This window comes from Streptomyces sp. 1114.5 (genome assembly GCF_003635085.1).
Lineage (GTDB): Bacteria > Actinomycetota > Actinomycetes > Streptomycetales > Streptomycetaceae > Kitasatospora.
Genome location: NZ_RBXE01000001.1, coordinates 972951 through 1088293, shown reverse-complemented (window position 1 = coordinate 1088293; position 115343 = coordinate 972951). Strand labels below are relative to the sequence as shown.

Sequence of the window (115343 nt, the reverse complement as noted above, 5' to 3'; positions counted from 1 at the left end):
CCTTCTTCTCCCAGTGCGGCTCGCTGTAGCTGCGCTTGATCAGGTGGCCGGCCAGCGGCTCGACCCACTCCGGCTCGATCTTGGCGTTGATCCGGGCCCAGAGCCGGGAGGTCTCCACCAGCTCGGCCGACATCACCCAGCGCGGCGGCTTCTTGAACAGGCCGGAGCCCGGGAAGACCGCGAAGCGGGCGCCGCGCGCACCGCCGTACTCGCGCTTCTCCACGTCGAACAGGCCGATGTGGGAGAGCAGTCCGGCCAGCAGGGACTGGTGGATCCGGTCGGCGTCCGGCTCGGCGTCGGGGTGTGGTTCCTCGATGGTGACGCCCAACTGCTTGGCGACGGTGCGCAGTTGGGTGTAGATGTCCTGCCACTCCCGTATCCGCAGGTAGTTGAGGAACTCCGTCTTGCACATCCGGCGGAAGGCCGAGGAGGAGAGCTCCCGCTGCTGCTCGCGGACGTAGCGCCACATCGCCAGGTAGGAGAGGAAGTCCGAGGTCTCCGAGGTGAACCGGCGGTGCCGGTCGTCGGCGGCCTGGCGCTTCTCGGCGGGGCGCTCGCGCGGGTCCTGGATGGAGAGCGCGGCGGCGATCACCATGACGTCGCGGACGCAGCCGTTGCGGTCCGCCTCCAGCACCATCCGGGCCATCCGCGGGTCCACCGGGAGCTGGGCGAGCTTGCGGCCGAGCTGGGTGAGGCGCTTGCGCGGGTCCTTCTCGTCCGGGTCGAGCGCGCCCAGCTCGTGCAGCAGGTGGATGCCGTCCTTGATGTTGCGCGAGTCCGGCGGGTCCAGGAACGGGAAGGCGGCGATGTCGCCGAGGCCGGCCGCGGTCATCTGCAGGATCACCGAGGCCAGGTTGGTGCGCAGGATCTCGGCGTCGGTGAACTCGGGGCGGGCGAGGAAGTCCTCCTCCGAGTACAGCCGGATGCAGATGCCGTCCGAGGTACGGCCGCAGCGGCCCTTGCGCTGGTTGGCGCTGGCCTGGCTGATCGCCTCGATCGGCAGCCGCTGCACCTTGGTGCGGTGGCTGTAGCGGGAGATCCGGGCGGTGCCCGGGTCGATCACGTACTTGATGCCGGGGACGGTGAGCGAGGTCTCGGCCACGTTGGTGGCCAGCACGATCCGGCGGCTGTTGGAGCGCTGGAACACCCGGTGCTGCTCGGCCGAGCTGAGCCGGGCGTACAGCGGCAGGACCTCGGTGTTGCGCAGCTTCAGCCGGTTCAGGGCGTCGGCGGTGTCGCGGATCTCGCGCTCGCCGGAGAGGAAGACCAGGATGTCGCCCGGGCCCTCGGCCTGCAGCTCCTGGGCGGCGTCGCAGATCGCCTGGACCTGGTCCCGGTCGCGGTCGACCTCGTCCCCGTCGTCCTCGGCGTCGTCGACGATCGGGCGGTACCTGACCTCCACCGGGTAGGTGCGGCCGGAGACCTCGACGATCGGGGCGTCGCCGAAGTGCCGGGCGAAGCGCTCCGGGTCGATGGTCGCGGAGGTGATCACGACCTTGAGGTCGGGGCGGCGGGGGAGCAGCTGCTTGACGTAGCCGAGGATGAAGTCGATGTTGAGGCTGCGCTCGTGCGCCTCGTCGATGATCAGCGTGTCGTACTGGTGCAGATCGCGGTCGGTCTGGATCTCGGCGAGCAGGATGCCGTCCGTCATCAGCTTGACCAGGGTGTCCTGGCCGACCTGGTCGGTGAACCGGACCTTCCAGCCGACCGCCTCGCCCAGCGGGCTGTCCAGCTCCTCCGCGACCCGCTCGGCCACCGTGCGGGCGGCGATCCGGCGCGGCTGGGTGTGGCCGACCAGCCCGCGCACGCCGCGGCCGAGCTCCAGACAGATCTTCGGGATCTGGGTGGTCTTGCCGGAGCCGGTCTCGCCCGCGACGATCACCACCTGGTGGTCCCGGATCGCCGCCAGGATCTCGTCCTTCTTCTGGCTGACCGGCAGCTCGGCGGGATACGTGATCGGCGGGACGGCGCTGCGGCGCTGCTCGACCAGCAGCTCGGCGCGGTCGATGTCCTTGGCGATCTCGGTGGCGATCTTCTGCCGGGCCTCGGGCTTGCGCACCCGGCGGGCACCCTCCAGCCGGCGCCCGATCCGCACCTGGTCGCGCAGGGTCAGCTCGGGCAGACGGGCGGCCAGCTCGCCGATGCCGGGCCCCTCGGCGGGCGCGGGCGCGGGGGCGGACTGGACTGCGGGAGAACTCACTGCGGGCATCCCTCTAGGTTCGCAAGGAGGCACGGCGGAGCGCACCTAGGTTTTCGAGCCCCTCCAGTGTCACAGCCGCCGGTGGCGAATCGCGAACGACGGGCGACGGCAACGACGGGTGGCCCCGCCGGGGGCGGGGCCACGGTCGTCCTCTCGCCTACTTGAGCGCTGAACCGCCCGAGTTGCGGTACGCGATCGTCTTGTTGATCAGGTTTCCGCCGTCGGTCTCGGGCGTGGTCTGTTCCTGCTGCCCCGAGCCGAACAGCAGGCCGGCGATGTGCGCGTTCGCCACCTGGTCCATGTGCGCGAAGAACCAGTCCACCTTGTCGTCCTTGTAGTGGTTGAGCGTGTTGTTCTGCGCCATGTTGCCCACGGGGATCTGCCACAGGACCACCGGCTTGCCCACGGACTCGGCCATCGTCTTGTAGAACGACAGCTGGGCGGCGGCCTTCTGGTCGGTCCAGAACTTGTCGAGGCCGCCGTGGGCGGGCTGCGCGTACCAGCCCGCGTCGCGGTCCGACACGTCGGTGGCCAGGAAGTCGGCGTTCTGTGCGCCGAGGTGGGCGTAGTCCTTGACGCACTGCGCGGTGTTCTGCTCCCAGTCGAAGCAGGACAGGTGCATGCCGGCGGCGGTGTTCGGAGCGTACTTGTGCGCCATCGAGATCAGGCACTGGGCGAGTCCGGCGGCGCTGTTCTCCTGCGATCCGCAGTCCGTCGGGTCCGCGGCCGTGACCTGCGCGGCGACCTGGTGCGGGTCGCCGAGCGACCGGACGTAGCCCCAGAAGTCGGGTTCGAGGTCGATCATGTCGTGCGAGGTGCCGATCTTCTGGAGGAAGAAGCGGTAGTCGTTCAGGTACCGGGTGAGCAGGTCGGCCCGGTTGATGGCCTTGACCTCGCCCGGACCGTCGCCCTGGCCCGCCGCGTCGCCGAGGTCGCGCAGGGAGTACCAGGTCCAGAGGAACTTCTGCGGGCGCGGCTTGCCCTGGTAGGTCTCCTGGGCCGCCTTGGCGTCCCGCCAGGTCACGTACGTGCCGGGCGCCGTGGTGCTGCCGTTCCAGCAGCCCCACCAGCCCGTCCACGCGTCCTGGCAGCGGGCCGCCGTGTAGTAGTCCGAGGAGGGCGCGGGCTGGCTGTGCACGTAGGCGTACTGCACGTCGAACGGCGCGGCGCCCGCCGAGGCGTCGGACATCGAGCCGCCGACGAGCACCGTGTTGCTGCCCATGAAGCTCTTCGCCGGGTTGTTGCCGCCTCCGGCCGGCACCGCCGGCGGTGCCGGCGTCGGGTGGTTACCGCCCGGGGCCTGGCTCGTGGGAGCGCTGCCGCCCGGGGTGGCAGGTGTGGTGGGCGTGGCGCTGCTGCCGGAGCCCCCCGTGCTCCCGGTGCCCCCCGTGCTCCCGGTGCTGCCGGTGCTGCCGGTGCTGCCGACCGGGACGAGCTGCCACTGCTGGTTGGCGCCGTTCCAGTCGTGGTACTGGGCGATCTGGCCCCCGTCGGCCTTGGAGCCGAGCGGGACCTCGACGGCCTTGCCGTTGAAGCGGTTGATCAGACGTACGTAGCCGTCCGACGACTTTTCCAGGTGGAACTGCTGGTTGGCGCCGTTCAGGTCACTCCACTGCCGCACCTGGGAGCCTTCGGCCTTCGACCAGCCGTAGTCGTCCAGCACCTTGCCGGAGTGCCGGTTCTGCAGCCGGTAGTTCCCGTCGCCCGCGTCGAGGAACTTCCACTGCTGGTTCGCGTCGCCGGTGCGGCTCCACTGCACCACCGGAGCGCCGTCGTACGCGCCGTAGCCGTAGTCGTCCAGCACCTGGCCGGTGCCGCGGTTGACCAGCAGGTACCAGGGGCTCGTGTCCACGGCCACGGTGCCCGCCGAGGCCGTGTTGATCACGGCCACCGAGGCGCCCACGACCGCCAGGCCGACAGCCGCCCAGAAACCCCGGCGCCGGTACAGCCGGCGGGCGCGATGCGACGGACGGGCTCCGCGCCCGTGGCCGCCCGCCCGTGTAGCGCCACTGACGACGTGGGGTGGGCGAGGGACGTCGCTGTGCTCTCGTTCAAGGGACACGTCTGTGCTCTCTCTCAGCCGTCGCATCTGACCGAACCACTTGGCCGGACACCGCTGAGTGGCCGCGGAGGCCGAAAAGGTTGCCGCGAAGAGCCGGAGATTTTCCGCCGTGACCGCCTTCCGTCCGTCGCGGAGGCGTCGAACGGCACGAAGAAGCCCCCGTAGCGAATTCGCTACGGGGGCTTCTCTGTTGTGGCCAGGGCCGGGGTCGAACCGGCGACCTTCCGCTTTTCAGGCCGGATCAGGGCCTCTGGCTGCCTAGGTCTGGCCGGGCGTAGAGTCCGCCGTTGTGCTGCGTCGTCCGCCCTTGTGCGCTGCTGTTGGCGTACGGGTTGGAGTACGCCTTCGGCGGCGCCGCTGTCCGAGCCTCACGTCAAGGCGTCCGCGATGAGCTGCATGGAGTCCACGATCACCACGGCGCCGGCGGTGGCGAGCTTGGCATCCTTTCCCGGCTTGTTGGCGTAGCCGATCGTCGGGATACCAGCGGCTTCCCCGGCCTCGACGTCGCGGGCCGCGTCGCCGATGAACACGCAGTGCTCCGGCTTGGTGCCCGCGGCTTCCATGGCTTCGAGTAGGAGGCGCGGATTCGGCTTCATGGACGAGGGGTCGCCTGGGGCGCGTCCGAAGACGCCCGCCACGTAGCCGCTGAGGCCGTGCTCGGTGAGGTAGGTCTCGATGGCCGCACCCGCGTTGTTGCTGACCACCGAGACCAGCCGACCGGACCGGGCACAGGCCCGCAGAACCGATTCTCCGCCCGGGGTCGCCCGGCCCTTCTGGACTGCCTCGGTCTCCAGCGCGGCCAGTGCGGCGTCCGTGCTCTCCGTGAGGTCGGGCCGAGCGTCTGAGACCAGCCGGAGTAGGGCGAGGGGATCGCTCTCTTCTTCGGCCCCGGCCGGGGCCTGGTCGCCGCTGGCGAGTAGGCCCTCACGGAGTCGGCGCGCGATCTCGGGGGCGGGGAGACCAGCGAAGACCGAACACACCGGGCCGTCGAAGTCGAGGAGCACGTGCTTCACCGGCCGGAGCACGTTGGCGAGCTGCTGAGGGGCGGTGGTCATGGCTGCCGCTCGTAGGCGATCGTGCTCCACACGCTGTCGAACCACATCTGGGCCTGCTGGACGTACTGCGATCCGAGCGAGGCGTCATCGGGGCCGGCGGCGTGGTGGAACAGGGTGGTGTCCTTACCCGTCACGTCGTAGAACGTGTGGTCCATGCCGTCCACCGCGATGGTCCGCTCACGCAGCGGATAGAAGCCAAAGAATGCCTCCGACCTGTTCAGGATGTACAGCTTGAACAGGCTGGACGCCCGGTGCACCTTGACCTGCACGCTCGCCTTCTGGACCAGCCCCAGCTCTGCCAGCACCTCGACCGAGTGGGCGATGCCCCCGGCGTTGGTCAGCGCGATGTTCCGGGCCCGCTCGCGAAGCGCCACCTCGTCCTTGAGCCCGTCGACCAGCACGGGGACTGCCATCGGCTCAGTGGTGTCCGGCAGCAGTAGGCGCACGGTGATGGACTCCGGGGTGAGCCGACCGGAGCGGACCTTGTCCAGCGGCTCCTGCAGTGCGTTGTGCAGCGTCTCGCTGGAGAAGCCCGCGAAATCCAGAGTCACCTGCTGCTGCTCGAAGGCTGCTTCGAGGTGGGGCCGGAGTCCGACCGGCCGAGAGGTCCGCTCCCGGACGAACGAGCCGCTTCCCTGGCGGGTCACGATCAGCCCCTCGGTCCGGAGCAGGTCCAGCGCCTTGTCGACGGTGCCGCGCGCCACGCCGAAGTGCTTGGCCAGCTCGGGGCCGGACGGAAGTTTGTCGCCGGTCTCGAAGCCCGGCTTCCTGGTGAGGATCGAGGCCCGCAGAGAGCTGCTGACCTGCTGATACGGGGGGCGCGAGTCATCCGGGTCTAGGGCCATGTGCCAATGCTAGGGCAGGTGCCCAACAGACGCGAGAAACCCAACCCTCTTGACCTGCCTAGGCAGGTTGTCTATGTTGTGGGTGTCGGAAGCGACGGAAGGTCGCAGACGGCAAAGGGCCTTCTTCGGCCTGCTCTGACCTGCGGAAATGCCTGAAGCGGCGCTCAAACCGCCAAGTCCGTACGCCGCTTCAGGCCCCACTGAGGGGAGTTCCATCATGCCTGCAACGCTCACCAACCAGCGAGTTTCCACCGCCGCCCTCCGGTCCGGCGTGGACATGTTCGGGGAGAAGGACCCGGAGGAGACGGCGCCGCGCGTGGCAGTCCGGTTCACCCTGAACCTGTCGTTCGGGGAGATCCTCGGCCTGCTGGCCTTCAACGTCTGCGAGCTGGCGGAGGAGGACCTCGGCGACGACGCGGCCGTCATGGATGCGCTGCGGTTCGAGCTGGCCAGCTCCAGCTACCGCGTGATCACGGACAACGCCGGATTGGCGCTGGCCTACTACACCGGCCGCCGCCCCTACGCGGCCCCGTCCTACCTGCGGGCCCTGGGGCACGCCGTCACCCGGGTGTTCGGCGTGGCGTCGGACGAGCCGTTCGCCGCCCGCGAGACCTCCGCCCGCCTCGTCCCGGCCGGTGTCCTGCCCGCCGACGGATGCCGGGTGTGAGCACCCTGCTCACCGACTGACCACCTGCCCCGGGTGAGCGCTCACCGACGCTCACCCGGGCCGGTCGACTCACCCCCGAGGAACCCCGGTCGGCCGACGCCAGGGCACCCGACCGGCCCGGCGGACACCCGACCGCTCACCGCCGCTCACGGGACCGTTCCCGGTGCAGCCCGCCGATCGTTCCCGCGCTCACGGGAAGCGCTTCCCGCCCTTTACCCCCAAGCGTCGGTCGCCCACTGAGCAGGCATCGTCGGCCGACCGCCACCCGACTTGCCCGCCACGTTCCCGCCAACCGTTCCCGCGCTCGCGGAAGCGCTTCCCGACCCGGGTGGGAGCAGCGGTGACCGACCGGCCCGCCCCTGACCACCGCCCGCCCTGCCCGTGAGCGCCCCGTGAGCGCCCGTGAGCGTCGGCGGGCATGCGACCCGACCCCGTTCCGTCCCGCCGCCCCACTGAGGAGACCCACATGAACACCTCGCCGCCGACCACCGACCCGACCACCGGCCCGGCCGCGCTCGCGGACCCGACGAACTACCTGACGGTGCCGCAGGTGGCCTTCGCCCTGCGGCTGTCGCAGGAGACCGTCTGGCGCATGGCCCGCAACGGGCACCTGGACGCCTACCGGGTCGGCAACGGCCGGGGCCAGGTCCGCATCTCCCGCGACGCCTTCCGCGCCTACCTGGCCGCCACCGGACTGCCCGCCGGCCTGTCCGCCGTCGCCGCCGCAGCCCCGTCCAGCAGCCGGGAGCGCTCGCCCTGGACCAAACCCCGCAACTGACCAGCCCCACCGCCGCCGTCAGGAGCGGCCGTCGTGCCCAGAAATCTGGACGCCCGGCCGCTGGACAAGCAAGAAGAGCACCGTGCTCGCCCGGCGCCGGGTGCTCCTCTTGCTGTTCGGCGAAGCCGCTCAAAGGTCGTGCCGCGCAGCGGCTCCTTCATCACTCTCTGAGGCGAGCGCCCACTACAAGAACAGCCCCTTCTTTTTCCTAAGTAGGGAAGCTCTGCGTCACCGCGTCACCCAGGGCCAAAAAACGGCCACTGACCTGCGACAACAGCGGTGACGCAGACGGCAACTTCTGCGTCACCGCTGCGTCACCGCGTCACCCGCAGACCCAGCCTGCGTCACCCCTGGCCCCGCGCCGCAAGACACGCCCCAACTACAACAGCCCCTCTTTTTCCTAAGTAGGAAGACGCTGCGACATGTGCGTCATACGAGCCGAAAAACGGCCCCTGACCTGCGCCAATGACCATGACGCAGACGGCAGCTGCTGCGTCATCCTGCGACATGTACGTCATGCCATGACGCAGCTCATGACACACCGATGACGCAGCCCCCGACCGCTGCGTCATGCAAAGCCCCAGGTCACAGGCCCGCATGACGTTGATGTCGCAATGACGCAGAAATCCGCGCCTCGGACAACACGCCCGCCACGAGGAACCGCCCTGCGTCATGCGGTGACGCAGCCCGTGACGCAGCGGTGACGCAGCCCCCGGCAGCCGCGTCACCCAAAGCCCCAGGTCAGGGGCTCGGGTGTCGCAGGTGACGCGGTGACGCAGAAATCCGCGCCTCGGACAACACGCCCGCCGCCAGAAGCCCCGGCCACTTCCTGCCGCCACCACCGGAAGACACCACCGACCCGGTACATGGGGGCCCCCTTCACCCCGACAAGCCACCCGCCCGCCGATCTCCAGCCCCTCCCAGAACCGCGCACGGCACCACCACAGGACCCCCGAACGGCCCGTGGGCCTAGCGGCGCCCCTCGCTAGACCTAGCGAGCCCGCTAGCGAGCAAAACCGCCCCTGACCAGCTGCCTAGTGATCTAGGGCACCCCGCCACAACACCCCGAAAACCGCTCCCAGCGCACCCCCGACACCCCCACCCCTCGCTAGCGCTAGGCCCAACAGAGGGAGGACCCGTGACCATCGCGCCCGCCGAAGCCCTCACCGTCCCCGAAGTCATGGCCGCGCTCCGGCTCGGCCGCAGCAAGGTCTACGACCTCTTCCGCTCCGGCGCCCTGCCGAGCTTCACCATCGGCCGCGCACGCCGCGTGGCCGCCGACGACCTGACCACCTACATCCGCACCCAGAGCAGGAGCAGCCTCTAATGGCCAAGCGCGCCAACGGCGACGGCAGCATCAGCCGCATGACGAACCGCGACCTCTACCACGGCCGTGTCTACGTGACGACGACGTCCGGGAAGGTCAAGCGCATCTCCGTGTACGGGAAGACCCGTGACGAGGTGCGGGACAAGATGACGGAGCTTCAGGCCCAGAACAACCAGGGAATCCCGACGCCCGACACCAACGCCAAGGTGGAGGAGTACCTGACGTACTGGCTGGCCGCCGTGGTGAGGGTGAACCGCCGGCCGAAGACCTACCAGGGGTACGAGAGCGTGGTCCGGGTGCACCTGGTCCCCGGGCTCGGAACCAAGAAGCTCCGGACCCTCCGGGCCGCCGACGTCCGGAAGTGGCTGGCCGGTGTTGCTACCGCCTGCCAGTGCTGCAAGAACGGGTGGGACGCGGCCAGGCCGAAGCCGGAGTGCTGTGCGGCGGGGGAGTGCTGCGAGACCAAGCTGTCCCGTCGCATGGTGCAGTCGATCCACGCCGTCCTGCGGAACGCCCTGGAGAACGCCGTCCGGGAGGAGCTGATCCTGAGGAACGTCGCCAAGCTGGTGCAGGTGCCCACGCCCGATTACGGCACCGGGAAGGGCCTCACCGTCCCGCAGGCCCGCCTGCTCCTGAGGGCGGCCAGCACGGACCGCCTGCACGCCCTCTACGTCCTCGCCCTCGCCATGGGGCTCCGGCGCGGGGAGCTGCTGGGCCTGCACTGGGCGGCGGTGGACCTGGAGCGCGGGACGCTCATCGTGTCCAGCAACCTCCAGCGGGTGGACGGCGCCCTCCAGCTCGGCCCGACCAAGACGGCGTCCTCGCTGCGGACGCTGCCGCTCCCGCCGCTCGTTCTGGAGGCTCTGCGGGTCCACCGGGAGCGGCAGGCTCAGGAGCGGGTGGCGGCCGGCGAGCGGTGGACGGAGACGGGGCTGGTGTTCACGAGCCGGGTCGGGACGCCGATCGAGCCGGACAACCTCCGGCGGAGCTGGTACCCGCTCCGGGATCGGCTCGGGCTCTCGCTCCGATTCCACGACCTCCGCCACACCTGCGTGACCCTGCTGCTGGACCTCGGCGTCCCGCCGCACATCGTCCGGCAGATCGCCGGGCACAGCGACATCGGCGTGACGATGAAGGTCTACGCCCACGCGTCCCTGGACGAGCAGCGGAAGGCCCTCGGGTCGCTGAGTGACAAGCTCGGCTGAGCCGTTGGCGTACCGGTTGGCGTACGGGACATGAAAACAGCCCCGGAGAGTGATCTCTCCGGGGCCGTTTTGCCTTTTCAGGCGCCTGTGGCCAGGGCCGGGGTCGAACCGGCGACCTTCCGCTTTTCAGGCGGACGCTCGTACCAACTGAGCTACCTGGCCGTACTGCACCGTCTCTTGCGAGACGAGCGATCCCGACGGGACTTGAACCCGCGACCTCCACCTTGACAGGGTGGCGAGCTAACCAACTGCTCCACGGGACCTCGGAGTGGCGAACCACCCGCGGTCTTGCGCACTGCACTGTACTACGGTACTGCGTGCCCCCAACGGGATTCGAACCCGTGCTACCGCCTTGAAAGGGCGGCGTCCTGGGCCACTAGACGATGAGGGCTTGCGGCCTGTCCCGCTGTTTCCAGCGTTCGGGGACGTCGAGAAGCATATGGGATGCCGGGCGGATCGCCAAAACGGGTTTCGGCCGGGTGGGGGGAGGGGGTTCCGGGGCGGGGTCAGGACCAGCCGAGTTCGTCCAGCTCGTGGTCGTCGAAGCCGAAGTGGTGGGCGACCTCGTGGATCACGGTGGTGCGGACCTCCTCGACCACCTGCTCGCTGCTCTCGCAGTGGCGCAGGGTGGGGCCGCGGTAGATCAGGATGCGGTCGGGCAGGACGCCTGCGTACCACTCGCCGCGTTCGGTCAGCGGGGTGCCCTCGTAGAGGCCGAGGAGTTCCGGGTCGCTCGGGTCGGGCTCGTCCTCGACGAAGATCGCGACGTTGTCCATCATGGCCGCGAGCTGCGGCGGGATCTGGTCGAGTGCGTCGCTGACCAGCGTCTCGAACTCTTCCCGGGTCATCTCCACCGGATCATTGTCGGGCCTGGGGTGATGGTGTGCCAGGTGGCGGAGGCCGGTGTTTGATGGGTTTGTGACGACCTCGGAGGGCGCGTTGGACGACGCCGTGGACGGCTCCGCCGGGACGCGGCCGGCGGTCGCGGCACCGGTGCGGAACCGGCCGCCGGTGCTGCGCGGGCAGGGGCCGGCGGTGGGGGTGGTCGCGGTCGGCGGGGCGATCGGGGCGGTCGCCCGGTACGCCGCCGGGCTCGGCTGGGAGACCGGGCCGACGGCCTTCCCGTGGACGACGCTGCTGGTCAACGTGGTCGGCTGCGCGGTGATCGGGATGTTCCTGGTGGTGATCACCGAGGGACGGCAGGCGCACCCGCTGGTGCGGCCGTTCTTCGGCACCGGCGTGCTGGGCGGGTTCACCACCTTCTCGACGTACGCGGTGGACGTCCGGCGGCTGCTGGAGGAGGGCCGGCCCGGGCCGGGGCTGGCGTACCTGGGGCTGACGCTGGTGGGAGCGCTGGGCGCGGTGTGGCTGGCGGCCGGGCTGACCCGCCGTCTGGTCCACCGGGCGGCCCGCCGCGAGCCCGCGACGGGCGCCGCGACGGGCAGGGGCGTGCGGTGAGCCGACTGAGCGGCCCGGCGCTGCGGCTGACGGTGCTGGTCGGCGAGAGCGACCGGTGGCACCACCGCCCGCTGTACAGCGAGGTGGTGCACCGGGCGCGGGCGGCCGGGCTGGCCGGGGCGAGCGTGTTCCGGGGGATCGAGGGGTTCGGGGCGTCGTCGCTGGTGCACACGACGCGGCTGCTGTCGCTGAGCGAGGACCTGCCGGTGGCGGTGGTGATCGTGGACGAGGAGGAGCGGGTGCGGGCGTTCCTGCCGCAGCTGGACGGGCTGGTGGCGGAGGGCCTGGTGCTGCTGGACCGGTGCGAGGTCGTGACCTACGCGGGGCGCGGCCCCGGCGGGGCGGGGGAGCCGCGGTGAACTGGCTGCTGGTGGTGGCGGGCGCGGTGGTCGGCGCGCCGCTGCGGTACCTGACCGACCGGGCGGTGCAGTCCCGGCACGACTCGGTGTTCCCCTGGGGGACCTTCGCGGTGAACGTGGTCGGCTGCCTGATCCTCGGGCTGGTCACCGGGGCGGTGGCGGCGGGTGCGGCCTCCTCGCAGGTGCAGCTGCTGCTGGGGACGGGGCTCTGCGGGGCGCTGACGACGTACTCGACCTTCTCGTACGAGACGCTGCGGCTGGCCGAGACCGGTGCCGGGCGGTACGCGCTGGCGAACGTGGCCGGCAGCGTGGCGGCCGGGCTGGCCGCGGTGTACGCGGGGGCGGAGCTGGCCTCGGCGCTCTGGGGCTGAGGCGCGCCACGGGGCGGGGGAACTGCCGGGCTGCCCGTGTCCCGCCGGGCCGGGCGCGCGTTGGGCACCGAAAGCGGTCGCGCGTGAGGGCGGACCGGGTGGGGCGGTAGAGAGGGACCTCGGTGGCTTCGGTGCGGGCGGTACGAGCGGTTCGGGACGTGCGGGCGGTGCGGGCGGTCCAGGGCGCCCGGGCGGTGCGTTCGCGTGCCGTACGGGCGGCGGCGGTGCTGACGGTGGCCGGGCTGGGGCTGACCGGGTGCATGTCGGTCCGTCCGGCGGCGGAGGAGAGGCACGGCGGGGTGGCGCCGGTCGGGCAGGCCGGTCCGGCGGGCCGGCCGGGTGCCACCGGCGGGCCCTCGGCCGCGCCGGGCGCCGGGCACCCGGGGGGCGCGTCGGGGCGCGCGGAGCGCCCGGGCGGCCTGCAGGCCGAGAACGCGCCGGGTGGGGCCACCGTCACCGCATCGGGCGAGGTGCTGCCCGGTGCGAACGGCGCGGTGGCCGGCGTGGTCCCGGTGCCGGGCCCGGGGGCGCCCGAAGGGTCGCCGGGCGGCGGTGCCGCGGGCGGGGTGAACACCAGTCCCGCGCCGCACCCGGGCGGGTCGTCCTCCGGGGCCGGCGGAACGGCGGGCTCCGGCGGTACGGGAGGGGCGGGCGGCACCGGTGAGGGCCGCTCGGGCGGCTCGGCCGGCACGCCCTCGGCCAGCCCGAGCAGCCGCCCGTCCGCCACCCCGGAGCCGGAGCACAGCTCACCGCCCGCGACCGTCCCGCCCGTCCCGGAGCCCACCGCCGGCAGTTCCGGTTCCTCGGCCCCGAGCCCGCGTGCGGGGGGTCACTAGGGCGTTGTGCAGGGCATTTGCCTCCGATCCCATGGGTCCTCTATGGTGGTAGATCGTTCGTTTGATTCATTTGACTGGCGCCCTAATCCCATCTGGCGCCCTTGGCGCGTTCCGGCGATCCGTGGCTGACCGCATAGAGGCGGTTGTGAAACAGAACCCCGGACTTTGGCGCGTGCCACTTCCGGAAGGTTCTGCATGTCTCTCGTTGACGACGCCCGCTTCGCCATGCCCGCGAACGAGGCCGCCGCCGATGTCACCGACACCACCGACACCATCGACACCGCCGCCGACGAGGTGATCGCCGAGGCCGTGGAGGCCACCGAGGAGGCGGCCGCCGAGCCGACGATCACCTTCGGCGACCTGGGCCTGCACGACGACGTCGTGCGTGCCCTCGCCAAGCGCGGCGTCACCACCCCGTTCCCGATCCAGGCCGCGACCATCCCGGACGCCCTGGCCGGCAAGGACGTGCTGGGCCGCGGTCGTACCGGCTCCGGCAAGACCCTCAGCTTCGGCCTGCCGCTGCTGACCCGCCTCGCCGACGGCGAGCGCACCAAGCCCAAGCACCCGCGCGGCCTGATCCTGGTCCCGACCCGCGAGCTGGCCATGCAGGTCGCCGACGCCCTGGAGCCGTTCGGCTCGGTGCTCGGCCTCAAGCTCAAGGTCGTCTGCGGCGGCACCTCGATGTCGAACCAGATCTACGCGCTGGAGCGCGGCGTCGACATCCTGGTCGCCACCCCCGGCCGACTGCGCGACCTGCTGAACCGCGGCTCCGCCAAGCTCGCCGACGTCCGGACCGTCGTCCTCGACGAGGCCGACCAGATGGCCGACATGGGCTTCCTGCCCGAGGTCACCGAGATCCTCGACCAGGTGCCGGCCGGCGGCCAGCGCCTGCTGTTCTCCGCCACCCTGGAGAACGAGATCGACACCCTGGTCAAGCGCTACCTGAAGAACCCGGTCACCCACGAGGTCGACCCGTCGGCCGGCGCGGTCACCACCATGACCCACCACATCCTCGTGGTGAAGCCCAAGGACAAGGCGCCGATCACCAACGCGATCGCCGCCCGCAAGGGCCGCACGATCATCTTCGTCCGCACCCAGATGGGCGCCGACCGCGTCGCCGAGCAGCTGATCGAGGCCGGCGTGAAGGCCGACGCGCTGCACGGCGGCATGACCCAGGGCGCCCGCACCCGCGTCCTCGGCGACTTCAAGGACGGCTACGTCAACGTCGTCGTCGCCACCGACGTCGCCGCCCGCGGCATCCACGTCGACGGCATCGACCTGGTCCTCAACGTGGACCCGGCCGGCGACCACAAGGACTACCTGCACCGCTCCGGCCGCACCGCCCGGGCCGGCCGCTCCGGCGCCGTCGTCACCCTGGTGCTGCCGCACCAGCGCCGCGGCGTCTTCCGCCTGATGGAGGACGCGGGCGTCGACGCCAGCCGCCACATCCTGGACCACGCCTTCGACGCGGAGGTCGCCCGGATCACCGGCGCCCGCTCGCTCACCGAGGTCCAGGCGGAGAGCGCCGCCAACATCGCCGGTGCCGCCGAGCGCGAGCTCGCCGAGATGACCCGCCAGCTGGAGCGCGCGCAGCGCCGCGCCGCCGAGCTGCGCGAGGAGGCCGACCGCCTCGCCGCCCGTGCGGCGCGCGAGCGGGCCGAGCTGGGCATCGAGGACGAGGAGCCCGCCGCCGAGGAGACCGGCGAGCAGGCCGCCGCGGAGGCCGCTCCGGCCGCCGCCGAGGCCCCTGCCGCGCCGCAGGCCGAGGAGCGCGCCCCGTCGTACCGCGAGGCGCGCAGCGAGCGTCCGGCGTTCAACCGCGACCGCGACGACCGTGGCGGCCGTTCCGGTGGCTTCAACCGTGACCGTGACGACCGTGGTGGCCGTTCCTTCGGTGACCGTGACGACCGTCGCTCGGGTGGTTTCAACCGCGACCGTGACGACCGTGGCGGCCGCTCGGGTGGCTTCAACCGTGACCGTGACGACCGTGGTGGCCGTTCCTTCGGTGACCGTGACGACCGTCGCTCGGGTGGTTTCAACCGCGACCGTGACGACCGTGGCGGCCGCTCGGGTGGCTTCAACCGTGACCGTGACGACCGTGGTGGCCGTTCCTTCGGTGACCGTGACGACCGTCGCTCGGGTGGTTTCAACCGCGACCGTGACGACCGTGGCGGCCGCTCGGGTGGCTTCAACCGTGACCGTGACGACCGTGGTGGCCGTTCCTTCGGTGACCGTCCGGCCCGCACCTTCGGTGACCGCCCGTCCTTCGGCCGGGACCGCGACGAGCGCGGCGGCAGCAGCCGTCCGTTCGCGCGCCGCGACGACCACCGCTCCGGCGGCCGTCCGCAGGCCGACCGCGGTGGCTTCAACCGTGACCGCGGCGGTTTCGACCGCGACCGCGGCGGCAGCGGCTTCAACCGCGACGACCGCAAGCCGCGCTGGAAGAACTGACGCCGCACCGGCGGTGATCCACCGCCGGCCGCGCTGAACGTAACGAAGGGCCCGCTCCGTCCCCCGGAGCGGGCCCTTCGCGTTCCCCCCGGCACCCCCCCGGGTACCCCCCGACACCTCGTCCTGCTCCCCCCGAGGTGTTGTTCTGGAAGTGAGAATAACCTGTGGCGCCCGGCGGCGGTAGTCCCGTAGCCTCCGGGGCATGAGCAGCAGACTGCATGACGTGGCACGGGTGAACGAGGAGATCGCCGGACGGGGGAGCTACCGGACGGCCGGGGGCGAACTCGTGCAGGTGGGGGAGCAGTTGACGGCGGCCAGGGCCGGGACGGTGTCCTACCCGCCGCAGGCGCTGGACGCCCTGGTGGCGGCGGGCGAGCCGGGGCCCGGGCCGAAGGCCGGGGCGGAGGCCGGGGCGGGGGTCGGGTCGAGCGGGGTTGTCGAGGTGACGGCCGAGGGGAGCATCGAGGCCGCCCGGCGGCTGGTCGCGGCCGGGGCCGGCCCGGTCGGGGTGCTGAACTTCGCCTCCGCCCGCAACCCCGGCGGCGGCTACCTGCGCGGCGCCCGCGCCCAGGAGGAGGACCTGTGCCGCAGCGCGCTGCTGTACAGCTGCCTGGTGGAAGCCCCGGACTACTACGAGGCGCACCGGGCCTCCACCGACCTCCGGTACAGCCACCGGGTGATCGTCTCGCCGGACGTGCCGGTGATCCGGGACGGGCGCGGCGAGCTGCTGGCGCAGCCGTACCCGGTCACCTTCCTGACCTCGCCCGCCCCCAACGCCGGTCAGCTGGAACGGCGTTCGCCCGGCACCGACGTCCGGGGCGTGCTCGCCGAGCGGGCGGTGCGGGTGCTCGCGGCGGCCGCCCGGCACGAGGTGCGCACGCTGGTGCTCGGCGCCTGGGGCTGCGGGGTGTTCGGCAACGACCCGGCGCAGGTCGCCGAGGCCTTCGAGGGCGCGCTGGCCCGGTACGGGGCGGCCTTCGAGCGGGTGGTGTTCGCGGTCTGGGACCGCACGCCGGTCTCCCCGAACCGGGCCGCCTTCGAGGCCCGGTTCGGGACGGGAGCGGGAGCGGGGCGCTGAGGGGTGTGCGGCTGCCGCGTTGCGGCTAGGGCCTGTCCGGCGGATCTTGCCGGGCGCACGACGCCGGATCATCCCGCCTGGACGCACGCCCGAATCGTCCAAGTACACCCAGTACGAGGGCGATTCGGGCGCACGCCCAGACGGGCGCCCGACGCCGCGCGCTGATCCGACAAGATCCGCCGGACAGGCCCTAACGCTTGCGGGCGGAGAGCACCGTTGCGGCCGTGGAGGCGGCCGCGACCACGCCGGTGACGGCGAAGACGGACGGCCAGGCGCCGATCCGCTTCGCCAGCGGGTGCGAGCCGCCGAAGGCCGCCACGTACAGGCCGGTCAGTGCCGCCGCGGTGCCCGGGCCCGAGCTGCGACGCCACTGCGCGGCCGCCCCGGCGCCGGCCACCGCCAGCACCGCGCCGCCCAGGTGACGCCGGCCGGTCCAGCGGGCGACGCCGTAGCCGCCGACCAGACCGCTCGCCGCGGTCAGCGCGGCGGGCGCGGCCGCCGCGAGTACGTTCGGAACCTTCGCCATCGTCGACTCCACTCGTCACAGGTGAGGCTGCCAGGGCCGGTCTTCGGGCCCGTCGGCTTCCGACCCTAATCCGGCCCCGATCCGGCCGGGTCGGCGGTCTTCGGGGGCCGCCGCCCGCCGGACGGCACCGCCCGCCGGGCACCGCTCAGCGGAAGGCCTGCTCGACGGAGTAGCCCGGGACGGTGCGGGCCAGCAGCTCCGCCGCCTCCGCCGGGGCCAGCACCCGCTCCAGCCGCAGGTCCCCCGGGACCTCCTGGATGAAGCGCCCGGCCGCCCAGCTGCGCTCGTACGGCAGCGGCTCCAGGACCAGGGTGCGCACGCCGTCCAGCAGCGGGACGTCGCTCGGGGTGCCCTCGTTCCAGAGCCAGGAGCCGTCCGGCGCGACCAGGTTGAAGGCGCCGGTCGCGATCACCCGGCGGCCGTCCAGGAACGCCGAGCGGGCCAGCGCCACCACCTCCGGGTCCTGCGGGACGCCGGGCAGGTGGCCGCCGCCGATCAGCACGTCGGCGAGCAGGGTGTGCAGCTGGAAGGTGTCGCTCAGGCCGCTCATCCGCAGCAGGTAGCCGGTGCCGGTGGGGCGGTCGAGCACCAGCAGCGGCTCGTCGTCCAGCATCAGCGCCAGGTGGGCCAGGCCCTTGAAGTCGTGCCGCTCGCCGCCGTACCGGCCGAACAGCTCCACGAGCACCCCGGTCACGCCCGAGGCGCGGGCCTCGGCCCGCACCGGCGCGTGCGCGTACACCGCCCAGGACGCCTGCTGCCACAGGTGCAGCGTCCACCAGCCGACCACGGCCAGGTGCGCGTGCCACTCGTCCAGGACCGCCGGGTCGGCGATCCGGGCGTGTGCCCCGGCCGGATCGTCCTCCTCCGGGTCCGGCAGCGGGCCGCCGCCGGTCTCGGCCCAGCGTCGCAGCAGCAGCTCCGTCCCGGTCAGCGCGCCGCGCAGGCCGGCCAGCACCGGGCCGGCACAGGCCACCGGGTCGGCGCCGTGCTCGACGCAGGCGCCCACCACCATGGCCAGGTGCGAGCGGGGGAACGGCGGGGCGTCCGGCAGCAGCGCGGCCAGCCGGGGGCCGGCCGCCACCCGCTCCTCCGGCGTGGCCGGGCCGAACAGCCCGCCGACCCGGCCGAGGGCCGGGCCGAAGTCCTCGTCGTCCCCGGCGGCGACCACCGCCTCCAGGTCGGCCACCGCTGCGAGGAGGGCGGGCTGCTGACGGTGCGACGGGGTCGGCTGACGGTGCGGCGGGGTCGGCTGACGGTGCGGCGGGGTCTGCTCGGTGGACATTCGCCGCAGCATAGGCGGCGGGGCGGGCCCGGTCGAAACGCCCCCGCGACCCGGCCGGGTGGCCTGTCGGTAGGCGGTGGCAGACTGCGAGCGTGACTGACTCTGCCGGCTCCGCCGACACCGCCGCTTCCGCCGGCTCCGCGATCACCGACGGCAGCTTCCTCGTCCGCAACGTCGGCAGCGGCCTGCTGCTGCAGGTCGCCGGCGCCTCCCGGCGCAGCGGCGCCCGGATCGTGCTGGGCCCGGACGACGGCACCGACAACCAGCTCTGGCACCTCACCGCCGTCCACCCCGGCGGCGCGCTCTTCCACATCGAGAACGCCGCCAGCGGCAAGCGCCTCGACGTCACCGGGGCCTCCCCGGACGACGGCGTCCCGATCCAGCAGTGGGGCGCCAACGCCTTCGGCGCCCAGGAGTGGCTGCTGGAGGGCCACGTGGACGCCCCGGGCACCTACACCGTCACCAGCTTCATCAGCGGCAAGCCCCTGACGGCGCCGGAGCCCCCGGAGGAGGGCGTCCGGCAGTGGGAGGACACCGACTCCCCGACCCAGTGGTGGCGGTTCGAGCGGCGGGGGTAGCCGGCGGTCAGGCCGAGAGGTTGGTGCGGACGGCGGCCAGTTCGGCTTCGGTGGCGCCGTGGTGGCGGAGGTAGGCCGGGATCGTGCCGTGGTGGGTGTGGATCCAGGCGAGGGAGGAGGCGATGAGTTCGGCGCTGATCGGGCGGGAGACGCGCTCGGTGCCGGTCTCGTCGATGTACGGGGCGGGGCCCTTGTCCAGGCCGAGGCCGATGTTGGAGAGCAGGAAGTCGGCGGTGATGTCGGCTTCGGAAGCGCCCAGCAGGGACTGCAGGACGGCGATGGTGAGGCCGGTGCGGTCCTTGCCGACGGCGCAGTGGACGACGGCGGCCAGGGACTCCGGCGCGGCGAGGCGGCGGATGACGGCGGCGAGCGAGGGGCCGGCCGTCTCGGCCATGAACGGGTAGAGCGAGGCCTGGTCCTCGGGCCACGGCCGGTCGACGTCGCCGCGGTCGGCGGGCAGCGTGGGCAGGCTGAGGGACTCGTGGTCGAGGCCGTGCCGCTGGTCCGGCCAGACCTCCAGCTCGAACGGGCTGCGCAGGTCGAACACCGTGCGCAGGCCGAGCGCCTTGAGTCGCCGGGCGCCCTCCTCGGTGAGCGTGTGGAAGGAGCCGGAGCGGTACAGCACGCCCCGGCGGAGGGCGCCGATCCCGCCCGCGTCACGGAAGTTGCGCACACCGGGGATGTCGATGAAGGCGTCGGTCATGACCTCCACCGTACGGGCGGGGGCGGGCGCGGGGAAGGAAACCGGAGGGGGCCGTTCGGTGGCGGGCGAACGCTGTCCGAAAGCGGCCCCTCCGCAGGGCGGGGACGGCTCTCAGCGGCCGCCGGAGACCTCCAGGAACGCGCCCGTGGTGTACGAGGCGGCCGGGGAGAGCAGGAAGAGGATCGCCTCGGCGACCTCCTCCGGCTGTCCGCCACGCTGCATCGGCAGGCCGGGGGCGACCCGGTCGACCCGGCCGGGCTCGCCGCCGAGTGCGTGGATGCCGGTGTGGATCAGTCCCGGCCGCACCGCGTTGACCCGGATCCCCTCGGCCGCGACCTCCAGGGCGAGGCCGCGGGTCATCGAGTCCACCGCGCCCTTGGCGGCCGCGTAGTCGACGTACTCGTTCGGCGAGCCGATCCGGGAGGCGGCCGAGGAGACGTTGACGATGGCGCCGCCGCGCCCGCCGTACCGGGTGGACATCCGGCGGACGGCCTGGGCCGCGCAGAGGAACGGGCCGGTGATGTTGGCGGCCCAGATCCGGTTCAGCCGCTCCTCGTCGATCTCCTCCAGCCGGCACTGCCGCTCCAGCGTGCCCGCGTTGTTCACCAGGCCGGTGAGCGGGCCGAGTTCGGTGTCCACGGTGGCGAACAGCCGCTCCACCTCGGCCGTGCGGCTGACGTCCGCGCGCACGGCGAGGGCGGTGCCGCCCGCGGCCCGGATCGCGTCCACGACACCGGCCGCCGAGGCCTCGTCCGTACGGTAGTTGACGCAGACCCGGTAGCCGCGGCGGGCGGCCAGCAGGGCGGTGGCGGCGCCGATGCCGCGGCCGGCGCCGGTGACGATCAGGACCTCGTCGGTGACGGCCGGGGAGCCGGCGGCCTGGGCGGTGGCGGGCCGGGTGGCGGCGGACGCGTCGGGCGTGGTGGTCGACATGTCCCGTACGCTACCCGGCCGTTCGGCCGAGCCCGCCCGCGCCGGCCGCCCGTAGCGCGGCGATCCTGGGCGCCCGGCTCTTGGGCGAGTCGAGGCTGAAGCCGCGGGCGTCGCCGAGCTCGTCGCGGACGAAGGCCTCGGTGCGGGCCACCGCCGCCCGCAGGGCGTCGTCCGGCGGGACGAAGGGCAGCAGGACGATCTCGGCCCGCTCGGGGTCGTACTCCCAGAGCCCGACGATCCGGCCGCGGTCGAGCACCAGGTGGGTCTGCGGGTCGGCCTCGCCGCCGAAGGTGCGCCCGGCCCGGCCGACGGGCAACGGGCGGGCGGCGTCGGCGGGGTCGAGCAGCCGGGGCAGGTCGCGGTGCAGCAGGTGGATGCCGTCGATGCCGGCCAGCAGGGTGTAGTGGGGTTGCCGCGGTGCCGTGAACTCGGCGAATTCCTCGGCGAGTTCGGGTGGCAGGAGGAACTCCGAGCCGGGCGCGAGCGGGACCAGGCCCGCCTCGGCGACGGCCCGGCGGGCGGTCGCGGCGGTGAAGCCGGAGAACCAGCGGAAGTGCCGCAGGGTGGCCGGGCCGGCCCAGGAGAAGTAGTGGCGGGCGAGGTCGACCGCGGCCCCCGCGACCGGCTGGTCCCAGCCGGCGTAGCCGTACCGCTGCTGGTCCAGACGGCCGTTGACGGGCACCCGGCGGACCCGGCCGCGCGACTGCAGCAGCCCGAGGGCGAGTGGCAGGGTGGTGGCCAGGCCGCGCTTCCTGCCCGCCTCGCCGAGCGGCCGGACGGCGTCGCCGACCGCCTCCCGGATCGTGGTCGGATCCAGCGGGCCGCCCTCGGCCAGTACCCGCTCGATGGCCAGGCAGAGCTTCTCCACCTCGTCCCGGCCGACCCCCAGGTGCTTCTCCGCGGCGGCGAGTTCGCCCTCCGGGGCGGCCGCGCCGGAGGCCAGGCCCAGCGCGAAGTCGGCGGCCGGCAGCAGGTAGGTGCAGCCCCGCGCGGACGGCAGCTCGTGCACCTCCAGCCGGGCCACCGCCTCGTCCACCGCGGCCCGCCCCAGCCCGGCCCGAGCGAACAGGCCCAGGTAGGGCGCCGCGCCGCCCACCGAGCGGGCCCAGCCGGTGGCGGCCAGCACCTCGGCGGCGGACGCGCCGGTGTGCGGGCGGTCCAGCCACTGGCGGTGCGACCACCAGGCGCGCAGCTTCTCGACGTCGACGGGCGCCGGGTGGTCCGGGTCCGGGTGGGGATCGTGCTCCATGCGGCCAGTATCGGCGGCCGGGACTGCGGCGGACCGGAAATCGCTCGCCCGGCGCGGCCCGCTCCGGAGAGGATGCCCGGTACCCGTCCGTACGGCTCCCGGGAGGAGACCGCCCATGCCCGCCGCTGCACCTGCCGCCGTGCCCGCCGGCACCGTTCTGCTGTCCGGGATCGTCGGATCCACCGCGTACGGCCTCGCGCACGCCGGCTCCGACGTCGACCGGCTGGGCCTGTTCGCCACCCCCACCGAGGAGTTGCACGGCCTGCACCGCCCGGCCGAGTCGCACGTCACCACCGCGCCCGACCTCACCCTGCACGAGGCCGCCAAGTGGTGCCGGCTGGCGCTGGGCTGCAACCCGACCGCGTCCGAACTCGTCTGGCTGCCGGACGACCTGTACGAGACCCGCACCCCGCTCGGCGACGAACTGATCGGCATCCGCGAGGCCTTCCTCAGCGCGCCGGCGGTACGGAAGGCCTATCTCGGCTACGCCGACCAGCAGTTCCGCAAACTGCTCACCCGCGACCGCGCCGAACCGGCCGCCCGCCGCCGGGCCGCCAAGCACGCCCGGCACCTGGTCCGGCTGGTCGAGCAGGCCGTCCGGCTGCACGAGACCGGCCGCAGCCTGATCCGCCTGCCCGACCCCGAACACGTCCGCGAGTTCGGCGAACGCATCGCCGACCGGCCCGCCGTCGCCGAGGCGCTGCTCGCCGACGCCGCCGACCGCCTCGGCCGCCCCGGGGTCCTGCCCGCCGCCCCCGACCCGCGCCCCGTCGAGGCCTGGCTCCGCCGCGTCCGCGCCGCCCACTACACCCCGCCCGTCGGGCCGCCCCGGGGGCCGCTCCACGCACCCGGCGCGCCCGCGCAATCCACTGGCGGAGCCCTGGGCCCTACCGGGTAGGATCACCGTGGCCCTCCCAGCAGGTACCGACAGGTACCGCCGGGACCACGGGGCCGCGGGGCACTAGCTCAATTGGCAGAGCTGCGGACTTTTAATCCGTAGGTTCAGGGTTCGAGCCCCTGGTGCCCCACCCGGGATGAGGCGGTCACGCCTGTTCCGACCTGCAGCGCAGCACCCCGGCCGGGTCTTCGGCCGGGGTGCTGCTGCGTTTCCGGGCGGCATGGCCCGCGGGGCGGTCGGTCGGGCCGGTCGGTCGGGTCGGTCGGGGCGTTCACCGGCGGGCGCGCCAGAGGCCGTAGAGGCCGACGCCGGCGCCGGTGATCACCGAGAAGCCGCCGCTGCCCGCCGTCAGGTAGACCCCGGTGGCGATCACCAGGAGGGTGACGAGGGCGATCAGGTCCAGCGTCCGCTGCCGGGTCGAGCCTGCGGGGGCGTCGGCGCGGTCGGGCAGGTCGGGGAGGTCGGGGCGGTCGGGGAGGGGGCGGGAGTCTTCGTCCGTCATGGTCCGAGCCGACCAGAAGTCCCGCCGTCGGGCCCAGGCAGCCGTACGGGCCCGCCGGATCCCGGACGGGGGTGCCGGGGGGTCGGACGCCGGGGTGCCGTTCCTGAACGGCGGGCCCGTCGGCAGGCGTTCGAGAACGTTCAGGACCGTCCGAGGATGTTCGAAGTAGCCTGTGGTGGAAGGGAACTGAGGCAGCGTCGACAGGGGGAGCCGTGACGGACCGACCGGTGGAGACCGACCCGGGGGATCTCGCGGCCGTCGCCGCGTACGACGAGCGGTTCGCCGCCTTCGTGGCCGAGCTGAACCGCCTGCACATCGAGTACGGCGCCCCCTCCTACGGTGAGATCTGCGGTGCGGCGCAGGTCTTCAAGCTGCCCAAGGCGGGGATCACCGACCTCCTCACCGGCAAGCGGCTGCCCTCGATGAGCTTCCTGCTGGAGTTCGTCCGGGTGGTCAGCAACCCGCTGCCGGTGGACGGGCGCACACCGCGCGGCCACAAGGCGCACCCGGAGCTGATCGAGCACTGGCGGCGTCGGTGGGTGGAGCTCAAAGCGCTCAACCGGCAGGTCCAGTCCCCGTTGGGCCGCCTCCGGAACGCCGGCAAGCAGCTGGTCGAGGAGGCGGAGCGGGCGGCGGCGGAGAAGGCCGGTGCGGCCGAGGAGCAGGCGCGGCAGATCCGCTCCCGCGCGGAGGCGGAGGCGGCGGCCGTCCTGGAGGAGGCCCGACGGCAGGCCGCGCACCTGGTGGAGGAGGCCGAGGCGCGCGCCGAGAGCGTGCGGGCGGAGGCGGAGCGGGCCCGAGCCGAGGCCATCCGGGTCGCGGTGGCGCGCTCGGCCGAGGCGGACCGTCTGCTGCGCACGGCGCGGGAGGAAGCCGAGGCCGTACGGCGGGCCGCGCAGACCGAGGCGCAGGAGATCGTGGACGAGGGGCGGCGGGTGAGCCGGCTGCGGACGCCGGCGGCCCTGCGGGAACTCCGGGAGGCTGCGGAGCGGATCACCGGGACGCACCTCCCCGAACTGCTCCGGACGATCACCACCGACCGACTCCCGGAGCAGGGAGGCAGCTTGACGCTGCCGTCCGTCGGCCTGCACGGCCGGGACGACGTGGGGCGGCTGGCCCGCTGCTTCGACACCCTCCACCACGGGCTGGCGACCCTCGCCGCCGAGCAGGCCCTCCGGTTCGACACCACCAACACGGTGTTCACCACCCTGTCGCGCCGCACCGCCGGCCTGGTCCAGCGCCAGCTGTCGCTCCTCGACGAACTGGAGCGCAGTGAGCCCGAACAGGAGCAGCTGGACGGCCTGTTCGAGCTGGACCACCTGGCGACGCGGATGCGTCGGAACTGCGAGAACATGCTCATCCTCGCGGGCGAGGAGTCGGGCCGCCGCTGGAAGCGTCCCGTCCCGCTGGTCGACGTGTTCCGGGCCGCCGCCGGCGAGGTGGACCAGTACCAGCGCATCGACATCGCCGCCGTACCGGAGATCGAGGTGGTCGGCGCCGCTGTCACCGACCTCGTCCATCTGCTCGCCGAGCTGCTGGAGAACGCCGCCTCGTACTCCCACCCGGGCACCACGGTTCAGGTGACGGCCCGCGCCCTGCCCGACGGCCAGGTGATGGTCGGGGTCCTCGACGAGGGGATCGGCATCGCGTTCGACGAGGTCGTCGCCCTCAACGACCGCCTCGCCCACCCGGCGCCGGTGGACCTCTCGGTCTCCCGCCGTACGGGCCTCTTCGTCGTCGGCCGCCTCGCCGGCCGCCACGGTGTCCGGGTCTGGCTGACGCCCGCCGAGACCGGCGGGGTCATCGCGTCGGTGGTGCTCCCGGCCGAACTGGTGGAGGCGGAAGGGCCGGCCTGAGCCGCCGGCGTCAGGCGGGCCGGTGCGGGCCGAAGAGGGCGTCCAGCCTCGACGGCCAGTCGCCGTCGGCGAGTTCGGCCGACATCAGGAGGTCCCGCCAGTCGGTCTCCAGGAGCTGGATCGCCTCGTGCAGCCGGTCCGGGCTGCCGTCCGCCAGGACCACCAGGGCGGCGGTGATCCGTTCGCGGTCCTGCCCGTGCTGCACCCGCGCCTCGGCCTCCTCCAGCAGGGCGGCGGTGGCGCCGGCCTCCGGGCCGAAACGGTTGGCGAGCATGGCGGCGACGCGGTCGGTGAGTGCCATGCGTCCTCCGGGAGTTCGACGGATCGACCGATGGTGGCAAGGTCGGTCGATGCGGGTCAAGAGGCGGCCGGGAGGACTTCCACGCCGGGGGTGAGGTGGAAGGGAACGGTGTCCTCGACGTGGCGGCGGTCGGCGGGGGAGAGCTGGTCGCGGCGGTCCAGCCAGACCGTGAGGCGGGACAGGGCGCTGCGGTCACGGTCGGCGGGGTCGGCGTCGGCGGGGCCGGACTCGCGCAGCAGGACGCGGGCGGGGCGGCCCGCCGGGTCGGTCCGGTCGGCCGGGGTGGTGGCGAGGACGGTGAAGGTGGTGCCGGGGGTGAAGGTGACCTGCGGCTCGGTGCCGCTGCCGAAGGCGGCAGTGCGCCGGCCGGTGGCCGACCAGATGAAGAACTCGACGGTGGCGCCGGGGAGTTCGACGGCGGGCGCGGACAGGCCGGTGACCGGGGCGGGCTCGGTCAGCCGCTGACCGGCGCGGTAGTGGGCCAGCAGGGCCTCCGGGTCGAGGCCGGGCGGGGCGCAGAGCAGGACCGCGCCGTGGTGGCTGGGGAGGCGGCGCAGGCCGGAGCCCAGGCAGCGGAGGAAGGGGGCGAGCGTCGGGTCGCCGGAGCGCGCGGCTGCCACCAACTCGGCGCGGGGGACCGGGACTCCGGTGTCGCCGTGGTGGAGGAGGACGGCGGCGAGGTCGGGCTTGATGTCGTCCTTGGCCGTGGAGCGCAGCCCGGGCAGCCGGGTGGCGACCTGGTCGACCCGGCCGGAGCAGCGCTGGTAGTGCTCGCCGAGCAGGGTGCGGACGGCGTCGCGGTCGTGCGGGCTGCTGACGGGTGCGGCGGTTCCGGTGGCGGGGGACGCCTCCGGGGTGAGCAGGCGGGTCTGCGGCGCGGCGGGCGGAGGGACCGGGGTCGGGGTCGGGTCAGGGTCGTCGCCGTCCGGGGCGGGGTCCTCGCCGTCCGGGGCGGGGTCCTCGCCGTCCGGGGCGGGGTCCTCGCCGTCCGGGGCGGGGTCCTCGTCGGGCGCCGGGACGGGTGCGGGGACAGGTGTGGTGACGGGTGCGGCGGGGGGAGCTTCGGTCGGCTCCTCGTCCGGGACGGGGGTCGGGTCGGCTTCCGGTGCCGGGACGGGGGGTGGGGCGGTCGGTTCGGTGGCCGGTTCTGTGGCCGGTTCGGGCCGATGACCGCCCTCGGTCGCGGCCGCAGCCGTGCAGGACGGAACGGCGGGCGTCGAGCCGTACGTGGCCGGGGCCACCGGCCTGCGCGGGCCGGCGGCGGGTTCGTCCGGTCCGCCGCTGGTCGAGGTCCGGATGGGCGGGCCCACGGCGGCGGGCACTGGCCGGGGTGTCGGGTCGGGGAGCGGGGCGGCTACCTCGACCTCGGGTTCGGCTTCGGGCTCGGCTACGGGCTCCTCGGGAGCAGCGGTCAGGGCCGCCGGGGTCGCCTGGGTCGCCGGTCCCGCGATGGCCGCGGCGGCGGGGGCGGAGGCGGTGACGGCGGCCGGGCGCGGGGCGGCGACGGGCGCCGCCTGCGGCACCGCCTCCGGCCGGGCCGCCGGGCCGATCCCGTACGCCACCGGCGCCACGCCCGGGACGGCTCCGACGGGCTGTTCGGGGCCGAGCCAGTCCAGTTCGTGCATCCGGGCGACGAAGCGGGCGATCCGTTCGGTGGCCGGTTCCAGCAGTCCGTGGACCAGCAGCCCGAACCCCTGGGCTGCGGCCTCCGGGAGGCGGTCGAGCAGCTTGCCCAGCTCCTCGAAGACCTCGGCGTCGACCGGCCGGTCCCGCTCGCCGACGATCAGCAGCGGGCGGGCCGACTCGGGCCGGCGGAAGCGGGGGGTGAGGATGTGCGGGGGCTCCGGGCGCAGCCAGAGGCCGGCCGGGACGGCCTCCAGGGCCCAGTACGGGAACGCGTCGAAGACGGCGGGGCCCGCGGTGTGCCAGCTCGCGCCGCCGCTGCGCCAACCGGAGGGGACGGTGCCCAGGCCGGGGGCGGCGGCGAGGCGCAGCAGGTAGGGCTCCCAGCAGGCGCGGCCGTGGGTGTCGAGGACGTACGAGGTGGGGCCGCCCGGACCGATGACGGGCAGGCCGATCGCGGCGTTCACCGGCCGGGCCAGCCGGGCGGACAGCGCGCCGGTGAGGGTGGCGAGTTCGGCGGGGGCGGCCCAGGGGGCGCTGACCAGCAGCCGGGCCGAGCCGAGGGGCAGGGCGGCCACGGTGTCCGCGAAGTCCTCGGGCAGCAGGACCGGCAGGGCCGGTGTCCCGACGACCAGGACGACGGTGCCGGGCGGTGCGCCGGCCAGCGTGAGGTCGGGCCGCGGGGCGGACGGCCGGACGGCGGGGTGGGTGAGCCAGTAGCCGACGGGCAGCCGGTGCACCTGGACGGCCGGGCCCCGGGAGCCGGCGGGGGCGGCCTGAACGGCGGGAACCGCAGGAACCACAGGGACGGCAGCAGCCGTGGGGACGACGGCCGGAACCGTGGGGAGGAGCGGGCCGGCGGCGTGGTGCGGCTCGATCGGGGCGGTGGCGCCGATGGTCTCGCGCACCGGGCGTGGTGCGGCGCCGGGGGCGCAGTGCCACCAGGTGGCCCCCTCGGGGGCGCCGTCGGGGGCGATGACCTTGAGGTTGCCGTCCTGGGTGATCTCCACCAGGCCGTCCGGTGCGACCACCGGCAGGCCCGCCCGGTCGGCGACGACCTCGGCGGGGCGGCGGCCGTTGGGGGCGAGCGCGGCGAGGCCGGAGGCGGCGAGCACCAGGCTGGTGGCGCCGCGGGAGCGGGCGATGACGCCGAGGTCGGCCATCCGGTCGCGCAGCACGGGGGCGGAGTCGGGGGCGGCGGCGACCACGATGATGCTGTCGGGCACCGGGCGCAGTGCCCCGACGGCGGCGGACAGTTCGTCCTGCCCGGCGGTGGACGGCGCGATGACGAAGTGCGGGCCGACCGGCCGCAGTTCGGAGCGGATGACGGTCGGGGCGCCGCCCTGCGGCCCGGCGACCGCGGGCACCCGGGCGTGCGCACCGGACCCGTGAGGACCGTCCGGGCCGTCCGTGCCGGGGGGCAGCTCGGCTGCCGCGCCGCGCCACCGGGCGAACCGGCGGCGGGGCGCGTCGGGCGACACCGGGTCGTCGGCGGGGCGGCCGCTGCGGGAAGGACTCATCGCCGGGGTAAACGGGCCCGGCCGGGCCGCGGGTTCATCCGCACGGTGGCTTCACCGCCCGCCGTCACCCCGCCGAGCCGCCGTCCGAGCCGTCCGGCTCCGCCGGGTCCGGCATCAGGCCCGTCTGCACCTGGACGGTTCGGCGCCGGGTGATGTGCAGGGCGCGGCCGGGCGGCAGCTGGCGGGGTTTGACGCTGCCGAACAGGGCGCCCTCGCTCGGCGGGCAGGACAGCAGGGCGACCGGGGTGTTGACGTCCTGGAGCCGGCGCAGCAGCTGGTCGGAGTAGGCGCGGCCGATGCCGTTGGCGGAGCGGGCGACGATCAGGTGCAGGCCGAGTTCGGTGCCCTGGGCGAGGTGGTCGAGGATCGGGCCGAACGCGTTGGCGCCGGACTGGCCGGGGATGAGGTCGTAGTCGTCGACGACGATGAACAGCTCCGGCCCGGTCCACCAGTCGCGCAGCCTGAGCCGGGCGGGGGTGATCTCCTCGCCCGGGAGCCGGGCCTCCATGGCGCGGGCGGCGCCGGTGACGACCTGCCGGAGCACGTCGACGGCGACGGCGTAGCCGAGCCGGTACTCCTCCGGGACGCTGTCGTACAGGCCGCGCCGGAAGTCGACCAGCATGATCCGGGCCTCGGCCGGGGTGTAGGCGGTGGTGATGGCGTCGACCATCAGGCGCAGCAGGTTGGTCTTGCCGCTCTCGCTGTCGCCGACCACGAGCAGGTGCGGGGACTCCTCGAAGTCGTGCCAGAGCGGGGAGATCGCGGCGTCCTCCAGGCCGATGGCGACCCGCAGCCGGCCTTCGGGGGCGGGCAGGGCGGCGGCGTCGAGCTGCAGCGGCAGCATCCGCACCTCGGGGGCGCGCGGGCCGGTCCAGTGCTCGTTGACGGCGTCGACGAGGTCGGCGACGCCGTCGGCGAGGCTGTCGCTGTCGCCCTGGCCGTCGATCCGGGGGAGGGCGGTGAGGAAGTGCAGCCGGTCCTGGGTGAGGCCGCGGCCGGGGACGCGGGGGACGGTGTCGGCGGCCCGCATGTTGATCATGGAGTCGATGGGGTCGCCGAGCCGCAGCTCGAACTTGGTGCCGAGCTGGTCGCGCAGTCCGCTGGAGAGCTCGCCCCAGCGGGCGGCGGTGACCACCAGGTGGACGCCGTAGTTGAGGCCGCGTCCGGCGATCAGGGTCAGGGCGGGCAGGTGGTCCATGAACTCCTGGCGCAGGGTGCCCCAGCCGTCGATCACCAGGAAGACGTCGCCGTGGCGCTCGTCGGCGAGCGCCGGGTCCCCGGCGGCCCGGCGGCGGCGGAAGGTGGCGACGGAGTCGATGCCGAGCTGGGCGAAGCTCTGCTCGCGGCGGGCGATGATGCCGTTGATCTCGGCGAGGGTCCGGCCGACCCGCTCGGGCTCGTGGCGGCCGGTGACGCCGCCCAGGTGCGGCAGCCCGCGCAGCGCGGCGAGCGTGCCGCCGCCGAAGTCCAGGCAGTAGAACTGCACTTCGCGCGGGGTGTGGGTGAGTGCGAGGCCGGTGATGAGGGTGCGCACCAGGGTGCTCTTGCCGCTCTGCGGTCCGCCCGCGATGCCGACGTGGCCGCCCGCCGCCGAGAGGTCGGCGGTGAGGAGTTCGCGCAGCTGCTGGAAGGGGCGGTCCACCACGGCGACCGGGACGGTCAGGGTGCCGACCGGGCCGCGGTCCTCGGGGGCAAGGCCGTACCGCGGGTCGGGGGCGAGCGGCGGCAGCAGCTCGTCCAGGGTGGGCGGGGTCTCCAGCGGCGGCAGCCAGACCCGGTGGGCGGGCGGGCCCACGTCGAGCATCCGGGCGGCCGCCAGCTCCAGCAGGGTCTCGGTGTTCTCCTCCTCCTCGGCGCGCCGGGCCTCCTCGGCGGCCACCGCCTCCGGGTCGGGCCGGCGCGGCGCGGTGTACTCGGTGTCGTAGCGGACGATCTGCCCGGCCACCGCGGCCTGCTGGGCGGCTCCGCGGCGGCGCCGGTACGGCCCGGAGACGTACGCCGCCTTGAAGCGGGTGAGCGTGGCGATGTCGCTGCGCAGGATGCCGTTGCCGGGCTGGGAGGGCAGCTGGTAGGCGTCGGGGACGCCGAGGACGCCGCGGCTCTCCATGGCGGAGAAGGTGCGCAGGCCGATCCGGTACGACAGGTGGGACTCCAGGGCGTGCATCCGGCCCTCGTCGAGGCGCTGCGAGGCGAGCAGCAGGTGCACGCCGAGGGAGCGGCCGAGCCGGCCGATCATGATGAACAGCTCCATGAAGTCGCGGTGCGCGGACAGCAGTTCGCTGAACTCGTCGACCACGATGAAGAGCGTCGGCAGCGGGTCGAGCTGGGCGCCGCCGGCCCGGGCGGTCTCGTAGTCCAGCAGCGAGCTGTAGTTGCCGGCCGAGCGCAGCAGTTCCTGGCGGCGGTTCAGCTCGCCGTGCAGGGCGTCGCGCATCCGGTCGACCAGGGCGGCCTCGTCGGCCAGGTTGGTGATCACCGCGGAGGTGTGCGGGAGTTCGTCCAGGCCGAGGAAGGTGGCGCCGCCCTTGAAGTCGACCAGGACGAAGTTCAGCGTCTCGGAGGAGTGGGTGAGCGCCAGCGCCAGCACCAGGGTGCGCAGCAGCTCGGACTTGCCAGAGCCGGTCGCGCCGATCAGCATGCCGTGCGGGCCCATGCCGCCCTGCGCGGACTCCTTGAGGTCCAGCTCCACCGGGTTGCCGTCCGCGCCGACCCCGATCGGCACCCGCAGCCGCTGCCCGCGCGGGCGGTCCGTCCAGCTGCGGCCGACGTCGTGCTGGTACAGGTCGTTGACGCCCAGCAGGGCGGTCAGGTCGAAGTCGGTGCTCAGCGGCTCGGCGGCGTCCAGCGAGTCGCCCAGCCGGTACGGGGCCAGCACGGTGGCGAGGCGGCGGACGGCCGGGACGGACAGGGCGTCCGGGCGGCCGAGCGGGGTGGCCTCGTCGCGGCGGTTGCGGTCGGCGGCGACGAGGTCGAGCCGGTCGCCGGTGATCCGCAGCCGCAGCCGGAACTGCGCGTGCTGCCACTCCACGGCCCCGGAGAGGTCCAGCAGGACGGCGTTGCGGTAGCCGGCCAGCAGGGCCCGGCTGCCGGCCGGCAGCTTGACCCCGTCCACGACGATCACCGTGTACGGCTCGTCGCGGCCCGGCTGCGCGTCCGGCTCGTACGGCGGACGGTCGGTGAACTCCGGACCCAGCAGCTGCTCCAGCTCCAGGATCGACTCGGCGACCAGGCGCACCGGTCCGGCGCCGTCGGTCTCGGTGGGGTGCAGGGCGTGCGGCAGCCACTTCAGCCAGGCCCAGTCGGCGCGCCGCTCGGGGGCGACGGCGGCGGCGATGCGCAGCTCGTCGGGGGCGTGGAAGAACGCGAGCTGGGCGAGCATCGCGCGGGCCAGGGCGCGGGCCGGCTCCGGGTCGGGCTCGGGGGCGTCCTCGCCGTGGCCCTCGGTGTGGCCCTCGGCGGTGGGGTCCTCGTCCTCGGGGTGCTCGCAGCGCAGCAGCACATGGGCGTAGCCGCGCACGTGGAAGGCGATCGGCTGGTCGGCGATCGAGCCGTAGGCGTGGATGAACCGGCGCAGCGCGTGCGCGCACAGCGGCTCCAGGTCCTCCACCGGCTGGGTGGACAGCGGCGCGAGCTTGACGGCCAGCCGCTGGGTGCCGGTGGCGATCCGGACGTCGCCGAAGTCCGGGTGGGCGGTGCGGCGCTCCCACAGCCGCGAGGTGCGCACCAGCGAGCCGAGCGCGCCCGGCGCGGGGTGGCGCCAGGCCAGGGCGAGCCGCTGGTCGACGATGTGGCGGCGGACCTGACGGCGCATCTGGGAGAGGTAGCGCAGGTAGTCCCGGCGTTCGCCACGCAGTTGGCGCTTGCGGTCGCTGGCGCCGCGGATCAGCTGGGTCACCAGCATGCCGACGGCGGACAGGCCCATCATGCCCATCGCCACGTAGGTGAGCGGCCCGCCGGAGGACTGCGGGTTGAGGAAGATCATCACCATCGAGAGCGAGCTCAGCGCCATCGGCGCCATGGCGATCATGTTGGACATGCCGCTCTGCTGCTCCGGCAGGACCGGCGGCTCCTGGAGCTGGAGCTCGCCGTCCGGCATCGCCGGTCCCGGGCGCCGGGGCGGGCGGTCGACCACGACCACGCTCAACGGGCTTCTCCTCTCGCGGCGCCGGCGGGGTCGCCGGTGGCGGTGCGGGCCGGTTGCCGGAGGCGGTGCGCCCGGCGGCCCGGGCCCGCGTCGCACCCGGACGTACGGCCGGCGGGGGTCCGCGGGTTCACCAGGGGCGGGTGCAGGCGGGGGCGGTACGGGCGGGACCCGCGGGTTCACCGGGGGCGGTACGGGCGGTGTCCGGCAGGTCCGGTGAACCGCCCGTCCGGGGGCGCCCGTTGCTGGAAGGGGAGACCGGGCAGTCCGGCCGCAGCGGAGGGGCGCGACAGGTGAGCGGTACCACGGTGGCGTCAGGGCTGGTCCGGCTGCGGTTCCGCGCCCCCGAGACCGCGTTCGAACTCGCCCTCCCCGGCGACGTCGTGCTGGCCGACCTGCTGGGCGCCGTCCTCGACTACGCCGGCGCCGCCGTCGAGGAGAGCGGCACCGAGCACTCCGGCTGGGTCCTCCAGCGGATCGGCGGCCCGCCCCTGGACGAGGAACGCACCCTGGAGGGCCTGGGCCTGCGCGACGGCGAGGAGCTGTTCCTGCGGCCGGGGCAGGAGGCGCTGCCCGAGGTCCACTTCGACGACCTGGTGGACGGCGTCCGGGCCGGCACCACCGCCCGCGGCGACTCCTGGCGGCCCGCCGTCACCCACCACCTCGCCCTGGCCCTCGCCCTGGTGGCGCTGGCCGGCGGCCTGCTGCTGCTCGCCCTGCCCGGGCCGGACGGCCCGCGCTGCGCCGCCGCGGCCGTGGTCGCGGTGCTGCTGCTCGGGGCCGGGGGCGCGGTGACCAGGCTGGTCGCCGATCCGCCGGCCGGGATCGCGCTGGGCGCCGCAGGGGTGGCCTACGCGGCCGCGGCGGCCGCCCTGCTGCCCGGGGTCACCGGCCCGGCCCGGCTGCTGGCGGGCGGTTCGGCGGCGGTCGGGGCGACCGTGCTGGCGCTGGCCGTGATCGGCGCCGGCCCGTTCTTCGCCGGGCTGGCGGTGGCGGCCGTCCTCGCCCTCGGCTCGGGCGCGCTCGCCGCGTACGGGGTGCCGACCACCCACTCGGCCGCGGTGATCGCCGCCGCGGCCGTGCTGTTCGGCGCCTTCGTGCCCGGTCTGGCCTTCAAGCTGGGCGGGCTGCGGCTGCCCGCGCTGCCCCGCAACGCGGACGAACTCCAGGAGGAGATCGAGCCGTTCCCGGCCGAGGACGTGTTCGCCCGCAGCCTCGTCGCCGACAGCTACCTGGCCGGGTTCTTCGTCGCCGTCGGCGCGGTGTGCGCGGGCGCCCTCGCCCTGCTGGCCACCGCCCGGGACGGCGGCTGGGGCGCCACCGCGATGTCCGCCGACCTGTCACTGCTGCTCCTGCTGCACGCCCGGGACATCGGCGGCGTCCGCCAGCGGCTGGCCCTGCTGCTGCCGGGCGCGCTGGGCCTCGCCCTGCTGGCCTGGCGCACCGGGCAGGACGCCGAACCGTCCGGCCGCTTCGCGCTGTTCGCCGTCCTGGTGGTCGTCGCCGCCGGGCTGGCCGTCGCCGCCTGGGCGGTGCCGGGCCGCCGGCTGCTGCCGTACTGGGGCCGGGCCGGGGACCTGCTGCACTCGCTCGCCGCGCTCGCCCTGCTGCCGTTCGCGCTCCAGGTGCTCGGCTTCTACCGGATGATGCGCGGCCTGGCGGGCTGAACCGCCCGACCGCTCCGCCGTCCCCGTCGCTCCGAGGAGGACCACCGCCATGCAGTCCCGACGCGACCAGGTCCAGGCCCACCTGTTCGTGATGAGCCGGGTCGCCGCGGGCATCCTGCGCGCCGAGCCGGACGCCCCCGACACGCCCGTCGGCCGTACCAACCGGGGCGCCGTGCTCGGCCTGGCCGTCGCCCTGCTGATCGGCGCCGGCGCCGGCGTCTACGGCCTGATCAAGCCCGGTGGCGCGACGGGCTGGCAGAAGCCCGGCACCCTGGTCGTGGTCAAGGAGAGCGGCGCCCGGTACGTCTTCGCCGACGGCCTGCTCCACCCGGTGCTCAACGAGGCCAGCGCCAAGCTGCTCGCCGGGGACCAGCTGAAGGTCGACCAGGTCTCCGCCCGCTCGCTGGACGGCGCCGCGCGCGGCACCCCGATCGGCATCGTCGGCGCCCCGGACGGGCTGCCCGGCCCGGCCGCCGTCGGCGCCGCCGACTGGCTGGTCTGCACCGTCCAGACGGCGGGGGCCGCAGCGGGTTCGGGCGCGGCGGCCGGTTCGGGCGCCGCCCGCAGGCCCCCGCAGCTGTCGGTCGCCGTCGGCACCCGCCCGGGCGGCCGCGCCGCCGGGGACCAGGCCGTCCTGGTCGGCACGCCCGACGGCGCCACCAGCCTGCTCTGGCACGGCCGCCGCTTCGCGGTGGACACCGCGGGCGGCGCCGTGCGAGCCCTCGGCTACACCGCCGCCACGCCCGTGCCCGTCCCCGCTGCCTTCCTCGCGGCCTTCCCCGCCGGACCGGACCTGCGCAGCCCCGAGGTGCCCGGACGCGGGCAGCCGGGGCCCACGCTGAGCGGGAGCCCGACCCGGATCGGCCAGCTGTTCACCGGCACCGGCGAGGAGCGCTACCTGCTCGCCGACGCGGGCCTCGTCCCCGTCACCGCCACCCAACTCGCGCTGCTCCAAGGGGATCCGCACACCCAGCAGGAGGCGTACGGGGGCGGCCGGGTGGAGCCCGCCCCGGTCGGCGCCGCCGACCTCGCCGCGCACTCCGCGCCCGCCGCAGCCGCGGCCGCCTTCAGCCAGGCCGGCCTGCCCGCCCGGGTGCCGGCCCTGCTCGCGCCCAAGGGCGAGCAGGCGCTCTGCGCGGCGCTGCGCTCCGGCTCCGACGGCGGCGAACTCGACGTCGTCGTCCCGGACACCACCTCCGTGCTCGGCCTGCCGCCGACCCTGCAGCCCGGCGTCATCCCCGCCTGCACCCCGGCGGACCGGATCGCCGTCCGCCCCGGCGGCGGCGCCCTGGTGCGGGCGCTGTCCGGCGGCGGCTTCGGCACCACCCTCTACCTGGTCACCGACACCGGGGTGAAGTACCCGCTGGCCTCCGCCGCGGTCGCCGACCGGCTGGGCTACGGCAAGACCGCCCCGGCCGCGGTGCCCGGGCGGTTGCTCTCGCTGCTGCCCACCGGACCCAGCCTCGACCCGGCCCCGCTCGCGGGCGGCGTCGTCCAGCCGCAGGCCGCCGCCGAGGGCCGCTGCGCCCGCTGACCCGGCACCCGCCCGGGCTGGGCACCGCGGGCTGAACCGCCCCACCGGGCACGCCCGTTCCACCTGAGGGGCCGACTCCGTCGGCCCGCGGCACACCCCGCCGGCCGGGCCCCGGCCGGCGCTACCGGAGGAGGTACTGACGGTGACCCAGCAGACGACGATCGACCAGAAGGTCCTGGCCGACATCAGGACCCAGGTCGAGTCGCGGTACACCCAGATGACGCAGACCGCGGCGTACATCGAGGACATCAACACGGCCGTCCGGGACAGCTTCTCCGGCGCGGCCAGCACCACCTTCCAGAACCAGATCCGCGACTGGCTGGAGCAGTACGCGCTGGTCAAGCGGGACTACGAGGCCTTCCACGGGAAGCTCGGCGACAGCGGCACCATCTTCAACTCGGCCGACGACCACACCAACAACCTCGCCCTGGGCGCCCTGGGCGGCGGCCCCGGCCAGCACGTCGAGGACGTCCTCAACCCCAAGTAGCGGCCGGCGCCCCGCCTCCGCACCGACACACTCCTCCCGGAACCCGAAGGGACGCACCATGGGCAGCATGTCGCTCCACTACGCGGGCATCGACAGTGCCATCACCGACCTCGAAGCGCACTCCAAGACGATGCACGAGGCGATGACCTCGCTGCAGGACTACCTCAACAGCAAGATCAACCACGAGCTGCAGGGTGACTACGCGGTGGCCGCCGGCCAGCTCGCGACCACGCTCCACAACGCCGACGGCCAGATGACCCAGAAGATCACGGCGGCCCACCAGGCCCTCACCGAGATCCGCAACGTCATCAAGGACGCGGACATGCGGGCCAGCACCCACTTCGACCACGTGCAGGGCTGACCGCCGTGGGGACGACGGGCGAGGGCGGCGACGGCAACCAGGGCGACGGCGGGAACGGCGGTGACTTCAAGGTCACCGACAACTCCCTGACCGAGTTCACCGCGAAGATCGACGCCCTGGTCAGCGAGATCAAGACCAACGAGAAGGTGGCGCAGTTCAGATCGCTCGGTACGGGTGCGATCCCCTTCCTCGCGGGCAACAACGCCGGGACCTTCAACAGCCCCAGCGACCTGGCCGATGCGATCAAGGCCTACTGCAAGTCGATCGACGGCCTCCTGGGCACCTTCGTCAAGCAGCTGAACACGCTCACCACCGACCTGCGCATGGCGGACCTCTACCTGAACAACGCGAAGGACGAGGCCCTGGACTACGCGCAGTTCATGCGGCTCGCCGAACGGACCCTGAACCCGGGGGCCGGCAGCAAGCCCTGACGGTTCGCCGGTGAGCCGTCGTCACCACCGCGGAGCCGGTCCGGCCACGGGCCGGCCCCGCCTCACGTCCGGTCGCGCCCGGCCGAAGAAGGGTCCGTCATGGGGCACACATGGGATGAAGCGATCACGTTCCTCGGCTCGACGAGCGACGGCAAGTCGACCAGCGCGCAGGACGTGTTCAAGGACGACAAGCCGTGGATCGACACCAGCAACACGTACGCCGACGACGTCAGCGGCTGGCAGACGCCGGACGGCAAGGACACCGGGGTGCACCTCGACTCCTGGGTCGCCTGGTACTTCCAGTACAAGGTTCCGGCCGGGACCGTCTACAACGCCAGCTACGTGGTCGGTTGCCACATCCTCTACCCCAACCTCGACGGCGCGGGCGGCAAACTCGCCGCGTTCACGGGGAGCACGGAGCCCTTCAAACGCCTGTACAAGGCCTCGCCGAGGACCAACGACCGGCTCGACGTCCCCCAGTTCGAGAAGCTGGCCAACCTGCTCCTGGACGTCATGATCCTGCTCGACGGCTGGATCAAGGAGGTCGAGGGGTTCGCGAACACGGTCGCCAAGAAGGACAGCGACTGGCAGGGCAGTGCGGCCGGGGCCTTCCGCGCAGTGCTGATGGCGCTGCGCAACGAACTCGACGCCGACAACCGCAACATCACCCAGGGCGGGGTGGGTTCGTACCTGCTGTCCTGCCGTGACGCGCTCAACACGGCCTTCGAGACGCTGAACACGGCCTGGGAGGCGTGGTTCAACTCGACGCTGGCCTGGCCGACGAACTGCGTGACCGCCGCGCTCATGGAGGGGCTCAAGGGCGCCACGCTGGACGTGAAGGAGGTGGCCAAGGACGTCTCGTTCAACACGTCGCGGCCCGACAAGATCGGATCGCTCGGCGACACCACCTCCGGCACGTACGACCTCAAGTTCACCCTGAAGAACGCGACCTTCGGAGACCCGAAGACGACGGACTTCTGGAAGGCGGTGGAGAAGCGGGGGCGGGAGATCTGGCTCCAGCACGTCGCCGACGTCCTGGACAAGGCCGCCGAGACGGCGCTCACCTCCGTCGGGACGGCCTACGGGATCGCCGCGGGAGCGGCCACCCCGCTGGATCCCTTCCCGCTGATCATGCCGAAGGCCAAGGACCCCACGACGGACGGGCCGGGCGGCAAGGACGACCCGAACAAGAAGGACGAGAAGGTCCCGGACCCGAAGATCGACAACCTGGGCATGGGTGGTGGCGGCGGTGGCGGCCCCCAGAACAAGAGCCTGGGCGGCGGCCCGGACCTCAAGAACCTCGGCCTGGACGGGAACGGCGCCGGCGGCAAGGGCAAGCTGGACCTGACCGGCGGCGGGAGCGGATCGGGCGGCTCCGGCAACCACAGCGGGACCACCGGGAACACCGGGCTCGACCTGATCGGCAACCCCGGCCTCGGCAGCGGCGGGCTGAACGACCTCTTCCCCGGGGGCACCGGCTCCGGCCGCCCGACCACCGTGCCGCCCGGCTCCGTGATCACCAAGGACGGCCGGATCGTCGACGAGAACGGCAAGCCCGTCCTCGACGCCAACGGCAACCCCATGGTGGCCGGTCCGAACTACACCATCGGTCCGGACGGCACCCTGCGCGACGAGAAGGGCAACACCGTCTCCCAGTACCGGCAGCTGCTGGCCGACCGGTTCACCGGGGGCGACAGCGGTGGCGGGGACGACCTGCTGACGCCGAGTCACTTCGGTGCCGGCGGCTTCTCCTACAACACGATGGGCCTCGGCGGCTCGTCCGGCGAGGGCGCGGGGGGCCTGCTGGCCCCCGGCGGCGGCCCGATGATCACCGGGATGGGCGGTGGCCTCAGCAACCGGGCGCTGACCTCCAACGGCGACCCGAACGCCATGAAGGCCGCCGTCGACCAGGCCAACGCCGAGCGGGCCGCCGCCGAGAAGGCCGCCCGGGCCGCGGCCCAGGAGCAGTCCCTGCTGACCGGCCGCCAGACGGCCACCAGCTCCGGCGGCATGCCGCCGATGATGCCGCCCGGCGGTGCCGGCATGGGCGGCCAGGGCGGCCCCAACGACAAGGACCGCCGCCGCACCACCTGGCTGGCGGAGGACGAAGAGGTCTGGGGCACCGAGACCGCTGCCGTGCACGGCGTCATCGGACGCTGACCGCGCCCGGGCCGTCGACCCACGCGAACGAAGAGACAGGAAACGCAGATGAGCAACCCCTTCGCCGACCAGATCGCCCAGGCGATGGCGGAGATGCAGACCGAGCTGGCCAGGGCCGAGGAACTGCAGAAGGAGATGTTCGAGCTCACCGCCTCGGTCACCTCCAAGGACCGGCTGGTGACCGTCAAGGTCGGCTCGCAGGGCCAGGTCGTCTCGATGACCTTCCACACCGACGGCTACCGCGAGATGGCGCCCGCCGAGCTCGCCAAGGTGCTCACCGACACCCTCAACGAGGCCCGGGCGAAGGTCGGCGAGGACGTCGCCGAGCGGATCGGCCGCTTCGACGGCCTCGGCGAGACGCTGCGGCTCAACATGACGGGCGGCACCGAGCTGGACGAGATCCTGGCCCCGCTCTGGGCGATGAAGCCCGACTACCAGCCCGAGGACCAGAAGAAGAAGGCCGACCGCCAGGAGGAGTTCCGTGGCTGACCAGGGCGTCACCGCGAAGACCTCGATGCTCAAGCGGAGCTTCGCCGAGTTCTTCGAGCTGAGGGACATGGTCGACAAGATCAGCCTGGAGGCCAAGCACATCAACGACATGAACCTGACCGTCGGCGGCAACGACGAGATCGGCAAGCAGTACCACAAGCAGGTGGACGAGGGCACCAAGAACCTGACGGACCTGCTCCGCACGATCCACGCCACCATGCTGTCGGTCGGCGAGAACGGCGAGGTGTTGGCCGCCACCCTCGACAACGCGAACGACCAGGCCGGCGACATCGCCAAGTTCTGAGCCACCGCTTCCGAACCATCGCCCCTGAAGCACTTCTCCCGGACCGACCGGAAACGGCAGGCAGCACGTGCCCCACTCGTCCATCGAGGTCAGCCCCTCGACAGCGCGCTTCTTCACGATCATCACCGGCATGCCCTGGCCGGAGATCAAGGAGGGCGACCTGCGCGACATCCGGGACGCGTACGAGCAGTTGCACGAGGAACTGCCCGCGATGCGGGACCTGATCGAGACCGTGGCGATCAGCTGCCTGAGGCAGTTCAAGGGCCAGGCCGCGACGACCTTCGCCTGGAAGATGAAGTCGTTCATCGGCGAGGCCGACGGCGGCGAGGACTACGTCTCCGCGGCGGCCAAGTCCGCCAAGGAGCTCGCCGACTGCGCCGGCGACGTGGCCAACTCGGTCGAGTACACCAAGTGGATGGCGATCGCCCAGCTGGTCCAGCTGATGATCGAGATCGCCCTGGCGATCTTCTGGTCGCCGTTCAGCTTCGGCACCAGCCTGTCCGGGCTGGTGCTCAAGAAGCTGCTCACCAAGGCCGCGCTCAAGGCCCTGATGCTGTACCTGATGAAGACCATCCTGATGCACACCTTCTCGGGCGTGGTCGGCGGTGTGGTGCTGGACCAGATCCTCCAGAAGATCCAGATGGACCAGGGCAACCGCAAGGAGTTCGACAAGGAACTCACCAAGCAGGCGGCGCTGTTCGGCCTCATCGGCGGTGTCCTCGGCGGCCCGCTGGACCTGCTCGGCATGGGCCTCGGCAAGCTCCTCGGCCGCCTCCTCGGCAAGAGCGGCGGCCGGCTGCTGGCGGACAAGCTCAGCAACTTCCTGGTCCACGGCGACCTGGAAGGCCTCAAGGGCCTGCTGGAGGCCGCCGCCAAGGGGGCGGAGAAAGCGGAGGCGGGCTCGCTCGGCAAGGTCAGCAAGGAGCTGCTGGAGAAGTCCGAGCAGGAGCTCGCCAAGCTGCCCTTCACCAAGAAGGAGGCCAAGGCCTTCGCCCGGGAGCTCGGCGGGCTGATGGAGGCGGGCTCGGAGCAGCTGCGGCACGGTTTCGGTAAGACCGGGAAGGGCACGCTCTCCGAGATCTTCGTCAAGGACATGGAGCGGATCTTCGGCAAGCACCTCGCCGAGAGCCTGGGCGGCAAGGAGATCGCCGGGAAGCTGGGGCGGGAGTTCGGCGAGGCCTTCGCGGGCCACTGGGGATCCAACGAGGCCGCGCGGGCCGGAGTGAAGGACGCGCTCTCCGGGGTCTTCTCCAAGGAGGTCGGGGAGAAGCTGTCGGCCCGCCAGGTCACCATGCTCACCGAGCACCTGCCGCAGCTCGCAGGGCAGTTGACCGAGGGGAACAAGATGTTCCAGCTCGGGATGGCGCTCGGCAACTACCTCCGCAGCGGCGTGCAGAACGTGCTCACCGAGGGGTTCTACAACCTCATCTTCGACGACCGACACGAGTTCTCCGTCTCGGCGGGGAGCTTCGTCGGCGGGATGATGACCGGGGCGATGGGCCACCTGATGCACCTGGGCTCGCACCCGCTGATGACCAGGTACCACACCTGGGTGCAGGAGCAGCAGGCCAAGCAGGTCGGCGAGGGGGCCTCGAAGTACTTCCCGTACTACCACCCGATCAACCTCGCCGCCCTGGCCTGCCTGGCCTCCGGCAAGGTCGTCCCCTTCCCGGTGCCGCGGATGGGCCACCCGGGCGCCTTCGAGGTCGCCAAGCTGCACGGCGCCTCGCTGGACGACATCGGCAACACCATCAACAAGTTCGCGGGCGTGGAGCACGAGACGCCGAAGCCCGACCCCGAGGTCGCCGAGCTGATGCAGAAGCTGCTGCCGCACATGGACCTGGAGTCCGGGGAGCACGGCGACTCCGGGACGATCGGCCTGGCGGGGCTGCACTTCCTCGGCGAGAACCAGAACACCCACGCCGACACCCACGTCGAGCCGGCGCCGCCGCACCGGAAGACCTCCAGCCCGGGCGAGTCCGAGCCGGAGCCGCACGGCCGCTCCAACCAGAAGGCGGCGAAGGCGGGTTCGTCCGCCACCACCCCGCCGGTCCGGCTGCAGTCCGACCCGGACCAGCCGACCGGGCCCAAGCCGGACGCCGCCAAGTCCGAAACGCCGAAGCAGGAGGCGCCGAAGAACGACGAGCCCGGCAAGCCGGCCCCCCGCCGCACCCGGTCCGCCGGCGAGCAGCAGACGACGGCCCAGCAGCCGGAGCCGCGCGAGACCCCTCAGGAGAAGACCGCGACGGCGACCGCGAGCGCCGGCGCCGCCCACGTCCCCACCTCCTCCGACCACCGGCCCACTCCGCGCCCCCCGATGAGGGAACCGCGCACCGAGCAGCAGCCCGATCCGAACGTCGCATCCGTCCTGCTGGGCCAGGAGCACAGCCAGGAGCAGACCCGGGACCGCCGCACCGGAGTCCGGCAGGAGCGGGATCCGAAGCTGCAGTACCTGGTGGAGGACGACGACGGCTACCTGCGGTACGTGCCGGCGGAGCGCGACGACGACCTGCCGATGTCGCCGCCGAACCACGACACCGTCCTCGGGGAGTCGTCGGACGACCGGTTCCCCCGGACGCCGCAGGACGGAACGGACGGCACGGCGGTCGGGGACACCCAGCCGAACGGCGACACCCAGCAGCAGCCGCCCGTCCAGCACCACCTCCCGGCGGCGGACCCGGTCAACTTCCCCGGCTGGCAGCCCTACGTGGACGCCGACGGCGTGGCCGCCGCCCCGTTGCGCCCCGACCGCACGGCCTCGCGCCCCGGCCCCGGGCCGCTGACCGACGCCAACGGGGTCGTGCGCGACCACGACGGCTGGCAGTTGAAGCCCGGGGTGGTCCCGGGTTCGCCGATCACGGCCTTCCCGCGCGCCTGGCAGCGTCCGCCGGGCGCGCCCGAACGGGTGTACTACCCGGAGGGCTGGAGCGCCGACACGGTCGCCCGGCATGTTTACGAGGCGGTGAGCAACGGCCAGGCCCATGCGCGGCCGGACGGCCTGATCGGGGTGGTCGGCCGGGCCGGGGACGTCTGGATCGAGGCGGTCCTCGACCCGCAGTACCGGCTGCTGTTCCACCGCCCGCTGGCCGACGCCCCTGCTCCTGTCGCCCCCCACGAGGCGTGGCACGAGACGGCCGTGGCCGGCCGCGGGGCCGTGACGGAGCTTCTCGGGTACGACAAGGTGAGCCTGCAGCGGGTGCGGTTCGACACCGGGCAGGAGGGTTTCGAGTTCACCGTCCGGCTGCACCTGGAGCCGTCCGCCGGCATGACGCACGCCGAGCTGGAGGCGGTGCGGCAGCAGGTGCGGACGCTCGCGACCCGGTTCACGGCCGACCAGCAGGCGGGTGCCGACGACGGGCAACTGCTCAATGTGCGCGTGGAGTTCGCCGAGGCGGCGGCCGACGACGCGCTCACCCTCGCGGTCACGCCCGGGATGGAACCGACGCTGCGGGAGGTGCTGCCGCAGCAGTTCCGGGAGGCGGCGGGCAAGCACGACCTCGACTTCGTGATGGGCATGCAGACCCGCAAGGCCCCGCGGGTGACCGAGGTCCACGTCGCCGAGACCGGTTCGGGCGGCCCGCGGTCCTCGTTCACGGACGCGGCCTGGGACCACCCCCGCCGCGGCCTGCCCTCCGAATGGAACGACGCCGAAGCCCGGATCGCCGCCCGGCACGTGCTGCGGACGGGTGAGGCCGAGGTCGTGGGCGAGGCGACCGGGGGCCGCTCCGCCCCCCGGGTCCACCGCGGCGAGTTCGCCGGCGTGCGGCTCAACGTCCGGGTGGAGGACGGCGTCATCACCGACGTCTGGGGCGAGCCGCACCAGAAGCTGCGCCCGCAGACGACCGCCCCGGTGCACGAGCCGGAGGTGGTGCTGGTCCCCACGAAGGAGATCAGGCCGCCCCAGGACGCGTTCACCCGCGCCACGGCCGACCGGAAGTGGGAGTCCTTCGACGCCCGCCGGGTCCGGCTGGCCGACGGGGACACCGAGACGGTGCTGACGGTCCGGGTCCACCTGAACCTCGACCCGGCGCTGGATCCGGCGGATCCGCAGACCGCCGACTCCCTGGAGGCCCTTCGGCAGCGGGGCAGGGCAGGGGTCGAGAAGGTCTACAACCTCGGGCAGCGGCTGCCCAGCGGTGATCTGCTGCGGGTCGAGATCGAGTTCGTCCCCGACGCGGGCACGGCCCACCACACGGTCACGGTCGTGGAGAAGTCGGCCCGGGAGAACCTGCGCGAGTGGGGCCTGACGACCGAGTCGCGGGTGATCGCCCACGAGATCGGCCATGCGCTCGGCCTGCCCGACGAGTACCGGGAGGCGAAGTCCAGGCGCCGGGCGGTCCACCCGGACCTCGGGATCATGGCGGGCCGCTACACCGACGGATTCGGCCGTTCCCTGGTGGACATGGACAACCCCGACGGCGGCCCGGTCCGGGCACTGCCCCACACCCCGCCGGCCGTCCGGAACCTGCGGCAGCTCGGCGGGGTGGTCGACGCGGCCTTCGGCCGGGACCGCGGCCCGGCGCCGGACGGCGACCGGCCGGCCCGGGCCCGGTTCAGCGAGGACGTGCTGCGCCGCGCCCTGTACGGCGGGCCGGACGGCCTGGACGGCCACCTGGTGCCGCCGCGGGGCTCCGAGCGGCCCCGGCCGCAGCGGGTGCCCGGGTCGGAGCAGCCCAACGGCACGTTCAAGGTGGTCGGCGGGCCCGCCGCCGCGCCGAGGATGCACGTCGGGGAGCTGGCCGACCACCGGCCCGGGGCGGTGCGGAGCCGGACGGTGTTCCCCGAGCACTGGACGGCGGACGACGCGTCCTACGCCGCCGAGCAGGCGTACCACCACGCCCGGCGCACCGGCAGGGTCACCGAGACCGGCCTGTACTCCTACCACTGGGTCGGCGAGTACGGCGGCGTGCGGATCGAGGGCGAGATCAAGGCGGGGGAGTTCACCTCCTTCCGCCCCTCCGACGACCAGGGCGGCCTGGACACCCCGGCGTACGTGCCGTGGCGTTCGACCGGCGGGGCCTTCGACCTGCGGGTCCAGGACCACGTCCGGTACGGCGACCGGCAGACCCTCACCGGGGTCCACCACGAGCCGACCGCCTCGGCCGCCACCGTCCACGGCATCAAGGTGGACGACAAGCCGCTCCTGGTCAACGACAACGGCACCTACCGGGCGGGCGTCCGGTTCCTCGACCCGACCGTGGTCGTGGGCGCCCCGATGGCGACGTTCGACTCCCGCTGGCACCGGCGCGCGGACTGGGAGACCCACACCTTCTACCCCAAGGCGTGGAAGGCGCACGACGTCCTGACCGCGGTCGAGAAGGCGTACGCGGCACGGCACACCTCCGAGACGCTGGGATCCGGCGCCGTGCGCTGGGTGGGCGAGGCGGACGGCGTACGGATCGAGGGCATCGTCCGGGACGGCCGCCACCTGACGCACCGCCCGACCGCCGAGCAGCCGCTCACCGCCTGGACCAGGCCCCCGGCCGGGGACGGAACCGGCGGCCCCGCCCTGACCGGCCGCCACATCCGCCTCGCTGACGGACAGGTGGGCATCGAGCTCAAGGCGGCGGTACACCTGCGCCCCGCGGACGGGGCGTCGCCGGAGGAGACCGCGGCCGCCCGCGCGGCGGTGCGGAAGGTCGTCGACGAGTTCGTCCGGAACCAGCGGTCGGACGGCGATCCGCCGGTCCGGCTGACGGTCGAGTTCACCGACCACGAGGCCGACGCGCACCCCGACGCCGTGCTCCGGGCGGACTCGCTCACCGGCGACGCCGACCTGCGCACCCTCCTGCCCGGCCTCACCCGCTCGCTGACGCCCGGGTTCACGGAGACGGCCCGTCGGGCGGCCGGTCCGGCCCCGGACCCGGCCACGTCCTCGGCGTGGACGGCACCCGGGGGGCGGCGGCCCGTGGAGCCGGCGCTGGTCGAGCCCGGCGCACCGGGGACGGGCACGCGACCGCCGACGGAGCATCCGTTCGACTACGACCCGATGGCCTCGGACGCCTTCTCCCCGAACCTGCGCGCCGACGCCGGCCGCAACCTCCCGGACGGATGGACCGCGGCGGAGGCCCGGCACGCGGCGCTGAAGGGCACCCGGATCGGGCGGGAGACGCGGGACCCCGACAACAACCTCGTGCTGGTCTCGCGGGTGGAGTACAACGGCGTCACGATCGAGGTCAGGCGGGACTGGCAGGAGTACCAGATCCTCGACTTCTACGGGGTCGGCAACAAGGCCGCCTTCCCGGCGCAGTTCAACAGCCCCGTCCCCGAGCCGGCCCGCAGGACGACGGGCGAGCCGCCGGCCGGCGCGCACGAGCTGCCGGCCACCGCCGAAGCCTCGTCCTCCTCGTCCTCGTCCTCGTCCTCGTCGTCCTCGTCCGCACAGCCCGCGCCCGTCGTGCACCCCGCGGTGTTCCCGCACCTGGCCCAGGACCTGGCGACGGCGCTGCTGCCCGGCCACCAGTCGGCCGAGGTCACCCTGGGCGACACCCCGCCGCAGCGGTTCGAGCTGCGGCGCGGCACCACCACGCCGGACGGCGAGCCCGTCACCGTCCTCGTCCTGCGCACCCACCTGGACGCCTCCGGCCTCACCGGGCCGGACACCCAGGCCGACGTGGCCGCGCTGCGGGCACGGATCCGGGAGGCCGCCGCCGCGTTCGACACCGGCAGCAGGCTCCCGGACGGCAGCCTGCTGCGGGTGCGGGTGGAGTTCGTCGACGGCACCGGCGACCCGCACCGGACGGTGCGCCTGCACGAGCGCAGCGTCAGCCAGGACGGCGCGAACTGGCACCTCGGCATCTCCCGGGACGCGCTGGTCCACCAGCTCGGCCGGGCCCTCACCGTCCCCGCCGCCGAGCACACCCACGACGGCGTGGACCGGGTCGTCCCGGAGCTGTCCCCACCTGTCCTGCGCTCCCTCGGCGCGGTCGCGGACGAGGCGCTGGGCAGTCTCGGCCACCACACCGAGGACGGCACCGTGGCGCCCGCCGTCCGGGAGCCGGGCGTCCTCCTCGAAGCCGGGGGCGTCCGCCGGACGGGCCTGGACGGCCTCGATCCGACGGGCCGGGGCCATCTGCACTACCCCGGCCACTGGAGCGCCGCGGACGTCCGGGCAGCTGTCGCCCGGGTGGCCGGCCACCCGGACCGGTGGGTCGACCTGGGCGACGGCCGTTCCCGCTGGATCGGCCGCCACGACGGGGTGCTGATCGCCGGGATCTCCCAGGACGGACGGGTCGTGGCGCACGGCCCGGCCGAGACCCGGCCCGACGGCGCTCCGCTGTCCTCGCGGACCAGGGTCCTCCACGTGTCGGCCCCCGCGGAGCTCGGCGGCGAGGGCACCCCGGACCTCCGCATCAGCTGGGCGCTCCTCGACAGCGGCCACGAGCTGCACGACATCGCCCTCACCGTCCACCTCCGCCCGGCGGCCGGGATGTCGCCCGGGGAGGTCCGCGCCGCGGCCGCGCGGCTGCAGGCCCAGGCCGCGGCCCACTTCGGCGAGCTCGACGGCACCCGACTCCTGCGGCTGACCCTGGAGTTCACCGACCGGCCGGGCCCTGGCGTGGTGGACATCGCCGTCCGGCCCGACGCCGATCCGGTGCTCGCCGAGCACCTGCCGGAGGAGTTCGGTCGTGAGAACGCCGAGGACGTGGCCGACCTCGTGTTCGAGAGCACCGCGGAGGAGCGGGCCGGAGCCGACGCGTACGACGCCCCGCTGTTCCGACTGCAGGACCCGGGCGACCCAGACGGGTCGGGCGAGCTGCGCTCGGCGTTCGACCGCCGGGACTGGCAGCGCCGCAGCCCCGGTTTCCCCGCGGACTGGACGCTGGACGACGCCCGCTACGCCGCCCACCGGGTCTTCACGGAGCACAACGGCCCGAGCAGGGGCCGGCCGGAGGAGATCCTCACCGGGGAGTTCGGCGGCGTCCGCCTCCGGCTGCGGGTGCGCAACGGGCGGGTCGTGGACGTCTGGGCGGCGCCCGGCGGCCGCCACTCCGGCGATCCGGCGTCCACCGGGTCCGGCCGGGTGCTGGCGACGGCGGAGGTGCGCCCGCCCGTCGACCGCTTCCTGCGCTCCCAGCAGGCCCAGTTCATCCAGTCCTACGAGGCCCGGCGGGTGCAGGAGCCCGGTGGCGACACCAGGACCGTCCTGACCGTACGGATCCACCTGGAGGCCGAAGGCCTGGAGGGATCCCCGGCCGAAGTCGAGCAGCAGCTCGACCTGGTCCGGCTGAACGCGGAGGCAGGCGTCCGGGACGTCCTCAACCAGGGCCAGCGGCTGCCCGACGGCGACCTGTTGGAGGTCGCCGTCCGGTTCGTCGACAACCCGGAGGACGCCCACCACGTCGTCGAGGTGCAGCCCCACACCTCGCAGGAGCACGCCCAGCACTGGGGCGTGGACACCGAGCCACGGGTGATCGGCCACGAGGTCGGCCACCTGCTCGGCCTGGTCGACGAGTACCGGCGCCAGGACGTCGGCCCGCGGCCCGTCCACCCGGAGTTCGGCCTGATGACCGCGCCCGGCCGGGACGAGTTCGGCCGGGTCTGGTACGACGCGCAGCACCCCGTGGCGACGGAGCGGCAGTCCCCGCCGGTGTCGCTCCGGCCGCACAACCTGAACGAGCTGGGCGCCGTCCTCGACCGGGTCTTCGGCACCGCCCCCCGGCCGGTGCCCGCGGGCGAGTTCCCGCTGCGGGCGACGTTCGGCGAGGACGCCCGCCGGATCTCGCTCTTCGACGGCCCGGACCGCCTCGGCGGCCACCTGGCCCCGCCGCCGGCCGCCGACCGGCGCCGGCTCCCGCGGCTGCCCGGGGCGGAGAACGCCAACGGCACCTACCGCGCCGACGCCGGTGAAGCGGCGCGCGACCGGTTCCGGACGATGTTCCCCGCGCACTGGACGGCCGAGGACGCGGTGTACGCGGCGCAGCAGGCCTACCTGCACGCCCGCCGCAACGGCGGGATCACCGGGCACGGAAGCCTCTCGCAGCACTGGGTCGGCGAGTACGCCGGCGTGCGGATCGAGGGCGGGATCCGGGCGGGCGAGTTCACCTCCTTCCGCCCCGCCGCCGACCAGAGCGGGCTCACCGCGGAGGCCTTCGTCCCCCGGCCCGTCCCGCACCCCTACGGCCACCGGGTCGAGGACCTCACCCGCTACGGGGACCGGCACGCCCTCACGGGCTTCCACCACCACAGCGGCCGCCGGCCCGTCGACGCGGCCGTGCACGGCGTCCACATCGGGACGGTCGTGGGCACCAACCGCAACGGCACCTACCGGGCGCCCGCCTACTTCCTGGACCCGCAGGTCGCGCCGAACTCGCCGCTGAGCGACTTCCCGTCCCGCTGGCACCGCCCCGACGGCCAACCGGCCCGCACCTTCTACCCCGACTCCTGGGTGTCCGAGGACGTCCTGGAGCGGGTCGACCGGGCGTACCGGGCCCGGGTGTTCGAAGAGGAGTTGCCGGACGGCAGCCTGCGGTGGATCGGGACGTCCCAGGGCGTGCGGATCGAGGGCATCACCCGGGACGGGCAGCACCTGGTGCACCGCCCCACCGAGTGGCAGCCCGCCCGCCACGGGGACGGGGAGGACGGGGGGCTCACGCTGTGGGAGCGGCCCGTGGTGGAGGGCGACATCGACTACTCCATCGGCTACCGCCGGGTGCGGCCGGAGGGCGAGGGGCAGCCGGACACCGAACTGGTCGTCCAGGTGAGGGACCACGGCGCAGAGCTGACCCGAGAGCGGCGGCAGGCGCTCCAGCAGACCGCCGACACCCAGGCCCGGGAGTTGTTCCCGCCCGAGGACCAGCCCGGTGGCCGACCGGTCCGGGTCAGGCTCCGCTTCGTCGCCGGGCCCGCCGACCCGGACGCGATGCCGCCGGTGTCCTCGAACGAGATGGCGTTCGCCTCCCAACTCCGTTCGCGCCTGCGGAACATCGGCGAGCTGGTCGCCGGGCTGCACCGGGCCCCCGCGCCGGAGCCGCCGCTGACCGCCCCGGTGACCCCGGGCACCGGCCACCGCCCGCCCACCCGCACCCGGCTGGCGGACCTGGAGGCCGCCGGCCTCGACGCACCGGCCTTCGCCCCCGCCCACGCGGACCACGAGGGCCGGGGCCTGCCCCGCGAGTGGACGGCCGCCGAGGGCCGGTACGCGGCGCGCCGGGTCGCGGAGCAGCAGCTGGCCTCGCTCGGGGCGGACGAGACGGGTACGGTCACCGGCCGGTTCGCCGGCGTCGAACTCCGGGTGACGCTGGAGGGCGGGCGGATCACCGGCTTCGAGGGCACCCCGGGCCAGACCTTCGCCGACCAGTACCGCTCGCGCGCCGAGCGCCACCAGCCCGACCTGATGGCCCTGCACGCGGACGCAGGCGCGCCGATCCACCACCAGCCGGAGCCGCCCGTCCTGGAGGCCGGCGGGATCTGGCAGTGGCTCGACGACGGGTACGGCACGCCGTACGAGCCGGTCCGCCCGTCCGCCCCGTGGCCGGCCACCGAGCACACGGTGGACGACAACGGCGTGGTCCGGGTTCACGCCTGGGAGACGGTCGACGGGGTCCACCCGCAGTCGCCGGAGGCGGACTTCCCGCAGAACTGGCGCCGGCCGGCGGACTCCCGGGGCAGCGCGGTGTACTACCCGCAGCACTGGTCCGCCGACGAGACCTGGCACCACGTCCAGGAGGCCTACTCCAACCGCACCTCCGAGACGTTCCTCCCGCCGGAGGCGCGGCGGGTCCGGACCATCGGGGCCGACGGCGGGCCGCAGTTCCTGGACCTGACGGGCGGCGACGCGTGGCACTGGGCGGGCGAGTCCGGCGGCGTGCGGATCGAGGGCGTCTTCTACCAGGGCGCGATCTACCTGCACAGCCCGACGCTGGTGCAGCCGCAGGTACGGTTCGGTTCGCAGGCGGGCTTGGACGGGGATCCGTTCGGGGTGCCGTCGCGGGTGCGGCGGATGGTGTTCGAGGACGGCGTGGAGGGGGTGGAACTGTCCGCGCAGATCCGGGTGGGCCGGGCCGCCGGGGTCGGGGACGAGGCTTTCGCCGAGGCGCAGTTGCGGATGCAGGCGCTCGCCGACGAGTTCGTGGCGCAGAGCCTGGTGCCCGGGGACCTGCCGTTCCGGCTGCGGCTGGACTTCGTCGAGGCGCCCGCCGGTGACGGCGTCCTGGTCGGCGGCCCGGAGCCGCAGCACCTGGCCGAGCTGCTGCCGGACCTCGTGGACGAGGTGCACAACGCCGGCCTGGGCGACCTGACGGCCGGCCTGCTCCTCGACGCGCCCGAGGTGCCTCCCGCCCATGCGCCGGGCACCTGGGTCCACGGCGAGGCGGAGGACCTGACCGCCATGTTCGCCGCCGACCTCCCGGCTCACGCGGGCCGCGGCCTGCCGTCCGACTGGACGCCGGAGCAGCGGCGCTACGCCGCCGACTGGGTCGCCTCGCACCACCCCGGGCGTCCCGTCGGCGAGACCGCCTCCGACGGGACACCGCCGCCGTCCGTCCATCGCGGCAGCTTCGGCGGCGTCCGGCTGAGCGTCCTGACCGAGAACGGCCTGATCGTCGACTTCTGGTCCGCGCCCGGCGGCCTGCCGCGCCCGGTGGTGCACGAGTCCGGCGGGCCCTGGCAGCGGTCGGAGGACCCGGGCGGTGCCGGGCCGTACGAGCCGCTGCGGCCCGGCTCCGCCTGGCCCGCCACCACGCACACGGTGGACGACAACGGCGTGGTGCGGGTGCACGCCTGGCAGACGGTCCCCGGGGTCGACCCGGAGTCGCCGGAGGCCGCGTTCCCGCAGAACCGGCGCCGGCCGGCGGACTCCCCGGGCACCGCCGTGTACTACCCGCAGCACTGGACGGCCGAGGACACCCTGGTCAAGGTCTGGCAGGCCTACCACAACGCCCACCACCGGGAGCACTTCGAAGCGGGCGAGCGGGACGTCTGGATCACCGGACCGGACGGCGAGCCGCAGTTCGTCCAGCTGGCGCAGCTGTCGTCCGCAGAGGGCGACGGCATCGCGGAGCACTGGGTCGGCGAGGTCGACGGGGTGCGGATCGAGGGCATCCGCCTGAACGGCGAGATGGCCCTGCACAGCCCGACGCTGGTGCAGCCGCAGGTGCGGTTCGGTTCGCAGGTGCCCTTGGACGGGGATCCGTTCGGGGTGCCGTCGCGGGTGCGGCGGACGGTGTCCGAGGATGGCGTGGAGGGGGTGGAGCTGTCCGCCGAGATCCGGGTGGGCCGGGCCGCCGGGGTCGGGGACGAGGCTTTCGCCGAGGCGCAGTTGCGGATGCAGGCGCTCGCCGACGAGTTCGTGGCGCAGAGCCTGGTGCCCGGGGACCTGCCGTTCCGGCTGCGGCTGGACTTCGTCGAGGCGCCCGCCGGTGACGGCGTCCTGGTCGGCGGCCCGGAGCCGCAGCACCTGGCCGAGCTGCTGCCGGACCTCGTGTCCGAGGTACACAACGCCGGCCTGGGCGACCTGACGGCCGGCCTGCTCCTCGACGCGCCCGAGGTGCCTCCCGCCCATGCGCCGGGCACCTGGATCCACGGCGAGGCCGAGGACCTGACCGGCCTGTTCGCCGCCGACCTCCCGGCCACCGCGGGCCGCGGCCTGCCCTCGGCCTGGACCCCGGAGCAGCAGCGCTACGCCGCGCACTGGGTCGCCGCCCACGAGGACGGCCGGCCCCTGCACGAGCAGGCCCCGGACGGGCCGCCCGCGCCGACCGTCCACCGTGGCGGCTTCGGTGACGTCCGGCTGAACGTCCTGACCGAGAACGGCCTGATCGTCGATTACTGGGCCGAGCCGTCCGCCCGCAGGGTCTCCGGCGACGAGGACCTGGGGCCCGTGCTCGCGGTGGTCGGGCCGCCCCGGGACCCGTTCCTCGCCGGCCTCGACGACCGGGAGGTCCAGGGATTCACCGTCCAGCGGATCGCGCGGCGGGACGACACCGGTGCGGTCGTGGACCGCGAGACCGTGCTGACGGTCCGGCTGCACCTCGACACCGACCGGCTGGACCTGACCGACGCCCGGACCAGGCGTGAGCTGGCCGAACTGAGGAAGCGGACCGCCGAGGGCGCCGACCGGACCTTCAACCTGGGGCAGCGGCTGCCGAACGGCGACCTCCTGCGGGTGCGCACGCAGCTGGTGGACCGCCCGGGCGACGGCGCGTCGACCGTCGTCGTCGAACCCAAGGACCTGCGCGAGAGCCACCAGGAGTGGCACCTGCGCTCGGCCTCCTACTTCATCGGGCACGAGCTGGGCCACCACCTCGGCCTGCGGGACGAGTACCGGGAAGCGAGCCACCGCCGCCGGCCGGTGTACCCGGACGGCAGCCTGATGGCCACCCACCTGACTGACCGGCGCGGCCGCTTCGCCATCGACTCGGCCGACAACGCGACCGGGGACCGCGAGCCGCACGTCACCGACACCCTCCTGCAGCCCCGCCACCTGCGGCAGCTGGGGGCGGTCGTCGACGGTGCGCTCAAGTCCGCCGGACTCGACGCCCCGGCACCCGGCCTCCCGCACGCGGCCGACGGCCTGCCGGCCGAGGTGAAGCTGGCCGGGGACGTCGTCCACCGGGCGCTGTTCGGCGGGCCGGACGGCCGCGGCGGCCACCTGATGCCGTACCCGGGATCGGACCGCCCGGCTCCGGAGCGGCTGCCGGGGGCGGTGAACCGCAACGGCACCTTCCTGGTGCGCGAGGACCTGCGGCACCGGACCGAGACCTCCCGGTCGGCGGGTGACGTCGAGGGCCGCCGGACCAGGGTCATGTTCCCGAGGCACTGGACGCTGGAGCAGACCGTGTACGCGGTCGAGCAGGCGCACCTGGCGGCACGCCGGGCCGGCACGGTCGACCGGCGGTCGACGGCCTCCGCCGGAGGGGCCTCCGACGGCCCCGCGGACGTGACGTACCGCTGGACCGGCGAGTACGCCGGGGTGCGGATCGAGGGCGAGGTGCGCGGCGACCGCATCCTGTCGTTCCGCCCGTCCCACGACCAGGCCGGGCTGGACGTCCCGACGCACCTGCCCTGGCGCGGCAAGGACCCCGCCTTCACCCAGGCCGCCGAGGACCACCTCCGCTACGGCGACCGCCTCGTGCTGGACGGGGCCCACACCGCGGCGGGGTTCGGCAGCGGGGTCTTCCACGGAGTCCGGGTGCGCGAGCTGGCCGGCAGCGCCAACCCGAACGGCACCTACCAGGCCAAGGTGTGGTTCCTGGACCCGAAGGTGAGCCCGGACTCGCCCGAGGCCTGGATCTCCTCCCACTGGTACCGGCGCAACGACGCGCCGACCCACACCATGTACCCCCGGGACTGGCGGCAGAGCCGCATCGAGCGGGCCGTCGAGGAGGCGCACCGGAACCGGCGGACCGTCAGCACCGACGGCCGGACCGAGCAGTGGGTCGGCGAGGCCGACGGCGTGCGGATCGAGGGCATCACCCGGGACGGGGTGCACCTCACCCACCGCCCGACCGCGGAGCAGCCCGCCCCCTCCCGGCACGAGCCGGGGGCCACCGTCACGGCCTCACCCGCCCGACAGGTGCCGATCGGCCCGGCCGGCCGGCTGCACGGAGCGCTGCGCGAGCTGGTGTCCGCCGACGGCACGCGCGAGCTCGAACTGACCGTCCGGGTCCACGTGGACCCGGCGGAGGCGGCCGCCTACCAGGGCAACCTCCGGGCCGAGCTGCAGCGTCACGCGGACCGGCTGCTGGGCGGGGCCGAGGGCGAGCCGCGGGTGCGACTGCGGCTGGCGATCACCGCCGACCCGGCCGCGGCCCACCCCCGCGGCCCGGAGGACCTGCCGGCCCTGCTGCGCGCCCTGGACGAGCAGCAGGTGGACCCGGAGGACGGGATCCGCGATGCCCTGTTCGCCCTCGTCCCCGACCTGATGGACGCCGCCCAGGCCGAACTGCACACGTACGTACGGGACTTGGTCCAGCAGCACCCGGCCGTCGGCGCGTCCCCGCTGCGGGCGCCCGGTGCGCCCGGCACCGGCACCCGGCCGCCGGCGAACGAGCTGACCCACCTGGCGACCGACCAGGCCGCCGCCGTGGCGGCCGCCATGCCCAACCTGCGCCCCGACGCGGGCCGGGGCATGCCGGACTCCTGGACGGACGAGCAGCGCAGGACGGTGGCCCACAACGTCCTGGAGGCCGCGCGGGAGAAGGGCGTCACGGCGGACACCTTCCGCTGGGGTCTCGTCACCTTCGCGCTGGAGATCCGTACCGAGAACGGGATGATCGTCGACTTCCAGGGCCTGCCCGTGGTGTCGCAGCCGACCGCGGTACGGCACCGTGCCCCGGAACCGCACGAGTCGTCGGCCGACGCGCAGTCGCCGGCCGCGCCGCACCGGGAGGCGCAGCCGGACGAGCAGTCCGAGCCCCTGTACACGATGCCGATCCTCGGGGCCGGGGGCCCCTTCTCGGCCTGGACCGCCCCCACCCCGGTCGGACCGCCGCCCGGCGGGGTCTGGCACCGGGTCGGTGCCGTCGGCGCCCCGCCGCCCGAGCCGGTGCGGCCGCCCAGCTGGCCGGCCACCGACCACTCGGTGGGCCACAACGGCGTCGTGCGCGTCCACGACTGGACGCCGGTCCCCGGGGTCGTGCCCGGGTCGCCGGAGGCGCAGCTGCCGTGGAACCTGCGCCGGGCGGCCGACGCCCCGGCCAAGGCGGTGTACTACCCGCTGGACTGGACCGGGCAGGCCACCCGCCAGCGGGTCGAGGAGGCCTTCGCCAACGCGTTCCACAGTGAGCGGATGCCCGACGGCACCCTGCACTGGGCCGAGTCACCGACGAGCGCCGACGGCCTGGTGCCGATGGCCGGCGGTGAGGTCCGGTACTGGATCGGCGAGGCGGGCGGGGTGCGGATCGAGGGCCTCTCCGTGGACGGCCGGGTGGTCGCCCACAGCCCGACGCTGAACCAGCCGCACGCCGCGCACACCGTCTGGGCCGAGGACCACATCGTCCACGACGGCGTCCTGCACGACGCGGGCGACGAGTACGGCGTGCCGCTGCGCGTGCGGCGGGTGCTGTTCGACAGCGGCCAGGAGGGCGTGGAGATCCTCGCCGACCTCGAACTGGTCCACCCGGGAGGCCCGAACCACCCGGACGTCGAGGCTGCGCAACGGCACCTCCAGGACCTGGTCGACGCGCACTTCGGCAACCTCCCCGGCGCCGGCCTGGTCCGGCTGCGGCTGAACTACGTCGAGGGGACGGAGGACGCGCCGCAGCTCGACGTCGTCAACGACACCGTCACCTCCTTGGCCGAGCTCTTCCAGGACCTCTCGGACGCCCTGGACGCCACCGGGCTGGCCGGCCTGACCGGCGAACTGCTCCACGGATCCCCGCCGTTGGACCACCAGGCGCGCCGGCTGGCGGTGGCCGAGAACCAGCCACCGGACCCCGTGGACCCGGTCGCCGGCTGGGTCCACGGCCAGGGCCCGGCCATCGCGCAGGCCTTCGCCCCGGTGCTCGAACCCGGAGCGGGCCGCCGGCTGCCCGCGACCTGGCCGGACGACATGAAGCGGTACGCCGCGCACTGGGTCGTGACGCACAACGAGCCGCGGAGCGCGCACGAGAGCGCCCCCGGTGGCCCCCCGGCGCCCCGGATCCATCGCGGCGACTTCGGCGGGGTCCGGGTCGCCGTCAAGGTCGAGGGCGGCCTGGTGACCGACTTCTGGGGCGAGCCCCACCACCGGAGGGTGTCCGCTGCGGAGGACCTCGGGCAGCCCCTGACCACGGCGGTGCCGCCGCGCAACGACTTCGTCCGCGGGCTGCAGTTGCGCGGCGGCCAGCGCTTCGAGGTCCACCGGGTGGAACTGCGCGACGACACCGGCCGGGTCGTCGACCACGAGAAGGTCCTGACGGTCAGGCTCCACCTGGACACCCGCCGCCTGGACCTCCAGCGCCCCGACGTCCGCGAGGCCCTGGAGGCCCTGAAGTCGCGCGTCGCCGAGGGCGTCGACCAGGCGTACAACCTCGGTCAGCGGCTGCCCGACGGCGACCTGCTGAGGGTCCGTGTCGTGCTCCTCGACACGCCCGGGCCGGCCGCCCAGACCGTGGCCATCCACCCCGAGCCGGGGCGCGTGCACCACCGGGCCTGGCACTTCGGCACCCCCGCCGTGACCCTCGGGCACGAGATCGGCCATCACCTCGGGTTCCCCGATGAGTACCGGGAGTCCGCCAACGGCCAGCGGCGCCGCCCGATGTACCCGGACGGCGGCCAGATGGGCTCCCGGCTCCTGCTCCCCGGCGGCCGCCTGCACAACGACGCGGACCACCCACCGGGCGGCCCGATACGCCGGCTGCCCGACACGGTGCTCCAGCCGCGCAACCTGCGCCAGCTGGGTTCGGCCATCGACCTGGCCCTCGGCACGCCCTCGCGCGTGCCGGCGGCGGACAGCACCGGCAAGCCCGTCCAGCACGGCGGATTCACGGCGGACGGCCTGCCTCGGCGGGTCTCGCTCGGCGGCGACGTCATCGAGACCGCGCTGCACGGCGACCGCAAGGGCAGGGGCGGCCACCTCTATCCGACGCTGGGCTCGGGCCGGACCCGGCCCGCCGAGGTGGCCGGCTCGCTCAAGCGCAACGGCACCTTCGAGGTGGCGGCCACCGCCGCCGAGCGGGTCATGCACTCCGGCCGGCGCACGGGCGACTTCGACCAGACCCGCGGCCCGCTGGCCACGCGGACGATGTTCCCCAGGCACTGGACGGCGGAACAGGCCGTGTACGCGGCCGAGCAGGCCCACCTCGCCGCCCGCCGGGCCGGCGACGCCCCGCAGCCCGGCCGGCCGCCGGCCGGTACGGGCCTGCCCGCCGGCCCGCGGCCCGGCGAGCACCCGCTGACGGCCCGCAGGACGCTCGGCATCGAGCGCTCGGGGGACGCCACGTACCACTGGCTGGGCGAGTACGACGGAGTGCGGATCGAGGGCGAGGTCCGGGGCGGCCGGATCGTCTCCTTCCGCCCCTCCGCGTGGCAGGACGGGCTGGACACCCCCGCGCACGCGCCGTGGCGCCCCGTCGACGGCGCCTTCGGCCAGTCGACCGAGGACCACGTCCGCTACGGCAACCGCCGCACCCTCGACGGCGCCCACCACGTGCCGAACCCGGTGGCCAACCAGTTCCGCGGCGTCCGGGTCGACCAGCCGTGGAAGACCAACGACAACGGCACCTACCGGGCCGCCGTCTGGTACCTCGACCCGAAGGTCCACCCGGACTCCCCGGAAGCCCGGTTCCCCGGCAACTGGCACCGGCGCGACGACTGGCGCACCCACACCCTGTACCCCGCCGCCTGGACCCCAGCCAAGGTCGAACAGGCGGTGGCGCAGGCGTACGCCGACCGCCGGACGCAGAGCCCGCCCGGGGCCCGGCCCGAGCACTGGATCGGGCTGGCCGACGGCGTGCTGATCGAGGGCGTCACCGAGGACGGCCGGCACCTGACGCACCGCCCGGCCACCGTGCAGCCGCACCGGCAGTGGAGCGCCGCCGACATCGTCGCGCAGTCCCCCGTGTGGGTGGGCAGCCTCGGCACGACGGCGTACATCCCCGGGGCCTTCCGGCACGTGCGCTTCGACAGCGGCCAGCACGGCGTCGAACTCGCCCTCAACGTCCACCTGGGCGGGCTGACGGACACCCCGAACAACCGGGCCGAACTGCAGCGCAGGCTCGACGAGTTCTTCGGCCGGGCCGGTGGGGATCCCCTGGTCCGGGTCCGGCTGGACTTCGCCGCGGACCCGGGGCAGGCGCTGCGCCGCCGGCCCGGGTTCGACCCGGTCGCCGTGGTCATGGAGGCGGACCGCCAGGCCGGCCTGCGGACCGACCCCCGCCAGGCGGCCGCGACCAGGGACAACGGCCTGCTGAGCGCGCTCGACGTCCTGATCCCCGACGTCCTCCAGACCGCCGGGCGCGACCTCCCGGCGTTCGCCCGCTTCCTGGCGGCGCACAACCCGGCCCCCCTCACCCAGGTGGCCGCCGTGCCGCAGGCCCGGCCGCTGCGGGCGCCGGACGCACCGTGGACCGGCGCCCGTCCCCCGGCCGGGGACATGGCGGCGGAGTTCGGGCCGCGGGTGGACCGGGCCATGCCCAACCTGGCGGCGGACGCCGGCCGGGGCATGCCCGCCGCGTGGGCGCCGGCCGACCGCCGCAGCCTCGCCTACCACCTGCTGGAGGACGCGCAGCGGCGGCTCGCCCTGGGCGGGGCCGCCGGCGCGGCGCTGCCCGTCGAGATCGTGCGGGACTTCCCGACCCATCGCGTGACGGTCCGCCAGCAGAACGGCCTGATCACCGACTTCTGGGCCACCCCCCGGCCCGACGCGAGTGGCCCGGGGGGTGGCGTGCGCCCCGCCCCGCTGCACGCCATGAGCCACGACGGGCTGGAGGTGCCCCTCGGCGTCGAGGAGTTCGGCCTGCCCGGCGCCCGGGTGAAGGTCTCGGGCAACGGCCTCTGCCTGCTGAACGCGGTCGCGGTCAGCGCGCCCCACCTGGTCTCCGGATCCGGGAGCGGGGGCGGGATCCACGCGCTCCGGCGCGCGGTCGAGAACCACTACCGCGACCTGGCGCCGGAGGACTTCCCGGCCGAGGTGCTGCGCGGTCTGCGCGGACAACTGCTCGGACGTCTCGGCGAGTTGAGTGACCGGCAGCTGCTGGCGTACGTCCCCGAGGCGGACCGGCCGAGCTTCGCGGGGATGCGCCGGAGCGAGCTGGAGGGCATCGTCGCGCAGTACATCACCGACGGGCACAGCCCCGCGCTGCCGCACGAGCGCGAGGCCCTGCTGCGGACCGTCCGGAACTGGCGCAGCCAGTGGGGGACGGCCGCGGGGGAGATGCTTCCGGCGGCCCTGGCCCACGCCCTGGGCATCCGGCTGCGACTGATGCACCACGACGGGATCCACGACCGGGGCGTCCTCGGCCCGGAGGGCGGGCAGCCCGTCACGGTGTACTACAACGGCGTCGACCACTACGACGGCAGCAGGCCCGTGGAGCCGGTCCTCCGGCCGCGGCACGAGGAGCACGCCGACGCACGCGGCCGGGAGCACGCCCAGGAGCGGGCCGACGAGGACGTCCTGCCCGGGAAGGCCACCGAGCAGGAGAGGTCCGAGCAGGAGAAGTCCGACGGGCAGCTGCTCGGGGAGCTGTTCGAGGAGCCGAAGCCCGAGCCGCCCGCCAGGCCCGCCGCGATCGCCGGCACCGACCTCGTGATCGGCCTGACCGAGCACGAGGCGGCCGTACGCGACAAGGTCATCGACGTCCTCGCCAGGATCACCCCGGGCGACCGCGCCGCGATCCGCTCCTTCGCCGACGCCTACTTCGGCCCCGCCACGCTGCGGCCCGTGCTCGCCGCGCTCTCCCGGGGCGAGGTCTGGACGGCCCCGTTCGACGGCAGCGGCTGGAGCGGCAGCATCTCGCTGCGCGGGGAGGTCCTGAAGCGCACCTTCCTGCGCCAGGAGAAGATCGAGATCGAGAACGGCGCCGACCGGACGGTGCTCACCGGGACGCGCGGGGACCTTCGCTCGCAGTACAACCTCGGCTTCCAGGGCAAGCACGCGAGCGGCACCGGCGACCTCGCCGAGCTGGTCGGCTACTTCCACGACCGGGGCAGCAGCGAGGTGCGCCTGGACGCCGGCGGGCAGGTAGCGCGCTCGAAGACCGCCACGCTCAACGACGTGTACGCCACCGAGCTGAAACTGGAGCTCGATTTCGGCGACCTCCGGCACGAGAGCGCCCTGGTGCACACCGAGGACGGCCGGCGGACCGCGACCGTGGAGGTCGGGACGACGGTCGGCATCCCCGTGCACGACCCGGCGGACCAGACGCCCCGGGTGGCCCCGAAGCGGCTGCTCGACGGCCGGATCGGCGGCCAGGACATCGTGCTGGACCTCTCGCCGCGCGGCGAGCAGCACGGACTGCGGCCGGTGGAGGCACTGCTGCACGGCGTGGAGGCCAAGGCCGTCCGGGAGCTGGGCGAGCACTGGCCCGCGCTGCGCCGCAAGCTCCTCACCGAGGTCGACTTCGTCCGCCTGCAACGGGACCTGAAGAGCATGACGGCGGACGAGCCGGTGACCGTGGTGCTGACCGACCGGCGGGGCCGGACGCTCGCCTCGGTCGGGATCACCGCCAGGGTCGTGGACCCGCACCAGGTGGGCACCACCAAGGAGACCGAGTTCACCATCGGCACCGTCCACCAGCAGGTGCACAGCAGCGTCACGGACCGCGCCCACGCCACCCAGCTCCCGGTCGTGCCCACGTTCGGGCCGAAGGCGGACGGCGCGCTGGTGAACGCCGGGGCCACCGGACGGCTGGGGCGCGAGCACGTCGAGGTCTCGGGGCATGCGCAGCTCTCCCAGCTGACCAGCAAGTCCAAGGTGCCCGGTGTGGTCTACGACGGCACCGTCCGGTTCGAGCTGACCTTCAACGGCCGGGACGAGAAGCACCCGGCGGGCGAGGCCGGGGTGAAGCTGCTGGTCGACCGCGCCGACACCGGGGACGCGCCCGGGGAGCCGCCCGCACCGGAGCAGCCCGCCTCGGAGCCGCCCGGCCCGGTCGCGGCCAAGGCACCGCCGGAGCACGTCTGGACGGAGGGCCTGGACGAGACGGTCGTCCTGCGGGACCTGGAGAGCACCGCGGTCCTGCGCCGGGCGGTGGACGCCAAGGGCCGGGAGCTGTTCGGGGACGGCTGGAGCTCGGTGCGCGAAGAGGTCATGCACGCCTTCGGCCAGCCCAGGCTGGCGTCCCGGCTCACCGCGATGACCCGGGGCGAGCCGCTGGAGCTGAAGCTGCACGGCAAGGACGGCGTCGTGGTCACCGCCACCGCCGAGCTCGCCAAGCTGACCTACCGGCGGGAGGACGCCAAGGCCGAGCTCAACCAGGTGAACGAGACCGGCGAGTTCTCCGCCGACCGCCGGCTGCTCACCCGCACCTTCGCCGCCCAGGGCCAACTCGGCGGGGTCGTCCGCAAGGAGACGCCGGGCATCGAGCTCTCCGCCACCGGCAGCGGCCAGCAGCGGGACCGGTTCGCCTGGCGCGGCCGGGACGCCGACCGCTCGTACGCAAGCGGCAAGCACGGGGTCGCGCAGGCGATCTACGGCGCCGAGCTGGTGCTGGAGGTCCGCTTCGGGGAGGCCGCCGGCAGGCCCGGCGGCACCTCCGTCAGCGAGCGCGTTCGGGTCGAGCTCGGCCTGGACAGCCGGGAGACGACGGACGTCACGGTCCACCGGAACGCGGACGGCGAGCCGGAGTTCACGCCGGAAACGCCGAAGCCGCCGAAGCCGGCGCAGGACGTGGCAGAGGCGCCGTACCGGGCGCCGCAGCGGATGGCCGAGCGCCACCAGCTGAACGCCTCCTACGTGGTGCACACCCTGACCGGCGCCGCCCGGGTGCGCGAGGCCGTCACCGAGGCGGTGTGGGCCAAGTACGGCGACCTGTCCGACGAGGTGCGGTTCCGGATCGGGGAGACCTTCGGCCGGGTCGCGTTCAAGACGCAGCTCTCCCAGCTCACCCGGGGCGGGCGGATCACCGAGACCGTCTCCGGAAAGACCTGGCGGGCCGACATCACCGTCACGGCCGAGCTGGGCGCATCGACGTACCACTCGACCACGGAGAAGTACGAGTTCGAGTCCGGCACCCAGACGTCGAGCGGCCAGGGCTACGCCCGGGACCGGCTGAACCGCTACACCGGCGGCGTCCTGGGGAAGCTCAAGACCACGTTCGTCGACGTCACGGCCGGGTACACGCACCGGATCGACCGCACCTACGGCGGCGCCGCGGACACCATCGCCTCGGTGTCCAACCGGGGCAAGCACACCGAGCCGGCCGTCTTCTTCGACACCGCCACCCGGTACCGGGTCGAGGTCAGGTTCACCCGGCTCGGCCTGCACGACGGCACCTTCCGGGACCACGTGGACGGCAGCGCCCGGGTGGCCGTCCCGCGGCGCGACGCCCTGCCCGTGGACGGCGGGGCCGCGCCGCCGGCCCCGGCCACGACCCGTCAGCCGGCGGGCTACCTGGACCACCGCCGGCTGGACTCCTCGACGGTCGTCGGCGACGTGTACCCGCTCCACCAGGGCCGGTCGCTCGCGGAATCGGTCCTCCACCAGCTGGACCGGACCGAGGGCAACCCCTTCGGCAGCGACCGCGAGGGCATCGTCCGCAAGCTGACGGAGGAACTGACCCCGACCAGGCTGCAGGCACGCCTCAAGGCCATGACGGCCGGGGATGCGATCATCGTGCGGCACGGACGCACCACCGTGCGGATCGACGCCGTCCTGCTCGACCGCAGCGACCACCTGGGCGGGACCGGGACGACCGAGTTCAACGCCGCCACCCAGGTGAACCACAGCTTCGCCAGCTCCGACGGCGTCACCAACTTCGGTGCGGGCCACGGCAACAACCTGACCGTCGGGGTGAACGGGACGATCCCGGTGGCGGGAGCCGTGCCGGTGACGGTCGGGCTGACGGGCACCGTCGGCTGGGGCAAGGACCACATGGACATCCTGAGCCGGAGCACCGGCGCCGGGATGGCCAGCAAGGCCAAGGTGCCCGGCAGCGCCTACGACGGCGACGCGCAGCTGCGCCTCCGGATCACCCGCAGGCCGTTGACCGGGGCCGCCACCACGGTGGTGCGCACCGCGCGGATCGGCTACGAGGCCATCGTCGAGACCGGCGAGACCAGGCCGGCCCCCGAGTCGAAGCCGAAGGCCCGATCCACGACCGGATCCACGACCGAATCCACGGCGCAGGAGGCACCGCCGCCGCAGCCCGTCCCCGTGGTGGAGCCGGAGCAGGTCGCCGTCCCCGTCCCGCCCGCCCGGGTCTGGCAGGGCCTGCGCGACACCGACGTGCTGCGCTGGCTCGGCGACGTCGGCGGCGTGCAGGACCTGGTGCGGCTGCGCGGCCGGGAGTACTTCGGGGCGCGGGCGTGGCGGCAGCTCGGCGCGGCGGTGGAGAACATCACCTCGCACAGCCACCTGTCGGCGCTGTTCGGCACCGCGAGCCGGGGCACGGAGATCGCCACGGCCTCGCCCGGGCGGTGGCTGCTGGGCCAGGACAAGGGCGTCGAGGTACGGGTGAAGCTCCTGGAGCTGGTGCACCGGACCAACGACACCGCGGTCGAGCTGAGCCCGGCGAACAGCCTCGCCTCCGGTTCCGTCCTGACCGAGCTGAACGCCCGGCAGGCGGGCCTGCAGGCCCAGGTCGGCGTCAAGCTCGCCGGCGACCTCACCCACACCCCGGGCCTCACCGGCGGCGCCCAGCGGCTCTGGCGGGACGGCGGCGCCCTCGGCGAGACCGGCCCGCTGGTCGTCAACGGCAAGGGGTCGGTGCCCATGGCCCGGTACGCGGGTGCTGCGGAGATCGAGGTGACCTTCTTCGACGGCGGCCGGGAGTCCGTCGCCGAGCGGGGGCTGGTGCCGTTCACCGTCGACCTGCCGCTGTCGGAGACCACGGACCGGCAGGTGCCCGCGGACCACTACCTGACTTTCAGCGAGGACGCCGGGGACGGGAAGCCGAGGTTCGGCGGGGACGCGCTGCTCCTCGACGACGTCCGCCGGGCGCTGGAGCAGGACGGAAGCCTCCCCCCCGGCGTCGGGCAGGAGCGGCTGCAGAGCACCGTCCGGTGGGGCAGGGCGGCCTACGGCCGGGAGTTCACCACCGCGACCCCCGAGGGCCTGGCCCACGTCCGGGCCGTCGACCGGCTGGTCGAGCTGGCCGGGGGCACCTCGACCGGCACGGTGGCCCTGGTGCGGGAACTGCTCGGGACCCCGGAGGGCGCCGAGCCGACGACCGACGGCCTGCGGCGGGTGGCCGACTTCGTCCTGCGCCGCCGGGAGCGGGGGGAGCCGTGCACGCTCGCCGACCTCCGGGACTGGTTCGCGCTCCGCCGCCCGGCGCCGCCGCTGTTCGCTCCGGAGCACCCGGAGCACCCGGAGCCCCAGGAGCGGTCGGAGCCGCCGGCCCCTCCGCTCGCCCGGCAGGCCCAGCCGAAGGACGCGTTCGTGCTGTCGCTGGAGGAGGAGATCGTCAAGGCGCTGAACCTCTAGGCCCGGCCGGGCCGTGGGTACGGAGTGGGACGTCCGCAGACCTGTCGCTCGGGCGCTCCCGCCGACAGGGACTGCAAGTGGAGCCGAGGAGCTGCGGTGGGCACGAGCACGGCTGGGAACCGGTCTCAGAACGGGGCGGCGGCGGGCATTCAGCTGCCCTCGGTGGCCTGGGAGATGGAGGAGGGGCCGGCCGGCGCGGGCCCGGTGGCCCCGGCCGCGCCGCCGGCCGTGCCGCAGTACGGCCAGGTCGCCGCCGTTCCCGCCTCGCTGCCCGACCCGGGCCCCGACCCCGACCCGGAGGCCACGGCGGAGGCCGAGGCCGAGCCCGCCGGTCCCGCCCCGTCCGGGCGCCGGGCCCGGCTGAAGCGGCCCGTGATCATCGCCGCCGCGACCGTCGGCGTGGTGCTGATGGGCCTGCCGTTCCTGGTCACCGACGGCGGCAAGTCCGGCCGCGGCGGCTCCGGCAACGGCGGTCACAGCACGGCGGACCGGCCCCCCGTCGAGGGCCCCGAGCTCGACGACCTCGCGCAGCCCCCGGCGCCCGCCGACCCGGTCGTCCCCGTCCCCGGCGCCCCGGCCGGCGACCCGACGCAGGGCCAGCCGGCCACCCCCGGCGGGGATCCGGCCGTCCCCGGGGCCCCGGTCGTCCCCGGCGGCCCGCCCGGGACGACCACCGGAACCGTCCCCGGCGCCGGGACGGCCCCGGGCACCGGCAGCAGCCCGCTCACCCGCCCCAACCCGGGCGCCCCGGCGCCGGGCGGCAACGGCGGCGGCAGCAGCACCGGTGCGGGCGGTGGCTCCGGCCCCGCCCCGGGCACCGGCTCCGGCTCCGGCACGGTCCCGGCCCCCGCGCCCCAGCCGCCGGCCCCCGGGCAGCCGCCCGCCCCCCAGCAGCCGCCCGCGGCCGGCAAGCCCGCCCCGCCCAGCTTCAGCGCCATCGGTGGCAACGGCTGCGGCAACTCCGCCGTCAGCTTCGCCAAGAACGGCTGGTGGACCCAGGGCACTGCCGGCTGGCTGTCCAACTCCGCGGGCGGGTACACCGGTTCGGGCTGCAACGGCTCGTACGTCTCGCTGCCGATGTCCGGCGCGGCGAACAAGGACGACCCGGAAGGCAACTCGGCGGTGTGGACCTTCTCCACGGCGCCGGTCACCAGCGGCAGCTGCCGGATCTCCGTCTACGTCCCGAACAACGGCGACCTCAAGGCGGTGGGCGGCAAGCCCTCCTACTACACCGTGGCGAACGCCTCGGGCGGCGCCGGCGCCTTCAACGTCGACCAGCCCGCGAACCGCGGCAACTGGTACGACGCCGGCCCCTTCCCGGTCAGCGGCGGACGGATCTCCGTCACCCTGCACTCCCGGGGCATCGACTGGGGCGGCAGCGCCGACAAGGCCCACCACGCAGCGGCCGCCGTGCGCGCCGACTGCACCGGCTGACGGGTAGCCAGGTCATCCGCGAGCCACCGAGTCGGCCACCGGGCCGTCCACCGAGCGAGTCACTGAGAGGGAAGGCCACGCCATGTCGCGCCACGTGCTGACGGTATGCCCGGAACAGCGGGACGGCCGCTACCGCACCATCGGCGACGCGCTCGCGGCGGCCCGCAGCGGGGCGGTGATCTCGGTACGCCCCGGGCGTTACGAGGAGAACCTGGTGATCAACAAGCTGGTCACCATCACCGCCGCGGAGGCCCGGGGCACGGTCCGGATCACCGCCCGGCGCGGCTGCGTGGTCCAGGTCACCGCCGAGGCGGTGCAGCTGACCGGCCTGATCCTCCAGGGGCAGGACGAGGAACTGCCCGCCATCGACGTGCCGCGCGGCCAGGCCGCCGTCCAGGACTGCGAGGTCGTCGGCAGCTCCTGGACGGCCCTGCTCACCCGCGGGGACGGCACCCTGGCGATGCGCGGCTGCCGGGTCACCAACCCGGCCGGCGCGGGCATCGTGGAGACCTCCACCGGCAGCAGCGTCATCGAGGACTGCGTCATCGAACACCTCGGCAGCTCCGCCGTCGTGATCGGCGAACGCGCCAACCCGCTGCTGCGCAACTGCGTGCTGCGCGACGCCCGGGGCAACGGCATCTGCGCCAACGGCGAGGCCCGGGGCACCTTCGAGAGCTGTGAGGTCTCCGTCACCGACAAGCCCGGCATCGCCCTGGAGGAGCACAGCACCACCCGGCTGCTGCGCACCACCGTGCGCGACACCACGATCGGCGTCTACATCTCCTCCACCGCCAGGGTCTCCCTGGAGGACTGCACCGTCACCGGCACCTCCGGCCACGGCTTCGTGCTCGCCGGGGGCACCGACCCGCTGCTGCGCCGCTGCCGCGCCTCCCGGACGGCGGGCCACGGCGTCCACGTCACGGCCCGCTCGCGCGGCACCTTCGAGGACTGCGAGATCGACGGCGGCGAGGGCACCGGCCTCTGGGTCGGCGACTCCGCCGGGCCCTCGCTGGCCCGCACCGTCGTCCGCGACTGCGCCGACGGGGTCGAGCTGACCGGTGCCAGTGCGGCCGACGTCGACCGGATGGAGGTGCGGGACGTCACCGGCACCGGCGTGCTGATCACCGACGGCGCCAACCCGAGGCTGCGCCGGGTCGCCGTCCACCGGGCGAAGGGCGACGGCGTGGCCGCACTCCGGGACGGCCGCGGGCAGCTGGAGAACTGCGAGGTCCTGGACGCGGGCCGGGCGGGCGTGCGGATCGCGGAGGGCGCCGACCTCCGGCTCGGCTCCACCGTGGTGCGCGGCGCGGGCGGCTCCGGGGTGCTACTCGGCCGGGTCGGCACGGCGACGCTGCGCGACTGCGAGGTGTCCGGCTCCGCCGAGGACGGGGTCACCGCCGAGGACGGCGCCGAACTGACCTGCACCCGGGTCCGGGTGACCGGCAACCGCCGCCACGGCGTGCGGATCGGGGCCGGCGCCCGGGCCGCCCTGGCCCAGCTCACGGCGAGCGAGAACACCGGGGACGGGGTGCGCACCGACTCCGTCGAGGCCGTCCGGCTGACCGGCTGCACCCTCTCCCGCAACCGTGGCTCCGGCCTGCGCCAGGGCGCGCCGAGCGAGCGGCTGTCGGTGGAGGACCTGGTCAGCGAGGAGAACGAGCTGCCGGACGCGCACGGCACCGCCACCACCGGCGCCGCGCCCGCCCCGGCGGCCGCACCGCAGACCGGGGCGGCCCCCGGCGCCCCGGGCGGCGCCGCGGGGGAGCCCGCCGCCGCGGGCGGGGCCGTGCCGGACGGCCGGCCGGGCCCGCTGGAGGTGCTGGAGTCACTGGTCGGCCTGGCGGGCGTCAAGGAGCAGGTCGCCACCCTGGTGAACCTCAACAAGCTGGCCCGGCGCCGGGAGCTGGCGGGCATGCCCGCGCTGCCGATGAGCCGCCACCTGGTCTTCGCGGGCCCGCCCGGCACCGGCAAGACCACGGTGGCCCGGCTGTACGGCAGCATCCTGGCCGAGCTGGGGGTGCTGCGCAGCGGGCATCTGACCGAGGTGGCCAGGGCCGACCTGGTGGCCTCGGTGATCGGCGGGACGGCGCTCAAGACCACCGAGGTGTTCCAGTCGGCGCTCGGCGGGGTGCTCTTCCTGGACGAGGCGTACACGCTGTCGGCGGGCTCCGGCGGCAGCGGCCCTGACTTCGGGCGGGAGGCGATCGACACCCTGGTCAAGCTGATGGAGGACCACCGCGAGGACATCGTGGTGATCGTGGCGGGCTACTCGGCCGAGATGACCGACTTCCTGGCCTCCAACCCGGGCCTGGCCTCCCGGTTCAGCCGGACCGTGGAGTTCGCCAACTACTCGGTGGAGGAGCTGGTCACCATCGTGGAGCGAGCGGCCGCCGGGCACGGCTACGAGCTGGCCGGCGGCACCCGGGAGGCCCTGGCCGGGCTGTTCGAGCGGCTGCCCAAGGGCGAGGACTTCGGCAACGGCCGGGCGGCCCGCAAGGTGTTCGAGGACATGGTCGACCGCCAGGCCACCAGGCTCGCCACCCGGGCAGACATCTCCGACGAGGACCTGGCCCTGCTGGTCCCCGAGGACGTCGCCCCCGAGGAGGCCCCGCAGGCCGTCCGCCGGGACGGCACCGAACTGCTCGCCGAACTGCGTGCGATGGTCGGCCTGCCGGCCGCCAAGGAGCAGGTCGAGGACCTGGTCAACCTGATCCGCCAGGTGCGTCGGCGGGAGGAGGCCGGGCTGCCCACCGCCACCATCAGCCACCACCTGGTCTTCGCCGGCCCGCCCGGCACCGGCAAGACCACCGTCGCCCGGCTCTACGGGCAGCTGCTCGCCGAGCTGGGGGTGCTGCCGGGTGGGCAGCTGGTCGAGACCGCCCGCGCCGACCTGGTCGGCCGGTACGTCGGCCACACCGCCCAGCTCACCAAGGAGGCCTTCGACCGGGCCCGCGGCGGGGTGCTCTTCATCGACGAGGCGTACACCCTCACCCCGCGCCACGGCGGCGGCAGCGACTTCGGCCAGGAGGCGGTGGACACCCTGATGAAGCTGATGGAGGACCACCGGGACGAGGTGGTGGTGATCGTCGCCGGCTACGAGGACGAGATGCGGCACTTCCTCGCCTCCAACCCGGGCCTGGCCTCCCGCTTCTCCCGCCAGGTCGAGTTCGGCCACTACACCGACGACGAACTGGTCACCATCGTGGGCCGGCTCGCCGAGAACGCCGGCTACACCTGCGCGCCCGAGACCCTGGAGGCACTGGCCCGCCTGTTCGCCGCCGTCCCGCGCGACCGCACCTTCGGCAACGGCCGCTTCGCCCGGCAGACCCTGGAGGGCATGATCACCCGCCAGGCCGGCCGGCTCGGCCGCCTCGACTTCGCCGACCTCTCCGAGCTCAGCCTGCTGCTGCCCGAGGACATCGCGGTGGAGCGCCTGGGCAGCTCGGTATGACCCCCCAGGGCCCAGGGCCTGCCCCGCCTGCGCCCGGCGGTGCACGCACCCTGACGCCGCGGCCCGATCCGGCACCGTTCGCGGGGCGGGCCCCAGGAACTCCCCGGGAGGCGGTCCGCCCGGTGGGGGCGGCCGTCCGCCGGGGGCGGCGGGGGGTCGCCGGGGCGGCGGCGGTGTGGGCCGCCGCCGCCCTGCTGGGCCCCGTCGCGCCGGCGGTCGCCGACGCGCCGGGGGCCCCGGCCGGAGCAGCGGCCGCCCCGCCTGCGGCCGGGGAGCTCCCGGCGATGAGCCAGACGCTCCCGGACGTCCGGGAGAACGGCTGCCGCAAGCCGTCCGTCCGGGCGACCGTCGACCGCGCCCCGTGGGCCCAGGTCTACCTGCGGCCCGAGTCGGCCTGGTCGCTCGGCCGGGGCGCCGGGGTGACCGTCGCCGTGCTCGGCTCCGGAGTGGACGCCTCGGCGGGCACCGGTGCCGGGGTGCTGGCCGGCCGGCTCCGGACGGGCCCCCGGCTGCACGGGCAGGGCGACGCCGGCCGGGACTGCGTGGGCCACGGCACCTTCCTGGCGGGCCTGGTCGCCGGCCGCCGTACGCCCGACAACGGACCGGCCGGGATCGCCCCCGAGGCGACCGTCCTGGCCGTCGCGGTCACCGACGACGCCGGGACGACCACGCCGGACCTGCTCGCCCAGGGCATCCGGGCGGCGGCCGACGGCGGCGCCCGGGTGGCCGTGGTCGGGGTGCCGGTGCCGGCGCCGAGCCAGGCGCTCGCCGACGCCGTCGAGTACGCCACGGCAAAGGGGCTGCTGCTGGTCGCCCCGGCCGGGCCGGACGGGCAGCCGGGCAGGGGCGCGGTCTTCCCGGCCGGCTACCCGGGCGTGCTCGCGGTGGCCTCGATCGGTCCGGGCGGCGCACCCTCCCCGGGCGACCCGGGTTCCGGCGGCGCGGCAGGTGGCAGCGCGGTCTCCGGCGGCTCCGGCGGCTCCGGCGGCGCAGCAGGCGCCGGTCCGGGCGCCCGGGTGGACCTGGCGGCCCCCGGCGAGGGGCTGCAGGCCGCCGGGCCGGGCGGCGGCTACTTCACCGCCTCGGGGCCCAGCGGCGCCGCCGCCCTGGTCGCCGGCACGGCCGCCCTGCTGCTCTCCCGGGAGCCCGGGTGGACGCCGGCCCAGGTCGCCGAGCGGCTCAAGTCCACGGCGTACCGCCCGGGTTCGTCGCTCCCGGACCCGGCCGTGGGCTGGGGCACGCTGGACGTGGTGGCCGCCGTGACCGCCCAGCCCCCGGCCACCGCCGCCCCCTGGGCCGTCGTGGAGCCGGTCACCGTCCCGCCGCCCGCCGACCGGACCGCCCCGGCCCGGGCCTCGACGGTGGCCGGGGCGAGTGCCGCCCTGGTCGCGGTGGTCGCCCTCGCCGCCGCGGTGGCCCGGGCGGGCCGCCGCCGCAGCGCGTCCTAGGGCGTGTCTGGCCCCGCCCCCTCCCGCCCAGGACAAGGGCCGGGCGGCACCGACGTGGCATGGGTCACGTCGGAATCGGGCGGTTTCGGGTGTTCTGCCTGGTGGTTGCCGGAGTGTCGGTGGGGTGACCGGCCCACCGGGGGTCCGTGATCGCGCCGGGTCTAAATATGATCGGAAGCCACGTTCGTCGGTTGCCAGTGCTGTACGTATGTGCAACCCGGGGGCGGTCCCGACCGTCTCTCTGTGTGCGGTGCGCCAGATCGTCCGGGGCGTCGCTTCCGTCGGTGAAAGGTACGCGCATGTCAGGTCAGTGGGGCGAGGGCCCGGCCCGGGGCGAGGACGCGTCCGGCGCGCTCACGACCGAGGGCACGGAGAGCGGCGGCACCGTGCCGTCGCCGCGCTCCGGTGGCCGGGCGGAGGCCCGCCGTGCGGCCCAGGGCAAGGGCGGCCGCGGTGGCGACGGCGGCCGCGGTGGCGACGGCCGGGCCGAGGGCGGTGCCGGTGGCCGGGCGGCGGCGCGCAAGAGCGCCAAGCCGAAGAAGAACGTGAAGAAGATCGTCGCCTGGACGACGGCGGGCGTGCTGGTGGTCATCGCCGGCGTGGGCGGCGCGATCTACTTCAAGCTGAACGCCAACATCAAGTCCTTCGACGGCGACGCGATAGCCACCGACCGTCCGCCGGAGTCGAAGGCCGACGCGGACGGCAACAAGCCGGTCAACGTGCTGCTGATCGGCTCCGACAGCCGCGGCAAGAACAACGCCGACCTCGGTGGCGGCGAGGACGGCGGCGCCCGCTCGGACACCACGATCCTGCTGCACGTCTACGCCGACCACAAGCACGCCGTGGGCATCTCGATCCCGCGCAACGCGATGGTCCAGATACCGTCCTGCAAGCTCCCCAACGGCAAGTGGACCAAGGGCGGCAACACCGACCTCTTCAACGCCGCCTTCTCGACCGGCGGCAGCGACGACGGCAACCCGGCCTGCGCCCAGAACACGGTGGAGAAGCTCACCGGCATCCGGGTCGACCACACCCTCGTGGTCGACTTCAACGGCTTCGCCTCGATGACCAAGGCCGTCAACGGCGTGGACGTCTGCCTGCCGCAGCCGATCTACGAGGGGGACATCAACCCCAACCTGCACAAGAAGGGCGCGCTGGTCCTCCCGCAGGGCAAGCAGACCGTGGACGGCCAGAAGGCGCTGGACTACGTCCGCCTGCGGCACGGCATCGGCGACGGCTCGGACATCGGCCGGATGAAGCGCCAGCAGGCCTTCCTGGGCTCGCTCGCCTCCAAGATCAAGAAGGAGGGGATGAACCCGACCACCCTCCTGCCGCTGGCCGACGCCGCGACCAAGTCGCTGACCGTCGACCCGGGCCTGGACTCCGCGGACAAGCTGCTCTCCTTCGGCCTGTCGCTCAAGAACATCGACATGAGCAACCTCAAGTTCGTGACGGCGCCCTGGCGTTTCCGCACCCAGGACTCCAACATCGACCTGATCCAGCCGGACGCCAACAAGCTCTGGGACACCCTCAAGGCCGACCAGACCATCGACGGCCAGAACGCCACCGGCCAGCAGCCCGACGCCCCCGCCAGTGGCACCAGCCCGGCCCCGCAGCCGCCCGCGGCCACCACCCCGCCGGCCCCGGCCGGGGACGCCGGCAACGCCGCGGTCAAGGTCGCGGTCTACAACGGGACGCTCGTCAACGGCCTGGCCGGCAAGGGCACCGAGCAGCTGAAGGCCGCCAAGTTCACCGCCTCCACGGCGGGCCAGGCCGCGAACACCAAGTACAAGACCACCACGATCGAGTACGGCTCCGGGCAGAAGGCCAACGCGGAGAAGATCGCCGCGCTGTTCCCCGGCGCCGAGCTCGAATCCGGCACCGCGCGCGGCATCTCGGTGATCGTCGGCCAGGACTTCGCGGCGGCCGTCGGCCTCGCGCCGGGCTCGACCGGCGCGGCGCCGGCCGCCACCCCGGGCGTCCCGGCGCCCCCGCAGCCGCTGCCCACCACCGTCACCAACGACGCCCGCTCGGCGGACGACGACATCTGCGCCAACACCACCTACGGCAGCGGCGGCTGACCGCCCCACCCGCCGCGGACCCGACCCCCGCACCGACCCGCGCACCGACCCCCGGACCGGCGCCCCGGACATCCCCGGGGCGCGCGGGCCCGGGGGTCGTGCCATCGTGAGGAGGGGCCACAGGAGGGGGCCCAGCGGGCACCGAAAGGCGGACGCCATGCCCGAGATCGCCCTGCAACTCGACATCGCCGCACCCCGGGCCGTCGTCCTCGCCGCGCTCACCACCCACGACGGGCTCACCGCCTGGTGGACCACCGCCGTGGACCGGGAGGACGACGTCCTGCTCTTCGACTTCCCCGACGTCCCCGAGCCCTTCCGGCTCCGGGTCGAGCGCGCCGACCGGGACCGGGTGGTCTGGGCCAACGCCGGGGCCTTCCCGCCGCACTGGGCCGGCACCTGGATCAGCTGGGACCTCGCCGAGCAGCCCGGTGCACCCGACCGCACCCGGCTGCTGTTCCGGCACGGCGGCTGGCAGCCGGGCAGCGAGGAGGGCGTCCCGGCGGTGGCCGGCACCTGGGCCGAACTGCTGGTCCGGTTCAAGGACTACGCGCAGAGCGGCAAGGTGCAGCCGTACTTCGTCACCGCCCGGCGGCACGACGCCCCCTGAGCCGGCCCGCCGGGCCGATGCCGTCGGACGCCGTCCGGTGGCGGGAACGCGGTGCCGGGCCGAAGGTGGCGGTGTGGCGCCGTCCCGGTGCCCGCCGCAGCCCCGCCCGACCGCCGCAGCCCTGCCGACCGCCCCGGCCGGCCACCACCGCCTCCGGGAGGCCCCGCGATGCCCGTCGTCACCGACCCGTACCCGCCCGGCACCCCGTGCTGGGTCGACCTGCTGGCCAGTGACCAGCAGGCCGCGCTCGACTTCTACCGCGACCTCTTCGGCTGGCAGGGCCAGGTCGGCCCGGTCGAGTTCGGCGGCTACTCCGTGTGCATGCTCAACGGCCGGCCGGTCGCCGGGATCATGACGGCGCCCGGGCCCGAGGACCGGCCCGCACCGCCCGTCGCCTGGACCACCTACCTCGCCTCGGACGACGCCGAGGCGAGCCACCGGGCGATCGCCGCGGCCGGCGGCACCATCCTCTACGAGCCGATGGACGTCGGGACGATCGGCCGGATGATGGTCGCCGCCGACCCGACGGGCGCGGTGTTCGGCGTCTGGCAGGCGATGGACTTCATCGGCGCCGGCGTGGTCAACGAGCCCGGCGCGCTGGTCTGGAACGAGCTCAACACCACCGACACCGCCGCGGCCGGCCGCTTCTACCAGCCCGCGCTCGGGCTGCGCCCGGCCACCGTCCAGGGCATGGACGGGTACTTCTCGCTCAACGTCGGCGACCGCACGGTGGGCGGCATGCAGGCGGTCCCCGGCTACCTGGCGCCCGGCACGCCCTCGCACTGGATGACCTACTTCTCGGTGGACGACACCGACTCGACGGTGGACGCCCTGGTCAGGGCGGGCGGTTCGGTGCTCCAGCCGCCGTTCGACCTGCAGTCCGGCCGGATGGCCGTTGTCCGCGACCCGCAGGGCGCGCTCTTCGCGGTCATCCAGGCCCCCGAGCCGCAACTGCCCGACTCTCCGTAGCCGTAGCGGTAGCGGTGCCGCAGCCGCTTCCGCGACGCGCCGCCGGGAAATGGGCGGCTTCCCCCCGTTCCCGGGTAAGACTGCACCCATGCTGGGGCTACCGGACGACATCCGTGCTTTCCTCTTCGACCTCGACGGGGTGCTCACCCAGACCGCGAAGGTGCACGCCGCGGCCTGGAAGGACACCTTCGACACCTTCCTGCGCGCCGAATCCGCCCGCACCGGCGGGCCGTTCGTCCCCTTCGACGCCGTCACCGACTACGACACCTACGTGGACGGCCGCCCGCGCCTCGACGGCACCCGGGCCTTCCTGCACAGCCGGGGCGTCGACCTGCCCGAGGGCACCCCCGACGACCCGCCCAACTCCCGTACCGTGCAAGGGATCAGCCGGGCCAAGAACGACACCGTGCTGCGGATGATCCGCGAACAGGGCGTCCAGCCGTACCAGGGCTCGGTCGACTACGTGCACCGGCTGCGCGCGGCCGGGCTGCCCAGCGCGGTGGTCTCCTCCAGTGCCAACTGCCGCGACGTGCTGCGGGCGGCGGGCATCGAGGAGCTGTTCGACGTGATCGTGGACGGCAACGTCGCCAAGACCGAGGGCCTGCCCGGCAAGCCCGCCCCCGACACCTACCTGTACGCGGCCCGCGCGCTCGGCGTCGAGCCCGCGCACGCCGCGGTCTTCGAGGACGCGCTCGCCGGGGTCTCCTCCGGCCGGGCCGGCGGCTTCGGCGCGGTGGTCGGCGTCAACCGCACCGGCCAGGCCGCCGAACTGCGGCGCGACGGCGCCACCGTGGTCGTCGACGACCTTTCCGAGCTCCTGGGGGAGCAGTCATGAGCGAGCGCAGCACGGGGGTCCCCCCGGCCGAAGGCCGGGGGAGACCCATCAGTGGGTGCGTGTGGGGGAATGCCCCTGCCGAGCGCAGCGAGGTGGGCGCATGAGTCCCGCGGACAACTTCACGATCGACCCCTGGCAGATCACCGAACAGGGCCTGGACCTGGCCGCGATGGCCCGCGCCGAATCCGTCTTCGCGCTCTCCAACGGCCACATCGGCCTGCGCGCCAACCTGGACGAGGGCGAGCCGCACGGCCTGCCCGGCACCTACCTCAACGGCGTCTTCGAACTGCGCCCGCTGCCGTACGGCGAGGGCGGCTACGGCTACCCCGAGTCCAGCCAGAGCGTCATCAACGTGACCAACGGCAAGATCATCCGGCTGCTGGTGGACGACGAGCCCTTCGACCTGCGCTACGGCGAACTCGTCAGCCACAAGCGCTGGTTGGACTTCCGCGAGGGGCTGCTGCACCGCGAGGCCGAGTGGACCTCCCCGGCCGGGCGGACCATCCGGGTGCGCTCCTCCCGGCTGGTCTCGCTCACCCAGCGCGCCATCGCCGCCATCGAGTACAGCGTCGAAGCAGTGGACGCCCCGGTGCGGATCGTCCTCCAGTCCGAGCTGGTCGCCAACGAGCAACTGCCGGGCGGCCCCGAGGGCGACCCGCGCGCCTCGGCCGTCCTGGAGGCGCCGCTGCAGCCCGAGGCGCACCACGCCGGCGGCACCAAGGCCGTCCTGGTGCACCGCACCCGCTACAGCGGCATCCGGGTCGCGGCCGGCATGGACCACGTCATCGAAGGCCCGGAGAGGACCGACACCGTCGCCGAGGGCGACGCCGACCAGTGCCGGATCAGCGTCACCACCGTCCTCGAACCCGGACAGCGCCTGCAGCTCACCAAGTTCATGGCCTACGGCTGGTCCGGCACCCGCTCGCTGCCCGCCGTCCGGGACCAGGTGGAGGCCGCGCTGACCGCCGCCCGGTACACCGGCTGGGACGGCCTGATCGCCGAACAGGCCGACTTCCTGCAGGAGTTCTGGGCGACCAGCGACATCGAGATCGAGGGCGACGTCGAACTCCAGCAGGCCCTGCGGTTCGCCGTCTTCCACGTCCTGCAGGCCGGCGTGCGCAGCGAGGAACGGGCCATCCCCGCCAAGGGCCTGACCGGCCCCGGCTACGACGGGCACAGCTTCTGGGACACCGAGACCTTCGTCCTGCCGGTGCTCACGTACTGCCTGCCCGCCGCCGTCAACCAGGCCCTGCGCTGGCGGCACACCACCCTCCCGCTGGCCCGCGAACGAGCCGCCCAACTCGGCCTGGCCGGCGCCGTGTTCCCGTGGCGGACGATCCGCGGCGAGGAATGCTCCGGGTACTGGCCGGCCGGCACCGCCGCCTTCCACATCGGCGCCGACATCGCCGCCGCCGTCGCCCGCTACGTCCGGGCCACCGGGGACGCCGAGTTCGAGCGCGAGTACGGGCTCGAACTCCTCGTGGAGACCGCCCGGATGTGGCGCTCGCTCGGCCACCACGACGCCGCCGGGAACTTCCGCATCGAGGGCGTCACCGGCCCCGACGAGTACAGCGCCGTCGCCGACAACAACGTCTTCACCAACCTGATGGCGCAGACCAACCTGCGCGCCGCCGCCGAAGCCGCCGTCCGCCACCCGGGCGAGGCCGCCGCCCTCGGCGTCGACACCGAGGAGACCGCCGCCTGGCGGGACGCGGCCGCCGCCATGTACATCCCGTACGACCAGGACCTCGGCGTCCACCCGCAGGCCGACGGCTTCACCGACCACCAGGTCTGGGACTTCGAGAACACCCCGCCCGAGAAGTACCCGCTGCTGCTGCACTTCCCGTACTTCGACCTGTACCGCAAGCAGGTGGTCAAACAGGCCGACCTGGTGCTCGCCATGCAGGTCCGCGGCGACGCCTTCACCGACGAGCAGAAGGCCCGCAACTTCGCCTACTACGAGCGCCTGACCGTCCGCGACTCCTCGCTCTCCGCCTGCACCCAGGCCGTCATCGCCGCCGAGGTCGGCCAGCTCGACCTCGCGTACGACTACACGGCCGAAGCGGCCCTGATGGACCTGCACGACCTCGGCGGCAACACCCGCGACGGCCTGCACATGGCCTCGCTCGCCGGAGCCTGCATCGCCCTGGTGGCCGGCTTCGGCGGGCTGCGCGACCACGGCGAGACGCTCTTCTTCCGGCCCCGCCTGCCGTCCGGGCTGATGCGGATCGGCTTCTCCCTGCTGGTGCGCGGACAGCTGCTCGGCGTCCGGATCAGCCACGCGGAGACGACGTACACGCTGCGCCGCGGCGAGGTCATCCACCTGCGGCACGACGGCGAGCTGGTGCAGGTCAAGGCCGGTGCGCCGGTCACCCTGCCCACCACCGTCCCGCCCGCCCAGGAACGCGTCGCCCAGCCCCCCGGCCGCGAACCCGCCCGCCGCCAGCCCCAGGCGGGCCTGGCCACGGGCAAGCTCGGCCAACAGGACCACCTCGCGGCCGAGTAGCGGCCGGTTCTCCTTCCCCGGGCTCCCGGGGTGGGCCCGCGGCACCGTCGCCCGTTCGGCCCACCCCGGCTGCGCTCCCCCTCACCCCGGCGGAGGGTGCAGGTGCCCGGGACAACCTGCACCCGGCGAAGGAGGCACACCCGTGGCGAGCGTGGCCGAACAGATGGTGGAGGTGCTCCGGCAGGCCGGGGTGGAGCGGGTCTACGGCGTCGTCGGCGACAGCCTCAACCCCGTCGTGGACGCGATCCGCCGGGCCGAGGGCATCGGCTGGGTGCACGTGCGCAACGAGGAGGCCGGCGCCTTCGCGGCCGCCGCCGAGGCCGAACTCAGCGGCCGGCTCGCCGTCTGCGCCGGCTCCTGCGGCCCCGGCAACACCCACCTCGTCCAGGGCCTCTACGACGCCCAGCGCAGCGGCCTGCCCGTCCTCGCGCTCGCCTCGCACATCCCCTCCGGCCAGATCGGCACCGGCTTCTTCCAGGAGACCCACCCCGAGCGGGTGTTCACCGACTGCAGCAGCTGGTGCGAGATGCTCTCCACCCCCGCCCAACTGCCCCGGCTGCTGCGGATCGCCATCCAGCACGCGCTCGGCTCACCCGGCGTCTCGGTGCTCGCCTTCCCCGGGGACGTCGCCGCCCTGCCCGCCGCCGGACCCACCGGCACCAGCCACTTCCTCACCGAACAGGCCGTCGCCGCACCGCCCTGGTCGCAGGTCCAGGAGCTCGCCCGGATGCTCAACGCGGCCCGCAAGGTCGCCCTGTTCTGCGGCGCCGGGGTGCGCGGGGCACACGCCGAGGTGATGGAGGCCGCGCAGGCCCTTCACGCCCCGGTCGGGCACTCGCTGCGCGGCAAGGAGTGGATCCAGTACGACAACCCGTACGACGTCGGCATGAGCGGCCTGCTCGGCTACGGCGCCTGCCACGAGGCCCTGAACTCCGCCGACCTGGTGCTGCTGCTCGGCACCGACTTCCCGTACGACTCCTTCCTGCCGCAGGCGCACACCGTGCAGGTCGACCACGACGCGACCCGGCTCGGCCGCCGCACCGCGCTCGACCTGGCCGTCCACGGCGACGTGGCCGCCACCCTGCGGGCCGTGCTGCCGCTGCTGGACGAGAAGGAGGACCGCGCCTTCCTGGACGGCATGCTGCGCAAGCACTACCGGGCGCTGGAGGGCGTGATCGGCGCGTACACCCGGGACATCGAGCAGCACCTGCCGATCCACCCCGAGTACGTCGCCTCGGTGCTGGACGAAGTCGCCGCCCAGGACGCGGTGTTCACCGTCGACACCGGCATGAACAACGTGTGGGCCGCCCGCTACCTGCAGCCCAACGGCCGCCGCCGGGTGATCGGCTCCTTCCTGCACGGCTCGATGGCCAACGCCCTCCCGCACGCGATCGGCGCCCAGCTCGCCTGCCCCGGCCGGCAGGTGATCGCGATGGCGGGCGACGGCGGGATCGGGATGCTGCTCGGCGAACTGCTCACCGTCGCCAAGTACCGGCTGCCGGTGAAGACCGTCGTCTTCAACAACGGCGCGCTCGGCATGATCAAGCTGGAGATGCTGGTCTCCGGCTACCCGGAATCCGAGATCGACAACGGGGACGTGGACTACGCGGGGATCGCCCGGGCGATGGGGATCCCCGCCAAGCGGGTCGCCGAGCCGGCCCGGGTCCGGGAGGTGCTGGCCGAGGCGCTGGAACGGCCGGGCCCGGCCCTGGTGGACGTGGTCACCGACCCCAACGCGCTGTCCATCCCGCCGCGCATCACCGCCGCCCAGCTGAAGGGCTTCGCGCTGGCCGCCGGGAAGACGGTGCTCTCGGGCGGCGTCGGCCGGATGGTCGACCTGGCGCGGAGCAACCTGCGGAACATCCCGCGGCCGTGAGCCGGTTCCGGGGCCTTGCCTCTGAGGCAATTTTCTTGCCCACTTGGCAGGCCGGGTGTCCACTGGACACATGACCACCAGCTCCACCGGCACCCCCGCCGCCGGCGACCGGTTCGACGACCAGGAGGTCGCCGGCCTCGCCGCCCGCCTCCGCGAGCACCGGCTCGGCAGCCGCCTCACCCTGGAGGTCGCCGCCGCACGGGTCGGACTCTCCCCAGCGTATCTGTCCCGGCTGGAGACCGGCCGCCGGCAGCCCTCGCTGCCCGTCCTGCTCGGCCTCGCCCGCGCCTACGGCACCTCGGTGTCCGGGCTGCTCGGCGAGACCATGGCGGAGCCCGACCCGGTCGTCCGCGGCGGCGCCATCGAGCCCGGGCGGGCCGGCGGCTGGGGCTACCGCCGGGCCGGCGCCCCCGGCCGCGCCATGCAGGCCTTGCGGGTCCACGTGCCGCCGGGCGTGCAGGACGCGGTGGTCCGGGTCCACCCGGGCGAGGAGTGGCTGTACGTCCTGCGGGGCGCGCTCCGCCTCACCCTCGGCGACCGCGTCCACCACCTCGCCGAGGGCGACTCCGCCCACTACGACTCGCTCACCCCGCACTGCATCGCCGCCGAGTCGGAGAACGGCGTCGAACTGCTCTTCATCCACACCCTGCTGCAGAGCCCCGGCGGCGAACTCTGCCTCGGCGGCGGCCCCGCCGCGACCCACTGACCGATCGTCAGAACACCTCGGAGGAGATCACCATGGCCGATCCCACCACCACCCCCGCTGCGACCGCCGACACCGCCGCCGGCCCGAAGACCATGGACGCCGGCAAGTGGGCCAACAAGCGCGTCTACCTCCGCCTGGTCATCTACACGGCCGGCATCCACGCGTTCGCGGGCTTCATCATGCTCCTCTTCGAACTCGGCAGCCGCAACAAGTAGTTCACCCCCCCGGCCCGCCGCCGCTCACGCCCTGCGCAGCAGCTCGCAGAGGGCCTGCAGGGCCGCCGGGAAGGCGTGGTCGGGTGGGGTGGCGTAGCCGATCACGAGGGCGGGCGGGGCGTCGGTGCTGCCCGGGGCGGCGAGGTGCCAGGCCAGGCCGTTGAGGGAGAGCCCGGCGGCCTGGGCGCGGGCGAGGAGTTCGGGTTCGGGGGTGGAGCCGGGCGGCAGTCGGAGGAGGGCGTGCAGGCCGGCCGCGATGCCGGTGACCCGGACCTGCGGGGCGTGTTCGGCGAGGGCGGCGATCAGCTGGTCGCGGCGGCGCCGGTAGTGCAGGCGGCAGCGCCGCACGTGGCGGTCGTACGTCCCGGAGGTGATCAGCTCGGCCAGGGTGAGCTGGTCCAGGACCGGGGACATGGTGTCGGCGAGCACCTTCAGCCGGGCCACCGGTTCGAGCAGGGCGTCCGGCAGGGCGAGCCAGGCCAGTCGCAGGCCGGGGGCGAGGCTCTTGGCGGCGGTCCCGGCGTAGACGACCCGCTCCGGGTCGAGGGCCTGCATGGCGCCGAGCGGCTGCCGGTCGTAGCGGAACTCGCCGTCGTAGTCGTCCTCGATGACGTACCGGTCGTGCTCGCGGGCCCACCGCACCGCCTCGGCTCGCCGGTCGGCGGAGAGCGGGGCGCCGGTGGGGTACTGGTGGGCCGGGGTGAGCAGGACGGCGCCGGGGCGGGCGTCGAGCCGGTCGAGGAGGGCGCCGTCCTCGTCGAGCGGCAGCGGGGTGGTGGTGAGTCCGGCGGCGCGGATGACGGCGTGCTGCGGCGGCAGCCCGTACTCCTCGACGGCGAGGGTGCGGGCGCCGCGGTCCCGGAGGGCGGCGCAGAGCAGGCCGAGGCCCTGGGTGACGCCGGTGCAGACGAGCAGGTGGTCGGGGTCGGTGCGGACGCCGCGGACCCGGGCGAGGTAGTGGGTGAGGGCCTGCCGCAGTTCGATCCGGCCGAGCGGGCTGCCGTAGTCGAGGGCTTCGTGGGGTGCGGTGGCGAGGGCGCGGCGGGCGGCGGCGAGCCAGGCGGTGCGGGGGAAGAGCGAGATGTCCGGCCGTCCGGACGTCAGGTCGTGCCGGGCGGTGCGCCGTTGGGGCGTGGTCCGGGCGCCGGGGCGCCGGCCGGGGGCGGGCGGCTCGGGTACGGCCCGTCGGCCGACGGTGGTGCCGGAGCCCTGGCGGGAGTCGAGCCAGCCTTCGGCGGTGAGTTGGCCGTAGGCCTCGACCACGGTGTTGCGGGCGATGCCGAGGTCCTCGCCGAGGGCGCGGGAGGAGGGCAGCCGGGTGCCGGGCGCGAGCCGTCCGTCCTGGACGGCTTCGCGCAGGGCGTCCTCCAGGGCGGCCCGCAGTCCGGCGCCGGCGGCGCGCCGTTCGGTGAGGTCCAGGTGCAGGTCGCCGCCGAAGGCGGTCCAGGAGCTGGTCACGTGCCCCATTCTCGCGCGTGCGGGGGCCGGCGGGGGCGTCACCAGGTGGTGCCGGCGGGCTCCTCGATGGTGGTGTTGATGCGGTTGAAGAGGTTGGTGAGTCCGATCATCAGGATGATCGCGGAGAGCTGTTCCTCGGTGAAGTGGTCGGTGGCGGCGTCCCAGACCGGGTCGGGGACGGCCTTGCCGGAGCGGTCGGCGATCCGGGTGGCGGCCTCGGCCAGTTCGAGGGCGGCGCGCTCCTCCTCGGTGAAGAACGGCGCCTCCCGCCAGGCGGCCACCGCGTGCAGCCGTTCGTCGGTCTCGCCGTGCCGCTTGGCTCCGTTCACGCCGGCGAACACGCAGGCGCTGCAGCCGTTGATCTGGCTGACCCGCAGGTGGACCAGCTCCAGGAGCTGCGGGGCGACGCCGCCCCGGTGGACGGCCTGGTAGATGGCCTGGATGCCCTTGGTCGCCTCCGGCAGGACCGTGGCGGGGTTCTTCATGCGGGCAGTAGTGTGGGCGGTGGTCATCGCGGGCTCCTCATCGTCGGTTAGCGTCCCTCACCCAACCGACGGATCGCGACGCGAGGATGTGACAGGTGACCGGAGAGAATCTTCTGGCCGAGCGCTTCGAGGCGGAACGCCCCCAACTGCGTGCGGTGGCCTACCGGATGCTCGGGTCGATCGCCGAGGCCGAGGACGCCGTCCAGGAGGCCTGGCTGAAGCTGAGCCGCAGCGACGTGGGCGAGGTGCGCAACCTCGGGGCCTGGCTCACCACGGTCGTCGGCCGGGTCTGCCTGGACCAGTTGCGCTCCCGTACGTCCCGCCGGGAGGAGCCGCTGCCCGAGCAGGACGGCCAGGTGCGGCTGCCGGACCCGGTGGTGAGCGGGCTGGCGGCGCTGGACCCGGTGCACGAGATCCTGGTCGCCGACTCGGTCGGGATCGCGCTGATGGTGATCCTGGAGACGCTCTCCCCGGCGGAGCGGGTGGCCTTCGTGCTGCACGACATGTTCGAGGTGCCCTTCGACGGGATCGCCGAGGTGCTGGGCCGTACCTCCGCCTCCACCCGGCAGTTGGCCAGCCGGGCCCGCCGCCGGGTCCAGGGTGCGACCCCGGCCGCGGACGCCGACAACGCCCGCAAGCGCGAGGTGGTGGAGGCGTTCCTGTCCGCGGCCCGGGGCGGGGACTTCGACGCCCTGCTGACGGTGCTGGACCCGGAGGTGGTGGCCCGCTCCGACGGCGGCACGCTGGTGCCGAGCGCGCTGCGCCGCGGCGCGGCCGAGGTGGCCACGAACGCGATCACGTTCGCCACGTTCGCCGCCGACGGACGCCTGGTGCTGGTCAACGGCTCGCCCGGGGTGGTGTCCTTCGCCGAGGGGCGTCCGCTGTCGGTCATGTCGTTCACCATCCACGACGGCCGGATCACCGCGCTGGACATCCTCACCGACCCGGTCCGGCTGGCCGCCCTGGGGCTCAAGCCCTGACCGCCCGCCGGTGCTGCCCGCCGGGTGCCCACCGTGCCCCGGGAGTCCGTCCGGCGAGCGGCCGGACGGACTCCCGGGCGCGGTCGGGTCCTGAGCCGGCCGGCCGGGTGCGTTGTCGGACCCTCGCGCTACCGTGCCCCGCATGGCGAACTTCGTACTCGTGGCGGGCGCGTGGCTCGGTTCCTGGGCGTGGAGCGAGGTCGTGCCGCAGCTGCGCGCGGCCGGGCACGGGGTGCACCCGTTGACGCTCTCCGGGCTCGCGGAGAAGCGGGGCGCGCCCGCCGGGCAGCAGGTGCACGTGGCGGACATCGTGGCCGAGGTGGAGCGGCTCGGCCTGCGGGAGGTGGTGCTGGTCGGGCACAGCTACTCGGGCATCCCGGTGGGCCAGGCCGCCGAGCGGATCGGCGACCGGCTGGCCCGGCTGGTCCTGGTGGACGCCAACGTGCCGGTGGTGGGGCAGTCCTTCGCCGACCAGATGCCGGAGCCGGCCGCGCTGCGGGCGGAGCTCGTCGCCCACGGGGGCTGGTGGCCGCCGCTGCCGCCGGCCGAGTTCGCCGGTCAGGGGCTGACGGCCGGGCAGATCGCCCGGATCACCGCCGGCGCCACCCCGCACCCGGGCCCCTCGCTGACCGAACCGGCCGTGTCCGCGGGCCCGTTGAGCGCCCTTCCGGCGGTGTACGTGAAGTGCCTGCTGGACTGGCCGGAGCCGCCGCCGGGGGTCGCCGCTCTGGCCGCGGCGGGCCACTGGCAGCTGGTGGAGCTGGACACCGGGCACTGGCCGATGTTCTCCCAGCCGGCCGAACTGGCGCGGATCCTGCTGGAGTCGGCTCGAAAGGCTCAGACCGACAGGTAGACCGCGCTGCCGAGGCCGGCCAGGAAGCAGTAGACCGCGAACGGCGTCAGGCTGCGGGTCTCGAAGTACTTGGTGAGGAAGCGCACCGAGACGTACCCGGCGGCGAAGGCGGCGACGCTGCCCGCGACGACCGGGCCGAGCACGGCGGAGTTCTCCGGCTTGAACAACTCGGGGACCTTCAGCACCGAGGCGGCCAGGATGACCGGGGTGGCGAGCAGGAAGGAGAACCGGGCGGCGTCCTCGTGGTGCAGTCCGCGCAGGATGCCGGCGCTCATGGTGACGCCGGAGCGGCTGATGCCGGGGAACAGCGCGAGGATCTGCGCGGCGCCGATCCAGGCGCCCTGCCCGTAGCCGAGCCTGGTCAGCCGGTGGTCGGAGGCGACCGCCGGGTCCGTGCCGGGCTCGTCGACGGGGGCGGCGTGCCCGGCCCGGCGGCGGCCGGTGCCGCCGCGCTTGAGCCGTTCGGCGCCGAGCAGCACCAGCCCGTTGAGGGCGAGGAAGACGGCGGCGGGGACGGGCTTGCCGAGGGCGTTGCGCAGCGCCTTCTCCAGGACGAGCCCGGCCACCCCGACCGGGATGGTGGAGAGGATGAGCAGCCAGGCGAGCTTCTCGTTGCGGCTCTCCACCCGGCGGTGGCGGATCGAGCTGAACAGGCCCCCGATGACGCGCACCCAGTCCTGCCAGAAGTACACGACCAGCGCGAGCGCGGTGGCCAGGTGCAGGGCGACCAGCGCGGCGAGGTAGGAGGAGCCCTCGGCGGTCATGTCCAGGTCGTGCTGGATCTTCCCGCCGATCAGGGCGGGCAGCAGGATGCTGTGGCCGAGGCTGGAGACCGGGAAGAGTTCCGTCACACCCTGCAGCAGGCCGACGCCTATCGCTTCCGGGTAGGTCAGGGTGGACATCGCGCACCTTCGCTCGGGGGTCGGCGGCCGGCCGATTCCGGGGGCCTCCGCGAAGCTACTACGGGCATGTAGACGTTCGGCAGGCCCGCTGTCAGAAGTTCACCGACCGTACGCCTGCGGGACACCGGGGCCCGGCTGTGCGACCGACGCCCCCGCTGGGGTCAGTCCGCAACCCGCCGCCAGCCCACCCCGTCCGCGCCCACCGGCGCCGCCGCGAAGTCGTAGCGCAGCCCGTCCGGCCCGAGCGCGAGCAGCGAGATCGACGAGGAGCCCCAGATCCGCCCGTTGCCGAAGTCCCGCCGCTGGACCAGCGCGGCGTCCTCGTCCAGCGCCAGCCCGTCGCCGGTGACGATCGGCAGCCAGGCGCCCCAGGCCCGCTCGGCCGGCCCGTCGCCGGTCGGCTCGGGCCGGGGTGCGGCGGCGAAGCGGGCCCGGAAGTGGTCGGCGCGCGAGGCCATCAGGGCGCTGATCCGCTCGGAATCGGCCCGGTTGGCGGCCCGGCCCTCCAGCCCGTCGTTGAGCACCACGCTGAGCCCGGCGGGCAGTTCGCGCCGTTCCGCCCGCACGCCGTCCCAGCTGGTGACGGCGACGCCGTCCGGCCGGGCCAGCAGGAGGTGGAAGGGGTCGTACGGGGTGAGGTCGAGGTGGCCGATGCCGCCCTCGGTGACGGCGGTGAGCGGAAGGTGGCCGCGGGTGCGGCGGGTGTCGGCGGGGGCGGCCGGGCCGAAGCCGTTGAGCAGGCAGGCGGCGGTGCGCCGGGCGGGGTCGACGGCCAGCCAGGTGCCGCCGGCCGCGAGGTCGAGCCCGCCGAGCAGTCCGGGCCGGTCCGGCCAGTGGCGGCCCGGCGGCAGCCAGGCGCGCCCCAGGTACTCGTCCCGGACGGAGAGCAGCAGCACCGGTACCGCCGCTGCGGGTTCGATGCTGACGAATGCCGTGCACACGAGCCTGTTCCCCCTGACCTCGTCCTGCCTGCGATCCTCGCACGGCTGTTCGTGCACCGGAAGTGGCCCAAGGAACCGGGTGCCGAATGCACCAGACCCCTGGTCCACCGGCTGCCTAGGCTGGCTGCCATGACGACGACGAACGAGACCGTGACGACGACGGACGGGACGGGAGCCCACCCCCACGCCCATGTGCCGGCCCCCGCCCTGCGCCTCCCGCTGGGGAAGCTGGCCCCCGCCTTCTACCGGGCCATGGTGGCCGTGGACGAGGCCGCCCGGACGGGCCTCGACCCGGTGATCGTCGAGCTGGTCAAGTTGCACGCGTCGGTGATCAACGGCTGCGCCTACTGCATCGACAAGCACTCCACCGACGCCCGCGAGCTGGGCGAGCGGGAGCACCGCCTGCTCTCCCTCCCGGCCTGGCGCGAGACCCCGTGGTTCACCGCCCGGGAGCGCGCCGCGCTGGCCCTCACCGAGTCGGTCACTCTGCTGACCCAGGGCCACGTGCCGGACGCGGTGTGGGCGGAGGCCGCCGAGCAGTTCGACGAGACGGAGCTGGCCCAGCTGGTCGCGCTGACCGCCACCATCAACGCCTGGAACCGGATCGGCGTGAGCACCCGCATGTCGCCGGCCGCGAAGTGAGGACCGCAGACATGACGACGCAGCAGGAGAAGGCCCGGCTGCTCCGGGAACTGCACCGCGCGGGCGATCCGCTGGTGCTGGCCAACGTGTGGGACGCGGCCTCCGCCCGGCTGGTGGCCGTCGCCGGGGCGCGGGCGGTGGCCACGGCCAGCGCGAGCGTCTGCTGGTCGCTCGGCAGCCCGGACGGCGGCGGCGCCGACCGCGAGCAGGTGCTGGCCCGGACCGCCGAGGTGGTCCGCGCCGTCGACCTGCCGGTCACCGCGGACCTGGAGCACGGTTACGCGGACACCGCAGCCGGCGTCGGCGAGACGGTCGCCGCGCTGCTCGCCACCGGCGCGGTCGGGGTGAACCTGGAGGACGAGGGCCGCCCGGTGGCGGAGGCCGCCGAGCGGATCGCGGCGGCCCGGGCGGCGGCGGACGCGGCCGGCGTCCCACTGTTCGTCAACGGGCGTACCGACGTGTTCCTGTACGGGCTCGGCGCCCCGGAGGAGCGGCTGGACGAGGCGGTCCGCCGGCTGCGGGCGTACGTCGAGGCGGGCGCGGACGGTGTGTTCGTCCCCGGCGTCGCGGACCCGGAGACCATCGCCGCGCTGGTCGCGGCCGTCCCGGTGCCGCTGAACGTGCTGGCCGGGCCCGGCTCCCCGTCGGTCGCCGAGCTGGCGAAGCTGGGCGTCGGCCGGATCAGCCTCGGCCCGGGCCTGGCCAAGGTGGCCTACGCGGCCGTCCGCCGGGCCGCCGAGGAGGTGTACGGGAGCGGCACGTACGCCGCCCTCGACGGCGGGTTGACCTACCCGGAGCTCAACGGGCTCTTCGCGGGCTGAGGCCGGGGCCCGAGGCCCGAGCCCGGGCTCAGGCCCGGGCGGCCGGTCGGACGGGGGTCGGCCGGCCGCCCGCCCGCCGTCAGCCGATCTGCCCGCTGAGCCCCGGGTGGCTCATCTGGTTGGTGCCGACGGCCTCCACCTCGTTGGCGGTGTGCCCGACCACCGGGAGCTTGCCCACGGTCTGCAGGGCGATGTCGGCGGGGGACAGGTTGAGGCCGTCGGTCAGGCCGCCGGTGGCGTCCGGCGAGGAGGCGACCTGGCTGGTGGCGGAGGCCGCCGGGGCGGCCATGGCGAGGCCCGCCATGGTGAGGGCGGCCAGGGTGGCGAGCTTCCGCCCGTGGCGGCGCAGGCCGGGGGTGTCCGCGCGGTGGGTGTTCGTGCCGTGGTTCGTCATGCACTGCCGAACGACCCGGCCGCCCTCAGGTCACCGGGTGGCGTCGACCGTCACCCACAGGGTCTTCACGCCGTTGCTGACGAACGAGGCGATCGGCTCGTTGCTCCGCCCCTCGGCCGCGGCCAGCCCGGGGAAGCGGTCGAACAGGTGCCGCAGCGCCGTCTCGGCCTCCAGCCGGGCCAGCCCGGAGCCCAGGCAGAAGTGCGGGCCGTGGCCGAGCGAGAGGTGCCGGGCAGGCTGCCGGGTGAGGTCGAAGCGGTCGGCGTCGGGGTGGTGCCCCGCGTCGCGCCCGGCCGCCGCGTACGACGCGAGCAGCGCCTCGCCGCGCCGGATCACGACGTCGCCGACCTCGATGTCCTCGATCGCGTAGCGCAGCGGGAACTGCCCGACCGGCGCGTCGTAGCGCAGCGTCTCCTCGACCACCGCCGACCACGGCACGACGCCGTCCAGGACGAGCCGCAGCTGGTCGGGGTGGGCGAGCAGGGCGCGCACCGCGTTGGTGATCAGGTTGAGCGTGGTCTCGTGCCCGGCGACCAGCATCAGCAGCAGGGTGCCGACGAGTTCGGCCTCGCTGAGCCGCTGCTGTCCGGGCCCGTGGCCGTCCTCGCGGGCGGCGATCAGGTCGGTGGTCAGGTCGTCGCCGGGCTCGGCCCGCTTGGCCGCCACCACCGAGGCGAGCAGGGCGTTCAGGTCCCGTTGGGCGGCCATCGCGGCCTGCGGGGTGGCCGAGCTGGAGACCAGGGTGTCGGACAGCTCGTGCAGCTCGTCCTGCTGCTCCAGCGCGAGGCCGAGCAGTTCGCCGATCACCTGCATGGGCAGCGGGTAGGCGAAGTGCTGCTTCAGGTCGAACTCGCCCTCCAGCTTCGCGACGTCGTCCAGCAGGGCGATCGCCCGGGCCTCGATGGCGGGGGCCAGGGCGGCGATCCGGCGCGGGGTGAAGGCCTGGGAGACCAGTCCGCGCAGCCGCCGGTGGTCCTCGCCGTCGGCGGTGACCATGCCGGGGACGGCGATGAAGTTGAGCAGCGGCCAGCCCTCCGGCAGCCGGCCCTCGCGGAAGGTCGTCCACAGCCGGGCGTCCTTGCCGACCCGGGGGTCGGCCAGCACCGACTGGAGGGCGTCGTGGTGGGTTATCGCCCAGACCACCACCCCGCCAGGGAGCTCCACCAGGACCGCGGGGCCGGCTGCTCGGAGCCGGGCGTTCTCTCCGTGCTGGTCCTGTCCGAAGGGGTCGAGTCGGACGGGTTCGGGACGGGCTCCGGGGCTGTCGACGGCGGTGTCCATGCGGGCCTCTCGGGGGCTGGCGGGCGGGGCGGGGTGAAGGCGCTGTACAACACGGGCAGGGCGGTCAGGGCCCGCGACCACGGGGACGGGCGCCAGGCCAGTTCGCCCGGGGGGACGGCGAGTTGGAGGTCGGGCAGGCGGTGCAGCAGGGTCTCGACGGCGGTCTCGACGATGATCCGGGCCGGGTGCTGGGCCGGGCAGACGTGCCGCCCGGCGCCCCAGGCGAGGTGCGCCCGGTTGCCGCCGAGCGAGCCCTGGGCGGCGGCGGAGACGCCCTGGGCGGCCGGGTCGGCGTTGGCCGCGGCCAGGCCGAGGACGAGCATGTCGCCGGCGCTGATGTACTGGCCGCCGAGCACGGTGTCGCCGGTGGCCCAGCGGCCGGGGAAGTTCTGCGTCGGCGGGTCGCGCCAGAGCACCTCCTCCAGCGCGTCGGAGACGGTGAGCCGGCCGCCGGTGAGGGTGGCCCGGAAGCGCCGGTCGGTGAGCAGCAGCCGCAGGCTGTTGCCGGTCCAGTTGATCGAGGTCTCGTTGCCCGCGACCATCAGCACCACCAGGTGGTGCACCGCCTCCTCGTCGGTCAGCCCGGCGGGGTGGGCGAGCAGCCAGGAGGTGAGGTCGGCGCTCGGCGCTTCGCGGCGGCGCCGGACGAGGTCGACCAGGATCGCCTGGAACTCGGCGCCGGCGCGCTGGGACTGCGCGCTGCTGTCCACGAAGTGGCTGATCAGCTCGACGAGTCGGGGCCCGGCCTCGGCGGGCAGGCCGACCAGCTGGGTGAAGACCAGCAGCGGCAGCGCCCGGGCGTACTGGGCGATCAGGTCGGCGGTGCCGTCCGGCCCCCAGCTGTCGATCAGGCCGTTGGCGGCGGCCTCGGTGGTGCCGCGCAGCTGGTGGTGGTCGATCTGGGCGAGGGTGTCCGAGACGGCGGAGCGCAGCCGCTGGTGCTCGGCGCCGTCCAGGTTGAGCAGGGTGGGCCGCCACGAGGTCATCGTCAGCAGCCGGGAGCCGGCCGACAGCCGGCCCTCGGCGGGCACCCGCCAGCGGCGCGAGTCCTTGGAGAACAGCGCCTCGTTGCGGGTGAGTTCGAGCAGTTCGGCGTAGCCGAGGACGAGCCAGGCCTCGACGCCGGGCTCCAGCTCGATCGGGGCGACCGGGCCGTAGTGCGCGCGCAGCCGGGCGTACAGGCCGTGCGGGTCCTCGGCGACGGCCGGGCCGTACAGCGGGGTCAGCGGGACGCCGACGGGCAGGCCGCGGCCGTGGCCGGGCCCGCCGACGGGCAGGCCGCCGCCGTGCGCGACGGGGCAGCCGGCCGGGAGGGTGGGGCCGGCCGGGCCGACGGCACCGGGGTCGGGGGCGCTCATCCCTGCAGCTCCAGGATCGAGTTGCGGTGCAGGTGGTCGACGAAGTCGATCAGCAGGTCGTAGGACTGTCGCCGGTCGCGCGCGTCGCAGAACAGGATCGGTACGTCCGGCAGCAGGTCCAGCGCCGAGCGCAGCTCCTCCTCCGGGTAACTCGGCGTGTCCGGGAAGGTGTTGACCGCCACCGCGAACGGGATGCGCTGCTCCTCCAGCCGGCCGAGGACGTCGAAGCTCTCGTCCGGGCGGCGCAGGTCGACCATGGCGATCGCACCGAGCGCGCCGCGCGACAGGTCGTCCCACAGCGGCCAGAACCGCTGTTGTCCGGGCGTGCCGAACAGGTACAGCGCGAGCCGCGGGTTGAGCGTGATCCGGCCGAAGTCCAGCGCGACCGTGGTGGTGGTCTTGCCACCGCGCCCGGTGAGGTCGTCGACGCCGCTGCTGGCGGCGGTCATGGTCTCCTCGGTGCGCAGCGGGGTGATCTCGCTGAGCGAGCCGACCAGGGTGGTCTTGCCGACCCCGAACGGGCCGGTGACCAGGATCTTGACCGCGCCCTGCACCGAGGACGGCAGGTACTGCGGCCCGTCGGCGGACCCGGCGGACCCGGGGGATCCGGCGGCGGACCCGGGGGCCCCGGGGGTGGCTTCAGCGGAGTTGGCGGAGGCCAACGAGCACCTCTTCCAGAAGGGTTGCGGGCAGGCGTTCGGCCTGCGGAACGGGCGGGAGCACCTGCACGGCGCCGAGGTCCCAGAGGTCCCCGACCAGCACCTTGACGACGCCGAGCGGCAGCCCCAGGTGGGCCGCCACCTCGGCGATGGACAGCAGGCTGTGGCAGAGCGCGAGGATGCGCCGGTGCTCCCGGTTCAGCAGCGCGTGCTCGGGCAGGACCGGCGGTTCGGGCAGTTCCGGTCGTCCGGGTAAGGCGCTGACCAGGCTCTCCACGGCCAGCTCGGCCCGGGTGGAGCGGCTGCGCCCACCGGTGATGACGTACGGGCGGACCGGCCCGCTCACCGGTGGCCCCCCGCCGCGTGGTCGACACGCGGCGGGCTGGTGAGGTGGCTGCCGATCCGCTCGACCAGGACCTGCATCTGGTACGCGACCAGGCCGGCGTCCACCGCCTCGCTGGTCACCACGGCCAGGTGCGCCCCGGCCCCGGCGGCGACGATGAAGAGGTAGCCGCCGCCGTACTCGATGATGATCTGCCGGGTGGCGCTGCCGGGGCCGCCGAAGCCCGTCGCGACGCCGCGGGCCAGCGACTGCAGTCCGGAGCAGGCGGCGGCGAGCCGTTCGGCGTCCTCGCGCGCGATGCCGGTGCTGCGGCCGATCTCCAGGCCGTCGTTGGAGACGACGACGGCGTGCTGGACCTGCGGGACGGCGATGATGTCGGCGAGCAGCCAGCCGAGATCAGGGGTGGTGGTCATGGAACTCTCCGGAGCGCTGGGGAAGTCGGGGGGACGGGGGAAGGGAAGGGTCGAACCGGGCCTGGGCCTGGAGCTGGGTGTGAGCCTGAAGCTGGGCCTGGGCCTGGGCCTGGACCTGGGCCTGGACCTGGGCCTGGGCGTGGGCCTGGGCGTGGGCCTGGGCGTGGGCCTGGGCGGCCGATCGACCGCTGGCGGTCCCGGCCTGGAACATCGCCATGAACGCCTGGGCGTCCCGGGCCGAGCGGTACGGCGGCGCGGGAGGCGCTGGGGGAGCGGCGTGTTGGGCGGGGCGGTGGGCGCGGTCGCGCCGGTGGCTCCGACGGGGCAGTGGCGGCGGGGTGTCGCCGGTGACGGGGGGCCGGCCGGGCGGCGGGGTCTCCAGCAGCGGGTGCTCGGCAGGAGCGGCCGGTCGGGGGTGGGGGGTGAACGCCCGGTCGTCCGGCCCGAGGCCGGGAACGGTGGGCGGCAGCGGCTCGGTGAGCAGCGCGTTCGGCAGCAGCACGACCACGCGCACGCCGCCGTACGGTGAGGGGGCCGAGCTGAGGGTGACCCGGAAGCCGTACTGCTCGGCCAGCCGGCCGACCGCGGCGAGGCCCAACTGCGGTACCTCGCCCAGCCGGGAGACCTCCAGGGTGCTGCCGCCGGCCAGCGCGGCGGCCGCCTTGGCGATGGCCTGCTCGGGCATGCCGACGCCGCCGTCGTCGATCTCGATGACGGCGCCGTTGTGCACCGGCATCAGGGTGACGAACACCTGGGTGCTGGGCGGGGAGTAGCGGGTCGCGTTGTCCAGCAGCTCGGCGATGGCGTGGATCAGGGCCTCGGCCGCGGCGCCGACCACCGCGGTCTCGATCCGGCTGCGCACGACCACGCGCTGGAACGGCAGGATGCGGGACTGCGCGCCGCGGACGACGTCCTCCAGGGTGACCGGTTCCGGCCAGTGCCGGCCGGCCCGCGCGCCGCACAGCACGGCCAGGGTCTGGGCCAGTCGGGCCTGTTGGGCGGCCGCGTGGTCGGCCTTGAGCAGGCCCTCCAGCAGCGCCGGGTCGTCGTGGGTGCGTTCCATCTCGTCCAGCAGCGCCTGCTGGTCGTGGGCCATCACCAGGATCCGGCGGGCGACGCTGAGGAAGGCCCGCTGGGTGGAGGCGGTGAGCTCCTGCTCCTGCTGGACGACGGCCAGTTCGGCGCCGCGGCGGAAGAGTTCGGCGTCGAGCCGCTCCTGGAGCCGGGCGAGATCCTGCTGCATCCGGTCGGCGCGGCCGCGGTGGGTGACGGACACGGCGCGGTACCGCGCGGCGGCCACGAGGGCGAGGACGGCGAGCACGCCGGTTGCCGTTACGGACCACTGAGTCATCGTCACGCGGCGAATTCTAGGGTGATGATCCTACGAAGGTGTGAACGGATCTCGCCATGTGACCGGATCTCGTCAATATCGAGTCAATCCGGCCTCAAACCCGCCTCGTTCGACCCCAATCGCCGCACCTGACGAGGCCCCGGGTCGTCCGGCTTGGTCCGTTGTCGAACTTCCCCGCCACCCCTGGTGGCCGAAACACGTCCCGGGATGTGTGGGACGTGTGTGCAGGGTGTCGCGGAAGGGGCGCCGTCCGGTGCAGGGGCAGCCGACTCAGAACCCCGGCTCCCCAGAAGGCGGATGGTCGCCCAGCCGCCGCACCAGCACCAGGGTCCGGTCGTCCGCGACCTGCCCCGCCACCGCGTGCACCAGCCGCTGCGCCGCCCCCCGGTCCGGCCGCTGCTGCGTCCGGTGCGCGCGCACCACCGGCTCGGCGGCGGCCAGCAGCCGGCCCACCCCGTCGTCCAGGTCCCGGCCGGGCACCTCCACCAGCCCGTCGCTGAACAGCAGCAGCGAGTCCCCGCGCCCCAGCCGCCCGGCCACCGCCGGGTACCGCGCCCCCGGCACCAGGCCCAGCGCCGGGCCGCCGTGCTCGGACGCCTCCCAGCCGCCCCCGCGGCAGTACCGCACCGGCGGCGGGTGGCCCGCGTTGAACAGCCGGTAGCGGCCGGTCGCCGGATGCAGCGCCAGGTGGACGGCGGTGGCGAAGTGGTCCTCCCAGCCCATCCGGACCAGGTGGTCGTTGGCGGCCGGCAGGAACGCCTCCGGCGGCACCCGGCCCAGCAGCATCGCGAACGCACCGGACAGATGGGTCGAACGGGCCGCCGCCCGGCTGCCCTTGCCCGACACGTCCACCAGCACCAGCTCCAGCAGGTCCTCCTCGGGGCGGTGGGCGCACAGCAGGAAGTCCCCGGAGAACGAGGCACCGCCGGCCGGGGCCAGTGCGCTGTCGAAGTGCCAGTCCAGCAGGCGCTCCGGCAGCCGGGCCAGCGTCCGGTTGTGCTCGGCCAGCTCCAGCAGCATCGAGTCGCCCTGCGTGCCGCGCAGCCCCAGCCGGTGCCGGAACCGGTTCGCCGTCAGCACCGTCGCCCCCGTAACGGCCAGCACCGCCGTCACCCCCAGCCGCACCCCGCGCGGGTCCTGCACCACCGCCCCCAGCACGCTGCCCGCCACTGCCGCGCCCACCAGCACCCGCAACTGCCCGCGCCGCAGCACCAGCCCGCCACCCACCACCGGCAGCACCAGCGCCGACGGCGGCCACCCGTACGGCATCAGGATCGGCAGCACGCTCAGCCCGGCGGTCCCCCCGAGCAGCACCCCCAACGCCACCCGCCCGGCCCGCACGTCCCCGTCCAGCAGCCGCCCGTACCACCGCCGCACCCTCGCTATCAGTGCGGGCACCTACGACCTCCGGCCAGGGGGGGCGGTCCCCGGTCATGACCACCAATCAGACCGGTCACACTAACCCCTCACCCCCCACCCCACCCCGCCCCCCTCACCAGCACCGCCTCCCCCTCCACCACCCCGCCGGCCCCTCGCCCGCACAGGAAGTCGGCCGGACCGACTTCCTGTGCGCAGGCCTCCCGCGTCAGCCCCGCTCGCCGCCGAGCGTCCCCGCCCCCCGCTGCAGCGGACGCCGGAAGTCGGCAGATCCGACTTCCGGCGCGGCTTTCTCCGTCGCATGCCCCACGTGCCTCGCCCGCGCCGTCCTTCCCGGCTGAGCTTCCCTCCTCCAGCCCCTTGCCCGCGCGAGAAGTCGACCGGCCCGACTTCCTGTGCGCGGGCCTCCCGCGTCAGCTCGCTCGCCGCTTTCTTCGTGCCGGCGGCCAGCGTGGACAGTCCCTCCCACTCAAGCTGCGCGAGAAGTCGGCGGGTCCGACTTCCTGCGAAGGGTCACTCCGTGAGGTGCCGGCTCGGCCGGCCCTCTAGGCCGGCCAGGTGCGGAGGCCGGTGGTGAGGGTGGTGATGAGGCGGTCGTGGGTGGTGGTGAGGTCTTCGGCGAGTTGGAAGGCGCCGGCGGTGGTGAGGGAGGCGAAGCCGTGGGCGAGGGAGCGGACGGTGCGGGCGGCGTGGATCGCCTCGGAGCCGTCGAGGCCGTACTCCCGCAGGACGGCGATGATCACGCCGACGAGTCGCCCGGCCGCCCGGGCCAGGTCGTCGTCGGGCTGCGGGGCCTGGGGGAGGGCGTTGTAGCGGTGCGGGTGTTCGGTGGCGTACGCGTGGTACGCCCGCAGGACGGCGGCGACGGCGTCGTCCCCGCTGCGGCCGACCGCGGCGTCGGCGAGCCGGCCGGCCAGTTCGTCGGTGACCCGGACGGCTATCAGCCGCCGCAGTTCGGCGAGCCCACCGCTGACGTGCTTGTACAGGGAGGGGGTGGCGACCCCGGCCCGGGCGGCGACGGCGGCCAGGGTGAGGGCGTCGGCCCCCTGTTCGTCGATGAGGGCGAGGGCGTGGTCGACGACCTGGTCGGGGGTCAGTCCTACGCGGGGCATGGCTTCGGGTTCTCCGTGGGGAAGGTGGGGGCGTCGGGCGGGCAGGAGCGCGGCGGTCAGCCGATCTCGGCGAGGAAGGGCAGCAGGGCGTCGGCGGTGGCCTGCGGGTTGTCGGCCATCGGGTAGTGCCCGGACCCTTCGATCATCGCCTTTCGCGCGTCGAGTGCCGCGGCCTGCCGGTCGGCGACGAGTTCGGGCTTCGGGAAGTCGGGGTCCTTGCTGCCCATGACGACCAGCGCCGGGCACCGTACGGCGGCGGTCCAGCCGGTCGGTGCCGAGTCTCCGGTGACGTACCCGCGGGTGGCGGTCTTGCGGCCGGGGGTGCGCAGTGCGGCGACCAGCCCGTTCACGTACTCGTCGAAGTCGGCGGGCTTGGCACCGGGGAAGGCCATCCGGCGCAGGTAGAGGCCCCAGACGGCCGGCCAGTGGACGATCGCCGCGCCCATCAGCCCCATGACGCCGCGCATCAGGGCGTTCGGCCGCGGGCTCTCGACGAAGGCGTCGAGGAGGGCGATCCCGGCGACCCGTTCGGGCGCGTTGCCGGCGGCCTTGACGACGGTGGCCCCGGTGTACGAGCTGCCGACGAGGACGGCGCGGTCGATGCCGAGGTGGTCGAGCAGGGCGAGGACGTCGTCGGCGAGGGCGGCGGGGCCGTAGTCGTCCCAGGTGATGGAGGACTCGCCGAAGCCGCGCAGGTCCATGGTGAGGACCCGGTGGCCGGCGGCGACGAGCAGCGGGCGGAGGTGCCGGTACGCGGCCCGGCTGTCGAGCATGCCGGGGAGCAGGACGACGGGGGTGCCGTCGCCCTGCCGGGTGTCGTCGAAGGCGATCCGCCCGCCGGGGACGGTGAGGTACTGGGTGTTCGGGGTGCCGGTGCCGTTCATGGTGGGCCCTCCTCGGTCCGCCGCTGCTGCGAGCTATCGGCGAGTACTGCCGATAGCCATAAAGCTAAGGCTAATAGCCTTAGCCGTCAAGCGCGCCGGAGCCGGAATCCCAGGACCCTCGCCCGCCTCAGGCTCCCTCGACCCGGAACGGGTCGTGCTCGCTGAGCAACTTCTCCAGCCGGGCCTGGTCGACCCGGTTGACGATCTCGTTCGACTCGTGCCGGTCCCGGATCACCTTCGCCAGCGTGAACGCGGAGGTCACGGTGTAGAGGAGGCCGATCCCGAGGAAGGCCCGGGTCCAGCCGCCGACCGGCAGGTAGGCGATCCCCACGGCGAGGGCGGTGCCCGACAGGGCGAAGGAGAGGAGGGCCTGGACGTAGTACGCGGCCGTCGTGCGGTGCTGCATCGGTTGGCTCATGGCGTCAGGATGCGGCTGCCGGATCGGGTCGCACATGAGTAGGAGTACTCAGCTGGAGTGCTCAGGTGGAGTGCTCGCATTGAGGGGTCGTTCGTTGACGTCCGATCACCTGCTCCCCAGCGGTCCCGGACGGATGGCTTGGAATCAGAGCCTCCTAGGATTAACGTTTGATAACGCAGCGCGGTTGTCAACGCCGTACCCAGACGGCACCGTGCGCCGTCGCCTAATCCCGCCGGCCGGCCTCCGGGCAGGCCAGGGAGCCGGGGAACCACGTTCCTTGGGGTGAATCGGCGGGGCCCCGGCCCGGCCGTAGGAGACCTTCCTGCTCCGAACCCGTCAGCTAACCCGGTAGGCGCGAAGGAAGGAAAGGAGCGCGCCTCCGTGGCGTCGACGCACACCCCGGCACACCCGGCCGGCCCCGCAGCCGGTACCCAGCTCCTCGACCACCCCGGCGCGGACGGCCCCGAGGCCTACGGCCCGGAGGCCGAGACCAACCGCCACCGGATGCCGCGTCAGGCCCGCGGAGCCTCCCCGCTGCTCGGCGTCACCGCCGTCGCGGCCACCCTCGGCGCCACCGGCTTCGCCTCCGCCACCCCGGCCGCCGCCCCCGCCGTCGAGGCCCCGGACGAGGCGCCGGTCGTCCTCGCCGCCGACCCCGGCCTCGCGCTCGCCGCCCGCATCCAGCAGCAGGCCGACAGCCAGCGCACCGCCGCCGAGGAGAGCGCCCGCGTGCAGGCCGCGCAGGAGGCCGAGGCCAAGGCCGCCGCCAAGGAGGCCGAGGCCAAGCGCGCCGCCGAGGAGGCCGAGGCGAAGGCCGCCGCCGCCCTCACCCTCCCGGTGAAGGACTACCGGCTCTCCGCCCACTACGGCCAGAGCGCCCGCTACTGGGCCAACCTGCACACCGGCCTGGACTTCGCCGCCGACACCGGCACCCCGGTCTACGCGCTCGGCCAGGGCACCATCACCTCGGCCGGCTGGTCCGGCTCCTACGGCTACCGGATCGTCGAGACGCTGCCCGACGGCACCGAGATCTGGTACTGCCACCTCTCCTCGATCATCAAGGGCTCCGGCAAGGTCGCCTCCGGCCAGCAGATCGGCAAGGTCGGCGCGACCGGCAACGTCACCGGCCCGCACCTGCACCTGGAGGTCCGCCCCGGCGGCGGCGCCCCGGTCGACCCCGAGCCCTGGCTCGAACAGCGCGGCCTCACCCCCTGACACCGGGGACGCACGGGAGCCCCCGACCGCCGGCAACCGCCGTACGGCCGGGGGCTCCCGCCTCAGCGCCTCACTCCACAGCGCCTCACTCCTCGGCGCCTCACTCCTCCGCGGGCAGCTGCGCCAGGTACGCCTCGATCTCCTCCCGGCCCGGCTCCGGCGCCAGCTCGGGGAACTCCTCCACCAGCAGCCGCGGCAGCCCCGGCACCGTCCACTCGCCGAACAGGTCGAGCGCCGCCCCGGCCGCCGCCTCCTCGAACTGCCCGAAGTCCCCGGCCAGTTCGTCCGGCATCGGCCGCCCCTGCGCGGTCAGCTCGGCCAGGTTGCGGTAGCTGCGCCGCATCAGGCCCTGCTCCAGCAGCCGCCGCGCGCCGTCGGTGGCCATGCCGACCGACAGCAGCCGGCCCGGCCCCCAGCCCTCGGCGTCCGGCTCGTCCAGCCAGCCGGCCGGCACCAGCGCCTCGTACGCGGCCGTCCGCTCCTCCGGCGCAAGCTCGCCGAAGCCGGCCAGCCAGGCCCGCACCGCCTCCTCGTCGGCGACGTCCACCCCGTACGCGTGCAGCAGCAGCGCGTACAGCCGGGGCCAGGTCACCAGGTCGGCGCGGCGCAGCAGCCCGGCCGCGACCTCGCCCTGCCACTCGGCCTCCGCGTGCAGCCGCTCCTGGCGCTTGGCGTTGAGCCGCCGGGAGGCCCGCTGGTGGTCGATCAGCAGCCGGACGGCGTCGCCGTACGCGAGCGGGTCCTCCCCGGGCGCCGGTTGGACGTACAGGTGGAGCCGCTCGTACAGCAGGTGCTCCACCGCGTTCGAGGTCAGTTCGGGCCAGCCGTCGTGCATCCTGCCCTCGCCCAGCTCCAGCAGCGCCAGCACCGTGCGCAGGGGGCCCTCGGCCACCGGCGCGCGGTCCTGCTCGGCCGCCCACGCGAGCAGGTCGGCGGCCCTGGTGCGCGGGGCGAGCCGCAGGTCTTCGTCGTTCATAGTCCGAACGGTAGCCGCCGGGCGCGGGTAGGGTCGGCAGCCATGGTCCCCGTACGACTCCTCGGCCCCCGGCTGGCCATCCGCGAGTACCGCCACACCGAGGGCGACGTGGACGCGCTGCACGCGCTGTTCGGCGACCCCGAGGTCACCCGCTACCTGCCCTTCGGGCCGAGCGACCGCGAGACCTGCGCCGACCAGATCGAGCTCTACCTGGAGGAGGCGATGGCCGAGCAGCGGGGCACCTACCGGCTCGCCGTCACCAGGCGCGCCGACGCCGACGCCGACACCGATGCCCACGCCGAGGCCGAGGCCGACACCTGCCCCGACCCCTACGACTGCGCCGACGACCCGCAGGACGCGACGCCGATCGCGCACGCCTCGCTCACCCTCGGCGAGTTCCGCTCCGCCTCGCTCGGCTACGTCCTGCGCCGCGACGTCTGGGGCCGCGGCTACGCGGGCGAGATCGTCGGCCTGCTCTGCGACTTCGCCTTCCGCACCCTGGACCTGCACCGGCTGGCCGCCCGCGTCGACGTGGACAACACGGCCTCCGCCCGGGTGCTGACCCGGCTCGGGTTCCGGCTGGAGGGGCGGGAGCGGCACGACCGGTTCAAGGCGGGCGCCTGGTCCGACTCGTACCGCTACTCGCTGCTCGCCGACGAGTGGCCGGGCGCGGCGGCCGACCGCCGCCGAGCGGGCGAGGGGGGTTAACCCCACCCCCGATCCGCCAGGCCTCCGGATCCCGCCGGACCGGCTCCCCGACCAGACTGGACGACGTCAACGAACGCGAACGACCGTCAGGACGAGGGACCGGGGGCCGGGACATGAGCAGCAGCCGAAGCACGCAGGACCACGAGTGGGACGTCCTGGGCGGTTACGGCGACGAGCCCCGCGCCGCCGCCCGGGCCCGCCGGACCGAGCAGCCGCCGCCGTCCTGGCTCGCCCCGCTCTCCCGGCACCACTTCCGCGAGATCGGCTACGTGCTCACCGGCCTGCCGGTGGCGATCGCCGGCTTCACCGTCGCGATCACCCTGTTCTGCCTCGGCCTCGGTACCTTCGTGACCGTCCTCGGCCTGCCCGTGCTGGCCGGTCTGACCACCGCGGCCCGCGGGCTCGGCCGGCTGGAGCGGGCCCGGGTGCGCGGCATGCTGGCCCTGGACATCCCGGGCCCGAAGCCGGTGCGCCAGGCCCGGCAGGGCACCTGGGGCGCGATCACCGCGCGGCTGGCGGACGGCTCGGGCTGGAAGGCCGCGCTGTACCAGGTGGTGATGTTCCCCTGGGCGGTCTTCAGCTTCGGCATGACGCTGGTGTTCCTGCTGCTCGGCTGGTCGATGGCGCTCTACCCGGTCTACCACTGGGTCTTCCCGACCTACACCTCCTGGCGTGGGTACCGGGTGTTCGACTTCACCGACAGCCACCACGTCCGGCACGTCTACTACATCGAGGGGACGTGGCAGATCGCCGCGTTCTCGGCGGTCGGGCTGCTGCTGGTGTTCCTCACCGCGCAGCTGGTCCACGGCCTGACCAACGTCAACCGGGCTGCCGCCCAGGGCCTGCTCGGCCGCTGACCGGGACCTCCCGCCGTCCGCGCCCGGCCCCGTCCGCCCCGCCCCAGTCCGGCCCCGTCCGCCCCCGTTCGCGCTCCGGGTGCGGGCGGGGCCGCCGCGTGTTCGGATGACCGGGTGTCCGCCCCCGGCATTCCCCCCGCACCCCCCGAGGTCCTCGTCACCTCCCGCCCGCTCGACGAGTACTGCGCGCTGTTCGGCCTCACCCGGGCCCGGTTCGCCGCCCTGCCCGGGCCGCTGCTGGACTGCCCCGGCGGCGCGGCCGGCCTGGCCGCCGAGGCGCGCGAACTGGGCTGCCGGGTGATCGCCGTCGACCCGGCGTACGCGCTGCCGCCGCCCGTGGTCGCGGCCCGCGCCCGGGCCGCCCGGGCGGCGATGGCCGCCGCGATGGCCGCCCGGCCGCACCTCTACCCGGCACCCCGCCCGCACCGCGTCGACCGCTACCTGCGCAGCTGGGACCGCGCCCACCGGCTGTTCGCCGCCGACTCCGCCGCGCACCCGCAGCGGTACGTGGCCGCCGAGCTGCCCCGACTGCCCTTCGCGGACGGCACCTTCGCCCTCACCCTGAGCGGCCACCTGGTCTTCGCCTACCCCGAACTGTTCGGCCCGGAGCGCCAGTTGGCGGCCCTGGCCGAGCTGGTCCGGGTCACCTCCCCGGACGGCGAGGTCCGCGTCCAGCCGCTGTGCGACGGGTACGGCCGCCGCTGCGGCCACCTCGACCCGCTGCGGTACGCGCTCGGCGAGCGCCGGATCACCAGCGAGGTCCACCGCTACCCCATGGCCGAGGGCGTCCGCACCCACCGCGTCCTGGTGCTGCGGGCCGCCGACCACCGCCGTCGGGCGGAGGCTCGGCAGGCACCATTCTGTAATGGTCACTGAGCCAGTTCACTCCTATACTCACCCGTATGACCGAGACGACGATCCGGCGTGCCGACGCGGCCGACGCCGACCGGCTCACCGAGCTGATCCAGGCCTCCGCCGCCTACCGCGGCGCGTACTTCGCGATGATCGACGGGTACCGGGTGACGCCCGACTACCTCGCACGGCACGAGGTGCGGCTGGCCGTGAGCGCCGACGACCGACTGCTCGGCTTCTACGCGCTGATCCGCGAACCGGCCGAACTGGACCTGATGTTCGTCGCCGACGAAGCCCAGGGCCTGGGCCTCGGACGGCGGCTGATCACGGACATGCTCGACCGCGCCCGGGAGGCCGGGATCGCCGCCGTCAAGGTCGTCTCGCACCCGCCCGCCGAACACTTCTACCTGCGGATGGGCGCCCGCCGCACCGGCACCCGGCCGCCGCAGGCCAGGACCCCCTGGGAACAGCCCGAGCTGCACTTCACCGTCTGACTCAGGAACCGCTCCCGGCCGACGGAGCCGGCGAACCGTTCGCGTCAGGAGCGGCGGGAGTGCCGGGAGTGCCGGGCTGCGCCGGGAGGAAGGCCACCGCCTGCAGCCGGGACAGGATCTTCTCCGCCAGCCAGCTGCGGTCCGACCCGTACGGAATGCCCTGCGGGTCGACCAACTGCGCCGCCACCGCGTCCCGCAGCCGCTGCGCCTCGGCGGCCGGCAGCCGGGAGAGCAGCCCTCGGGCGGCCAACAGGGCGTGGTACTGCTCGAAGCCCGAGCGCGGGTGCAGGATCGCGTCCAGCACGCTCTCCAGGTCCGCCAGCGCCGGATCGCCCTGCATCAGGGCGAGCGCCTGGATCCGCCGCCCCTCCGAGCCGTCCGCGAACAGGGCCCGCACCTGGTCGGCGGTCAGCGCCGAGCGCTTCGCGGTCGAGCGGACCTCGGCCACCACCCCCTCCGGCCCGGACGGCGCACCCGAGGACGGCGGCAGCTGCGCGGCCAGTTCGGCGGGGTGGTCCGCGCTGCCGCCCAGTATCCCGAGCTGCTGCATGGCGCGGACCCGCAGGTCGTCCGCGCCCACCCGGTCCCCGTGCCGGTCGCGGTCCTGCCCAGCGAGGAAGAGGTCCAGCGCCTGGTCGGCGTCGTTGAGCACCCGCGGCAGCGCGAGCCTGGTCACCAGCCAGCCCGCCAGGAACCCGAAGACCAGGAAGTACAGCACCAGCGCCGCCGCGAACGGCACCGCGGCCTCGCCCCCGCCGAGCACGGGCGCCAGCGCCGCCCCGAGCTCGTGCAGCCGCTCGCCGAGCGAGCCGATCTGGGTCAGCCCGACGCCCAGCAGCACCTTGGTCAGCCAGTCCGAGACCTGCTCCAGATTGGTGTTCGGCGCGTACGAGCCCTGCGGTTCGCCCGAGCCGCCGCGCACCCGCGGCACCCCGAACAGGAAGCCCAGCCCGCCACCGAGCACTGTCGAGGCCCCGGCGATCACCAGTCCGCCGCCCAGCGCCTGCCAGGCCTGGTCCCGGCCGAGCGCGAACAGCAGCAGCCCGACCAGCCCCGTCCCGGCTGCCACCCCGGCGGCGCCCCACTGCGCCGTCCGCACCGTCGGCCCGCTGCCCGGCCGTCGCACCTTCGCCATCGCCTACCCCCTGTGCCCGCGCCGCTCCGCTCCGGAACCCCGCGCCGACTCTAGCGCCGGGCCCTCACCACGGAAACGCCCTGGGACCGCCCCGGCTACGACACGGGGAGCCCGGTTCCGGGCAGAGGCGGGGAGGCCGCACCTCACGGGGGAGGCCCCACCTCACGGGGAAAAACGCAGACGGCCCGCAGGCTGCTCCTCCGCGCCGGCCCGTGCACTGGCCAGGCGCCGAGGCACCGGGGATGTACCGGTGAGCCTGCGGGCCGGGTGACTGCTATGGATTTCGCCTGCCGGAGGCCAGGGGCCTCACCCTGCGCAGGCAGGGGCGGCTCTAGCGAGCAGCCACCTCACGCATCCTGATGGAACTCAATTCAGGATCACCTCCTTTCAGTGTGCCGCCACTGTAGGCAGCCCACCGCGGGGAGGGCAACGGATTTATTCGCGGCCTCCGTCGGCGGCCGGCGCCGCCGCTCAGGCGGTCTTGATCTGGTCCTTGAACTTGGTGAAGTCGATCGTGTTGTCGGCCGACGGGGCCTGGATGGTCAGCGGCTTGTCGAAGTCGCTGAAGTCGATCTGGCCGTTGCCGTCCTTGGCGCCGGTGTGCTCGATCCGGACCGGGTACGGCTTGCCCTCGGTGGCGACGCTGATGGTCGACACCTCGCCCTTGTCGTCGGTGGCCTTGAGGCTGAAGGTCTTCACGCCGTTGACGTTGCCGGCGGTGCCCTTCTCGACCTTGCTGCTCTTGTTGTCGTCCTCGGTGATCTTCTTGCTGAAGTCGGCGAGGTTGCAGACGCTGGTGAGCGAGCTCATCGACGGGTCGCTCTCGAAGCCGGTCAGGTAGCGGCCCTTGAACAGCTCGGCGGCCTTGGCACCGTTCGGGCCGCCCATGTTGGTCCAGAACTCCTTGTCCGGCTTGACGTACGAGGTCTTGCCGTCGCTGATGATCTCGAAGCTGCCCATGCCCGGCATCGTCATGGTGCCGGTGCACTGGCTCTTGTTGTCCAGCGTCAGGTTCATCTGCATCTTGCCGTCGTCGCTGGCGATGGTGCCGGACATCTTGAGCGAGGTGGCGCTCGCCAGGGCGTCCTTGGCCTGCTTCTCGATGTCCTGGGCGCTGAGCTTGTCGGTGTCGAGCTTCTGCGGGGCGGCCGCCTTGCCGCCGTCGGTCTTCGCGTCGCTCGTGCCGCCGCCCTTGTTGTCGCCGCAAGCGGCGGTGCCGGCTGCCAGGACGAGGCAGATCGCGGCGGTGCTGACCAGGCGCTTCGACAGCATGTGGTGCTTCCTGTCCGGGGGCGGCCCGAGCCTCCCCCCAATGAGATGAATTTTTCCTCAGTATGGTTCAGGCGCCTGACAGCGGATCTTGGATTCGGTCGCTGTTACAGCTTCGTGGCAGGACCGTGTTGTTTCCCCGTACCCGGAAAACGCGAAAGGCCCGGAGGACGGATCCTCCGGGCCTTTCGTTGCTACTGAGTAGCGGGGACAGGATTTGAACCTGCGACCTCTGGGTTATGAGCCCAGCGAGCTACCGAGCTGCTCCACCCCGCGTCGGTGAACACAACAATACGTGGAAGTCACCGAGATGGGAAATCGGTTCTGCAGCAGCCCCCGCAGCAGCCTCTCGGTGGCCCCCGCAGCAGCCCCCTCAGCACCCCCGGCCCCGGGCCGCGTGCCGGGCCGAGCGGGCCCTCGCCCAGGCCGCGAAGCAGACCAGCGCGGCGAAGCAGGGCACCATCAGCACCCCGTACACCACCAGGAAGCCGTGCGTACCGAGGTCCGCGGCGGCGTTCCAGGTGCCGTGCAGCACCATCGCGAGCAGCAGCCCGGTCGGGGCGGCCAGCCGGGCGAGCCAGCGCCGCCCGGTGGTGAGGGTGACGGCAAGGCCGATCCCGGTGAGCGCGGTGAACAGCGGGTGGGCGAAGGGGGAGAGCAGGGCGCGCAGCACGAAGGTCTGCACGGTGCTGTCGAAGTCGCGCAGGCTGGGCGGGTCGCCGAGGCCGATGCTGTCCAGCCGCTGCCGCTGGTCGCTGGTGAAGGCCCGGCCCAGGTAGAGGGCGTTCTCGACGAAGGCGAAGCCGCAGGCGGCCATCCCGCCGAGGACGACTCCGGCGGCCAGGGTGCGCGGCCGGGAGCGGCGGTGCGGCCCGCCGCCGGTCGGCGGGGCCGGGCAGAGGTAGGGCAGCGGCCGCAGGTACGGGCGCAGCCGCAGCCGCCCCCGGGCGTGCGGTCCGGCGGGGCGGCGCTGGTAGGGGCGAGGGCGCCGGGGCGCGGGCGACCGGCGCAGCAGCGGCGCGCAGGGGCGCCCGGTGCGGCGGCCGTGGCAGCGCAGCCGTTGGCCGAGCGGCAGCAGCAGCACCAGCAGGGCGGTGGCCTTGGCGCTCTCCTCGATCACCGGGGTGGCGAGGCCGGCGCCGAGCAGCCGGCCGAGCTGGCCCTGGTGCCTGATCAGGTAGCCGGCCGTCCAGTTGTTGGCCAGGATGGCGACGGTGGTCGCGGCGCAGGCGCCCCAGCCGAGGCAGAACAGGGTGTGGCGCAGCGGCACCCGGGCGCTGAGGTTGAGCCAGGCCAGGCCGCCGAGTACGAACGGGAGCGGCACCATGGCCAGGCCCAGGCCGACCAGCAGGCCGACCGTGCCGGTCTGCCGCTGGATGAGGTGCAGGATCAGCACCCCACAGCCGATCAGGGTCAGGACGGCGGTCGCGGTGACCGAGGAGAGCGCCACCGAGCGGCTGCGGCCCGAAGGCGGCACGGGTACGGGCGCCGGTGCGGGTGCGAGCGGCGCGGGTACGGGCGGCGCCGAGGGTGCGGAGGCCGCGGCCGTCCCGGCGCCCGGCGGCGTACTGCGGCCCGGCCGGGACAGCAGCCGGTGGGCCCGGCGCCTCCGGGGCCCCGGGATGGTCCGGGTGTCACCCGTGCGCGGGGCCGTCTCCGGTGCGTCGGCGGCGGCCTGAACGGTCCCCCGAACGGTCGGCCGGGGCCCGCCGCCGGACGGGCTGCCCATGCGGCACAGGGTAGGCCACGGCGGCCGCCCGCCGGGAGGACTCGGGACGAATCGCCCGTCCCGGCCCCGCCCGTGCGGTCAGCGCGCCCCCGCCCGTTCGAAGGGCTGACGGTCGGTCAGCGGCGGCGGAACAGCAGGTCGTGGACCACGTGGCCCTTGGCGATCCCGGCGCGTTCGAACTTGGTGACCGGCCGCCAGTCCGGTCGCGGCGCGTAGCCGGGGATGCTGCCGTCCGGGTGGTCCGCGGGCTCCAGCCAGCCCGTCCCGTCACCCTCGGGGTGCAGGTTCTCCAGCTCCGGCGAGGCGGACAGCACGGCGAGCATCTGCTCCGCGTACGGCTCCCAGTCGGTGGCGCAGTGCACCAGCGCGCCGGGGGCGAGCCGGGGCAGCACCAGGTCGAGGAAGGACGGCTGGACCAGCCGGCGCTTGTGGTGCTTGGGCTTGGGCCACGGGTCGGCGAAGTAGACCCGCAGTCCGGCCAGCGAGGCGTCCCGGAGCATGTCGCGCAGCAGGATCACCGCGTCCCCGGCGGCCGTACGGACGTTCGTGGAGCCGTCGCGCTCCAGCAGGCCGAGCAGGTTGCCGTGGCCGGGGGTGTGGACGTCGGCGGCGAGGATGCCCATGGTCGGGTCGGCGGCGGCCATCGCGGCGGTGGTCTCGCCCATGCCGAAGCCGATCTCCAGCGTCACCGGCAGCCCGCCGAACAGCTCCGGCAGGTCCAGCGGACTGCCGTCGATCGGTATGCCGTACGTCTCCCAGCTGCGGTCCAGGGCGCTCGCCTGGGCGTTGGTCATCCGGCCCCGGCGCGGCTGGAAGCTGCGGATGCGACGCTCGCGGTGCTGGGCCTCGGTGGCCTTGTGCGGGTACATCGGCGCGGGGTAGGCGGCCGGCGCGGCGGACAGCCGGGCGGACGGCGAGGACTGGGGGATCGGGGCGGTGGCAGTCACAATCACCCGAGTCTACGGGGCCGCCCGGGGCGCCCGTCGGGGTGTGTGACGCGGCTCATCCGGGGTGCACAGGGGTGCTCCGGGGTGCGTGGCGCGGCTCAGCCGCCCGCCTCCAGCGCCGCCAGGGCCCGGCGGGCGACCTCCCGGCCGATCGGCAGCGAGGCCGTCGCGGCGGGGGAGGGGGCGTTCAGCACGTGCACTGCCCGGCGCGGGGAGCGCGGGTCGTCCGGATCGAAGCCGGCGAAGGCGAAGTCGTCCAGCAGCGAGCCGTCCCGGGCCACCGCCTGGGCCCGTACCCCGGCGGCGGCCGGCACCAGGTCCTCGGCGCGGACGGCGGGCAGCAGCCGCCGTACGGCCGCGGTGAACGCCCGCTTGGACAGCGAGCGGTGCAACTCGCCCAGCTCGTACCGCCAGTGCCGGCGGGCGATCCGCCAGGCACCGGGGAAGGCCAGGGTGTCGGCCAGGTCGCGCGGGCGGACGGTGCGCCGGTCGTACCCCTCGCGGGCCAGCGCGGGCACCGCGTTCGGGCCGACGTGGACGTCCCCGTGGATGCCCCGGGTGAGGTGCACGCCGAGGAAGGGGAAGGCCGGGTCGGGCACCGGGTAGACCAGGCCGTGCACCAGGCCCCGGCGCTGCTCGGTCAGTTCGTAGTACTCGCCGCGGAACGGCACGATGCGCACGCCGGTGTCGTCCCCGGCCAGCCGGGCGATCCGGTCGCTGTGCAGTCCGGCGCAGTTCACCAGCACCCGGCAGCGCAGTTCGCCGCCGGTGGTGCCCACCGTCACGCCGTCCCGGCGCCGGGCCACCGCCCGTACCTCGGTGCCCGGCCGCAGCTCGGCCCCGGCCTCCCGGGCCAGCCGGGCGTAGACGGTGGCGACGGCCGGGAAGTCGCAGATGCCGGTGGTGCCGACGTGCAGCCCGGCCAGGCCGGTCACCTCCGGCTCGTGGCGGGCGATCCCGGCCCGGTCCAGCTCGGTGACCGGGATGCCGTTCGCCCGCCCGCGCTCGGCCAGCGCCGCCAGCCGGGGCAGCTCGGCGGCGTCGGTGGCCACGATCAGCTTGCCGGTCACCTCGTGCGGGACGCCGTGCTCGCGGCAGAACGCCACCAGCTCGGCGGCGCCCGCGACGGCGAACCGGGCCTTGTACGAGCCGGGGCGGTAGTAGACGCCGCTGTGGATCACCCCGCTGTTGCGCCCGGTCTGGTGCGCCGCGAAGCCGGGCTCCTTCTCCAGCAGCGCCAGCCGCAGCCCCGGCCGCTCCCGGGTCAGTGCGTACGCCGTGGCCAGGCCGACGATCCCGCCGCCCACCACCAGCACGTCGACCTCGTCCGCCACCGTCCGCTCCTCGCGTCGCCCGGCCGTCCCGCCGCCGATGCTGCCACGGTGCCCCGCACGGGTCGAGACCGCGCAACGGCCGGCCGGGCCGAGTTCGCGGGCCGGTCGGCCCCGTGAGGCTCCGGCCCGCGAACCCGCCCGGCCCGGCCTGGGCACGCCGACGCCGACGGCCGCCGTTCGCGAGCCCCCGGACCCGCGAACGGCGACAGCACGGCGCCTCAGGGCGTGTCAGACCACGTCCTGCTCCTCCCAGGGCCAGCCGGTGTCCGCCCCGGCTTCGAGGAGCGGGATCAGGCGGAAGGCCGCGTCGCTCAGGCCGCCGAAGGTGTGGCGGTGGGCGACGCCGCTGGGGCCGTGGCCGGGGGCGTAGCCGGCCAGGTTCCAGGTGTAGACCGGCACGTGGGCGGGGACGGCCGCGAGCGGGTCGCCGCCCCAGTGGTTCGGGCCGGTCTGCTCGTCGGTGACGATGACGACCCGGTCGTGGCCGCGGTAGTGGGTGCGGACCGCGTCGGCGGTGTTGGTGCCGCCCAGGCTGGAGAAGCGTCCCAGCACCCGCAGCACCGCCTCGCCCCGGTCGACCTCGACCACCCGGCTGGTGGTGCCGAACTCGACCAGGTCCGCCTCGGCGGCGCGGACCTTCAGCGCGGTGCCGAAGATCGCCGCCGAGTCGGCCCGGTTGAGCTCGGTCGGGCCGCCGGGCCGGTCGAACATCGAGCCCGAGCGGTCCACCAGGACCAGCGTCCGCCCCGGCAGCTCCGGCACGTTGGCCAGCGAGTGGCCGAGCGCCGTCTCCAGCGCGTGCCCCCAGCGCAGCGAGGGCGCGTGCCGGTACGCGGACAGGTAGCGGAACGGGAACTGGCGCGAGCGCCGTACCTCGCCCTTGTCGCAGATCCGCCGGGCCACCTCGGCCGCGACCTCGTCCGACACCCCGGCCTTGTCGAAGTTGCGCAGGTTCCGCACCAGCGCCATCGGCCCCATCGACGGGATGACCGCCTCCCAGGCGGCCGCGTCCAGCGGCCCCTGCAGCCAGCCGGCCAGTGCCTCCCAGGTCAGCCCGGCGGCGGCCAGCCGCTCGGCGCCGTCCTCGGCGGTCACCGCCGCGCGGCGCTCCTCGACGGGCAGCGCGAGCAGTTCGCGGTTGGCGGTCAGCAGCCGGTCGCCGGCGGGCGGGACGGCCTCCTCGGGCCGGTGCCTGCGGTCCAGCGCGTACGCGAACAGCGGGCCCTGCCACGGCTTGTCCGGGTCCGGCGAGGGGTGGGTCAGCTCGATGACGTCGCCGAAGCGGTAGCCCTTGCCCGCGGTGTCGTACTTGAGCAGCGAGCGGGCGTCGTAGAGGCGGCGGACGGCGTCCGCGATGCCGCGCTTGAGCGGCTTGGGCAGCGCCCGGCCGTAGCGCGAGGTCCAGTACCCGAGCAGTTCGCCGGGCTCGTCGGCGCGCCGCAGCACCGCTGCGACGGCCTGCCGGGAGTACCCGTGGGCGCCCGCGTCGAGCCGGGCGCGGGTGAACTCGGCGGCACCGACCAGCGCGGCGGTGCGCATCTGGGCGCCGTAGCGCAGCCAGCGCAGCAGCCCGAGGGTCCACTCCGGGTCGGCGACGGCGAGTTCGCGCACCAGCGCGGTGTAGCGGTCGTCGCGGTCGCCGCCGCGCTCGTGGAAGGTGTCCTTGCCGACCATGTTGGCGACCGCGAGCAGGAAAAGCTCCGACTTGCCGTCGCGGACGAAGCCGGTGCCGCCGTTGTGGTTGCGGGTGCGCTGCCCGGTCGTCGCCACCGGCGAACTCGGACTCGGCTTGGCCCTGCGGACGTTGAACCTGGACATGCGACAGCCCCCCTCGGCCTGTTGGTGTCAGTGCCTGTTGGTCACCGGGAGGGAGGCATGCCGCGGTGAGGGGTGCCCGAGATCGAGCCGGCCGTCGTCGAACGGCCGACGTCGGCGGAGGTATATGCCTTGTGCTCTACCGGATTGAGCTACCGGCCGCGCTCGCGCACGGCACGCCCGGGATTTGAACCCGGAACCGCAAGATCCGAAGTAACCCCCGCCTGCGCACCGGGCACTCCGAAGCGCGATGCCTCCCGAGATCGAAGCCGGCCGCGGTCGTTGGAGCTCAGCTTCACCGCGCCCCACCGGGGGCACTCGACCGAAGTAACCGCTGCCGTCGCACCGGGAGGTGCGGAAAAACTATTCACGTATGGGTGTCCGGAGTTCGAGGACGGCTGAGGTGACGAAGCTGCTCTGGCCACTGAGCTACACCGGCACGAAGCCGGTGACGGGATTCGAACCCGCGACCTGCCCATTGAGAGTGGAAGTAACCTCTGCCTGCGCACCCGGACGGGAGAGAACATAGCCAGCTCCCGCCGGCGGGCGCACCTCATTTACCGTCCGGTGTTCACGTCGGGCCCCGCCGTTCACGCCGCTCACGCCGCTCACGCCGGAGCAACGATCACCGCCCGCGCCCGCTCGGCCAACTCCCGTACCCGCCGTTCGCCTTGGAACGGCTCCAGGCGCCGCAGCATCTCCACCACGTACTCCCGGCTGCGCTGCGAGGAGATCCGGCCGGCCACCTCGACGGCGCGTTCGCCGGCGGCGACCGCGGCGTCCAGATTGCCCGCCTCCGCCTCGGCCATCGCGGAGACCACCAGCCGCAGGCCGTGCGAGCGGACGAAGCCCTCGGTGGGCGTGGCCAGCGCCTCGCGGGTGAACTGCCGGACCTTGGAGGGCACTCCGAGGTCGCGGAAGCACTCGGCGGCGTCGGCGGCGAGCCGGTCGTAGGCGTAGAAGTCGATCCACGCCGGATCGGGATCCCCGGCGCGTGCTCGTTCGAGCGCGCTCTCCGCCGCACCGAGCGCCGTCGCGCACGCCGCCGCGTTGCGGGCCTTGGCCTGGGCCCGCGCCTCCACCAGGTGGAAGAAGCTCATGGTGCGGGCGGTGGCCAGGCTCCGGTTGCGCTCCAGGGCGGCCTGCGCGAGGTCGACCGCCTCCTCGGCGAAGCCCCGGTAGCCGGCCTGCAGGCTCATCGAGGCCAGCACGTAGCCGCCGAGCGGCACGTCGGCGGCGGCCCGGGCCAGCCGCAGGGCCTGGATGTAGTACCGCTGCGCGGCCTCGTGCTGCCCGGTGTCGAAGGCCATCCACCCGGCCAGCCGGGTCAGTTCGGCGGTCGCGCCGAAAAGCGCCCGGCCGACCGCGTCGCTGTACGAGGCCAGCAGAAGCGGTGCCGCCTCCACCCGCAGGCACTCCGGCACCATCGAGGAACGCCAGTCCCCGCCGCCGTACTTGGAGTCCCAGCGGCGGGCCTCCTGGGCGGCCTCGCGGAGCTTGGCGGCGTCCGAGTGGCCGACCCGGTAGGAGGAGGTGTCGCTGGGGGAGCGCGGCACCTCGCGGGCCACCGACCCGTCCGCCGGGGTGATCAGCCAGCGGGAGACGGGCGTCGCGTAGGCGGAGACCGAGAAGGTGCCGGCCAGGCTGTCGCTCCACCGGCCGCCGCCGGGCCCCCGGCGCAGGTCGAGGTCGACCCGCCACAGGTCGGTGGCGGAGCGGACGGCCTCGGAGACGTCGCGCGGGAAGGCCAGGCCGAGTTCGGGCGCCGGGTCGGTGTCGCCCAGGCCGATCTCCTCCAGCGGGACGGGCCGGCCGAGCTTGCCGCCGATCGCGGTGGCGATCAGGTGCGGGACGGGCCCCTGCGGGACCATGCCCTTGCTGACCCAGCGGGCCACCGAGGTCTTGTCGTACCGCAGCGTCAACCCGCGTTGCGCACCGAGGTCGTTGACCCTGCGGGCGAGTCCGGCGTTGCTGATCTGGGCGAGGGTCAGGAGCGTGCCGAGCCGTTCGTTCGGTCCTCGTGGGCTGACGGTCATGGTGGCGGCTGCACCTCCTGCGGCCTTGTGCGCGGGGCCCGGGCGGCACCGGGCCGTAGCTGCTGCACCTAGAGTAGTCGGACGCGTTCCGACGGTTAAGAGGTCGCATTCCGGATGGCGGGATCGCGCACTCGGCGGCGCCGTACGGCAGTTGGTCCGGACCGCTCGGATCCGGCCGATCCCGCCGCGCGCCGGAGCGTCGTGCTCCGGTCCCGTGTTCACGTGCGCCCGGCCGTGCCCCCTGGCCCGACCGGCTGGTCGGCGATTCGCTGGTGGTCGTGGGTCGGCCCGCCGTCGAGGACCCGGCGGGTCGGGGGATGCCGCCGCCTCAATCCCCGCGGGCGGCGGCGAAGTCCGGGAGGGCATGCGGATGCCCTCCCGGGCCGGGCGACACCTTTCGGCCATCTCGCGATGCCCATGCCAAAGGCGGCCCGAGGGCGGTCCGGGCCACGGAGGGGGAGGCCCGGCCCGCCCGACTCCACCGGGCACCGCCGCCGCGTTGACCGCGCCCCCCGCCAACCGGCCGCTCCTGCAAGCGGATCCCGCAACACCGGCCACGTCGACGCCCGGCGGTGGCACGATGTCCCCTGACGGCGCGCCGATCCACGGGGGCACGCCGGGACGCGCGCACGGGCCACCACGACACACCCCACCCGACCGCCCGCCCGGCGGCGGACGCGCCGCGCGGGTGCAGGTCCTCGTACGGTGGAGGCGCGATGCGGTGGCTGACGGGCTGGTGCACGGGAGCGCCCCGACCGGGCACCCCGGCGCACGGGACGCACGGGGCGTACGGACCCCCGGGCACGGTGGCACCGATCGCCGCGCGTCCCCTGTGGACCGGCCCAAACCCGCTCTGGGCCGTGGGCGACTGGCGCCCCGAGGAGATCCGCCTGGCCACCCTCCGCCCCGGCGCCCCCGCCGTGGTCACCACCGGCCCCACCGCCCCCGATCCGATCGAGGACACCCCCGCCACCACCCGGCTCGCCGTCCTCGGCCACTGCGGCGCCACCGACGCCGAACTCGCCGCCGGCCTCGCCGCCGCCCGCGGCGGCGCCGTCCGCCACCTCACCGCCTGGCCCGGCAGCTACACCGTGGTGCTGCGCACCGGCACCCGCTCCACCCTGCTGCTCACCGATCTCGCCGGCGCCCAGCCCGTCTTCCACACCCCCTGGGGCGACGGCACCGCGTACGCCACCGCCGCCCTCCCGCTGGCCGACCTGGTCGGCGCCCCGCTGGACACCGGCCACCTCGCCGCCCGCCTCGCCTGCCCCGAGGCCCCCGAGGCGCTCGGCACCGGCACCCCGTACCTGGGCGTCCAGCAGGTGCCGCCCGGCCACGTGCTCGGCATCCGCAGCGGCCGCCCGTACCTGTCCGGCTACGACGAACCGGCCGGCACCGAGCAGCCCCGGGACGAGGCGCCCGCCGTGCGCGAACTCACCCGCGCCCTGCTGGAATCCGTCCGCTCCCGGGTCCGCACCACCGCCCCGGCCGCCGCCCCGGCCGTTTCAGCCGTTTCAGCCGTACGGGCCCGGCTCGGCGTCGACCTCTCGTACGGCACGGCCTCCGCCACCGTCGCCCTGCTCGCCGCCGCCGTCCCGCTGCCCGCGGTGCCCTCCGGGCCAGCCCCGGCCCGGGCGGCCGCCGCAGCCAGGAGCGGCGCAGTGCGGGGCTCCTGGGCCCGGGCCGCCGCCCAGGAGCCCGCCGCCCCCGAACAGTTGGCCGCCGTCACGCTCGGCGAGACCGAATCGCCGGCCACCCTCGTGCTCGCCCCCGACACCCCGCGACTGCGGCACACCGTGCTCGACCCCGCCCCCGCCACCCTCCCGTACGCCGGACCGGGCGCCGACCCGCAGTCCGGCCGGCTCACCGACGAACCCGGGCCCGAACTCGTCGCCGCGGCCCGCGCCGAGGCCCGCTTCGGCGCCGGCGGCAG

At 74.4% G+C, this 115343-nt stretch carries 80 protein-coding genes, 7 tRNA genes and 1 riboswitch (2 of these 88 cut by a window edge); of the genes, 44 read left to right on the top strand and 43 right to left on the bottom strand.

What is annotated here, in order from left to right:
• From hrpA to BX285_RS04615, 5 genes are all read right to left on the bottom strand, one after another.
• On the bottom strand, positions 1 to 2209 hold the 5' portion of the coding sequence (gene hrpA, locus BX285_RS04630) for an ATP-dependent RNA helicase HrpA (protein WP_121174531.1). It extends 1778 nt beyond the left edge of the window; 2209 of the gene's 3987 nt are visible here — the first part of the coding sequence; the start codon lies at positions 2207 to 2209; its stop codon lies off the left edge, out of view.
• Between the two features lie 148 nt (positions 2210 to 2357).
• Complete coding sequence (locus BX285_RS04625) at positions 2358 to 4103, bottom strand: RICIN domain-containing protein (RefSeq protein ID WP_259470432.1); 1746 nt, start codon at positions 4101 to 4103, stop codon at positions 2358 to 2360.
• A gap of 352 nt (positions 4104 to 4455) precedes the next feature.
• A tRNA-Phe gene (locus tag BX285_RS37100) sits at positions 4456 to 4532 on the bottom strand.
• Positions 4533 to 4630: 98 nt separating this feature from the next.
• A complete protein-coding gene (locus BX285_RS04620) occupies positions 4631 to 5317 on the bottom strand; it encodes an HAD family hydrolase (RefSeq protein WP_121174529.1) in 687 nt (228 codons plus the stop codon).
• Positions 5314 to 6162 (bottom strand): GntR family transcriptional regulator, encoded by an 849-nt coding sequence (locus tag BX285_RS04615; RefSeq protein ID WP_121174528.1) that lies wholly within the window; start codon positions 6160 to 6162, stop codon positions 5314 to 5316. Before BX285_RS04615 ends, BX285_RS04620 begins: the two co-directional genes overlap by 4 nt.
• Before the next feature lie 217 nt (positions 6163 to 6379).
• Between BX285_RS04615 and BX285_RS04610 the strand changes: the two genes are divergently transcribed.
• The 4 genes from BX285_RS04610 (at position 6380) to xerC (ending at position 10139) form a co-directional block, all read left to right on the top strand.
• Positions 6380 to 6829 carry a hypothetical protein gene (locus BX285_RS04610; protein WP_121174527.1) on the top strand — a complete coding sequence of 150 codons (450 nt, stop codon included), beginning with the start codon at positions 6380 to 6382 and terminating at the stop codon, positions 6827 to 6829.
• A gap of 466 nt (positions 6830 to 7295) precedes the next feature.
• Positions 7296 to 7607 (top strand): helix-turn-helix domain-containing protein, encoded by a 312-nt coding sequence (locus tag BX285_RS04605; RefSeq protein ID WP_183107001.1) that lies wholly within the window; start codon positions 7296 to 7298, stop codon positions 7605 to 7607.
• A gap of 1138 nt (positions 7608 to 8745) precedes the next feature.
• Positions 8746 to 8934 (top strand): helix-turn-helix domain-containing protein, encoded by a 189-nt coding sequence (locus BX285_RS04600; RefSeq protein WP_259470431.1) that lies wholly within the window; start codon positions 8746 to 8748, stop codon positions 8932 to 8934.
• Positions 8934 to 10139: a tyrosine recombinase XerC gene (gene xerC, locus BX285_RS04595; RefSeq protein ID WP_121174525.1), complete on the top strand. Its 1206-nt coding sequence runs from the start codon at positions 8934 to 8936 to the stop codon at positions 10137 to 10139. Before BX285_RS04600 ends, xerC begins: the two co-directional genes overlap by 1 nt.
• A gap of 88 nt (positions 10140 to 10227) precedes the next feature.
• Here xerC and BX285_RS04590 read toward each other — a convergent pair.
• The 4 genes from BX285_RS04590 to BX285_RS04575 all read right to left on the bottom strand — a co-directional run bounded on the left by BX285_RS04590 (position 10228) and on the right by BX285_RS04575 (position 10987).
• Positions 10228 to 10301, bottom strand: a tRNA-Phe gene (locus tag BX285_RS04590).
• Between the two features lie 27 nt (positions 10302 to 10328).
• Positions 10329 to 10402, bottom strand: a tRNA-Asp gene (locus tag BX285_RS04585).
• Between the two features lie 55 nt (positions 10403 to 10457).
• Positions 10458 to 10530: transfer RNA gene (locus BX285_RS04580), tRNA-Glu, on the bottom strand.
• 115 nt (positions 10531 to 10645) lie between these two features.
• Positions 10646 to 10987: a metallopeptidase family protein gene (locus BX285_RS04575; protein ID WP_097236779.1), complete on the bottom strand. Its 342-nt coding sequence runs from the start codon at positions 10985 to 10987 to the stop codon at positions 10646 to 10648.
• Positions 10988 to 11057: 70 nt separating this feature from the next.
• Between BX285_RS04575 and crcB (BX285_RS04570) the strand changes: the two genes are divergently transcribed.
• The 6 genes from crcB (BX285_RS04570) to BX285_RS04545 all read left to right on the top strand — a co-directional run bounded on the left by crcB (BX285_RS04570) (position 11058) and on the right by BX285_RS04545 (position 16692).
• Complete coding sequence (gene crcB / locus BX285_RS04570; RefSeq protein ID WP_398899611.1) at positions 11058 to 11597, top strand: fluoride efflux transporter CrcB; 540 nt, start codon at positions 11058 to 11060, stop codon at positions 11595 to 11597.
• Entirely contained in the window at positions 11594 to 11956 is a 363-nt protein-coding gene (locus tag BX285_RS04565) for a DUF190 domain-containing protein (RefSeq protein ID WP_097236777.1), read from the top strand. Before crcB (BX285_RS04570) ends, BX285_RS04565 begins: the two co-directional genes overlap by 4 nt.
• Positions 11953 to 12327: a fluoride efflux transporter CrcB gene (gene crcB / locus BX285_RS04560; RefSeq protein WP_097236776.1), complete on the top strand. Its 375-nt coding sequence runs from the start codon at positions 11953 to 11955 to the stop codon at positions 12325 to 12327. The genes BX285_RS04565 and crcB (BX285_RS04560) overlap by 4 nt, the downstream gene beginning before the upstream one ends.
• Positions 12328 to 12521: 194 nt before the next feature.
• Positions 12522 to 13163 carry a hypothetical protein gene (locus BX285_RS04555; protein WP_147465111.1) on the top strand — a complete coding sequence of 214 codons (642 nt, stop codon included), beginning with the start codon at positions 12522 to 12524 and terminating at the stop codon, positions 13161 to 13163.
• Positions 13164 to 13358: 195 nt separating this feature from the next.
• Complete coding sequence (locus BX285_RS04550; protein WP_097236774.1) at positions 13359 to 15614, top strand: DEAD/DEAH box helicase; 2256 nt, start codon at positions 13359 to 13361, stop codon at positions 15612 to 15614.
• 202 nt (positions 15615 to 15816) lie between these two features.
• The gene (locus BX285_RS04545) at positions 15817 to 16692 is read left to right on the top strand and encodes a TIGR02452 family protein (protein WP_121174523.1); all 876 of its coding nucleotides are present in this window, start codon (positions 15817 to 15819) and stop codon (positions 16690 to 16692) included.
• Between the two features lie 190 nt (positions 16693 to 16882).
• Here the strand turns inward: BX285_RS04545 and BX285_RS04540 are convergent, their stop codons facing one another.
• Positions 16883 to 17218 (bottom strand): hypothetical protein, encoded by a 336-nt coding sequence (locus BX285_RS04540; RefSeq protein ID WP_097236772.1) that lies wholly within the window; start codon positions 17216 to 17218, stop codon positions 16883 to 16885.
• Positions 17219 to 17363: 145 nt separating this feature from the next.
• Entirely contained in the window at positions 17364 to 18500 is a 1137-nt protein-coding gene (locus BX285_RS04535; RefSeq protein WP_259470430.1) for a hypothetical protein, read from the bottom strand.
• 92 nt (positions 18501 to 18592) lie between these two features.
• Between BX285_RS04535 and BX285_RS04530 the strand changes: the two genes are divergently transcribed.
• Positions 18593 to 19078, top strand: a complete 486-nt coding sequence (locus BX285_RS04530) for an RICIN domain-containing protein (RefSeq protein ID WP_259470429.1) — start codon at positions 18593 to 18595, stop codon at positions 19076 to 19078.
• Positions 19079 to 19085: 7 nt separating this feature from the next.
• On the opposite strand, the gene BX285_RS04525 is transcribed toward BX285_RS04530, so the two are convergent.
• The 3 genes from BX285_RS04525 to BX285_RS04515 form a co-directional block, all read right to left on the bottom strand.
• Positions 19086 to 19781: a tyrosine-protein phosphatase gene (locus BX285_RS04525; protein WP_097236770.1), complete on the bottom strand. Its 696-nt coding sequence runs from the start codon at positions 19779 to 19781 to the stop codon at positions 19086 to 19088.
• Positions 19782 to 19892: 111 nt separating this feature from the next.
• Positions 19893 to 20714 (bottom strand): SDR family oxidoreductase, encoded by an 822-nt coding sequence (locus tag BX285_RS04520; RefSeq protein WP_097236769.1) that lies wholly within the window; start codon positions 20712 to 20714, stop codon positions 19893 to 19895.
• A 10-nt stretch (positions 20715 to 20724) separates the two neighbouring features.
• Positions 20725 to 21963, bottom strand: coding sequence for a DNA glycosylase AlkZ-like family protein (locus tag BX285_RS04515; protein WP_121174522.1), 1239 nt, complete (start codon positions 21961 to 21963; stop codon positions 20725 to 20727).
• 115 nt (positions 21964 to 22078) lie between these two features.
• Here BX285_RS04515 and BX285_RS04510 point away from each other — a divergent pair, with 115 nt between their 5' ends.
• Entirely contained in the window at positions 22079 to 22861 is a 783-nt protein-coding gene (locus BX285_RS04510; protein ID WP_097236767.1) for a DNA polymerase beta superfamily protein, read from the top strand.
• Between the two features lie 57 nt (positions 22862 to 22918).
• Positions 22919 to 22991, top strand: a tRNA-Lys gene (locus BX285_RS04505).
• 141 nt (positions 22992 to 23132) lie between these two features.
• On the opposite strand, the gene BX285_RS04500 is transcribed toward BX285_RS04505, so the two are convergent.
• On the bottom strand, positions 23133 to 23363 hold the full coding sequence (locus BX285_RS04500; RefSeq protein WP_121174521.1) for a hypothetical protein: 231 nt from the start codon (positions 23361 to 23363) through the stop codon (positions 23133 to 23135).
• A gap of 212 nt (positions 23364 to 23575) precedes the next feature.
• Between BX285_RS04500 and BX285_RS04495 the strand changes: the two genes are divergently transcribed.
• Positions 23576 to 25219, top strand: coding sequence for an ATP-binding protein (locus BX285_RS04495; protein WP_147465110.1), 1644 nt, complete (start codon positions 23576 to 23578; stop codon positions 25217 to 25219).
• Positions 25220 to 25229: 10 nt separating this feature from the next.
• Here the strand turns inward: BX285_RS04495 and BX285_RS04490 are convergent, their stop codons facing one another.
• From BX285_RS04490 to eccCa, 3 genes are all read right to left on the bottom strand, one after another.
• The gene (locus tag BX285_RS04490) at positions 25230 to 25520 is read right to left on the bottom strand and encodes a hypothetical protein (RefSeq protein WP_121174519.1); all 291 of its coding nucleotides are present in this window, start codon (positions 25518 to 25520) and stop codon (positions 25230 to 25232) included.
• Positions 25521 to 25576: 56 nt separating this feature from the next.
• Entirely contained in the window at positions 25577 to 28663 is a 3087-nt protein-coding gene (locus tag BX285_RS04485; RefSeq protein ID WP_121174518.1) for a hypothetical protein, read from the bottom strand.
• Positions 28664 to 28727: 64 nt separating this feature from the next.
• Complete coding sequence (gene eccCa, locus BX285_RS04480) at positions 28728 to 32759, bottom strand: type VII secretion protein EccCa (RefSeq protein ID WP_121177238.1); 4032 nt, start codon at positions 32757 to 32759, stop codon at positions 28728 to 28730.
• Between the two features lie 338 nt (positions 32760 to 33097).
• Here eccCa and eccD point away from each other — a divergent pair, with 338 nt between their 5' ends.
• The 20 genes from eccD (at position 33098) to BX285_RS04380 (ending at position 81371) form a co-directional block, all read left to right on the top strand.
• Positions 33098 to 34471 carry a type VII secretion integral membrane protein EccD gene (eccD, locus tag BX285_RS04475; RefSeq protein ID WP_121174517.1) on the top strand — a complete coding sequence of 458 codons (1374 nt, stop codon included), beginning with the start codon at positions 33098 to 33100 and terminating at the stop codon, positions 34469 to 34471.
• A gap of 49 nt (positions 34472 to 34520) precedes the next feature.
• Positions 34521 to 36005, top strand: a complete 1485-nt coding sequence (eccB, locus tag BX285_RS04470; RefSeq protein ID WP_121174516.1) for a type VII secretion protein EccB — start codon at positions 34521 to 34523, stop codon at positions 36003 to 36005.
• A gap of 142 nt (positions 36006 to 36147) precedes the next feature.
• Positions 36148 to 36492 (top strand): hypothetical protein, encoded by a 345-nt coding sequence (locus tag BX285_RS04465; RefSeq protein ID WP_097236761.1) that lies wholly within the window; start codon positions 36148 to 36150, stop codon positions 36490 to 36492.
• 67 nt (positions 36493 to 36559) lie between these two features.
• Complete coding sequence (locus BX285_RS04460; RefSeq protein ID WP_143685742.1) at positions 36560 to 36853, top strand: hypothetical protein; 294 nt, start codon at positions 36560 to 36562, stop codon at positions 36851 to 36853.
• A gap of 5 nt (positions 36854 to 36858) precedes the next feature.
• On the top strand, positions 36859 to 37284 hold the full coding sequence (locus BX285_RS04455) for a hypothetical protein (protein ID WP_097236759.1): 426 nt from the start codon (positions 36859 to 36861) through the stop codon (positions 37282 to 37284).
• Between the two features lie 99 nt (positions 37285 to 37383).
• Positions 37384 to 39444 (top strand): hypothetical protein, encoded by a 2061-nt coding sequence (locus tag BX285_RS04450; RefSeq protein WP_121174515.1) that lies wholly within the window; start codon positions 37384 to 37386, stop codon positions 39442 to 39444.
• Between the two features lie 48 nt (positions 39445 to 39492).
• The gene (locus BX285_RS04445; RefSeq protein ID WP_097236757.1) at positions 39493 to 39933 is read left to right on the top strand and encodes a YbaB/EbfC family nucleoid-associated protein; all 441 of its coding nucleotides are present in this window, start codon (positions 39493 to 39495) and stop codon (positions 39931 to 39933) included.
• Positions 39926 to 40237 (top strand): hypothetical protein, encoded by a 312-nt coding sequence (locus BX285_RS04440; RefSeq protein WP_121174514.1) that lies wholly within the window; start codon positions 39926 to 39928, stop codon positions 40235 to 40237. The genes BX285_RS04445 and BX285_RS04440 overlap by 8 nt, the downstream gene beginning before the upstream one ends.
• A 67-nt stretch (positions 40238 to 40304) precedes the next feature.
• On the top strand, positions 40305 to 65243 hold the full coding sequence (locus BX285_RS04435; protein ID WP_121174513.1) for an EndoU domain-containing protein: 24939 nt from the start codon (positions 40305 to 40307) through the stop codon (positions 65241 to 65243).
• A gap of 96 nt (positions 65244 to 65339) precedes the next feature.
• Complete coding sequence (locus BX285_RS04430; RefSeq protein ID WP_147465109.1) at positions 65340 to 66677, top strand: hypothetical protein; 1338 nt, start codon at positions 65340 to 65342, stop codon at positions 66675 to 66677.
• Positions 66678 to 66759: 82 nt separating this feature from the next.
• Positions 66760 to 70128: a right-handed parallel beta-helix repeat-containing protein gene (locus tag BX285_RS04425; RefSeq protein ID WP_121174511.1), complete on the top strand. Its 3369-nt coding sequence runs from the start codon at positions 66760 to 66762 to the stop codon at positions 70126 to 70128.
• A gap of 284 nt (positions 70129 to 70412) precedes the next feature.
• Complete coding sequence (locus BX285_RS04420; protein WP_147465108.1) at positions 70413 to 71576, top strand: S8 family serine peptidase; 1164 nt, start codon at positions 70413 to 70415, stop codon at positions 71574 to 71576.
• A 299-nt stretch (positions 71577 to 71875) separates the two neighbouring features.
• Entirely contained in the window at positions 71876 to 73657 is a 1782-nt protein-coding gene (locus BX285_RS04415; protein ID WP_121174509.1) for an LCP family protein, read from the top strand.
• A gap of 157 nt (positions 73658 to 73814) precedes the next feature.
• Entirely contained in the window at positions 73815 to 74264 is a 450-nt protein-coding gene (locus BX285_RS04410) for an SRPBCC domain-containing protein (RefSeq protein ID WP_097236750.1), read from the top strand.
• A gap of 168 nt (positions 74265 to 74432) precedes the next feature.
• On the top strand, positions 74433 to 75233 hold the full coding sequence (locus tag BX285_RS04405; protein WP_097236749.1) for a VOC family protein: 801 nt from the start codon (positions 74433 to 74435) through the stop codon (positions 75231 to 75233).
• A gap of 88 nt (positions 75234 to 75321) precedes the next feature.
• Positions 75322 to 76068 carry an HAD family phosphatase gene (locus tag BX285_RS04400; RefSeq protein ID WP_183107000.1) on the top strand — a complete coding sequence of 249 codons (747 nt, stop codon included), beginning with the start codon at positions 75322 to 75324 and terminating at the stop codon, positions 76066 to 76068.
• A 100-nt stretch (positions 76069 to 76168) separates the two neighbouring features.
• The gene (locus tag BX285_RS04395; RefSeq protein WP_121174508.1) at positions 76169 to 78574 is read left to right on the top strand and encodes a glycoside hydrolase family 65 protein; all 2406 of its coding nucleotides are present in this window, start codon (positions 76169 to 76171) and stop codon (positions 78572 to 78574) included.
• Between the two features lie 142 nt (positions 78575 to 78716).
• Positions 78717 to 80450 carry a pyruvate dehydrogenase gene (locus BX285_RS04390; RefSeq protein WP_257032477.1) on the top strand — a complete coding sequence of 578 codons (1734 nt, stop codon included), beginning with the start codon at positions 78717 to 78719 and terminating at the stop codon, positions 80448 to 80450.
• Between the two features lie 70 nt (positions 80451 to 80520).
• Positions 80521 to 81156, top strand: a complete 636-nt coding sequence (locus tag BX285_RS04385) for a helix-turn-helix domain-containing protein (RefSeq protein WP_097236747.1) — start codon at positions 80521 to 80523, stop codon at positions 81154 to 81156.
• 32 nt (positions 81157 to 81188) lie between these two features.
• A complete protein-coding gene (locus tag BX285_RS04380) occupies positions 81189 to 81371 on the top strand; it encodes a DUF6126 family protein (protein WP_097236746.1) in 183 nt (60 codons plus the stop codon).
• Between the two features lie 24 nt (positions 81372 to 81395).
• Here BX285_RS04380 and BX285_RS04375 read toward each other — a convergent pair whose 3' ends face one another.
• Entirely contained in the window at positions 81396 to 82829 is a 1434-nt protein-coding gene (locus BX285_RS04375; RefSeq protein WP_398899594.1) for a PLP-dependent aminotransferase family protein, read from the bottom strand.
• A gap of 38 nt (positions 82830 to 82867) precedes the next feature.
• Positions 82868 to 83341, bottom strand: coding sequence for a carboxymuconolactone decarboxylase family protein (locus BX285_RS04370; protein WP_257032476.1), 474 nt, complete (start codon positions 83339 to 83341; stop codon positions 82868 to 82870).
• 68 nt (positions 83342 to 83409) lie between these two features.
• On the opposite strand from BX285_RS04370, the gene BX285_RS04365 reads away from it, so the two are divergent.
• Positions 83410 to 84294, top strand: coding sequence for a sigma-70 family RNA polymerase sigma factor (locus BX285_RS04365; RefSeq protein ID WP_121174506.1), 885 nt, complete (start codon positions 83410 to 83412; stop codon positions 84292 to 84294).
• Positions 84295 to 84436: 142 nt separating this feature from the next.
• Positions 84437 to 85147 carry an alpha/beta fold hydrolase gene (locus BX285_RS04360; RefSeq protein WP_121174505.1) on the top strand — a complete coding sequence of 237 codons (711 nt, stop codon included), beginning with the start codon at positions 84437 to 84439 and terminating at the stop codon, positions 85145 to 85147.
• Here the strand turns inward: BX285_RS04360 and BX285_RS04355 are convergent.
• Both BX285_RS04355 and BX285_RS04350 read right to left on the bottom strand, forming a co-directional pair.
• Positions 85132 to 86049, bottom strand: a complete 918-nt coding sequence (locus BX285_RS04355) for an undecaprenyl-diphosphate phosphatase (protein ID WP_097236742.1) — start codon at positions 86047 to 86049, stop codon at positions 85132 to 85134. The two genes, BX285_RS04360 and BX285_RS04355, sit on opposite strands and share 16 nt — an antisense overlap.
• Positions 86050 to 86210: 161 nt before the next feature.
• Positions 86211 to 86990, bottom strand: coding sequence for an NRDE family protein (locus tag BX285_RS04350; protein ID WP_121174504.1), 780 nt, complete (start codon positions 86988 to 86990; stop codon positions 86211 to 86213).
• Between the two features lie 129 nt (positions 86991 to 87119).
• On the opposite strand from BX285_RS04350, the gene BX285_RS04345 reads away from it, so the two are divergent.
• The gene (locus BX285_RS04345; RefSeq protein ID WP_097236740.1) at positions 87120 to 87632 is read left to right on the top strand and encodes a carboxymuconolactone decarboxylase family protein; all 513 of its coding nucleotides are present in this window, start codon (positions 87120 to 87122) and stop codon (positions 87630 to 87632) included.
• Between the two features lie 11 nt (positions 87633 to 87643).
• Positions 87644 to 88453, top strand: a complete 810-nt coding sequence (locus BX285_RS04340; RefSeq protein ID WP_097236739.1) for an isocitrate lyase/phosphoenolpyruvate mutase family protein — start codon at positions 87644 to 87646, stop codon at positions 88451 to 88453.
• A gap of 79 nt (positions 88454 to 88532) precedes the next feature.
• Here BX285_RS04340 and BX285_RS04335 read toward each other — a convergent pair whose 3' ends face one another.
• From BX285_RS04335 to BX285_RS04285, 11 genes are all read right to left on the bottom strand, one after another.
• A complete protein-coding gene (locus BX285_RS04335; protein ID WP_097236738.1) occupies positions 88533 to 88847 on the bottom strand; it encodes a hypothetical protein in 315 nt (104 codons plus the stop codon).
• 30 nt (positions 88848 to 88877) lie between these two features.
• On the bottom strand, positions 88878 to 90011 hold the full coding sequence (locus BX285_RS04330) for a cytochrome P450 (protein WP_259470428.1): 1134 nt from the start codon (positions 90009 to 90011) through the stop codon (positions 88878 to 88880).
• On the bottom strand, positions 89975 to 91486 hold the full coding sequence (locus BX285_RS38105) for a cytochrome P450 (RefSeq protein WP_259470427.1): 1512 nt from the start codon (positions 91484 to 91486) through the stop codon (positions 89975 to 89977). The genes BX285_RS04330 and BX285_RS38105 overlap by 37 nt, the downstream gene beginning before the upstream one ends.
• Entirely contained in the window at positions 91483 to 92052 is a 570-nt protein-coding gene (locus tag BX285_RS04320) for an ATP/GTP-binding protein (protein ID WP_257033065.1), read from the bottom strand. The genes BX285_RS38105 and BX285_RS04320 overlap by 4 nt, the downstream gene beginning before the upstream one ends.
• A 73-nt stretch (positions 92053 to 92125) precedes the next feature.
• Positions 92126 to 92491, bottom strand: coding sequence for a DUF742 domain-containing protein (locus tag BX285_RS04315; protein WP_097236735.1), 366 nt, complete (start codon positions 92489 to 92491; stop codon positions 92126 to 92128).
• Positions 92488 to 92901, bottom strand: coding sequence for a roadblock/LC7 domain-containing protein (locus BX285_RS04310; protein ID WP_097236734.1), 414 nt, complete (start codon positions 92899 to 92901; stop codon positions 92488 to 92490). Before BX285_RS04310 ends, BX285_RS04315 begins: the two co-directional genes overlap by 4 nt.
• A complete protein-coding gene (locus BX285_RS04305) occupies positions 92885 to 94252 on the bottom strand; it encodes a sensor histidine kinase (RefSeq protein WP_259470670.1) in 1368 nt (455 codons plus the stop codon). The genes BX285_RS04310 and BX285_RS04305 overlap by 17 nt, the downstream gene beginning before the upstream one ends.
• 270 nt (positions 94253 to 94522) lie before the next feature.
• Positions 94523 to 95650, bottom strand: a complete 1128-nt coding sequence (locus BX285_RS04300; RefSeq protein WP_147465106.1) for a PP2C family protein-serine/threonine phosphatase — start codon at positions 95648 to 95650, stop codon at positions 94523 to 94525.
• A 524-nt stretch (positions 95651 to 96174) separates the two neighbouring features.
• On the bottom strand, positions 96175 to 96741 hold the full coding sequence (locus BX285_RS04295; protein WP_121174500.1) for a TetR/AcrR family transcriptional regulator: 567 nt from the start codon (positions 96739 to 96741) through the stop codon (positions 96175 to 96177).
• A 56-nt stretch (positions 96742 to 96797) separates the two neighbouring features.
• On the bottom strand, positions 96798 to 97625 hold the full coding sequence (locus BX285_RS04290) for an alpha/beta fold hydrolase (protein ID WP_121174499.1): 828 nt from the start codon (positions 97623 to 97625) through the stop codon (positions 96798 to 96800).
• Between the two features lie 127 nt (positions 97626 to 97752).
• Complete coding sequence (locus BX285_RS04285) at positions 97753 to 98043, bottom strand: YiaA/YiaB family inner membrane protein (RefSeq protein WP_121177234.1); 291 nt, start codon at positions 98041 to 98043, stop codon at positions 97753 to 97755.
• Positions 98044 to 98253: 210 nt separating this feature from the next.
• Positions 98254 to 98412, top strand: a riboswitch (cyclic di-AMP (ydaO/yuaA leader).
• A 12-nt stretch (positions 98413 to 98424) separates the two neighbouring features.
• Here BX285_RS04285 and BX285_RS04280 point away from each other — a divergent pair.
• Positions 98425 to 99258 carry a M23 family metallopeptidase gene (locus tag BX285_RS04280; RefSeq protein WP_257032473.1) on the top strand — a complete coding sequence of 278 codons (834 nt, stop codon included), beginning with the start codon at positions 98425 to 98427 and terminating at the stop codon, positions 99256 to 99258.
• A gap of 100 nt (positions 99259 to 99358) precedes the next feature.
• On the opposite strand, the gene BX285_RS04275 is transcribed toward BX285_RS04280, so the two are convergent.
• Complete coding sequence (locus BX285_RS04275; protein ID WP_097236729.1) at positions 99359 to 100234, bottom strand: hypothetical protein; 876 nt, start codon at positions 100232 to 100234, stop codon at positions 99359 to 99361.
• A gap of 42 nt (positions 100235 to 100276) precedes the next feature.
• Here BX285_RS04275 and BX285_RS04270 point away from each other — a divergent pair, with 42 nt between their 5' ends.
• The 4 genes from BX285_RS04270 to BX285_RS04255 all read left to right on the top strand — a co-directional run bounded on the left by BX285_RS04270 (position 100277) and on the right by BX285_RS04255 (position 103145).
• Positions 100277 to 100942 (top strand): GNAT family N-acetyltransferase, encoded by a 666-nt coding sequence (locus tag BX285_RS04270; protein WP_121174498.1) that lies wholly within the window; start codon positions 100277 to 100279, stop codon positions 100940 to 100942.
• A 113-nt stretch (positions 100943 to 101055) separates the two neighbouring features.
• Positions 101056 to 101799, top strand: coding sequence for a sensor domain-containing protein (locus BX285_RS04265; protein WP_097236727.1), 744 nt, complete (start codon positions 101056 to 101058; stop codon positions 101797 to 101799).
• A gap of 114 nt (positions 101800 to 101913) precedes the next feature.
• Positions 101914 to 102675 (top strand): hypothetical protein, encoded by a 762-nt coding sequence (locus tag BX285_RS04260; RefSeq protein WP_121174497.1) that lies wholly within the window; start codon positions 101914 to 101916, stop codon positions 102673 to 102675.
• Between the two features lie 26 nt (positions 102676 to 102701).
• Entirely contained in the window at positions 102702 to 103145 is a 444-nt protein-coding gene (locus BX285_RS04255; protein WP_183106999.1) for a GNAT family N-acetyltransferase, read from the top strand.
• A gap of 1 nt (position 103146) precedes the next feature.
• Here the strand turns inward: BX285_RS04255 and BX285_RS04250 are convergent, their stop codons facing one another.
• The 9 genes from BX285_RS04250 to BX285_RS04210 form a co-directional block, all read right to left on the bottom strand.
• Positions 103147 to 104280 carry a hypothetical protein gene (locus BX285_RS04250; protein WP_121174495.1) on the bottom strand — a complete coding sequence of 378 codons (1134 nt, stop codon included), beginning with the start codon at positions 104278 to 104280 and terminating at the stop codon, positions 103147 to 103149.
• Between the two features lie 471 nt (positions 104281 to 104751).
• Complete coding sequence (locus tag BX285_RS04245; RefSeq protein ID WP_097236723.1) at positions 104752 to 105552, bottom strand: hypothetical protein; 801 nt, start codon at positions 105550 to 105552, stop codon at positions 104752 to 104754.
• Positions 105553 to 105751: 199 nt separating this feature from the next.
• A tRNA-Met gene (locus BX285_RS04240) sits at positions 105752 to 105825 on the bottom strand.
• A 97-nt stretch (positions 105826 to 105922) separates the two neighbouring features.
• On the bottom strand, positions 105923 to 107278 hold the full coding sequence (locus BX285_RS04235) for a PrsW family intramembrane metalloprotease (RefSeq protein ID WP_147465105.1): 1356 nt from the start codon (positions 107276 to 107278) through the stop codon (positions 105923 to 105925).
• A gap of 116 nt (positions 107279 to 107394) precedes the next feature.
• Complete coding sequence (trmB, locus tag BX285_RS04225) at positions 107395 to 108225, bottom strand: tRNA (guanosine(46)-N7)-methyltransferase TrmB (protein ID WP_257032472.1); 831 nt, start codon at positions 108223 to 108225, stop codon at positions 107395 to 107397.
• A gap of 98 nt (positions 108226 to 108323) precedes the next feature.
• The gene (gene lhgO, locus BX285_RS04220; RefSeq protein ID WP_097236721.1) at positions 108324 to 109559 is read right to left on the bottom strand and encodes an L-2-hydroxyglutarate oxidase; all 1236 of its coding nucleotides are present in this window, start codon (positions 109557 to 109559) and stop codon (positions 108324 to 108326) included.
• Between the two features lie 228 nt (positions 109560 to 109787).
• Positions 109788 to 111377: a TROVE domain-containing protein gene (locus tag BX285_RS04215; RefSeq protein WP_121174492.1), complete on the bottom strand. Its 1590-nt coding sequence runs from the start codon at positions 111375 to 111377 to the stop codon at positions 109788 to 109790.
• A 440-nt stretch (positions 111378 to 111817) separates the two neighbouring features.
• Positions 111818 to 111918 (bottom strand) — tRNA-Ser (locus BX285_RS37095).
• Between the two features lie 64 nt (positions 111919 to 111982).
• Positions 111983 to 113410, bottom strand: a complete 1428-nt coding sequence (locus BX285_RS04210) for an MFS transporter (protein ID WP_097236719.1) — start codon at positions 113408 to 113410, stop codon at positions 111983 to 111985.
• A gap of 860 nt (positions 113411 to 114270) precedes the next feature.
• Between BX285_RS04210 and BX285_RS04205 the strand changes: the two genes are divergently transcribed.
• Positions 114271 to 115343, top strand: partial view of an asparagine synthase-related protein gene (locus BX285_RS04205; protein ID WP_183106998.1) — the 5' portion only. 952 nt of this gene lie beyond the right edge of the window; only the first 1073 of its 2025 coding nucleotides appear in the window; its start codon is at positions 114271 to 114273; the stop codon falls past the right edge of the window.

Coding starts and splice junctions, on each gene's coding strand:
- BX285_RS04520 (WP_097236769.1), bottom strand. CDS start 20,714: ATGTCGACCACCACGCCCGACGCGTCCGCCGCCACCCGGCCCGCCACC.
- xerC (WP_121174525.1), top strand. CDS start 8,934: ATGGCCAAGCGCGCCAACGGCGACGGCAGCATCAGCCGCATGACGAAC.
- BX285_RS04235 (WP_147465105.1), bottom strand. CDS start 107,278: ATGGGCAGCCCGTCCGGCGGCGGGCCCCGGCCGACCGTTCGGGGGACC.
- BX285_RS04305 (WP_259470670.1), bottom strand. CDS start 94,252: ATGACTCAGTGGTCCGTAACGGCAACCGGCGTGCTCGCCGTCCTCGCC.
- BX285_RS04250 (WP_121174495.1), bottom strand. CDS start 104,280: ATGGCGAAGGTGCGACGGCCGGGCAGCGGGCCGACGGTGCGGACGGCG.
- BX285_RS04450 (WP_121174515.1), top strand. CDS start 37,384: ATGGGGCACACATGGGATGAAGCGATCACGTTCCTCGGCTCGACGAGC.
- BX285_RS04255 (WP_183106999.1), top strand. CDS start 102,702: ATGACCGAGACGACGATCCGGCGTGCCGACGCGGCCGACGCCGACCGG.
- BX285_RS04370 (WP_257032476.1), bottom strand. CDS start 83,341: ATGACCACCGCCCACACTACTGCCCGCATGAAGAACCCCGCCACGGTC.
- BX285_RS04270 (WP_121174498.1), top strand. CDS start 100,277: ATGGTCCCCGTACGACTCCTCGGCCCCCGGCTGGCCATCCGCGAGTAC.
- BX285_RS04380 (WP_097236746.1), top strand. CDS start 81,189: ATGGCCGATCCCACCACCACCCCCGCTGCGACCGCCGACACCGCCGCC.
- BX285_RS04395 (WP_121174508.1), top strand. CDS start 76,169: ATGAGTCCCGCGGACAACTTCACGATCGACCCCTGGCAGATCACCGAA.
- BX285_RS04345 (WP_097236740.1), top strand. CDS start 87,120: ATGACGACGACGAACGAGACCGTGACGACGACGGACGGGACGGGAGCC.
- BX285_RS04215 (WP_121174492.1), bottom strand. CDS start 111,377: ATGTCCAGGTTCAACGTCCGCAGGGCCAAGCCGAGTCCGAGTTCGCCG.
- BX285_RS04535 (WP_259470430.1), bottom strand. CDS start 18,500: ATGTCCACCGAGCAGACCCCGCCGCACCGTCAGCCGACCCCGCCGCAC.
- BX285_RS04340 (WP_097236739.1), top strand. CDS start 87,644: ATGACGACGCAGCAGGAGAAGGCCCGGCTGCTCCGGGAACTGCACCGC.
- BX285_RS04605 (WP_183107001.1), top strand. CDS start 7,296: ATGAACACCTCGCCGCCGACCACCGACCCGACCACCGGCCCGGCCGCG.
- BX285_RS04415 (WP_121174509.1), top strand. CDS start 71,876: ATGTCAGGTCAGTGGGGCGAGGGCCCGGCCCGGGGCGAGGACGCGTCC.
- BX285_RS04245 (WP_097236723.1), bottom strand. CDS start 105,552: ATGCTGTCGAAGCGCCTGGTCAGCACCGCCGCGATCTGCCTCGTCCTG.
- BX285_RS04545 (WP_121174523.1), top strand. CDS start 15,817: ATGAGCAGCAGACTGCATGACGTGGCACGGGTGAACGAGGAGATCGCC.
- BX285_RS04335 (WP_097236738.1), bottom strand. CDS start 88,847: ATGACGAACCACGGCACGAACACCCACCGCGCGGACACCCCCGGCCTG.
- BX285_RS04420 (WP_147465108.1), top strand. CDS start 70,413: ATGAGCCAGACGCTCCCGGACGTCCGGGAGAACGGCTGCCGCAAGCCG.
- BX285_RS04275 (WP_097236729.1), bottom strand. CDS start 100,234: ATGAACGACGAAGACCTGCGGCTCGCCCCGCGCACCAGGGCCGCCGAC.
- BX285_RS04355 (WP_097236742.1), bottom strand. CDS start 86,049: ATGTCCACCCTGACCTACCCGGAAGCGATAGGCGTCGGCCTGCTGCAG.
- BX285_RS04550 (WP_097236774.1), top strand. CDS start 13,359: ATGTCTCTCGTTGACGACGCCCGCTTCGCCATGCCCGCGAACGAGGCC.
- BX285_RS04210 (WP_097236719.1), bottom strand. CDS start 113,410: ATGACCGTCAGCCCACGAGGACCGAACGAACGGCTCGGCACGCTCCTG.
- BX285_RS04265 (WP_097236727.1), top strand. CDS start 101,056: ATGAGCAGCAGCCGAAGCACGCAGGACCACGAGTGGGACGTCCTGGGC.
- BX285_RS04445 (WP_097236757.1), top strand. CDS start 39,493: ATGAGCAACCCCTTCGCCGACCAGATCGCCCAGGCGATGGCGGAGATG.
- BX285_RS04525 (WP_097236770.1), bottom strand. CDS start 19,781: ATGACCGACGCCTTCATCGACATCCCCGGTGTGCGCAACTTCCGTGAC.
- BX285_RS04425 (WP_121174511.1), top strand. CDS start 66,760: ATGTCGCGCCACGTGCTGACGGTATGCCCGGAACAGCGGGACGGCCGC.
- BX285_RS04615 (WP_121174528.1), bottom strand. CDS start 6,162: ATGGCCCTAGACCCGGATGACTCGCGCCCCCCGTATCAGCAGGTCAGC.
- BX285_RS04515 (WP_121174522.1), bottom strand. CDS start 21,963: ATGGAGCACGATCCCCACCCGGACCCGGACCACCCGGCGCCCGTCGAC.
- BX285_RS04310 (WP_097236734.1), bottom strand. CDS start 92,901: ATGACCACCACCCCTGATCTCGGCTGGCTGCTCGCCGACATCATCGCC.
- BX285_RS04405 (WP_097236749.1), top strand. CDS start 74,433: ATGCCCGTCGTCACCGACCCGTACCCGCCCGGCACCCCGTGCTGGGTC.
- eccCa (WP_121177238.1), bottom strand. CDS start 32,759: ATGCCGGACGGCGAGCTCCAGCTCCAGGAGCCGCCGGTCCTGCCGGAG.
- BX285_RS04575 (WP_097236779.1), bottom strand. CDS start 10,987: ATGACCCGGGAAGAGTTCGAGACGCTGGTCAGCGACGCACTCGACCAG.
- BX285_RS04540 (WP_097236772.1), bottom strand. CDS start 17,218: ATGGCGAAGGTTCCGAACGTACTCGCGGCGGCCGCGCCCGCCGCGCTG.
- BX285_RS04400 (WP_183107000.1), top strand. CDS start 75,322: ATGCTGGGGCTACCGGACGACATCCGTGCTTTCCTCTTCGACCTCGAC.
- BX285_RS38105 (WP_259470427.1), bottom strand. CDS start 91,486: ATGAGCGCCCCCGACCCCGGTGCCGTCGGCCCGGCCGGCCCCACCCTC.
- BX285_RS04610 (WP_121174527.1), top strand. CDS start 6,380: ATGCCTGCAACGCTCACCAACCAGCGAGTTTCCACCGCCGCCCTCCGG.
- BX285_RS04360 (WP_121174505.1), top strand. CDS start 84,437: ATGGCGAACTTCGTACTCGTGGCGGGCGCGTGGCTCGGTTCCTGGGCG.
- BX285_RS04290 (WP_121174499.1), bottom strand. CDS start 97,625: ATGAACGGCACCGGCACCCCGAACACCCAGTACCTCACCGTCCCCGGC.
- BX285_RS04485 (WP_121174518.1), bottom strand. CDS start 28,663: ATGAGTCCTTCCCGCAGCGGCCGCCCCGCCGACGACCCGGTGTCGCCC.
- eccB (WP_121174516.1), top strand. CDS start 34,521: ATGCAGTCCCGACGCGACCAGGTCCAGGCCCACCTGTTCGTGATGAGC.
- BX285_RS04385 (WP_097236747.1), top strand. CDS start 80,521: ATGACCACCAGCTCCACCGGCACCCCCGCCGCCGGCGACCGGTTCGAC.
- BX285_RS04285 (WP_121177234.1), bottom strand. CDS start 98,043: ATGAGCCAACCGATGCAGCACCGCACGACGGCCGCGTACTACGTCCAG.
- BX285_RS04500 (WP_121174521.1), bottom strand. CDS start 23,363: ATGACGGACGAAGACTCCCGCCCCCTCCCCGACCGCCCCGACCTCCCC.
- BX285_RS04295 (WP_121174500.1), bottom strand. CDS start 96,741: ATGCCCCGCGTAGGACTGACCCCCGACCAGGTCGTCGACCACGCCCTC.
- BX285_RS04490 (WP_121174519.1), bottom strand. CDS start 25,520: ATGGCACTCACCGACCGCGTCGCCGCCATGCTCGCCAACCGTTTCGGC.
- BX285_RS04620 (WP_121174529.1), bottom strand. CDS start 5,317: ATGACCACCGCCCCTCAGCAGCTCGCCAACGTGCTCCGGCCGGTGAAG.
- BX285_RS04410 (WP_097236750.1), top strand. CDS start 73,815: ATGCCCGAGATCGCCCTGCAACTCGACATCGCCGCACCCCGGGCCGTC.
- BX285_RS04510 (WP_097236767.1), top strand. CDS start 22,079: ATGCCCGCCGCTGCACCTGCCGCCGTGCCCGCCGGCACCGTTCTGCTG.
- BX285_RS04460 (WP_143685742.1), top strand. CDS start 36,560: ATGTCGCTCCACTACGCGGGCATCGACAGTGCCATCACCGACCTCGAA.